Annotated in this window: 93 protein-coding genes and 4 tRNA genes (2 of these 97 cut by a window edge); 25 read left to right on the top strand and 72 right to left on the bottom strand. The window is 63.5% G+C overall.

What is annotated here, in order from left to right; translation table 11 throughout:
- The 6 genes from malQ to CS006_RS05035 all read right to left on the bottom strand — a co-directional run.
- Positions 1 to 29, bottom strand: the beginning of a protein-coding gene (gene malQ / locus CS006_RS05060) for a 4-alpha-glucanotransferase (protein WP_100510698.1). Its footprint begins 2,140 nt before the window's first position; only the first 29 of its 2,169 coding nucleotides appear in the window; its start codon is at positions 27 to 29; the stop codon falls past the left edge of the window.
- A 98-nt stretch (positions 30 to 127) separates the two neighbouring features.
- Positions 128 to 769, bottom strand: coding sequence for an AbrB family transcriptional regulator (locus tag CS006_RS05055; protein WP_243386804.1), 642 nt, complete (start codon positions 767 to 769; stop codon positions 128 to 130).
- A gap of 44 nt (positions 770 to 813) precedes the next feature.
- On the bottom strand, positions 814 to 1,458 hold the full coding sequence (locus CS006_RS05050; RefSeq protein WP_100510696.1) for an IMPACT family protein: 645 nt from the start codon (positions 1,456 to 1,458) through the stop codon (positions 814 to 816).
- A 28-nt stretch (positions 1,459 to 1,486) separates the two neighbouring features.
- Positions 1,487 to 2,476, bottom strand: a complete 990-nt coding sequence (locus CS006_RS05045) for an NAD(P)-dependent oxidoreductase (protein WP_100510695.1) — start codon at positions 2,474 to 2,476, stop codon at positions 1,487 to 1,489.
- Between the two features lie 149 nt (positions 2,477 to 2,625).
- Positions 2,626 to 3,993: a CapA family protein gene (locus CS006_RS05040; RefSeq protein ID WP_100510694.1), complete on the bottom strand. Its 1,368-nt coding sequence runs from the start codon at positions 3,991 to 3,993 to the stop codon at positions 2,626 to 2,628.
- A 348-nt stretch (positions 3,994 to 4,341) separates the two neighbouring features.
- Positions 4,342 to 4,431, bottom strand: a tRNA-Ser gene (locus CS006_RS05035).
- 156 nt (positions 4,432 to 4,587) lie between these two features.
- Between CS006_RS05035 and dinB the strand changes: the two genes are divergently transcribed.
- Positions 4,588 to 5,859, top strand: coding sequence for a DNA polymerase IV (dinB, locus tag CS006_RS05030; RefSeq protein ID WP_100510693.1), 1,272 nt, complete (start codon positions 4,588 to 4,590; stop codon positions 5,857 to 5,859).
- A 237-nt stretch (positions 5,860 to 6,096) separates the two neighbouring features.
- Here dinB and CS006_RS05025 read toward each other — a convergent pair whose 3' ends face one another.
- Positions 6,097 to 7,524, bottom strand: a complete 1,428-nt coding sequence (locus tag CS006_RS05025) for a glycoside-pentoside-hexuronide (GPH):cation symporter (RefSeq protein ID WP_100510692.1) — start codon at positions 7,522 to 7,524, stop codon at positions 6,097 to 6,099.
- A 153-nt stretch (positions 7,525 to 7,677) separates the two neighbouring features.
- Positions 7,678 to 9,084, bottom strand: a complete 1,407-nt coding sequence (gene uxaC / locus CS006_RS05020) for a glucuronate isomerase (protein WP_100510691.1) — start codon at positions 9,082 to 9,084, stop codon at positions 7,678 to 7,680.
- A 291-nt stretch (positions 9,085 to 9,375) separates the two neighbouring features.
- Here uxaC (CS006_RS05020) and CS006_RS05015 point away from each other — a divergent pair, with 291 nt between their 5' ends.
- Positions 9,376 to 9,798 (top strand): HIT family protein, encoded by a 423-nt coding sequence (locus tag CS006_RS05015; protein ID WP_100510690.1) that lies wholly within the window; start codon positions 9,376 to 9,378, stop codon positions 9,796 to 9,798.
- A gap of 152 nt (positions 9,799 to 9,950) precedes the next feature.
- Here CS006_RS05015 and dapC read toward each other — a convergent pair whose 3' ends face one another.
- The 12 genes from dapC to nrdI all read right to left on the bottom strand — a co-directional run bounded on the left by dapC (position 9,951) and on the right by nrdI (position 20,002).
- Complete coding sequence (gene dapC / locus CS006_RS05010) at positions 9,951 to 11,090, bottom strand: succinyldiaminopimelate transaminase (protein WP_100510689.1); 1,140 nt, start codon at positions 11,088 to 11,090, stop codon at positions 9,951 to 9,953.
- Between the two features lie 171 nt (positions 11,091 to 11,261).
- Positions 11,262 to 11,585, bottom strand: a complete 324-nt coding sequence (fdxA, locus tag CS006_RS05005) for a ferredoxin (RefSeq protein WP_100510688.1) — start codon at positions 11,583 to 11,585, stop codon at positions 11,262 to 11,264.
- Between the two features lie 202 nt (positions 11,586 to 11,787).
- Positions 11,788 to 13,293 carry an amino acid permease gene (locus CS006_RS05000; RefSeq protein WP_100510687.1) on the bottom strand — a complete coding sequence of 502 codons (1,506 nt, stop codon included), beginning with the start codon at positions 13,291 to 13,293 and terminating at the stop codon, positions 11,788 to 11,790.
- 303 nt (positions 13,294 to 13,596) lie between these two features.
- Complete coding sequence (locus CS006_RS04995) at positions 13,597 to 14,805, bottom strand: FAD-binding protein (protein WP_100510686.1); 1,209 nt, start codon at positions 14,803 to 14,805, stop codon at positions 13,597 to 13,599.
- 228 nt (positions 14,806 to 15,033) lie between these two features.
- Positions 15,034 to 15,204 (bottom strand): 50S ribosomal protein L33, encoded by a 171-nt coding sequence (gene rpmG / locus CS006_RS04990; RefSeq protein WP_100510685.1) that lies wholly within the window; start codon positions 15,202 to 15,204, stop codon positions 15,034 to 15,036.
- 43 nt (positions 15,205 to 15,247) lie between these two features.
- Positions 15,248 to 15,321: transfer RNA gene (locus tag CS006_RS04985), tRNA-Met, on the bottom strand.
- A gap of 5 nt (positions 15,322 to 15,326) precedes the next feature.
- A tRNA-Thr gene (locus CS006_RS04980) sits at positions 15,327 to 15,398 on the bottom strand.
- Between the two features lies 1 nt (position 15,399).
- Positions 15,400 to 15,481 (bottom strand) — tRNA-Tyr (locus tag CS006_RS04975).
- 60 nt (positions 15,482 to 15,541) lie between these two features.
- Entirely contained in the window at positions 15,542 to 15,796 is a 255-nt protein-coding gene (locus tag CS006_RS04970; RefSeq protein WP_100510684.1) for a hypothetical protein, read from the bottom strand.
- 125 nt (positions 15,797 to 15,921) lie between these two features.
- Positions 15,922 to 16,914 (bottom strand): class 1b ribonucleoside-diphosphate reductase subunit beta, encoded by a 993-nt coding sequence (nrdF, locus tag CS006_RS04965; RefSeq protein ID WP_100510683.1) that lies wholly within the window; start codon positions 16,912 to 16,914, stop codon positions 15,922 to 15,924.
- A 316-nt stretch (positions 16,915 to 17,230) separates the two neighbouring features.
- Positions 17,231 to 19,453 carry a class 1b ribonucleoside-diphosphate reductase subunit alpha gene (nrdE, locus tag CS006_RS04960; protein WP_100510682.1) on the bottom strand — a complete coding sequence of 741 codons (2,223 nt, stop codon included), beginning with the start codon at positions 19,451 to 19,453 and terminating at the stop codon, positions 17,231 to 17,233.
- Between the two features lie 3 nt (positions 19,454 to 19,456).
- Positions 19,457 to 20,002 (bottom strand): class Ib ribonucleoside-diphosphate reductase assembly flavoprotein NrdI, encoded by a 546-nt coding sequence (nrdI, locus tag CS006_RS04955; RefSeq protein WP_100510681.1) that lies wholly within the window; start codon positions 20,000 to 20,002, stop codon positions 19,457 to 19,459.
- A 310-nt stretch (positions 20,003 to 20,312) separates the two neighbouring features.
- Between nrdI and CS006_RS04950 the strand changes: the two genes are divergently transcribed.
- Positions 20,313 to 20,819, top strand: a complete 507-nt coding sequence (locus CS006_RS04950) for a hypothetical protein (protein WP_100510680.1) — start codon at positions 20,313 to 20,315, stop codon at positions 20,817 to 20,819.
- Positions 20,820 to 20,832: 13 nt separating this feature from the next.
- Here the strand turns inward: CS006_RS04950 and CS006_RS10850 are convergent, their stop codons facing one another.
- From CS006_RS10850 to CS006_RS04925, 5 genes are all read right to left on the bottom strand, one after another.
- The gene (locus CS006_RS10850; RefSeq protein ID WP_207760005.1) at positions 20,833 to 22,908 is read right to left on the bottom strand and encodes a DUF2207 domain-containing protein; all 2,076 of its coding nucleotides are present in this window, start codon (positions 22,906 to 22,908) and stop codon (positions 20,833 to 20,835) included.
- A complete protein-coding gene (locus CS006_RS04940) occupies positions 22,908 to 23,462 on the bottom strand; it encodes a LemA family protein (RefSeq protein WP_165777254.1) in 555 nt (184 codons plus the stop codon). Before CS006_RS04940 ends, CS006_RS10850 begins: the two co-directional genes overlap by 1 nt.
- A gap of 156 nt (positions 23,463 to 23,618) precedes the next feature.
- Positions 23,619 to 23,912, bottom strand: coding sequence for a co-chaperone GroES (gene groES / locus CS006_RS04935; RefSeq protein ID WP_100510679.1), 294 nt, complete (start codon positions 23,910 to 23,912; stop codon positions 23,619 to 23,621).
- Positions 23,913 to 24,144: 232 nt separating this feature from the next.
- The gene (locus CS006_RS04930; RefSeq protein WP_133119532.1) at positions 24,145 to 25,275 is read right to left on the bottom strand and encodes a hypothetical protein; all 1,131 of its coding nucleotides are present in this window, start codon (positions 25,273 to 25,275) and stop codon (positions 24,145 to 24,147) included.
- 310 nt (positions 25,276 to 25,585) lie between these two features.
- Complete coding sequence (locus tag CS006_RS04925; RefSeq protein ID WP_100510677.1) at positions 25,586 to 26,233, bottom strand: GNAT family N-acetyltransferase; 648 nt, start codon at positions 26,231 to 26,233, stop codon at positions 25,586 to 25,588.
- A gap of 81 nt (positions 26,234 to 26,314) precedes the next feature.
- Between CS006_RS04925 and CS006_RS04920 the strand changes: the two genes are divergently transcribed.
- The 3 genes from CS006_RS04920 to CS006_RS04910 all read left to right on the top strand — a co-directional run bounded on the left by CS006_RS04920 (position 26,315) and on the right by CS006_RS04910 (position 28,108).
- Entirely contained in the window at positions 26,315 to 26,977 is a 663-nt protein-coding gene (locus tag CS006_RS04920) for a 5-formyltetrahydrofolate cyclo-ligase (RefSeq protein ID WP_100510676.1), read from the top strand.
- 123 nt (positions 26,978 to 27,100) lie between these two features.
- A complete protein-coding gene (locus tag CS006_RS04915; protein WP_100510904.1) occupies positions 27,101 to 27,286 on the top strand; it encodes an FmdB family zinc ribbon protein in 186 nt (61 codons plus the stop codon).
- Between the two features lie 201 nt (positions 27,287 to 27,487).
- Entirely contained in the window at positions 27,488 to 28,108 is a 621-nt protein-coding gene (locus tag CS006_RS04910; protein WP_165777253.1) for an SAF domain-containing protein, read from the top strand.
- Positions 28,109 to 28,117: 9 nt separating this feature from the next.
- On the opposite strand, the gene CS006_RS04905 is transcribed toward CS006_RS04910, so the two are convergent.
- From CS006_RS04905 to CS006_RS04870, 8 genes are all read right to left on the bottom strand, one after another.
- On the bottom strand, positions 28,118 to 28,345 hold the full coding sequence (locus tag CS006_RS04905; protein WP_100510674.1) for a hypothetical protein: 228 nt from the start codon (positions 28,343 to 28,345) through the stop codon (positions 28,118 to 28,120).
- A 7-nt stretch (positions 28,346 to 28,352) separates the two neighbouring features.
- Positions 28,353 to 31,988, bottom strand: coding sequence for a helicase (locus CS006_RS04900; protein ID WP_100510673.1), 3,636 nt, complete (start codon positions 31,986 to 31,988; stop codon positions 28,353 to 28,355).
- 8 nt (positions 31,989 to 31,996) lie between these two features.
- Entirely contained in the window at positions 31,997 to 33,247 is a 1,251-nt protein-coding gene (locus tag CS006_RS04895) for a variant leucine-rich repeat-containing protein (RefSeq protein ID WP_100510672.1), read from the bottom strand.
- 90 nt (positions 33,248 to 33,337) lie between these two features.
- Entirely contained in the window at positions 33,338 to 34,720 is a 1,383-nt protein-coding gene (locus CS006_RS04890; protein ID WP_165777252.1) for an MATE family efflux transporter, read from the bottom strand.
- A 107-nt stretch (positions 34,721 to 34,827) separates the two neighbouring features.
- Positions 34,828 to 35,208 (bottom strand): 50S ribosomal protein L7/L12, encoded by a 381-nt coding sequence (gene rplL, locus CS006_RS04885; protein ID WP_100510670.1) that lies wholly within the window; start codon positions 35,206 to 35,208, stop codon positions 34,828 to 34,830.
- Between the two features lie 116 nt (positions 35,209 to 35,324).
- Positions 35,325 to 35,846 carry a 50S ribosomal protein L10 gene (gene rplJ / locus CS006_RS04880; RefSeq protein ID WP_100510669.1) on the bottom strand — a complete coding sequence of 174 codons (522 nt, stop codon included), beginning with the start codon at positions 35,844 to 35,846 and terminating at the stop codon, positions 35,325 to 35,327.
- A 276-nt stretch (positions 35,847 to 36,122) separates the two neighbouring features.
- Positions 36,123 to 36,311, bottom strand: a complete 189-nt coding sequence (locus tag CS006_RS04875) for a type II toxin-antitoxin system antitoxin (protein WP_100510668.1) — start codon at positions 36,309 to 36,311, stop codon at positions 36,123 to 36,125.
- A gap of 72 nt (positions 36,312 to 36,383) precedes the next feature.
- Positions 36,384 to 37,448, bottom strand: coding sequence for an SPFH domain-containing protein (locus tag CS006_RS04870; protein ID WP_207760004.1), 1,065 nt, complete (start codon positions 37,446 to 37,448; stop codon positions 36,384 to 36,386).
- A gap of 260 nt (positions 37,449 to 37,708) precedes the next feature.
- Here CS006_RS04870 and CS006_RS04865 point away from each other — a divergent pair, with 260 nt between their 5' ends.
- Positions 37,709 to 40,027 (top strand): glycoside hydrolase family 3 N-terminal domain-containing protein, encoded by a 2,319-nt coding sequence (locus CS006_RS04865; RefSeq protein ID WP_100510667.1) that lies wholly within the window; start codon positions 37,709 to 37,711, stop codon positions 40,025 to 40,027.
- 241 nt (positions 40,028 to 40,268) lie between these two features.
- On the opposite strand, the gene uidA is transcribed toward CS006_RS04865, so the two are convergent.
- From uidA to CS006_RS04850, 3 genes are all read right to left on the bottom strand, one after another.
- Positions 40,269 to 42,119 (bottom strand): beta-glucuronidase, encoded by a 1,851-nt coding sequence (uidA, locus tag CS006_RS04860; RefSeq protein ID WP_100510666.1) that lies wholly within the window; start codon positions 42,117 to 42,119, stop codon positions 40,269 to 40,271.
- Positions 42,120 to 42,417: 298 nt separating this feature from the next.
- Entirely contained in the window at positions 42,418 to 43,857 is a 1,440-nt protein-coding gene (locus tag CS006_RS04855; protein ID WP_100510665.1) for an MFS transporter, read from the bottom strand.
- Between the two features lie 384 nt (positions 43,858 to 44,241).
- Positions 44,242 to 46,548, bottom strand: a complete 2,307-nt coding sequence (locus CS006_RS04850; RefSeq protein WP_100510664.1) for a glycoside hydrolase family 2 protein — start codon at positions 46,546 to 46,548, stop codon at positions 44,242 to 44,244.
- A 374-nt stretch (positions 46,549 to 46,922) separates the two neighbouring features.
- On the opposite strand from CS006_RS04850, the gene CS006_RS04845 reads away from it, so the two are divergent.
- Positions 46,923 to 47,936, top strand: coding sequence for a LacI family DNA-binding transcriptional regulator (locus CS006_RS04845; RefSeq protein WP_165777251.1), 1,014 nt, complete (start codon positions 46,923 to 46,925; stop codon positions 47,934 to 47,936).
- Positions 47,937 to 48,015: 79 nt separating this feature from the next.
- Positions 48,016 to 48,957, top strand: coding sequence for an aromatic amino acid DMT transporter YddG (yddG, locus tag CS006_RS04840; RefSeq protein WP_100510902.1), 942 nt, complete (start codon positions 48,016 to 48,018; stop codon positions 48,955 to 48,957).
- Positions 48,958 to 49,039: 82 nt separating this feature from the next.
- Here yddG and CS006_RS04835 read toward each other — a convergent pair whose 3' ends face one another.
- A complete protein-coding gene (locus CS006_RS04835; RefSeq protein ID WP_100510662.1) occupies positions 49,040 to 50,497 on the bottom strand; it encodes an MATE family efflux transporter in 1,458 nt (485 codons plus the stop codon).
- Positions 50,498 to 50,837: 340 nt separating this feature from the next.
- Here CS006_RS04835 and CS006_RS04830 point away from each other — a divergent pair, with 340 nt between their 5' ends.
- Positions 50,838 to 51,914 (top strand): LacI family DNA-binding transcriptional regulator, encoded by a 1,077-nt coding sequence (locus CS006_RS04830; protein WP_100510661.1) that lies wholly within the window; start codon positions 50,838 to 50,840, stop codon positions 51,912 to 51,914.
- A gap of 422 nt (positions 51,915 to 52,336) precedes the next feature.
- Here the strand turns inward: CS006_RS04830 and CS006_RS04825 are convergent, their stop codons facing one another.
- The 5 genes from CS006_RS04825 to CS006_RS04810 all read right to left on the bottom strand — a co-directional run bounded on the left by CS006_RS04825 (position 52,337) and on the right by CS006_RS04810 (position 56,640).
- The gene (locus CS006_RS04825; RefSeq protein ID WP_100510660.1) at positions 52,337 to 52,771 is read right to left on the bottom strand and encodes a hypothetical protein; all 435 of its coding nucleotides are present in this window, start codon (positions 52,769 to 52,771) and stop codon (positions 52,337 to 52,339) included.
- Positions 52,772 to 52,882: 111 nt separating this feature from the next.
- Entirely contained in the window at positions 52,883 to 54,430 is a 1,548-nt protein-coding gene (locus tag CS006_RS04820) for an MFS transporter (protein WP_165777250.1), read from the bottom strand.
- 271 nt (positions 54,431 to 54,701) lie between these two features.
- Positions 54,702 to 54,881 (bottom strand): hypothetical protein, encoded by a 180-nt coding sequence (locus CS006_RS10665; protein WP_133119530.1) that lies wholly within the window; start codon positions 54,879 to 54,881, stop codon positions 54,702 to 54,704.
- A 35-nt stretch (positions 54,882 to 54,916) separates the two neighbouring features.
- Positions 54,917 to 55,582, bottom strand: a complete 666-nt coding sequence (eda, locus tag CS006_RS04815; protein WP_100510659.1) for a bifunctional 4-hydroxy-2-oxoglutarate aldolase/2-dehydro-3-deoxy-phosphogluconate aldolase — start codon at positions 55,580 to 55,582, stop codon at positions 54,917 to 54,919.
- 95 nt (positions 55,583 to 55,677) lie between these two features.
- Positions 55,678 to 56,640: a sugar kinase gene (locus CS006_RS04810; protein ID WP_243386740.1), complete on the bottom strand. Its 963-nt coding sequence runs from the start codon at positions 56,638 to 56,640 to the stop codon at positions 55,678 to 55,680.
- A 256-nt stretch (positions 56,641 to 56,896) separates the two neighbouring features.
- On the opposite strand from CS006_RS04810, the gene CS006_RS04805 reads away from it, so the two are divergent.
- From CS006_RS04805 to hxlB, 6 genes are all read left to right on the top strand, one after another.
- Positions 56,897 to 57,991, top strand: coding sequence for a LacI family DNA-binding transcriptional regulator (locus CS006_RS04805; protein ID WP_100510657.1), 1,095 nt, complete (start codon positions 56,897 to 56,899; stop codon positions 57,989 to 57,991).
- A gap of 601 nt (positions 57,992 to 58,592) precedes the next feature.
- Complete coding sequence (locus tag CS006_RS04800; protein ID WP_100510656.1) at positions 58,593 to 59,918, top strand: gluconate:proton symporter; 1,326 nt, start codon at positions 58,593 to 58,595, stop codon at positions 59,916 to 59,918.
- A 114-nt stretch (positions 59,919 to 60,032) separates the two neighbouring features.
- Positions 60,033 to 60,794, top strand: a complete 762-nt coding sequence (locus CS006_RS04795; RefSeq protein WP_100510655.1) for a sugar phosphate isomerase/epimerase family protein — start codon at positions 60,033 to 60,035, stop codon at positions 60,792 to 60,794.
- A gap of 69 nt (positions 60,795 to 60,863) precedes the next feature.
- On the top strand, positions 60,864 to 61,835 hold the full coding sequence (locus CS006_RS04790; protein ID WP_100510654.1) for a sugar kinase: 972 nt from the start codon (positions 60,864 to 60,866) through the stop codon (positions 61,833 to 61,835).
- Complete coding sequence (locus tag CS006_RS04785; protein ID WP_100510653.1) at positions 61,832 to 62,464, top strand: orotidine 5'-phosphate decarboxylase / HUMPS family protein; 633 nt, start codon at positions 61,832 to 61,834, stop codon at positions 62,462 to 62,464. The genes CS006_RS04790 and CS006_RS04785 overlap by 4 nt, the downstream gene beginning before the upstream one ends.
- A 106-nt stretch (positions 62,465 to 62,570) precedes the next feature.
- On the top strand, positions 62,571 to 63,122 hold the full coding sequence (hxlB, locus tag CS006_RS04780; RefSeq protein WP_100510652.1) for a 6-phospho-3-hexuloisomerase: 552 nt from the start codon (positions 62,571 to 62,573) through the stop codon (positions 63,120 to 63,122).
- Between the two features lie 130 nt (positions 63,123 to 63,252).
- On the opposite strand, the gene CS006_RS04775 is transcribed toward hxlB, so the two are convergent.
- Complete coding sequence (locus CS006_RS04775; protein WP_100510651.1) at positions 63,253 to 64,290, bottom strand: alpha/beta hydrolase; 1,038 nt, start codon at positions 64,288 to 64,290, stop codon at positions 63,253 to 63,255.
- Positions 64,291 to 64,417: 127 nt separating this feature from the next.
- Positions 64,418 to 65,863: a sugar porter family MFS transporter gene (locus CS006_RS04770; protein ID WP_100510650.1), complete on the bottom strand. Its 1,446-nt coding sequence runs from the start codon at positions 65,861 to 65,863 to the stop codon at positions 64,418 to 64,420.
- A 280-nt stretch (positions 65,864 to 66,143) separates the two neighbouring features.
- Here CS006_RS04770 and CS006_RS04765 point away from each other — a divergent pair, with 280 nt between their 5' ends.
- Complete coding sequence (locus CS006_RS04765) at positions 66,144 to 67,028, top strand: AraC family transcriptional regulator (protein WP_165777249.1); 885 nt, start codon at positions 66,144 to 66,146, stop codon at positions 67,026 to 67,028.
- A 387-nt stretch (positions 67,029 to 67,415) separates the two neighbouring features.
- Here CS006_RS04765 and uxuA read toward each other — a convergent pair whose 3' ends face one another.
- The 3 genes from uxuA to uxaC (CS006_RS04750) all read right to left on the bottom strand — a co-directional run bounded on the left by uxuA (position 67,416) and on the right by uxaC (CS006_RS04750) (position 71,965).
- Positions 67,416 to 68,546, bottom strand: a complete 1,131-nt coding sequence (gene uxuA / locus CS006_RS04760; protein WP_100510648.1) for a mannonate dehydratase — start codon at positions 68,544 to 68,546, stop codon at positions 67,416 to 67,418.
- A gap of 182 nt (positions 68,547 to 68,728) precedes the next feature.
- Entirely contained in the window at positions 68,729 to 70,366 is a 1,638-nt protein-coding gene (locus CS006_RS04755; protein ID WP_100510647.1) for a mannitol dehydrogenase family protein, read from the bottom strand.
- A 192-nt stretch (positions 70,367 to 70,558) separates the two neighbouring features.
- The gene (gene uxaC, locus CS006_RS04750) at positions 70,559 to 71,965 is read right to left on the bottom strand and encodes a glucuronate isomerase (RefSeq protein WP_100510646.1); all 1,407 of its coding nucleotides are present in this window, start codon (positions 71,963 to 71,965) and stop codon (positions 70,559 to 70,561) included.
- A 197-nt stretch (positions 71,966 to 72,162) separates the two neighbouring features.
- On the opposite strand from uxaC (CS006_RS04750), the gene CS006_RS04745 reads away from it, so the two are divergent.
- Both CS006_RS04745 and CS006_RS04740 read left to right on the top strand, forming a co-directional pair.
- The gene (locus CS006_RS04745; RefSeq protein ID WP_100510645.1) at positions 72,163 to 73,278 is read left to right on the top strand and encodes a LacI family DNA-binding transcriptional regulator; all 1,116 of its coding nucleotides are present in this window, start codon (positions 72,163 to 72,165) and stop codon (positions 73,276 to 73,278) included.
- A 248-nt stretch (positions 73,279 to 73,526) separates the two neighbouring features.
- Positions 73,527 to 76,664, top strand: coding sequence for a phosphatase PAP2 family protein (locus CS006_RS04740; protein WP_100510644.1), 3,138 nt, complete (start codon positions 73,527 to 73,529; stop codon positions 76,662 to 76,664).
- A 151-nt stretch (positions 76,665 to 76,815) separates the two neighbouring features.
- Here the strand turns inward: CS006_RS04740 and mtnN are convergent, their stop codons facing one another.
- From mtnN to CS006_RS04720, 5 genes are all read right to left on the bottom strand, one after another.
- The gene (gene mtnN / locus CS006_RS04735; RefSeq protein WP_100510643.1) at positions 76,816 to 77,511 is read right to left on the bottom strand and encodes a 5'-methylthioadenosine/S-adenosylhomocysteine nucleosidase; all 696 of its coding nucleotides are present in this window, start codon (positions 77,509 to 77,511) and stop codon (positions 76,816 to 76,818) included.
- 31 nt (positions 77,512 to 77,542) lie between these two features.
- Positions 77,543 to 78,727, bottom strand: a complete 1,185-nt coding sequence (locus CS006_RS04730; protein WP_100510642.1) for a 3-deoxy-7-phosphoheptulonate synthase — start codon at positions 78,725 to 78,727, stop codon at positions 77,543 to 77,545.
- 84 nt (positions 78,728 to 78,811) lie between these two features.
- Positions 78,812 to 80,509 carry an alpha-L-rhamnosidase-related protein gene (locus CS006_RS04725; RefSeq protein WP_243386800.1) on the bottom strand — a complete coding sequence of 566 codons (1,698 nt, stop codon included), beginning with the start codon at positions 80,507 to 80,509 and terminating at the stop codon, positions 78,812 to 78,814.
- The gene (locus tag CS006_RS10955) at positions 80,422 to 81,705 is read right to left on the bottom strand and encodes a glycoside hydrolase family 78 protein (protein ID WP_243386737.1); all 1,284 of its coding nucleotides are present in this window, start codon (positions 81,703 to 81,705) and stop codon (positions 80,422 to 80,424) included. The genes CS006_RS04725 and CS006_RS10955 overlap by 88 nt, the downstream gene beginning before the upstream one ends.
- A gap of 210 nt (positions 81,706 to 81,915) precedes the next feature.
- The gene (locus CS006_RS04720; RefSeq protein ID WP_100510640.1) at positions 81,916 to 83,049 is read right to left on the bottom strand and encodes a 3-deoxy-7-phosphoheptulonate synthase; all 1,134 of its coding nucleotides are present in this window, start codon (positions 83,047 to 83,049) and stop codon (positions 81,916 to 81,918) included.
- A 332-nt stretch (positions 83,050 to 83,381) separates the two neighbouring features.
- Between CS006_RS04720 and CS006_RS04715 the strand changes: the two genes are divergently transcribed.
- Entirely contained in the window at positions 83,382 to 84,395 is a 1,014-nt protein-coding gene (locus tag CS006_RS04715; RefSeq protein WP_100510639.1) for a ribose-phosphate diphosphokinase, read from the top strand.
- Positions 84,396 to 84,772: 377 nt separating this feature from the next.
- Here the strand turns inward: CS006_RS04715 and CS006_RS04710 are convergent, their stop codons facing one another.
- The 7 genes from CS006_RS04710 to CS006_RS04680 form a co-directional block, all read right to left on the bottom strand.
- The gene (locus CS006_RS04710; protein ID WP_100510638.1) at positions 84,773 to 86,107 is read right to left on the bottom strand and encodes a C1 family peptidase; all 1,335 of its coding nucleotides are present in this window, start codon (positions 86,105 to 86,107) and stop codon (positions 84,773 to 84,775) included.
- Entirely contained in the window at positions 86,100 to 87,749 is a 1,650-nt protein-coding gene (locus tag CS006_RS04705; RefSeq protein ID WP_207760003.1) for a coiled-coil domain-containing protein, read from the bottom strand. Before CS006_RS04705 ends, CS006_RS04710 begins: the two co-directional genes overlap by 8 nt.
- A 235-nt stretch (positions 87,750 to 87,984) precedes the next feature.
- Positions 87,985 to 88,650, bottom strand: a complete 666-nt coding sequence (locus CS006_RS04700; protein ID WP_100510637.1) for a pyroglutamyl-peptidase I — start codon at positions 88,648 to 88,650, stop codon at positions 87,985 to 87,987.
- Positions 88,651 to 88,686: 36 nt separating this feature from the next.
- Positions 88,687 to 89,511 carry an IspD/TarI family cytidylyltransferase gene (locus CS006_RS04695; RefSeq protein WP_100510636.1) on the bottom strand — a complete coding sequence of 275 codons (825 nt, stop codon included), beginning with the start codon at positions 89,509 to 89,511 and terminating at the stop codon, positions 88,687 to 88,689.
- Positions 89,512 to 89,791: 280 nt separating this feature from the next.
- On the bottom strand, positions 89,792 to 90,826 hold the full coding sequence (locus tag CS006_RS04690; RefSeq protein ID WP_100510635.1) for a purine nucleoside phosphorylase YfiH/LACC1 family protein: 1,035 nt from the start codon (positions 90,824 to 90,826) through the stop codon (positions 89,792 to 89,794).
- Positions 90,827 to 90,838: 12 nt separating this feature from the next.
- Positions 90,839 to 92,431 (bottom strand): peptidase U32 family protein, encoded by a 1,593-nt coding sequence (locus CS006_RS04685; protein ID WP_100510634.1) that lies wholly within the window; start codon positions 92,429 to 92,431, stop codon positions 90,839 to 90,841.
- A 109-nt stretch (positions 92,432 to 92,540) separates the two neighbouring features.
- The gene (locus tag CS006_RS04680) at positions 92,541 to 93,203 is read right to left on the bottom strand and encodes a LysE/ArgO family amino acid transporter (protein ID WP_100510633.1); all 663 of its coding nucleotides are present in this window, start codon (positions 93,201 to 93,203) and stop codon (positions 92,541 to 92,543) included.
- A gap of 286 nt (positions 93,204 to 93,489) precedes the next feature.
- Between CS006_RS04680 and CS006_RS04675 the strand changes: the two genes are divergently transcribed.
- Positions 93,490 to 95,040, top strand: coding sequence for an aminotransferase-like domain-containing protein (locus CS006_RS04675; RefSeq protein WP_100510632.1), 1,551 nt, complete (start codon positions 93,490 to 93,492; stop codon positions 95,038 to 95,040).
- 16 nt (positions 95,041 to 95,056) lie between these two features.
- Here CS006_RS04675 and yiaK read toward each other — a convergent pair whose 3' ends face one another.
- The 8 genes from yiaK to CS006_RS04635 all read right to left on the bottom strand — a co-directional run bounded on the left by yiaK (position 95,057) and on the right by CS006_RS04635 (position 105,950).
- Positions 95,057 to 96,106, bottom strand: coding sequence for a 3-dehydro-L-gulonate 2-dehydrogenase (gene yiaK, locus CS006_RS04670; RefSeq protein ID WP_100510631.1), 1,050 nt, complete (start codon positions 96,104 to 96,106; stop codon positions 95,057 to 95,059).
- 430 nt (positions 96,107 to 96,536) lie between these two features.
- Positions 96,537 to 97,403, bottom strand: coding sequence for an aldo/keto reductase (locus CS006_RS04665; RefSeq protein ID WP_100510630.1), 867 nt, complete (start codon positions 97,401 to 97,403; stop codon positions 96,537 to 96,539).
- Between the two features lie 115 nt (positions 97,404 to 97,518).
- Positions 97,519 to 98,178 carry a GntR family transcriptional regulator gene (locus tag CS006_RS04660; RefSeq protein ID WP_100510629.1) on the bottom strand — a complete coding sequence of 220 codons (660 nt, stop codon included), beginning with the start codon at positions 98,176 to 98,178 and terminating at the stop codon, positions 97,519 to 97,521.
- A gap of 518 nt (positions 98,179 to 98,696) precedes the next feature.
- Positions 98,697 to 100,166 (bottom strand): MFS transporter, encoded by a 1,470-nt coding sequence (locus CS006_RS04655; RefSeq protein WP_100510628.1) that lies wholly within the window; start codon positions 100,164 to 100,166, stop codon positions 98,697 to 98,699.
- Between the two features lie 374 nt (positions 100,167 to 100,540).
- Positions 100,541 to 101,563, bottom strand: a complete 1,023-nt coding sequence (locus CS006_RS04650) for a zinc-binding alcohol dehydrogenase family protein (protein ID WP_100510627.1) — start codon at positions 101,561 to 101,563, stop codon at positions 100,541 to 100,543.
- A gap of 1,499 nt (positions 101,564 to 103,062) precedes the next feature.
- A complete protein-coding gene (locus CS006_RS04645) occupies positions 103,063 to 104,088 on the bottom strand; it encodes a linear amide C-N hydrolase (RefSeq protein WP_100510626.1) in 1,026 nt (341 codons plus the stop codon).
- Positions 104,089 to 104,101: 13 nt separating this feature from the next.
- The gene (locus CS006_RS04640) at positions 104,102 to 105,121 is read right to left on the bottom strand and encodes a DMT family transporter (RefSeq protein ID WP_100510625.1); all 1,020 of its coding nucleotides are present in this window, start codon (positions 105,119 to 105,121) and stop codon (positions 104,102 to 104,104) included.
- Between the two features lie 85 nt (positions 105,122 to 105,206).
- Entirely contained in the window at positions 105,207 to 105,950 is a 744-nt protein-coding gene (locus CS006_RS04635; protein ID WP_100510624.1) for a glutamine amidotransferase, read from the bottom strand.
- A gap of 295 nt (positions 105,951 to 106,245) precedes the next feature.
- On the opposite strand from CS006_RS04635, the gene CS006_RS04630 reads away from it, so the two are divergent.
- From CS006_RS04630 to CS006_RS04620, 3 genes are all read left to right on the top strand, one after another.
- On the top strand, positions 106,246 to 107,325 hold the full coding sequence (locus CS006_RS04630) for a LacI family DNA-binding transcriptional regulator (protein WP_100510623.1): 1,080 nt from the start codon (positions 106,246 to 106,248) through the stop codon (positions 107,323 to 107,325).
- Between the two features lie 223 nt (positions 107,326 to 107,548).
- The gene (locus CS006_RS04625) at positions 107,549 to 107,842 is read left to right on the top strand and encodes a hypothetical protein (RefSeq protein ID WP_100510622.1); all 294 of its coding nucleotides are present in this window, start codon (positions 107,549 to 107,551) and stop codon (positions 107,840 to 107,842) included.
- Complete coding sequence (locus CS006_RS04620) at positions 107,839 to 108,723, top strand: zeta toxin family protein (RefSeq protein ID WP_100510621.1); 885 nt, start codon at positions 107,839 to 107,841, stop codon at positions 108,721 to 108,723. Before CS006_RS04625 ends, CS006_RS04620 begins: the two co-directional genes overlap by 4 nt.
- A gap of 63 nt (positions 108,724 to 108,786) precedes the next feature.
- Here the strand turns inward: CS006_RS04620 and CS006_RS04615 are convergent, their stop codons facing one another.
- The 5 genes from CS006_RS04615 to CS006_RS04595 all read right to left on the bottom strand — a co-directional run bounded on the left by CS006_RS04615 (position 108,787) and on the right by CS006_RS04595 (position 114,393).
- Positions 108,787 to 110,070: an enolase C-terminal domain-like protein gene (locus CS006_RS04615; RefSeq protein WP_100510620.1), complete on the bottom strand. Its 1,284-nt coding sequence runs from the start codon at positions 110,068 to 110,070 to the stop codon at positions 108,787 to 108,789.
- A gap of 60 nt (positions 110,071 to 110,130) precedes the next feature.
- A complete protein-coding gene (locus CS006_RS04610) occupies positions 110,131 to 110,793 on the bottom strand; it encodes a GntR family transcriptional regulator (RefSeq protein ID WP_165777247.1) in 663 nt (220 codons plus the stop codon).
- A gap of 173 nt (positions 110,794 to 110,966) precedes the next feature.
- Entirely contained in the window at positions 110,967 to 111,845 is an 879-nt protein-coding gene (locus CS006_RS04605) for an SMP-30/gluconolactonase/LRE family protein (protein WP_165777246.1), read from the bottom strand.
- A gap of 92 nt (positions 111,846 to 111,937) precedes the next feature.
- Positions 111,938 to 113,254, bottom strand: coding sequence for an MFS transporter (locus CS006_RS04600; RefSeq protein ID WP_207760002.1), 1,317 nt, complete (start codon positions 113,252 to 113,254; stop codon positions 111,938 to 111,940).
- A 170-nt stretch (positions 113,255 to 113,424) separates the two neighbouring features.
- Positions 113,425 to 114,393 carry a zinc-binding dehydrogenase gene (locus tag CS006_RS04595; RefSeq protein ID WP_207760001.1) on the bottom strand — a complete coding sequence of 323 codons (969 nt, stop codon included), beginning with the start codon at positions 114,391 to 114,393 and terminating at the stop codon, positions 113,425 to 113,427.
- A 554-nt stretch (positions 114,394 to 114,947) separates the two neighbouring features.
- Here CS006_RS04595 and CS006_RS04590 point away from each other — a divergent pair.
- Positions 114,948 to 115,343, top strand: partial view of a dihydrodipicolinate synthase family protein gene (locus CS006_RS04590; RefSeq protein ID WP_100510616.1) — the 5' end (the start) only. Its footprint extends 501 nt past the window's final position; only the first 396 of its 897 coding nucleotides appear in the window; it begins with the start codon at positions 114,948 to 114,950; its stop codon lies beyond the right edge, outside the window.

The following is a 115,343-nucleotide window of genomic DNA, read 5'->3' as shown; positions in this document are numbered from 1 at the left end:
CGTTCTTTGGATTCTTCTCGCTGTTCCATAGTCCCAGCTTAACGCCGAAACCCGCTGCTGCAACGTTTGACATGCCCCTGTTAACCTGCCGTATACACTTTTTCCCGCATTCTCGGGGGCACTTGTTTCAGTCCCGACGGGAGCGGCGACGCTCCACGGCGTGACGCACCTGGATGTCGGGGTCGTCGGCCAGCCGTTCCAGCGTCTCCTCGTCGGTGTTGGGGTTGAGCGCCACGGCCCTGCGGATCATCGCGGTGAGCACGGCGGGACCGTCCTTGCCCTCGTCCACTCCGAAGCGCGAGAGCAGGTCGAGCACGTGGGCGTCGTTGCGTTCGTCCTCGGCGCCTTCCATACGCATCTTCCACGAGGTCATCGGATTGGCGAGCGCGGCGGCGCGCACCTCGTCCACGTCGTCCTTGGTGAGCCTGCCGACCAGCCAGTTCTTGTCGTTGGTGTTTTCGGCGACGGCCTTGCGCACCGAGGGCTCGGGGTCCTCGCTGAGCTTGACGAGAATGTTCGGGAACGGCATGGTCTGGGCGAGGTAGAGGCGGTCCTCCACCGCCGTGTGATGGTTGCCGGCCACGGCTTCCAGCAGTGCCGTGGCTCGGGAGAACGCGGCGGCGTCGCTGCGGTCGGGCAGCGGGCGCCGGGCGAATTCGCCGAGTTCCTGCGGGTCCTCGGAGTGACGCAGGCGTTCGTAGGTGGCGGTCAGCGGTTCGTGCTCATCGGTCATGGTTTCCAGCTTACTGAATCGTGTTGGCGGGAGGATGGTCGGATTGCTCGCGATGCGGCGTTGATACCGAGAGCCGGCGTCTAGTCGGCGTCGGGTACGGGGCTGTTCAGCGTCCCCTGGAATTCCGGTTCGACGGCGGCGTTGAAGGTCTCGCGCACACGGTTTTCGAATCCGGCCGCCTCGGTTTCGGGCACGGTGAGCGTCATGGTCACACGGTCGGTGAACTCCTCGTGCTCGACCGTGCCGCCGGCGAGCGCGACGAGCTGTCGCATCATGGTCAGCTGCGGGTAGTCGATGACGACGCCGTAGCGATGACATGCGACGATGTCGGCGCCTCGTGCGGCCTTGACGGCCAGCGAGGCGGCGGACGAGTAGGCGCGAATCAGACCGCCGGAGCCGAGGAGGATGCCGCCGAAGTATCGGGTGACGCATACCACGCAGTCGGTGAGTCCGGATTGGCGCAGGACATCGAGGATCGGCTTGCCTGCCGTGCCGGAGGGTTCGCCATCATCGCTCATGCGTTCGCCGAGCTGCCCGTCGGAGCCTCCCCATACGGCGGCGTATGCCACGTGCCGAGCCTTGGGATGCTGTTCGCGGATGATCTCCACGAAGGCGAGCGCGTCGTCCTGGGAGTCGATGTGGCAGGCGTCGCCGATGAATTCGGATTTCTTCTCCGTCAGCGCGTCGTGCGCCGGATCATCGGCCGTGTTGAGAATGGTGCGCATGCTGTCGGTTCGCTTTCATCGGTCGGTATCAGACGACCACGTTGTAGGATTCGCCTTCGAGATATGATACGGCGGCGGTGACGTTCTGGTCCACGATGCCGGCGAGCGCACGGTCGGAGCGCCATGCCACATGCGGGGTGAGGACGACGTTGTCGAGTCCGCGCAGCGGGTCGTCGGCGGGCAGCGGCTCGGGGGCGAACACGTCGAGTCCGGCGGTGATGTCGCCGCGGCCGAGACGCCGCTCTAGGGCGCCGGGGCGCACGAGTTCGGCGCGGGCGGTGTTGATGAACGCCGCGCCGGGGCGCAGCAGGTCGAGCTGGTCGTCGCCGATGACGCCCTGCGTCGCGTCGTTCAATGCGAGATGGAGGCTGACGACGTCGGCGTTCGCGAAGACGTCGTCGATGCTGGCGGCGGCCTTTGCGCCGAGCCTGGCGTAGGCGCGTTCGTCCGGATGACGGGCCCAGATCAGCAGGTTCATGCCGAGGCCGTGGGCGAGTTCGGCGACCCGGCGGCCGATGCCGCCGAAGCCGACGAGTCCCATGGTCAGTCCCCCGATTTCGGTGATGTCGGCGCCCGGCCATGCCTCGTCGCGCATGCGGGCGTTGAAGGCGCCGGCCCGGTGGGTGATTTCGAACAGCAGGGCGATGGCGTGTTCGGCGACGGCGTTGTCGCCGTAGTGCACGGCGTTGCAGATGCGGATGCCCAGCCGCTGCGCCTCGGCGAGGTTGACGAAGTTGGCGACGCCGGTGCCGCCGAACGTCATGCATCGTACGGTGGGTGCAAGGCGGGCGAGCATGTCGTCGGTGAAGTGCACGCCGGTGGTCATGGCGATTTCGGCGCCGTCGAGCCGGCGCATGATCTCGTCGGCGTCGGAGATCATGTCGGTATGAAGACGGACCCGCGCGATGTCGGCGAATCGCGGCAGCTGGCTGCGGAACAGGTCGACCATAGAGGGGAAGCAACTGGGGATCGCCACCAGCGGCAGATCGGTACGTTCCGTATTGAGTTCGACGACCATCACGTGCTCCTTAGCTCAGCGGGCCGGTCTTGCCTGTCCGGCATATCCGGCCCATGGATTACCCCGCCAGTTTACTGCCGGCCCGCCGCCGGCCGTCTTCCGCGCTCCCGGCATGGACCGGCCATCCGGCGACCCTTCGTCCATTTCGTCTATTTGCCGGATCCCTCCTTGGTGACGAGCCATTCGCGCACGACGTTCGGGTCGGCGCCACGCTTGTAGATGACGTCGTGGATGCGCTGGCGCACCTGGGCGTCCTGCTCGGTGGACCAGCATGTGCCGTCGGGATGGTCGTCCGATATCGGGCACCATCGGTAGTCGGCGCCGCGGCGGTTCGCGGTGGGCAGCCAGTCGATGCGGCTGACGCGCCACGAACCGTCCTCGCCCTTCTTGCCGGCGAACTGGATGCGCGCGGTCATGCCCTGGTTGTTCACGATGCGCGAGGCCGGCGCGTCGGTGGTGACGGCGTTGCCGGTGCCGTAGATGATCCACGTGTTCTTGTATTTCTCGATGGGCTGCACGCAATGGCATCCGGCACCGTAGATCACGTCGAACGCGCCGGTGTCGGCGAGTTCGTGGGCTTCGCTCACCTGCCAGTCGTCGGCGTCGTCGATGTATTCCTGCACGGAGTGCATGGCCATGGCCACGACGTCGGCGCCCTGCTGGCGGGCGGCCTTCGCCTTGGCGACCGCACGGTCGATGTCGGACTGGTGATGCGGGTCGCTGGCCTCGCGAAGCCTGTCGACGCGCCAGTCGGCGTCGGCCTCGAAGCCGTTGAGCGACACGGTGCCGGTGACCAGACCGAGCTTGCCGCCGCCGGTGGGCGAGTCGATGACGAGCGGCTTCATGGAATCCGCCTCGGTCTTGTAGGAGCCGGTCTGCTGGATGCCGAGTCCGGCGAGTGTGTCCCATAGACGGTTGACGCCTTCGGCACCCTGATCCCACGAATGGTTGGTGGCATGGGTGCAGGCCTGGAAACCGACCTTGGCGGCCGCGTCCGCCACTTCGGGGGGAATGGCGAACACGGGGTATCCGGTGTAGGGGCCGCCGCGTTGGGCGATCGGGGTTTCGAACTCGCATACCGAGATGTCGGACGCCTTCATATAGCGCTGCATCGGCTGGAGCAGCGGCACGAAATTGAAGGCCGAGCCATCGGTGGCGGCGGGGTCCGCGCCCTGGAAATGCTCCCATAGATGCGGATGGAACAGCAGGTCGCCGTTGACCATCAGCGCGATGCAGTCGCGGTCCGGACAGTCGGGGGAATTGCCATGGTGCTCGGCCACGGTGGGCACGGCGCTGGGACGGTCGAGATCGGAGTCGATGACCGATTGCGACCGGGATGCCTGCGTAGACGCATCCTGCTGCGAGGTCCCGCGCAGATACAGTGCGCCGGCGGCCGCGCCGACGATAAGCAGCACACATACGATGATGGCCAGAGGCAGGCCAAGGGTCCGCGTGCCGGCGACGCCATGCCCGCCATGCGGGGTATCGGCGGCATGCCGGGGATTGCCGATTCTCATTCGTTTCCTCGCTCTCCGCTCCGTCGTCGGAGCCTCTCTAGGCATAGTGTAGCCATCTGCGGGGGCGTACGGCGGGCATGACCGGCCCCGAAACGTCCGATGGTCGGGGCAGACGCATGAGGGCATGTCGGCGGTGGATAAATTCGCCGACATCCGGCATGGTCATGGCCGTGTCGCGAAAACGAATACGCTACGCTAAACAATGGAGACGGGCGGACAACGGCGTACCTCCGTCCCCGCTTCATCATGGACCTCGGGCGACTTCCGCATGGCGCAGCCGACTCTCCGACGTCCATGGCGTACGAGTGCGAGAAACAAAAAAATCCCGAACGATTGTTCGGGATTTGATGGCGGAGTGAGGGGGATTCGAACCCCCGAACCGCTTGCGCAGTTAACACCTTAGCAGGGTGCCCCTTTCGGCCACTCAGGCATCACTCCGTGTTGAACGCATATGTTAGACGCACAATGCGCGCAACAGAGAAATACTGTACCACCATACGTGGATTAATGCGAGCGCCGGCATGTTGCGGTGTCATATTCCGCTTTGCCGACGCCACACCGACGTCGCGCCGACGCCATGCGTACCATGGAGATATGAGTACTTCGCCACGTCCCGCAGCCGTAAGACGCGACTGGGGACACGACGAGACCGGCTGCACGATACTGCATATCGACATGGACGCGTTCTTCGCCTCATGCGAGATCGCGCGGCATCCCGAGCTCAAAGGCCGGCCGGTCATCATCGGCACGGGCACGCGGTCGGTGGTGTCGGCGGCGAGCTATGAGGCCCGTCCGTTCGGCGTGAATTCGGCGATGCCGGTGGCCACGGCACGGCGGCTATGCCCCGACGGCGTGTTCCTGCCCGTCGACATGGCCTACTATCGCGGCGTCTCACGGCAGGTGTTCGAGGTGTTCGGACAGGTGACCGACCACATCGAACGCGTCTCCGTGGACGAGGGGTATATGGACGTTTCGGCGGCGCTGCGCCGATGGGACTCCCCCACCGCGATCGGCGCATGGATACGCACCGAGGTGGAACGCCGTTTCGGACTGACCTGCTCGGTGGGCGTGGCGTCGAACAAGCTCATCGCCAAACTCGCCTCCACCAATGCCAAGCCGGACGGCATGCTGCTCGTACCGAAGGCCCGTCAGGCCGAGTTCGTGCAGCTGCTGCCGGTGCGTTCGATCCCCGGCATCGGTCCGGCGTCGGCCAGGCGCCTCGAGCAGTGGGGCGTGACCGATGTGCGGCAGCTGGCGGCGCTTGCGGAGCAGGACATCGCCGAGGCGACCGGCTCGACCGCGCAGGCTCGACGGCTGTATCTCGCCGCGCGCGGCATCGACGAACGCAAGGTGGTGCCGTATACGCCGGAGAAGTCCATAGGATCGGAGCACACGTTCGACGTCGACGCCACCGACGCCGACAAGGTGACGGGCCTGCTGCTGCACTGCTGCGACACGGTGGCCTCCACCCTGCGCCGGCGTGGGCTGACGGCGCGCACCATCACCGTGAAGCTGCGGTTCGCCGACCTCGCATACGCCACGAAGACGATGACGCTTGAGCGGCCGACCAGCACCGCCGGAGTGATGTATCCGCACAGCGTGCGCATACTGGAGCGCATGCTCGGCATGCCCGAGGGTTCGGCGGCCCGTGGGGCCATGCTGCCGCGGCCAATCCGTCTCGCCGGGGTCAGCGTCTCCGGACTCGGCGACGCCGCCACGACGCCCGTGCAGGCGAGCTTCGACGACCTGCTGGCCGAGGACGACGGCGGGAGCGTTCCGCAGCATATGAACCGGGCGGAACGGGCGTTGGATTCCATTCGCGAACGGTTCGGCACCGACTCCGTACGGCTGGGATTGCGTACATGAATCGTTCGATATCCGGCCGACACGCCGGTTTTCGGCCTGTATCGCGCGATTCATGCACCGATGACGGAAGAATTTCGGCATGAAAAAATCCCCGGCCGCTTCCACGGCCGAGGATTTTTTTGGAAGACAACACGCCCAAAGGAGGACGCGTGATGCCGGCCGGCGAACCGGCCGACACATCATTTACCTATCGATATTCATTTATCGAGCGGGATTCACCGACCGGCGTTCACCGAATCAGTGGGTGAGCTCGCCCTTCTCCCACTTGCCGTTGTTCAGATCATCGGCGATCTTGCGGTACTTGTCGTCCGTCAGACCGTAGAGGAAGAAGATGATCAGCATGGCGGCGAACAGGGCCACGGCCGGGTACAGGGTCATGGCGCCCTTGATGCCGTTCAGGGTGGCCTGGGACTGCGCCTGGTTGGCGACGTAGCCGGTCAGGCCCAGGATGCCGGCGGAGATGATGGCGGCCAGGGACTGCGCGAGCTTGCGGGAGAAGTTGAACGCGGCCACGGTGATGCCTTCCTTGCGGATGCCGGTGTGCCACTCGCCGTAGTCGATGACGTCGTTGACGAATGCCCAGGTGATGCCGTTCGGGATGGCGAGGCAGATGTAGCCGAGGGTCACGAACACGATGAAGGTGGTGAGGTTGGTCGGCAGGAAGAAGTTGATGAGGTTGGCGACCGCACCGACGACGAAGCAGAACACGGCGACCTGCTTCTTGCCGAACTTCTTCACCAGGAACGGGATGGAGAGGATGGCCACGATGGAGCAGCCCATCTGGATGGCGTTGATCACCGGCTGCAGGCCCATGTTGCCCAGGTTGTACTCGGCGAAGTACAGCATCATGGCGTTGTTGGTGTTCATGGCGGAGATGGTGAACAGGGTCATGAGGATGATGGCGAGCAGCGGCTTGTTGGTGAAGACCACCTTGATGTAGGCGCCGACGCCTTCCTTGGTCTTGTCGCCCGTCTTCTCACGGTTGATCTTGATGTGTTCCTTGCAGTTGAAGAACGTGACGGCGAAGCAGCACACGCCGATGATGGCCATGATGGCGGAGGCGACGGCGTAGCCGTGGAACGTGGTGACCTTGCCGTTGGAGTCGGAGAACAGCAGGATGATCGGGATGAAGGCCACACCGGTGATCCACTGGGCGCCGAGGGAGCCGGCCTGGCGGGTGGTGGCCAGCTGGGCTCGCTCATCGACGTCTCGGGTCATGACGTTGGCGAGGCCCACGTACGGCAGGTTGGTGAAGGAGTAGCAGGTGCCCCATGCCATGTAAGTGACGAACGCGTAGACGATGCGGCCCCACATCGGGAAGTCCGGCATGGTGAACGTGATGACCGTCAGGATGGACAGCACGATGGCGCCGACCATCATGACCGGACGGAACTTGCCGTGCTTGCCGACCTTGCGGCTGTCGACGAAGGCGCCGGCGATCGGGTCCATGAAGGCGTCGTAGATCTTGGTGACGGCCATGATCGTGGCCACCATGCCCGGGTTGATGAGCGCCACATCGGTGTAGAACTTGGTCAGGTAGGCCTGGCCCAGATCGAACATGAAGCCGTTGCCGAGATCGCCGAAGCCGTAGCCGATCTTCTCTCGCCAGCTCAGCTTCACCTGGCCGTTGACTGCAGCCGCTTTCTCTTCTACTGAAGTTGTCATGATATTACTACCTTTTCAGTGTGTCACGCGTGGCACCGGCTGCTGCGTCGATGCCACGCGACCCTTCCTTTTCGATTTTCAGTTATGCGTATTCGGTTATGAATGCCGTCGGCCGGGAGCTGCCTCCCCCGGCCGACGGTCGCGTACCGGCAGTTACGCGAACAGCTCCTTGGCGTTGTTGTAGGAGACGTCCTGCACCAGCGGGGCCAGGGTGTCGAGATCCGACGGGATCTCGCCGCGGGATGCCCACTCGCCCAGCTGCTCGCACAGGATGCGGCGGAAGAACTCGTGGCGCGGGAAGCTCAGGAACGAACGGGAGTCGGTGGTCATGCCCACGAAGTTGCCCAGCAGGGAGCCTTCGGCCATGGTCTGGATCTGCTTGCGGATGCCCTCGCGGGTGTCGTTGAACCACCAGGCGTTGCCGAGGGCCATGTGCTGCTTCATGCCGCCCTGGAAGCATCCCATGATGGTGGTGATGGCCAGGTAGTCGTTCGGGTTGAGCGAGTAGATGATCATCTTCGGGATGGAGTCGGTCTTGGCGGCCTCGTTGAGCAGGGCGGCCAGCGGCTCGGCGATGGAGCGGTCGTTGATCGAGTCGTAGCCGGTGTCGGCGCCGTGGATGGCGAACTCGCGCTCGTTGATGTTGCGCATCGCGTGGATGTGCAGCTGCATGGTCCAGCCGTGGGCCTTGTAGATCTTCATGAGGTCGAGGAACAGCTGGGTGCGGTACTTGGTGACCTCCTCGAAGGTCAGCGGTTCGCCGGCACGGGCCTTGGCGAGGATCGCGTCGCGCTCGGCGGCGGTGGACGTCGCGTACACCATGAGGTCGGCGGCGTGGTCGGACAGGCGGGAGCCGTGCTCGTGGAAGAAGTCGACGCGCTTGTTGATGGCGGCCATCATGTCGTCGAAGGAGTTGACCTTGTCGCCGGTGACCTGCTCGAGCTGGTCGACCCACTCGGAGAAGCCGGCCTTGTCGGGGTTGAGGGCCTTGTCCGGGCGCATGGCCGGAATCATCTTGAAGGTGTCGCCGCCGTCCTTCTCGAAGGCGATGTGGTACTCGAGGGAGTCGACCGGGTCGTCGGTGGTGCAGATGGTGTCGAGGTTCATGCGGCGCAGCAGCGAGCGGCGGGAGAACTCCGGGGTGGCCAGCATCTCGTTGGTCTTCTCGTAGATGGCCTTGGCGGTCTTGGAGTTCAGCTCGTCGGTGATGCCGAAGTAGCGGCGCAGCTCCTGGTGCGTCCACATGTAGACCGGGGAGCCGATGGCCTTCTCCATGGTCTGCGCGTAGGCATAGAACTTGTCCCACGGATCGCCGTTGCCGGTGATGAGCTCCTCGGGAACGCCGTTGGCACGCTCCAGACGCCACTTGTAGTGGTCGCCGTAGTTGTTGCCGTCGGTGAGCCAAGCCTCGACGATGTCCTTGAAGTTCGGATCCTTGTAGATCTCCTCGGGGTGCAGGTGGCAGTGGTAATCGACGATCGGCATGTTTTCCGCGTAGTTGTGGAACAGGTCCTTCGCCAGATCCGTCGTCAGCAGGTAGTCATCATCCATGAATGCCATGGTCGTTTCCTTCCTCGAACTCCGTTGTCGTGACACACGATGGGCTGGCTGTCGCAGGGCCCAGATGCATGTGTGCTCGATTTCGTAGCCGTTATTGCCTTGTCGGATTGCGTCCATGCAACCCGGCGTTACCTTGACTGTAAGAAGCGTGAGCTGAATCACGTTTTTTTGTTGCCAAGATTTGCATGGACACGCGAGGAATCATCGGAAAATGGCAACCGCTGGCAACAATTGCCCATGCGCCGGCATCGCTTTCTATCGTGGAAGTGCATCTATCGAAAGGAATTTCTGATGAGCAACGAAGCTTGTGCATACTGCGACGAAGGTGCCGCGCTCGACGCGTTCGGCATCAAGATCTACGAACTTCCGGCCAGCAAGGTCGTCCTGTTCAAGGAACAGAGCCACAAGGGCCGCGTGATCGTGGCCTCGAAGCACCACGTCTCCGAGATCGTGGAACTGAGCAAGGAGGACCGCGACGCGTTCTTCGACGACGTGGACCGCGTGGCCAAGGCCGTGCACGCCACGTTCCACCCCGACAAGGTGAACTACGGCGCCTACGGCGACACCGGCCATCACCTGCACTTCCATCTCGTGCCGAAGTACAAGGACGACGAGTTCGAGTGGGGCGGCACCTTCGCCATGAACCCCGATCGCGTGCACCTGACCGACGCCGAATACGACGAGATGGCCAAGGTCATCGTCGCCAACCTGTGATCGACGAATGATCAAGTAAAAAGAAAAAATCCGTCGGCCGTCTTCGGCGGCCAACGATCGTTACGTCTTTGCCTTACGTCAACGATGCTTGCGGACGCACATGCTGGCCCTTCCTCATGTGCGTCCGTATTTTTTTGCCTATCGACGGTTCGTCAGTCGTTTGACGACCGCAATCTCCGTACGGCGGCGTCGACGGCCTCATCGGACGCCGTCGACGAGACGCGCAGATATGACGCGTCGCCGTAGAATTCGCCGGGACTGACGATGATGCCGATCCGGGCGAGATCGCCGATGTCCTTCCAGCAGTCGCCGCTGATGGCCTTCACCCACACGTACAGCGCGCCCTGCGGCATGGCGGCGTCGTATCCGGCGGCGTTGAGACCGCGCACCAGCTTTTCAAGACGACCACGATAGCGTTCGCGCTGTTCGACGACGGATGCGACGTCGTCGAGTCCGGCGGCCATGGCGGCCTGGCTCGGTCCGGGGATGATCTGGCCGATCTGCTTGCGGGTCTCCAGCATCGGCGCGACGATGGCGTCGTCGCCGACGATCAATGCCGTGCGGTAGCCGGCCATATTCGACTGCTTGCTCAGCGAATACAGGCACAGCAGGCCTTCGGCGCCGCCGTCGCATACGTCGTCGTCGAGAATGCAGCTCGTCGCCGACATTTCGGACGGCGAGGAGCTCCAGTCCATCAGCGCATAGCATTCGTCGGACACGACGACCGCGCCGATGCGGCGGGCGGCGACGACGATGTCGTGCAATTGCGCCGCGGACAGCACTTCGCCGCTGGGATTCGACGGCGAGTTCACCCATACCATTTTCACGCCCTCGACGTCTGCCCATGATTCCACGTCGGCGACGTCGGCCTTCAGCGTCGTCGCACCGGCGAGCTGCGTGCCGATCTCATACGTCGGATAGGAGATGCGCGGCTGGACGACCACGTCCCCTTCGCCGAGACCGAGCAGCGAGGCCATGAGCGAGACGCCCTCCTTGGAACCGACCGTCGGGCAGATGCCGGCGCCGATGCGCTCCAGGTCGACGCCGCGCAGGTCGTGGAACCATCGCGTGATGGATTCCCGCAGCGCCGCGGTGCCGCGGGTGACCGGGTATCCGTAGGCGTTCGACGCGTTCGCGGCGTCGGCGAGCGCCTTGCGGACGCTCTCGGGAACGGCGTCAACCGGCGAACCGATGGACAGGTCGATCATCCCGTCGGGATGTGCCGACGCGGTCTTCTTCGCGGCGGCGAGACGCGACCAGTCATATGGTGTGCTGAATGGTGAAAATCCCACGATATAGGCCTTTCCGATCGGTGTGGTTCAAGAAGCGGATTGGTTCAAGATGATTCAGGAAGAAAAAGACTCCCCGATATACGGCTGGTATATCGGGGAGTCTGCGATGTCTGACGATGAACGTCCTATGACGATTGTCCTATGACGGTACGGGACCGGTCCCCGATTCCGTCAGTCCTGGTTCTGCGGGGGCAGGGCCGCCACTTCGGCCTCGTCATGGTCGATCGCGCCGAAGCCCGAGGCTCCGCCCTGGTCGCCGACCTCGGCGAAGAAGCGGACGGCGGCGTCCTTGTACCATGCCCATTCGTCCGGCAGGTCGTCCTCGTAGAAGATGGCCTCGGTGGGGCACACGGGCTCGCATGCACCGCAGTCGACGCACTCGTTCGGGTTGATGTACAGCGTACGGGGGCCTTCGTAGATGCAATCCACCGGGCACTCGTCCACGCAGGCCTTGTCCTTCACGTCCACGCAAGGCTGGGCAACAACATATGGCATAGCCGTCCTCCTGTCATTCGTTCGATTCGACCGGCCCGGCCTGTTCGGCCGCCGGCCCGCCGCATATCCCCACGGCGTCACGCACACTGTGCATCAAGTCTACGCCGCCCCCACAACAGAGGGGCCTCCACGTCGTCGCCGACGGGAGGCCCGGCGGAGAGGCCATTCGACCGTCCCCCGATGTCTACGATGCCTATTGCGCCTACTTTTCGATGTCGCCCTTGAGCTGGTTCAGTCCCAGACGGGAGTGATGGTAGCCGTAGGAGAGGTAGATGATGAAGCCCACGACCAGCCATACGAGGAAACGCACCCAGGTGAGCACGGTGAGGTTGAGCATGAGCCACAGGTTGGCCAGGCCGATGAGGACCGGGACCCACGGGTTGCCGGGCATGGTGAAGGAGCGCTTGAGGTCGGGGCGCTTCCTGCGCATGATCGGGATGGAGATGGCGACCAGCGTGAACGCGGAGAGCGTGCCGATGTTCACCATGTCGGAGAGCACGCCGATGTCGAAGAGGGCGGCGACGAGGGCCACGATCACGCCGCAGACGATCTGCAGGACGGCCGGGGTGCCATGCACGCCGGTCTTGGAGAGGCCTCGCGGCAGCAGGCCGTCGCGGCTCATGGCGAACACGATGCGGGTGAGGCCGAGCAGCAGCACCATGACCACGGTGGCCAGGCCCAGCACGATGCCGAAGCTGATGATCTTCGCGGCCCAGTTCGCGCCGACGAGCTCGAACGCGGTGGCGAGCGACGGGCTGTCGGCCTTGGCGAGGTCCTTGTAGGAGACCATGCCGGTGGTGACGACGGCGACGGCCACGTACATGATGATGATGAGCAGCATGCCGGTGCCGATGCCCAGCGGCACGGACTTCTTCGGATTGTCGGTCTCCTCGGCGGCGGTGGCCACCACGTCGAAGCCGATGAACGCGAAGAACACGAGGGCGGCGCCGGAGAGGATGCCGGGGATGCCGTAGATGGACGGGACCATGCCGGTGGCCCACTGCCACAGCGGCTGCGCCCAGATGCCGGTGACCTCGGAGGAGGCCGGCTGGATGGTGTCGGCCGGCTGGCTCGGCGGGATGAACGGCGTGAAGTTGGAGGCCTTGACGTAGAAGAAGCCGACGATGACGACGAAGAACACGATGGCGATCTTCAGCACGGTCATCGCGCCGTCCACGCGGGCGCCGAGCCTGGTGCCGAAGACGAGCAGCGTGGTGAAGAACGCCACGATGATGATCGGCGCCACGTCAAGCGCGAACGAGCCGATATGGATGTTCGTGTTGAGGTTCCAGCCCATCAGCCGGAAGAAGTCGTTGAGATACACGCCCCAGTATTTGGAGATGACGGAGCCCGCCATGAGCATCTCGAGGATGAGATCCCAGCCGATGATCCACGCCACGATCTCGCCGACGGTGGTGTAGGTGAACGTGTAGGCGGAGCCGGCGACCGGAATCATCGAGGCGAATTCGGCATAGCACATCACGGCGGCGCCGCAGACGATGCCGGCGATGATGAAGCTGATGATCACGGCGGGGCCGGCGTGGTAGGCCGCGGCCTGCGCGCCCACGGAGAAGATGCCCGCGCCGACGGCGACGGCGACGCCCATGATGGCAAGATCCCACCACTTGAGGTTGCGCTTGAGTTTACGGTCGGCCTCGTCGGTTTCGGCGATGGTCTGCTCGACCGTCTTGGTTCGTAAAAGATTCATGTCCTTCTCCCGGTGTCGGTTGAGGCACAGGTTCCGAGGAACCCCTGAAAATGTACCCTGAAGAGATTAGGCGGGAATTATGAATTCACCAAGAAACATGCAGGGTTTTCCACACATCCGAACAATAATGCCCGAATAATGGACATGAACGGCCGAAAAACGGATGGTGAACGGGTTCTTGCCTGCGGGTCGGGCCGACGACGGCCGCAGCAGGTGCGGCAGACCCGCGCCGAAACACGCCGGGCCACACCTAATCGACAACGGCCGGCACGGGCCCCGTCAGGACCGGTGCCGGCCGAAGGACTATCGCAGGTCGATGCCGATGGCGACGGGTTCGGGGACGAGGCGGATGCCGTATGCGGCCTCGACGCCGTCCTGCACCGTCTTCGCCAGACGGACCACGTCGGCGGAATTCGCCTCGCCGCGGTTGGTCAGCGCCAGCGTGTGCAATGTCGACAGCGATGCGGCTGCGCCGTCGGCCACGGCGAATCCCTTGTGGAATCCGGCATGGTCGATGAGCCATGCGGCCGAGGTCTTCACGCCCGGCGTTCCGTCGGGCAGCTCGGCATCGAAGCGCGGTGCATCCTCGGGAAGGCGTTCCGCAGCCTCGTGCGTGAGCACGGGGTTCATGAAGAAGCTGCCGCAGCTGTGACGGTTGTAGTCCTCGTCAAGAGACCCTTGCGCATCCCACAGGCCCTTCATGGCGGCCTCGACGTTCTCCTCGCGCTTCGTGCCCTTCATCCACTCGGTGTAGTAGCGGTTCGGGTCCTCGAGCATGCCCTTGCCGGCGCGCACGGCGAGCACGGCGTCGCGGATGGCCGCGGTCGACATGCGCTCCCCCACCTCCACGCCGAGCGCCTTGGCGAGCTGGCCGAAGCCGACCACGCCGGTGGCGCTGTGCCTGAGCACGAAGGTGACCGACAGCACCACGTAGCGCGGCGTCGGGAAGAACTCGTCGGCGGGTGTGGCCGGCGCCTGGTACATGCTGGTCTTCAGCGCCGAGGTGCGGTAGCCGAAACGCAGGTCCTCGGGAGCAAGATCGAGTGTCTTCTTGGTCTTGCGATCCCAGACCTCCACGGATTCGACGACCGTGCCGACCTCCTGACCGTATGCACCGATGTTCTGCACCACGGAGGCGCCGACGGTGCCGGGGATGCCGGAAAGGCCCTCGATGCCCTCGAGTCCCATGCGCACGCAGTATTCGACCAGATCATCCCAGTTCGTGCCGGCCTCGGCGTGGATGTGCACGGCACGGCTGCCGCCCTCGACCGGCGCCACTTCGTCGGGAACGCTGATCGCACGGCGGGCGTCACGCACCACGTATCCCATGAACGGCTCGTCGGAGACCAGCATGTTGGAGCCTCCGCCGATCACGCACAGCGGCAGGCCGCGTTCGTCGGCCTCCTCCACGGCCTCGATGACCCCCACGCGGGAGTCGGGTTCGAAGAAACGGGCGATGGGACCGCCGACGCCAATCGTGGTCAGGTCGGCAAAACTCGGAGTTGCACTCATAGTGCCCAACCATACTGCATGCTCGGTCCATCCGTTCGTCGACGAGGCATAGACCCGCATTCGGATTCCGGGAACGATTAGACCCACAAATCCAGATTATGGACCTACGTCCGAAGCCGCGACCCACGAACCCGGATATCGTAGAATGGGCCGGCCCGCACACGGACGGACGAGAAACAAAAAAAAACCCGACCGAAATTCGGTCGGGTTGAAAGTCTTTACAGCGTCTCAGCGGGTCTCGCGGTGGACGGTCTGCTTGCCGCAGCGCGGGCAGAACTTCTTCAGCTCAAGACGGTCAGGAGTGTTACGACGGTTCTTCGTCGTGATGTAGTTACGCTCCTTGCACTCGGTGCAGGCCAGCGTGATGCCTGGACGGATATCGGCGCTTTTTGCCATCATTCACCTCTGTAATAGTGTCATCGCCGGTTTTTCCGACGCTTTGTAGCGAGGAAGAGACTCGAACTCTTGACCTTACGATTATGAGTCGTACGCTCTAACCAGCTGAGCTACCCCGCCATGAGAGCCTCGAGCGAGAATCGGACTCGCGACCTCTTCCTTACCAAGGAAGTGCTCTACCACTGAGCTATCGAGGCGTGGCGGATAGTGGATTCGAACCACTGAAGCACGAAGCGGCTGATTTACAGTCAGCTCCCTTTGACCGCTTGGGAAATCCGCCATTGCTTACCCCGGAGGAGTTCCTCCGAAATCGGCAACTCGCTTATATAACCACAGAATTTCAGACCGCGCAACTCGGCGTGTCGCGAAGCTGCCGCCAGCGCTGCAGGGCCCGCTCGACCCGCTTGTATCCTATGGTTTCCACGGGAAAGCCGGCTTCGACGAAGATGCGCTTGGGCCCCTTGCCGCGGTAATACTCCTCGATGGCGTGATTGATGAACATCGGCGAATAGTGGATGCGCCCATGCCCGTCCACGTAGTCCACGGCGTCCAGCGCCTCGAGCACGCGCTTGGTCGACGGATCGAATGCTGCCATGATCGTTCCCCTTCCCGGACGATTACGTCCATCCCAACGGTAGCCCATTCGCCGTTACGGCGACGGATGGCGTCCGGCCGGTTTCCCCGGCATGCCCAACGGCTCCGGCGCCAGCTGTCAGGGCCTTAGAAATCCCAGTCGTCGTCATCGGTCTCCTCGGCCTTGCCCATCACGTACGACGAGCCGGAGCCGGAGAAGAAGTCGTGGTTCTCGTCGGCGTTCGGCGAAAGCGCGGCGAGGATGGCCGGGTTCACGTTCACCTCGTCGGCGGGGAACATGGCCGGGTAGCCGAGATTCATCAGCGCCTTGTTGGCGTTGTACCGCAGGAACCGGCGCACGTCGTCGGCGAGCCCGACGCCGGCGTAGAGGCTGTCGGTGTAGGCGGCCTCGTTCTCGTACAGCTCCTCGAGCAGGGTGTGCGTGTAGTGGTGCATGTGCTCGCGCTCCTCGTCCGAGACCATGGCGAGGCCCTTCTGGTACTTGTAGCCGATGTAGTAGCCGTGCACGGCCTCGTCGCGGATGATGAGGCGGATGACGTCGGCGGTGTTGGTGAGCTTGGCGTGGGCCGAGAAGTACATGGGCAGGTAGAAGCCCGAGTAGAACAGGAACGATTCGAGCAGCGTGGAGGCCACCTTGCGCTTGAGCGGGTTGTCGCCCTCGTAGTAGTCGAGCACGATCTCGGCCTTCTTCTGCAGGAACTCGTTCTCCTCGCTCCATGCGAACGCGGCGTCGATCTCCTTGGTGGAGCACAGCGTGGAGAAGATGCTCGAATAGCTTTTGGCATGCACGGATTCCATGAACGCGATGTTGGTGTACACGGCCTCCTCGTGCGGGGTGAGCGAATCGGGGATGAGCGAGACGGCGCCCACGGTGCCCTGGATGGTGTCGAGCAGCGTGAGTCCGGTGAACACGCGCATGGTGAGCGTGTGCTCCTCCTCGCTCATGGACCGCCACACGGGGATGTCGTTGGAGACGGGGACCTTCTCGGGCAGCCAGAAGTTGCCGGTCAGGCGGTTCCACACCTCAAGGTCCTTCTCGTCCTCGAGACGGTTCCAGTTGATGGCGCTGACGCGGTCGATGAGCTTGAGCGGCTTGCGGGGAATGGAGATCGGCGCCATGTCAGGCCTCCTCTTCCACTGCAGCGGCGGACGCGGGCAGGAATTCCTCGGGCGCGGTGAGCCGCAGGATCATGCGGTATACGAATCGGGACATCGGTGCTCCTTTACGATTTGGCGGTTGGTTCGAGGCGAAGCCACACAACTCGTGGTTTCACCCTCGAAATCGGCGTTTTTTAGCGTTCACAACATAAGTTGTGTGGGTTGAAATCAAGGTGAAAGTCGAATGATGCGTGCGGCATGTGCGCGGCAGAGGATGAAGGCGTACAGAAGTACGTCGAATCCTCGGCCGTGCGCATGACGCTCCATCATTCGACTTTCACACCACACATGCGTAGGTGCAGGCGCCGTTTACCTCCGTCCCCTCGAGCGCCTGCTGGCGGATGCGGATGTAGTAGAGGGTCTTGATGCCCTTGCTCCACGCGTAGATCTGCGCCTTGTTGATGTCGCGGGTGGTGGCGGTGTCGGGGAAGAACAGCGTGAGCGAGAGACCCTGGTCGATGTGCGGGGTGGCGGCGGCGTAGGTGTCGACGATGGCCTTCCATCCGATTTCGTAGGCGTCGCGGTAGTATTCGCGGTTCTCGTTGGTCATGTAGGCGGCCGGGTAGTAGACGCGGCCGGTCTTGCCTTCCTTGCGGATCTCGATGCGCGAGGCGATGGGGTGGATGGATGACGTGGAGTTGTTGATGTAGGAGATCGACCCGGTGGGCGGCACGGCCTGGAGGTTCTGGTTGTAGATGCCGTCGCGTCGGATGGCTTCGGCGAGCGTGGCCCAGTCCTCTCGGGTGGGGATGGCGATGCCACGGGAGGCGAAGAGTTCGCGCACGCGCTCCGTTCGGGGTTCGAGCGACCTGCTGCCGTCGGTGTATTTGTCGAAGTAGTTGCCGTCGCCGACCGGCCTGGCGTAGGCGGAGCGTTCGAATCCGGCGAAGGCGCGGCCGTGTTCCACGGCGAGCGCGTGGGATGCCCGGTAGGCGTGGTAGGCGATGGTCATGAAGTAGATGTCGGTGAAGTCGAGCGCCTCGTCGGATCCGTACTGGATGTGTTCGCGGGCGAGGAAGCCGTGGAGGTTCATCTGGCCGAGGCCGACGGCGCGGCCTTCGTCGTTGGCGCGGCGGATGGAGGGCACGGAATTGATGACGGTGTGGTCGGAGACGGCGGTGAGCGCGCGGATTGCGGTTTCGACGGTGTCGCCGAGTCCGACGCGTCCGTCGCCGGCTCCGGTGCCGTCCATGGCCTTGGCGATGTTGAGCGAGCCGAGGTTGCAGGAGACGTCGCGGCCGATGTGGCTATAGGAGAGGTCTTCGTTGTATTCGCTGGCCTCCTGCACCTGGAGGATCTCGGAGCACAGGTTGCTCATGGCGATGCGGCCGTCGATGGGGTTGGCGCGGTTGACGGTGTCTTCGAACATGAGGTAGGGGTAGCCGGATTCGAATTGGATTTCGGCGATGGTCTTGAAGAATTCGCGCGCGTCGATGTACGTCTTGCGGATGCGTTCGTCGGCGACCATCTCGTCGTAGTGTTCGCTGATGGCGATGTCGGCGAAGGGCCTGCCGTAGACGCGTTCGACGTCGTAGGGGCTGAACAGGGCCATGGGCTTTTTGGCTTTGGCGAGTCGGAAGGTCACATCGGGGACGACGACGCCGAGGGAGAGCGATTTGATGCGGATCTTCTCGTCGGCGTTCTCGCGCTTGGTGTCGAGGAAGCGCATGATGTCGGGATGGTGGGCGGAGAGGTAGACGGCGCCGGCGCCCTGGCGCGCACCGAGCTGGTTGGCGTAGGAGAAGCTGTCCTCGAGTAGTTTCATGACGGGGACGACGCCGGAGGACTGGTTTTCGATGTGCTTGATGGGCGCGCCGAGCTCACGCAGGTTGGTGAGGTTCAGCGCCACGCCGCCGCCTCGCTTGGACAGCTGCAGGGCGGCGTTGATGGCACGGGAGATGGATTCCATGTTGTCTTCGACGCGCAGCAGGAAGCAGCTGACGGCTTCGCCGCGCTGCGCCTTGCCGAGGTTGAGGAACGTGGGCGTGGCGGGCTGGAACCGGCCGGAGATGATGGCGTCGGCGTATTCGAGGGCGCGCTCTTCGTCGCCGTCGGCGAGTTCGAGGGCGACGGCGACGGCGCGCTGCGGGAAGTCCTCGAGGTACTGCTTGCCGTCGAAGGTCTTGAGTGCGTATGAGGTGATGAATTTGAACGCGCCGAGGAAGGTGGCGAACTCGAATCCGGATTCCGCGGCGTGCGCGTGAATGCGGTCGAGGAATTCGGGCGTGTACTGCGCGAAGACGTCGCCGTTGTAGTACTTGTGGTCGATGAGGTAGCGCAGGCGTTCGGCGGTGGAACCGAACGTCATGGTGTTGGGCTTCACGTGCCGTTCGAGGTATTCGCGCACGGCGTCATGGTCCTTGTCGAACGGGATGCGGCCTTCGGCGTCGGGGAGGTTGAGCATGGCGTTGAGCGCGTGCCAGTCATGGGCCGGATCGTACGACAGCAGCGTGGCCGTCGTGTTGTCCAGCTGCAGGGCGGTTGTGGTGAGGTCGACCATGCGTCACTCGCTTTCGTTGGTGGGTGTCGGGTTTGGGGATTCGGGGCATTCGCCGTCGCCGTCCGGCGCGGCGCTTTCGTCGAGCCGGCGGAAGAACGCGACGAGGCCGTCGCGTACGCGCTCGCGGTCCTCCGGCGTGCCCATGAGCTCGAACCGGTAGAGGAACGGCACGTGGCATTTCGCGGCGATGACGTCGCCGGCCACGCCGTACGCCTCGCCGAAGTTGGTGTTGCCGGAGGCGATGACGCCGCGGATGAATCTGCGGTTGGCCGGGTCGTTGAGGAATCGCTTGACCTGCACGGGCACGGCCTTGGCGATGCTGCCGCCGCCGTAGGTGGGCGTCATGAGCACGTATGGCTCGCGGACGGCCAACGGCTCGTCGTTCGGCCGCAGCGGCAGCCGGTGGACGTTGATGCCGAGTTCGTGCAGCCGGCAGTCGGCGACGAATCGCGCCGTGTTCTCGGAGACGGAGGAGAAGTAGACGAGCGCGCCGATGGCGCCGCCCCCGGCGGCCACCTCGGGCGTGCCTTTTTCGTGTCGTGATGTCATGGTTTCCTCGCGTGACGTTTCGCGCCGTCGTCTTCGGCTTTCGAAAATTTCCGAGACATCACTATATATGGCATGAACCTGCCTATCAATCACTAGATATAGTGTTTCGCGTGGTGTATATCACAATGAGACCTGTGTCACATGCCACGTCGGACGAGACGCGGACGATGCGGGACGGGCATGGCGCCTGCTGGGACGACATGGGACAAACACTGGAATCGCACGACGTGCCGTCGGGCCATGGATAGAATCTTCAATAGCTTTTGTTGTCAAGCCGTGTCGTCGGCAAACCATATCGAGGAGGATATCCGTGCTCCCTGCCTACAAGAAGACCATGACCGTCATGACCATCATGCTCGCCGTCGCCGTGGTGGCCGGACGGGTGGTGTCGATGTTCTCCGCCGACCCGGCGGTGGCGATGTACGCGTATGTGCTGCCGTGGCTGGTCGGCGTGGTGGTGATGCTGTTCATCATCGGCGCGGACCAGGATATTCGTCTGACCGTGGGCAAGGTGATCATCGTCACGCTGGTCGGCATGCTGGTGCTGACGGCCGTGGTCGGCGTGCTGCTGTACCTGCTGGTGCCTGCGGCCTCGGTGGTATGGGCGTTCCGCATCGGATGGTTCGTGACGCTGGTGGCCGTGGCCGTCGAGGCGCAGCTGGTGAACCCCGAGAACGTTGCGGCGGCCCAGCAGGCGGCCGAACGCCGCGCCGAGGCGAACCTCGAGAAGAAGCTCACCATGCAGCGCGAGGCGCAGCAGGCGGCCCGCGAGCGCATCGCCAAGCGCGAGATCAAAAAACGCAACAAGCGCAAGTAAGCGGGATTCGGGTCTAGCGGCCTCCCATGCCGCCGCCTCCGCCACCGCCGGAGGACCCGCCGAATCCGCCTCCTCCGCCGCCACCGCCGCCGTAGGAGGACGGATTGCTCAGGCTGCTTACGGCGCTTTGGATGTCGCTGAAGTTGCTGCCGATCATCGAACCAAGGTCGGTGATGCCCGTCGGCGCGGAGGATCCCATGCCGGTCGGCGCATGGTGATGGAACGTGGAGTACATGACGGGGCTGGAATCCCAAGTGCCGTCCATGAAGGCCGGATCGTTCAGCTGCGGGTAGAGTTCGCGCAACTGTCGGACGACCTGGTCGCTGATGCCGAATGCGGCCGCATACACGAGGTAGAAGTCCCACATCGCCAGGTCGGGGACGCCCCGCTTGGAGAAGTCGGAGAAGTCGAGCATGTATCGTTTGAGCCCTTCGAGCCTGCCGGCCACGAGGTTGCCCTCGGGGGTGAGGATCTCGGATTTCGCCTTCGCCATGACGGTCACGCACAGGACTATCGCGGCCCCGATGACGATGAACGCCAGCAGCTGCCAGCCGAGGGCGACGAACCCGAGCATCGAGAGCATGCCGATGCCGATGGTCACGGCGCAGGGCAGGACGGTGTATCGGGATGTGCCCACGGAGAGGTGGCCGGCTCCGCATTCCATGGATACCGCGTCGCGGTAGGCGTCGAACAGACCGTCGAACGCCGAGTAATCCAGTTTGCCGGCCTCGTGGAGCTCGGTCATGGTGAACGGCCGGCCGCCGTAGCCTGCCGAGGCACGGCGGAGCACGTTCAGCAGGGCCTGTTCGCTGCGGGAGAGCTGTGAGGCGTGCGATCGTCTCGGGTCGCGCAGGGTGATGACCACGTCCTGTGTTCCGCGCGGTCCGGGAGGGCTCATGGTCAGGCCGACCCATCGTTTGTGCGCGAGCGAGAGCATGGTGGCGGCCATGCCGTTGCGATCGACGGCCACGCTCGAGTCCCCCAGTCCGATGATCTTCGCGGCGACGGCGGGCGGGACGCCGGGGTCGTCGCGCCAGTACGTCATATCGCCGCGGTATCGGGCGAGGCGGCGGGAGGTGCGGATGGACCAGGCCGTCCATGCCAGCATGCCGAGTATGAGCAGCAGGCTCACCACGCACAGGGCGATGACGGCGTGGTTCTTCGCCTCGACCTTCGCCTGCCATTCGTCGGCCATCCGCTGTTCGCCAGCGGCGATGGTCGATGCGGTCTTGGCACTATGCCGTTTGGCGTTTGGCGCGAACTGCGCGGGGAACGTGGCATGCACCTCGAGCTGCACCTGCGCCGGCAGCGGTTCGGCCTTGAAGTAGACGTCCCCGTTGTCGTCGATGGTCAGCTCGGATGGCGAATGCTCGAAATGCAGCCATGCGCGCACATCGTCCCTGGTGAGTGTGGCCGACTGCTCCCGTCGTGTGGAATCGGGCACGGAGATGAGGCCTGTGACCTGCTTGGCGTATATGCCGTTCGTGGTGTCGAGGAACTGCCAGTTGAATTCGGCGTTGCCATCCGCGAGTCCGGTGATGGCGTTCTTCACGCGGTAGCTTACGTAGTAGGTCTCGCTGCCTGAATTGGTCGGGGGGATGTTCCAGCCGAGTTCGGTGGTGTCGGCGTCGGTTTTGGTCAGGTAGTAGGTGCCGGCGAGTTCCTCGTATTGGTCTTCGGGCACGTTCTCGGGGTCCGCAAGGTCGATTTGCTCGTAGCTGCGCCGTTCGGCATCGCGCACGTTGACGTCGGTGATGCCGTCGTATACGCCGGGACGGGCCTTGAACGTGCGGAAGAGCTGATGCCACGGCCGGTCGTTGCCGTCGGTGTCCTCACGCCGTTCGAGGTTCACGTTCCATGTCTCGGTGACCATGAGGTCGCCGTTCGACTGGATGGAGACGTCGTAGTGCAGCGAGTCGAGCGTGAGCGGCTCGTTCTCTCCGGCCACGCCGCAGGAGGCCAGGACGAACACCATCGCCGCGGCCAGCAGGGCCGCGAGCATGGCACGGACGACGGCGGGTCGGGCATCGGCGGCACGGCGAATACCGGCGGCGGTATGCGCGGCGGCGACGCGGGCATGCGGGCGCATCAGAACCGGACCTGGGGCACGGCGCGGGCGGACTCCTCCACCTTGAAGAACTCGCGTTCGGTGAAGTGGAACATTCCCGCGATGATGTTGCTTGGCACGGTCTGGATCTTCGTGTTGTATTTGAGCACCACGTCGTTGTAGAACTGCCGTGCGTAGGCGATCTTGTCCTCCAGCGCCTTGAGCTGGGCCTGCAGGTCGAGGAAGTTCTGGTTGGCCTGCAGCTGCGGATACGCCTCGGCCGTGGCCATGAGGTTCATCAGGGCCTGGCCGACCTGCGTTTCGGCGGCCGCGCGCTCGGCCGTGGTGGTCGCCGACGCGGCGCGGGCACGGGCGTCGGTCACCGCCTGGAGCGTCCGCGACTCGTGGGCCGCATAGCCCTTGACCGTTTCGACGAGATTGGGAATCAGATCCGCACGCTGCTTGAGCTGCACGTCGATCTGCGCCCAGCCGTTGTCGACGCGGTTGCGCAACGTGACCAGTCCGTTGTAGGCCGTCACGGCCCATACGACGATTGCTATGACGATGACGACGGCGATGATGATGCCGATGACCATGGGCTTCTCCTTCGAATCGGCGGCTTTTACCATTATGGCCTACGAAGAAGCGGGGACGTGGGAGGCGGGGCCGTGCCGCCACGACGCCGAGGAACAAAAAAACTCCCGCCGGATGGACGGGAGTTCGTGCACGAGAATGCAGACGATCTCAGGCGATCAGTTCAGGATGCCCAGGATGTCACGAGCGGAGACGATGAGGTAGTCCTCGCCGCCGTAGTTGACCTCGGTGCCGCCGTACTTGGAGTACAGGACCTTGTCGCCGACCTTGACGTCGACGGGGATGCGCTCACCCTTGTCGTCGCGACGGCCCGGGCCGACGGCCAGGACTTCGCCCTGCTGCGGCTTCTCCTTGGCGTTGTCCGGAATGTACAGACCGGAAGCGGTCTGGGTTTCAGCAGCGGCCTGCTTGATGACAATCTTGTCTTCCAACGGTGTGATTGCAATCGACACTGTGGGCCTCCTCTTTCGTAAGAGAACATTCGGTACAATTCCCACGCCAGAACGCCGCCGAGAGGCTGACGATCACTCGGGTGAACGTCCCTTTGCGCTATTGGCTATGGTAGCGCGAAATTAGCACTCTGCCAACTCGAGTGCTAAACGTCTTTGCGCATAGCGAAGACACGTCGGGAACGCAGAGAAGACGGGCCGACGGCGCGAAGACGTTGCAGCGCCTCGCGTGAGGCTAGCTGCGACGACGGGCGAGAACGGCGTCCACGTCCACGCCGAGGGAATCCGAGGAGGCCGTGGGAGCCGACACGGACTCCGCGGCGACCGCCTTGCGCTCGTTGCGGCGGGCCGTGCGCTCGCCGGTCTTCTTGGCGCTGATGATCTGCGCCACGGCCTCGGCGGACTGACGCACCACCTGCTTGGCCTCGCGGTCACGGGCGTCCCGTTCGGCCTCGGCGTCCTTCTCAGAGGGCTTTTCCTCGACGGAGGGCTTCGAGGCGGCAGCATCGGCCTTCACCGGCTCCGCGTGGGCCACCTGCTTGGTGGACTTGATTTCCAGGCTCTGCGGTTCGGCGACGGGCACGTCCTGCCCCTGACGCGGCGAACCAAGCGAGAACGAGATGAGATCCTGGTTGCTGGCCAGCTCGAAGGCGTCGAGCGCATGGGCCGACGTCACCTTTTCCAGCTCGGCGGTATAGTCCTCCGGCTCGGCGGGCTTGTGCTCCTGCACCGGCTTGGCGACGGGCTTGGGGGTTTCGGGGGTGTCCTCGGCCTTGCGGGTCTTCGAATCGGACGACGCGGGCCTCTCATGCTTCGACTCGGCCTGCACGGCATGCTCATCGCGCTCGCGGGCACGGGCCTCCATCTCCTTGCGGGCCTTGTCGTTCGCGGCCTCCACGGCGGCCTTGCGCTGCGCCTCGCGGGCCTTGCGCTCGGCGATGGCGGCCTGCTTCTCGGCCTTGGCGAGTTCGATGGTTCGGCGGATGTCCTCCTGGGACATCGCTCCCGTCTTGGTGGAGTCCACGGATTCGGCGGCCTTGGCCATGGCGGGGGTACGTTCGACGGATGCGGCGGTCTTCGCGCGCTTGATCTTCGCGCGCTTCTTGGCGAGCGCCACCTGACGCTCCCATTCGCGCGCCTGCTTGGCGGCACGGACGCCCAGAGCCAGCACGGCCGCGTCCAGCGCCACGGGAATCAGCGCGAACAGCGGACTGAAGTGCAGGGCAAGGGCAAGCACCAGGATCACGACGGCCACGGCAAGCAGGGAGAGCACCAGGACACGCCTTCTGCGAATGGCGTCACGACGCAACGCGCGCACATGCGCGATCTTCGTGTCATCGAGTCTTGCCTGTGCAGCAGACCGCATAACGACCCCTTTCCCAGCGATGTTCCCGTGTCTATCGCCGAAGTGCATACCATCGTCCATATCGATGATATGCAAAGATGCAGAATATCGATCGGAACGGTGCTCCATCGCGTTTTTCATGCCCATCATGGTCTGCCAGGGCTGCAGGCCGAAGATCAGCATCGCGATGATCGCCCACAGCACGACACTGGCGAGCGAATCCAAATCCATGCATTCTACGATAGGGTACGGGCATGAAAAAACGTTTCACGCATGTCGCGTGTCGGACATAACCCCATACTTTGATTACATCGATTGCCCCGAGGAGGTCTCACCGGCGCAATCTGTCGGTGACGTGGCCACAGACGTCGGTGCTCAGCAGCGTGTACATTTCGTGGTCCCGCCATGCGCCGTCGACATACATATAGTTGCGTCGCACACCCTCGTAGGTCATGCCGAGCTTCTCGACGACGCGCCTTGAACGCGCGTTCTCGGGGAGGATGCCGACCTCCACCCGGTGCAGCAGCGGACCGGTGACGTCGAGCAGCGCCCAGTCGGCGAGCATGGCCAACGCCAGCGGCGCCAGCCCATGACCGGCATGGAGACGGTCCACCCAGTATCCGATGGTGCCCACGCGCATGGAGCCGTAGCTGATGGCGCCGAGGGATATCTGCCCGACGATCTCGCCATGCCAGATCATGAGCAGTATGACGCCCTGACCCTCCTGCTCGGCCTTGCGCTGGCGGGAGACCCATTCGTTGAACGAGATGCCGGGACCGTGCAGCGGGTCGCCGGAATCCCAGGGACGCAGCCATTCGTCGTTGCGCTTGCGCACCTCGCTCCACTCGTCCCAGTCTTCCTGCTGCATGGGTCGCAGGCGCAGCGGCTCGAAACCTTCGGGCGCCTGCAGCCACGACGGGATGCGGAAGCGCTCGTTGCCCGTCGGCGATACATCATGCTTGGAAAACAGCCGGAACATGGCTCCCATATTATTCCGCCCTGTTCCGGCGGCAACGGGACGACACGGGCGGACGTGCCGATGTGCTGGTAGAACCGAAGCATGACGACAAACGAGAACGATATCGTGAATCGGACGACGAACGACGGGACCGCGAACGACGGCGAGACCGCAGGCGGCGTCGACATCGTCGCGGCCAAGACGGAGCTGCGCCATGCGGCGTTCCGCCGCAGGCGCGAGGTCGACGACGAGACGCGCGAACGGGCCGGGGCCGATCTGGCCGCCCAGGCCGAGCGCAGCGGTCTGTTCGACGGGACGCATACGGTCGCCGCATATGTGTCGATGGGTACCGAGGTGCCGACCATGCCCCTGCTGCATTGGCTCATCGACCGGGGCGTGCGCGTGCTGGTGCCGCGGCTGGGAACCGGGCGCGAGCTCGGCTGGGGCGAGCTTGCCGATACGGCCGACCTACGGGAGACGGGCGACCACCGTCCGCAGGAGCCGGACGGCGAGGTCCAGGGGGCCGACGCCATCATGCGGGCCGACGTGGTGGTGACGGCCGCCGTGCTGGCCGACCGCGGCGGCGTGCGACTCGGCCGCGGCGGCGGATGGTATGACCAGGCGCTTACGCATCGGAGGCCCGGAACGCCGGTGGTGGCCGTGGTCTGGCCGTGGGAGCTGCGTGACGCCCCGCTCCCCCGCGAACCGCACGATCAGCGCGTCGACGGCGTGCTGACGCCGGCCGAGTACTGGACGGTCCGATAGACGCGACGGCGTGCGGCGGATGCAGCCGATATCATTGGCGTGAGGTTGTCGCGCGTGCGGCTAGGATATGAACAGGCTGCATGGTTAGCGACGAATAGCATTTTCTACGTTTTGGAGGGACTCGTGCCTACTTATCATTACCGTTGCAAGAACTGCAACTATGACTTCACCGAACAGCAGTCGTTCTCCGACGACCCGATCACGCTGTGCCCGAAGTGCGGCGAGGAGCAGGTGCACAAGGTGTTCTCCGCACCGTCCATCGAGTTCAAGGGCAGCGGCTTCTACCGCACCGACAGCGCGAAGCACTGAGCGCATAGCGTCAACGTAACGACGAGATAATCGATTATCGTTGATTTTTCAACGATAATCGACGTTCGTCAACATTGCCGCGAAAAGTGGACAAGGCATATTCCCATCCTTCAAGCTGGGAATATGCCTTTTTTGTATGATCGACGGCCCGGCCCCCGGCCTCGGGCCTCGTCGGCGTCCGAACGCCGACGGCGCGACCTGATGCGCCGCATCATCGTGGCCGTATGCTGCGGATGTGCGGTATGGATGGCGCTGCAATGCGTGATGGCGACGGTCGCCACGCGATACGTCGCCGTGGCAGCGAAGGACATCGCGCGCGGCGACGTGATAGTGACCGGGGACGTCTCGATGCGCGAGGTGCCGGACTCCGCCGCGCTGCGCGACGCCGTCGACGACGTGGGCGCGGCCGCCGGCATGATCGCCCAGTCGTCGATCGCCTCCGGCACGCCGGTGTTCCATGCGATGCTCGCGCGCAGGCCGACGGTGGGGCCTGAACGCACCAGCATGACGATCGCGTTGTCGAGCTCTCCCGACGAGCTCGTCGTCGGCGATACGGTGCGTCTGGTGACGGCCTCGGACGGCGACGGGGAGTACCGGGTGCTGGCGGAACATGCCACGGTGCTTGACGTGCCCGAACGTGCGGAGGACGACGGCCTGCTGTCGGGAGCCGCCGGCGACCGGTCGATGGCCGTGACGTTCGCGCTGCCGCCGAAGGACGCGCTGGCCGTGCTGCAGGTGCAGGAGCATGCCCCGGTGCTTGCCGTCGCCGTCGGCGCGGCAGGTGACGGCGGTATGGGAGATGAGTGGGGACGCAGGCCGTGATGGCTGGGGCTAGCGACGGCCCTCCGCATCGAACTTGCCCCAGTGCGGAGGCAGTTCGTTGAGGATGCGCCGGTCATCGTCGCCGGCCTTGTCGAGTCGTTCGCGGCGTTCCTCGGCGTCGGTCGGCGCATCGTCGAACAATCCGTCCGCGTCGAAGCGCTCCGTGCCGCGGAAGACGACGCGACGGTGCTTGCGCCGACGCGAAGCGGGCTGCGCCGGCTGATTGCTGTCGCTCATCGGAAGCCTACCGTTCGTCGCCGTACATCTTGGCAAGGCGGGAGACCACGCGGTCCACTTCCTTGTCGGGGTTGACGAACGCGGCGACGCTCCAGATGGACATGACCGACCATCCGAGGGACTCGAGGTCCTCCATGATGAAGCGGTGACGCTGGCGCGTCGACGGGATGGACATGAACTGCGCGTCGTCGGTGACGATGGCCAGGGCATACGGCTTGTTCGGCAGACCGACGACGAGCGGGATGTAGGTGCCGTGCTCGTAGCCGTAGTTGACGGCGACGCTCAGGCCGCGGGCCCTGATGCGGTCGGCCAGGTCGGTGAGCAGCGTGCTCGCCTCGATGGGCAGGGACTGCGGCAGCGGGATGCCGGCCTTGTCGAGGTTCTCGCACCAGACCAGCAGCTGCTTCATGAGCTGCGGGCCGGGCTGACGCAGACGCTCGTCCTCCAGCTCGTCGGAGCTGAACGCGGAGACGATGTCGACGTGCGTGTGCGCGATGGCGAGCGCGTCGAGCAGCATGTTGGCGCCGCCCTCGGATTCCAGCGCCGCGCCGAACTGCTGCAAGAAGCGGCCGTGCATCGTGCGTGCGAAGCCGAAGGTGATGATGGCGTCGGTGGATTCCATGCCGCACACCTCGTTGAGGCCGATGATGCGCACATGGCGCAGGAACTTGCGCAGGCCCGGGTCCTTGGAGCTGCGGGCCTTGAGTTCGGCGCCGATGCGCTGACGGTGCAGCGGGCACATGGTCACGATGGTCAGCGAATAGGAGGCCGGCACGATGGTGAAGCCGGTTGCGCGGCCGATGACCAGTTCGATGACCTTGTCGATCTCGGTCTTGTTGCTTTCCACGATGCCGGTGGTGACCGACGGCACGCCCTTGGCCTCCACCTTGGTGTAGTCGACGCCGCTCTTGGGGTCGGGCACCTCGAGGGAAAGCGGCAGCGAACCGTAACCGTGGTGTTCGAGGAACCGGGCGACGCGGGTGTCGCGGCGGTCCGGACGTTCCAGCAGGCGCAGGGGCTTGAGGTACGGGGCGAGCAGCTTGACGACCGGCGAGGACATCGTCTCCTTGTGGGCGAGGATCACCACCTGGTCGACGCGGGAGAGCACCGACAGCAGTTCCAGCGGATTGGCGTGCGCACCGGCGTCGATGATGGCGATGTCGGCCAGACGCTCCAGCGCCGTATTGGCGACGAGCGTGGCCGGGGACGCCACCAGGATCGGCTTGGTGGCAGTGAGGATGTTCGGGTAGTCGCGGCGCAGCCGGCTCATCGGCACCGGCGTGGGGTTGGCCAGCAGCGTATGCAGCTGGTTGGCCTCGTGCGAGCGGGAGAACAGCAGTTCGCTCAGACGCTTGGTCATCTCCTGGTTGACCATGGGACCGATGGAGCCCACATGCTCCACATCCACCTGGCTGAAGCGTTCGGAGGCTGCGGAGAGCACCGAACCGTCCTGGTTGGAGATGATCGGCGAGGAGTGCACGATGAGTTCGAAGATGGTGGTCCACCACGACAGCTGCAGTTCGCCGGGCGCCGCCTCCTTGGCGACGTGGCGGTTGCGCAGGTCGTCGACCAACTCGTCGAGGCCCATGGCCTGGAAGTCACGCTCGAGCGTGCTGCGCTCGGGCAGCGTATCGAGTGCGCGGTGGTCGTCGAACAGGCCCTGCAGGCGCTGTTCGAGCGCGGCGAACGGCACGGATTCGAGGTCGGCGCCGTCGGGCGTGGTGGCGAGCACGGCGTTGAGCGACGTGAGGTCGGAGACGATGGCGTCCTGCGTGTCGATGATGTCGTCGAGCTTCGGCGGCAGCACCGGCCAGCCGCCGTGGGGTACGAACATGCGCCACTGCTCGGCCTGCTTGGAGACGACCATCAGGGCCTCGTGCAGGTCCTCCACCTGTGCGCCCACGCGCAGCAGGCTCTTCGCCTCCTTGATGTGGCGGCGACGCTCCCAGAAGCCCATGGAGGTGCCTTCGGCCTTGCGGTCGGCCTTGGACTTCGAGGCCTCGATCATCGCGGGGATGTCGCGTTCGAAGATCGCCGGCTGGAACACGTCGAGCACGCGGCGCAGGTTCTTGAGCACCACGACCTGGCGGCTCCACTCCTGCATGGTGGCGGGGATCGGGAAGCCGCAGGTCTCCACAACGGCGCGGATCTGGTCGCGAACGGCCGGCAGCAGCTTCTCGAGCAGACGCACCACGCGCTGGTAGGTGTTCACCGCCTCCTGCTCGCTGTACACCGCGGCCTTGAACCAGGCGGTGTCGGCCGGACCGATGCGGAATTCACCGAGCTCGCCGGCGCGCATGAGCTTCTCGCTCCACTCGTCCATGGAGCTGCTCAGCTCGCGGGCGGTGCGCTCGCTCAGGCGCACATGCGTGGCCGGTCGGGTGGGCAGTGCGGAGATGCGGGCGAGGTTCTGGATGGTCTCGTAGGCGGAGACGCCCCATTCCTTGTTCTTGCCGTGCAGGTCGCCCAGATAGCGGGCCAGACGGGTGCGCACGCCCACCAGCTCGTCGGCGAGCTGGTCGAAGTGCGAGCTGGCCGTGCCGGGCTGGTATCCGACGGCGGCGATGAGCTGATGGTCGATGGCGTTGTTGAACGCGGGGTCGCTCAGGTCGAGCAGCATGCCCGACATCTCGTTGCGCTTGACCTGCTTGACGAAGCGGCTCTTCTGGTTCGGCACGCACGGCACATACAGCACGGTCTTGCCGTTCATGATGGCGCGGCTCGCGATGCTGGAGGAGAGCACGGCGGAGCCTCGGCCGCCGGGCAGGTCCACGAAGGCAGAGGCCCCCGACGACACGATCTGCGCGGCATAGCGGGCGACGTTGTCCACGTCGCCGATCTCCAGCTCGTTGTGCGGGTCCACATCGTATGGCGTGTACGAGGCCACCGGGTATTCCGCGAGGAACTGGGCGGCCTTGTCGTCACCGGCCAGCGTGTCGATGAGGTCGTTGCCGGTGAGTCCGCGGCGCATGCGGCGCAGCAGGCGCTCGCCCTCCTCGAGGAACAGCGTGGAGGAATGGATGAAGCAGCCGAGGATGATCTCGCGCTCCACCACGAACGAGTCGACGGAGTCGCCGACCAGCGAGGTGATGCGGGAGAACAGCGCCGAGGTCTCGGGAGAGCTGTCGGAGTACTGCGAGGTGTCGAGCAGGGCGTCCTCGTCGAGCATGACGCCGTTCTCGTGCATCGCCGAAACGAATGCGGGGTTGATAGTGGCGGTGGCGGTGAAGCGCAGCTGCGCGTGGGCGAGCGATTCGGCGCCCTCCTCGCGGTCCACCTGAATCGGGTAGAGCAGCAGGGGCATGGACGCGCCCTTCCAGCTGGCCACGCCCACGGCGAGCGACAGCTGGGCGTTGCCGCTGGCGTTCTCCACGGCCATCTGGTCCTCAAGCACGCGTGAGAGCCGGCGCTGGCCGGCGCGCAGCATGCCGCTGTCGCGGAACAGGCTGCTCAGCTGCACGTGGCCGCTGGCGAACAGCTGCGCGATGCCGGAGGGGTGCGCGTGGGTGAGGTCCAGTCGCGCGTCCAGCTGCGACAGGTCCTCGACCGGCGAGGGCCCATGCTGGTTCCGGTACTCGTCATACCAGGATTGGATGCGGCCGATGGCCTCGTCCGAAACGGTTCTGGTTTCAGAAGCACTCATGATTCGTTCTACTCCCCTTTGCCGGCCAGATATTCCTGGTATCCCTGATTGTTCTTCAGCGCCTGATCGATGTCGGCATTGCCCTGCAGCTCCAGCCACTTGTACAGGTCGTCATACAGCGAGGGGTTCAATGCCAGGAACGGCAGCAGCTCCGGATGACGGGCCATCTCGAACTGCAGGTCGAAGTCCCGTGTGGTCTTGGCGTCGGCGGAGCTCAGTCCGTCCACCTCGATGCCGGGCTCCTCATGATCGGCCTCGCCCTTCGACAACCGCTCGAACACCGAACCGGCCTCGAACACCGGCGTGAACTGCGGCTGCGCGGCCGCCGACGCCGTCGAGGACGCCGCCTGCTGAGCGGCATCGTGGAACAGGTCGCGCTCCATCACGAACGCCGGGTTCTGCCCGCCGTCGCCCACGGCCGAGGCACCGGTGAAGCCGGACGCGTCGTCCGTCGTCACCGCCGACGACGCTTCCGAAGAACCGGCGTTCGACACAGCCGCGTCGGACTGCGTCCCGCCATCCGACGCATCGGACTGCGGGGCGATGATCTGCGTCTGCGCCTCCTGCGCCGACGTTCGACCGGTCTGCGACGACGCCACGGCATCGGCGTCGCCCACGCCCGGCTTGCTGACGATGAACGGTTCCACGCCGCCGTTCGCTCCGACCGCGCCACCGGCGGCATCGGGCTGCCGCTGTCTGCGGGATTCGGCGATCGCCTGATCGTGCAGCGCGTCGATGCGGCTGCGCACCTGCGTGGTGCTCAGCAGGCCCGTCGGCTCGCCGGCACGCAGGTCGAGGATGTCGTCCACGCTCATCGACGCTGCGTCGACATCCTGCTTGACGTTGTCGGATGCGGCGTAGGAGAACAGGTCGGCCACCGGATCCTCGGCGGGCTTCTCCTCACGCGGCATCATGATGAAGTCGACCGGCACGTCGCCGAACTGGAATCGCATCGGCGAACGCGGCAGCTGGAACGCCTTGCCGGACGGCACCTGCATGAGTTCGCCGTCGTCGCGCACCACATAGGTGCCGTTCGTCGAGGCGAGGTCCTCCAGCGTGGCGGTGCCTGATTCGGCCACGACGAAACGGGCGTGACGCTTCGACATGGATTTCGTCGAGTCCTCGACGTCGAGCCGTCGTACGCCGTCCTCCACAGGCGCGGGACGCAGGGGTTTGCGGCCGATCTCGACGGTCTGCCCCGCATCGACGCGAATCTCGTCTATACCATTGACCTTGATAAGCCACTGCTGGTCATTCACGGCACGAGCCTCCTCTTACGCATGCGGACACACTTATGCTCCATTGTGGCACGCTTCGCCCGGTTTCTTCGTAAATCTACAGCACTCGCCTTACTTCTGCACATTGGCTTTCCGCACGGTGAGGCGTTTGAGCACCCGGCGCTGCAACGGTATGGTCGTGCAGAACGTCAGGATGTCGGCCGTCGGCTGCGCGAGCTGCACGCCGGCGAGTCCGAAAAGATGCGGCAGCACGATGATCAGCGGGATGAGGTAGACGCCCTGACGGCATACGCCGAGGAACGAGGCGACGCCGGTCAGGCCCATGGTCTGCTGCATCATGTTCGATATCATGTTGCCGCCCATGATCGGCAGGCTCACGCATTGCATCCACAACGCCACGGTGCCGATGCGCACGACGTCGGGGTCGGCGCGGAACAGTTCGATGATCTGCGGCGCGAACGTCGAAAGCCCGACGGCGAACGCCGCGAGCACCAATGTGCTGGCGCGCACGCAGAACCAGTATCCCCGCTTCACGCGGTCGAACAGGCCGGCGCCGTAGTTGTATCCGCATACCGGCTGGAATCCCTGGCCGAGACCGATGATGACGGAGTTGGCGAACATCATCAGCCGCGTGACGATGGCCATGGCGGCGATGGCGGCGTCGCCGAACGGATTGGCGGCGAGGTTCACGCAGATCGCGGCGACGGAACCGACGCTTTGGCGCAGCAGCGACGGCAGCCCTCCGCCGACGAGCTCCCGCACGAGCAGCACGTCGGGGCGGAACTGCTTCGGCGTGAGCTTGAGCACCGCCACCCTGCGGCACATGACCACGAGGATCACGAATCCGATGGCCTGACACAATGCCGTGGCCACGCCGGCGCCGCGGATGCCCATGCCGAGCCCGAAGATCAGCAGCGGAGCGAGCGCGATGTTGAGCACGGCGCCGGTGACCAGACCGATCATCGCATACGACGACAGGCCCTGGTAGCGCAGCAGTCCGTTCATGGTGAACGAACCGCAGACCGCCGGCGAGGCCAGCAGTATCGGCGCGAGATAATCCATGGCATAGGGCGCGATGGTGGGCGTGGCGCCGAGTGCGAAGACCAGCGGCCGCAGCAGCGCGAGTCCCGCGACGGCCAGCAGGACGCCGAAGCCGACGGAGCCGAAGAAGCCGACGGCCATGAGCCGTGCGGCGCGCTCCTCGTTGTGCTTGCCCATCTCGCGCGACAGCGAGTTGCCGGCACCGTTGCCGAAGAAGAATCCTATGGCCTGCATGATGGTCATGATGGAGACGGCTATGCCGATGGCTCCCGACTGGGAGGTGCCGAGCCTGCCGATGAAGTACGTGTCGGCGAGGTTGTAGATCATCGTGACCAGATTCGAGATGATGGCGGGGATGCCGAGCCGGATGATGAGCGGACGCACCGGCCGGCCGGTCATCTGCCGGTATTTCTCGTCCGCCGCCGCCCGTCGCAGTCCCTGTATCTGTGCCACGTTCCGATAGTGTACGCCGAATACGGAAAACCCCGCGCCGTGGAATCCACGGACACGGGGTCTGACAGAATCAAGCAGTGAACACTGCGCGGCTCAGGCCGCGAGAATCACTTGAGCTCGACGGTGGCGCCAGCCTCTTCCAGCTGGGACTTGGCCTTCTCGGCGTCTTCCTTCTTGGCACCTTCGAGGACCGGCTTCGGAGCGCCGTCCACGAGAGCCTTGGCCTCGGCCAGACCCAGGGAGGTGATGGCGCGAACGGCCTTGATGACCTGGATCTTCTTGTCGCCAACGGCGGAGAGGATGACGTCGAACTCATCCTTCTCTTCCTCGGCCGGGGCAGCGCCCGGAGCGGCGGCAACGGCGACGGCGGCCGGAGCGGCGGCCTCGACGTCAAACTTGTCCTCGAAGGCCTTGACGAACTCGGAGAGCTCGACGAGGGTCATTTCACCGAAAGCTTCCAGGAGCTCTTCGTTGGTGAGCTTAGCCATTATGGCTTCCTTTCATTCAGCGGCGGTCGACAATTGTTAAGGTCTTGGGATGCCGACCAGCCAAAAATTTTTGTTGTTTATTCAGGCAACAAGCGCCAATCCGCGGAAACCGCGAATCAGGCGGCCTTCTCCTGCTTCTCGCGCAGAGCGTCGACGGTGCGGACTGCCTTGGTCGGCAGGGCAACGAAGAGCTGAGCGGTCTTGGTCTGTACAGCCTTGAGGGAGTACGCGATCTTGGACAGCAGGACCGGGCGAGACTCAAGGTCGGCGAGCTTGTCGACGCCTTCGGCATCGTACACGGTGCCGTCGGCGAAGCCGCCCTTGACGATGAGCTGCTTGTTGGTCTTGGCGAACTCACGCAGGACCTTAGCGGCCTCGACGTAATCGCCCTGGACGAAGGTGATGGCGGAAGGACCGGCGAGGTACTCGTCGAGGCCTTCGATGCCAGCTTCCTTAGCGGCAATACGTGCGAGCGTGTTCTTCGCCACAGTGTAGGAAGTATCGCGGCCCAGCTTTTCGCGCAGATCGGAGATCTGCGGCACGCTCAGCCCGCGGTACTCAGTGAGGTACACGGCGTCAGCGTTACGGAACTGCTCCGTAAGCTGTGCAATGACCTCAGCCTTTTCGGGCCTTAACATGGCGTTCCTTCCTAAGTCGGCCGTTGACTGGAGGAAGCCACGCGAGCAATAAAAAAGCCCCGCGCGCAGGCGGAGCGAACATCATCGTCAGACACATTGATGCCTGACATCCTTCCGAATCCGGAAGGTTCGTTTTCTCAACCTACGCTGGCAACCTTCGAGGACCTTGCGGCCCTAACCAACGGTCTGTGGTTTACAAAACTAGTAATATACACCCAGACGTCGATATCACCAAATCCGCGACACGCCCAGAAACGGCATGGGCGTCCGGCCCCGTCATTCGCCACGACGTGAGTTGGTGCGCGACGGCGGCAGCTGCTTGGGCAGCCGCCCGGCGCGCTTGAGCGAATCGCGGATGATGTACTCCATCTGGCCGTTGACGGACCGCAGCTCGTCGGCCGCCCAGCGCTCGACGGCCTCCCACAGCAGGGGGTCGACCCTCAGCGGGTACTGCTTCTTCGCCATGGGATCTCCTCCTTCCTATGGGGACGCGAAGTCGTGCGGGCCGCGCCCCCGGCCCGCACGCGACACAGAGCTTTAATTGTAGAGCGAACCGGTGTTGACGACCGGCTGGGCGTCGTTGTCGCCGCACAGCACGACCATCAGGTTCGAGACCATCGCGGCCTTGCGCTCCTCGTCGAGTTCGACGATGCCGTCATGCTCCAGCTCCTTCAGCGCCATGTCGACCATGGAGACCGCGCCCTGCACGATCTTCGTGCGGGCGGCGATGATCGCCTCGGCCTGCTGGCGGCGCAGCATGACCTGCGCGATCTCGGGCGCGTACGCCAGGTGGGTGAGCCGGGCGTCGTCGACGGCGATGCCGGCCGGCTCCAGCCGTTCGGCCAGCTCGGCCCGCAGCGCCTCGGAGACCTCGGCGATGTTCGACCGCAACGTGATCTCGCCGGCCGCGGCATCGTCGCTTTCGGCATTGTGGTCGTAGGCGTACCGGCTGGCGACGTGCCGCAGCGCGGTCTCGGCCTGCATACTTACGAACTGCTCGTAATGGTCCACGTCGAATACGGCACGGGCGGTGTCGACCACGCGCCAGACGATGACGTCGGCGATCTCGATGGGATTGCCGTTGCGGTCGTTCACCTTGAGCCGGGGGCCGTTGAGCGTGCGGGCGCGCAGCGAGATCCTGGCCCTGACCGCCGCCTGACCGGGCTTCGTCGGCTTCTTCTTACCGCCAAGCGCCGCCGCCAGAGATTCACCGTCGGAGTCGTCCTGCTCGGCGGGCTGGAGAGCGCGGGAGTAGAACGGATTGGCCCAGTAGAAACCGCTGCCCCGCACCGTTCCCCGGTATTCGCCGAACAGCACGAGCACGCGCGCCTCATTGGGCTGCAGCGAGAAGAAGCCGGCCGGCAGCATCGACATCAGCACGCACAGTACGATGCCGACGACCAGCAGGGCCACGCCGACGCCGAACATCCGCCCCTCCGGACCCGAATCCATGACGATGGACCCGAAGACGATGCCCAGGATGGCCGCAGCCCATCCGATGATGACGACGACCAGCATGGGCCAGCCGCCCATCGCCCGGCCTTCGCGCTCGACGGTCGGCGTATGCGCCTTCGCCTTCGTCACGCCTTCCGAATCGCTCACGTTTCCCTGAAGCATTCCAGTGTCGTTTGCCGTCCCAACCACGGTGACCACCTTCCTTGGATCCAGACGCCGGGTGAATTCGCTGTCGAATCGCACGCCCCATTCATCTGATACCAAAATGATATCACTTTGATTTCGTTTTCGGCAACCGTAATGGAAAACGGTGGGCACAGACCACACGGGCCGCACGATGCCGGAAGAATGGATGGTGGACGCTTGTGCGCCAACGGCGGCGCACAACATCGAAAGGAGCGCCGACCATGACATCCGAGACAGTAACGCCATCCGCGGCATCAACGACGAACGACGGCACCGAAACCGGCGAGGCCGACACGAATCCCACGGCCGTCAAGGCCACCGACACCGTACGCTACTACCGCAACGCCGACGGCCCGGTCATCGGCGTCACATCGAAGCCGGTCATCGAACAGGACGGCCGGTATTTCAAGGACCTTGACGGCTCCGGCCGGCTTGACGACTACAAGGACTGGCGCAAATCGCCGGCCGAACGCGCCGCATCGCTCGTCGCCGCGCTCGACGTGGACGAGAAGATCGGCATGCTGTTCGCCAACTCGTGGCGCATGGGCCAGGAGCTCGACGAAGGCGAGGAACGCGACGCGACCGGCCTGCTCAGCGAGCAGATCAAGGAGAAGGACGGCTCGATCTTCGGCATCGAAAAGACGTGGGGCACCACGTATTCATTGCAGAATCTCAAGCTGCGCAACCTCATCCTGCGCGCGAACCCGACCACGCGCGAGCTCGTCGACTGGATCAACCAGCTCAACGCCGTGGCCGAAGACACCGAACACGGTGTGCCCGTGCAGGTGCTGAGCAACTCGCGCAACGAGAACGGCGAGGCCGTGTTCGGCATGAACGAGGCGCAGGGCGTGTTCGCCACCTGGCCGGGAACGCTGGGCATCGCCGCCGCCACGATCGGCACCGGCGACTTCGGCATCATCGACCGTTTCGGCGACGCCATCCGCCGCGAATGGGACGCCGTCGGCATGAAAAAGGGCTACATGTACATGGCCGACACGATGACCGATCCGCGCTGGCAGCGCTCCTACGGCACGTTCGGTGAGAATCCGCAGCTGGTGAGCCGAATCTTCGAGCATCTCATCCCGGCCGTCCAGGGCGGCGACGAGCTGACCCGCGACGGCGTGGCCATGACGGTGAAGCACTTCCCCGGCGGCGGCGCACGCGAGAACGGATTCGACCCGCACTACGCCGAAGGCCAGTGGAACGTCTACCCCACCGAGGGCAGTCTCGAGAAGTACCATATTCCGGCGTTCATCACGGCCGTCGACAAAAACGCGGCGTCGATCATGCCTTACTACGCCAAGCCCTGCAAGGCGAAGAGCGCCGAGCAGACCGACCTCGAGGGCAATCCCATCGAATGGCAGGCCGTGGGCTTCGCATACAACGAGTTCTTCATCCAACGTCTACTGCGCGGCCAGATGGGATTCAGGGGCTACATCAACTCCGACTCCGGCATCACGCACATGATGTCGTGGGGCGTGGAGGACCTCGACGTCCCCGAACGCGTGGCCCTGGCCGTGAACAACGGCGTGGACGTGATCTCCGGCGCGTTCAGCGTGACGGAGACGCGCGAGGCGTACGACCGTGCACGCAACGGCTACTACGATTCGCATGATGTGCCGGCCGGCTACACACGCGAGCAGGTGACGCTCGGCGACGAGGCGCTCGACCGCGCCATCGTGCGCACGCTGACCGAGAAGTTCACGCTCGGCCTGTTCGACAACCCATACCGAGACCCCGACGCCGCCGAGGCGGTCGTCGGCACCGCCGCCGATTGGGACGAGGCCTACGCCGTGCACTGCGATTCGGTGACGCTGCTGAAGAACTCCTCGCGCACGCTGCCACTCGACGCCGCGGCGACCGACGGCAGGACGGTGTACGCCGAAGCGTTCGGCAAGGACGCCGAGACCGGCGAGAAGGCCACGACGTCGCTGCGCGCCATGCTCGCCGACGACTACGGCATGACACTGACCGACGACCCGTCCGCCGCCGACATCGCCATCCTGTTCGCCGACCCTCGTTCCGGCAACTACTTCTCGGCCACGAAGGGCTATCTCGAAATCGACATCTGCGAGGGCAAGACCGTGTGCGACACCGACGAGGAGGGCCGCCCGGCCGGCACCACGCACGAGGAGACCACGCTGGCGGGAGCCTCCCGCATCGCCGACATCGCGGCGGCCGTGCACGCGAACGGCGGCCGCGTGGTGGCGTCGGTGAACTTCTCGCTCGCATGGATGCCGGGCAATATCGAGCGCCACGTCGACGCGCTGGTCGCCGGATTCGACACCTATAACAAGGCATGCATGGATGTGACCGTCGGCCGTCACGCGGCGAAGGGCAGACTGCCCATCACGCTGCCGAAGAACGACGCCGTGGTCGCCGTCGACGCCGACGGCGTATGCGCCAGCCCGAACGACGTGCCCGGCTACGACAAGGACCGGTACATGCCCGACGCCATGAAGGACGAGAACGGCAAGGCCTACGCCTACCGCGACTCCGCCGGACACTACTACGAGTACGGATTCGGACTGCGGTACTGACTACCACTGATACGGCGAATCGCCGCGGATGGTTCCCCCCGGAACCTCCGCGGCGATTCGCATTTGAGCATTTGCGACGGCCTGCCGTATCGCATTCGACACGGACGGCAGCAAAAAGAACGGCGGCGGGGATGTGGCCTCCAGGCCATCCCCGCCGCCGTTTCGTCATCCGCACCTGGCATTTGCGGACACGTTCGTCAGGCGTTCGCGCGGCTGCGTCAGGCGTCCGCGCGGTGGCGCGTCACGCCTTGTAGTCGGGAATCGCGGTCCAGCGGTCCCTGAGGTAGAAGGCCGCCATCTTGGGCTGGCGGTCGCGGGTGAACAGGCCCTTCTTGTTGCCGTCCACGCGCATGATGCCTTCGGTGGTCTGGAAGTCGTTGAGGTTCCACGGCTGTTCGCCGACGATCCAGTCGTAGGAGTCGAAGATCTCGGACCACATCTTGAACACCTCGACCTGGTATTCCTCGCTCCACATCACGCTTGGCAGCTTGTGGACGCCGGCCATGGTGTCGGCGCCGTATTCGGAGAACATGACCGGCTTGTCCGGCTCGAGCTCGTGCCACTTCTCCAGTTCGGCCTTCATGTCGATGAGCCCCTTGGCGATGGCGTAGCCGCCGTTGACGTACCAGCCGTGATAGCGATTGAGCATGATGAAGTCGGCCACGTGATGCGTCTTGTCGACGCCCGCCGGCGCCATCATGATGGACGCGTACGTCTTCGGGCGCTTCTGCGTGTCGATCTCGGCGACCAGGTCGAAGATGTTCTCGAAGTAGGCGACGGCGGCCTCGCTGGTCGTGTCGGGCTCGTTGAGCAGGCTCCACGCGCATACGGAGGCGTGGCGCTTGTCGCGGGCGACCATCTCCTCCAGGGTGCGGCGGTGCACGGCCAGCGTCTCGGTCTGCACGGACTCCTCGTCGAAGAAGGTCTTCGGCTTCTCGTCGCTGACGGCGCCGGACGCGCCGAGGAAGTTCATCGTGGACTTGAACATGCCGACGGTGGGCGCCTCGTCGATCACGAAGAAGCCGTCGCGGTCGGCCTCGTACAGCTGCTCCTCGGCGTACGGGTAGTGCGATGTGCGGAACGAGTTCGCGCCGATCCACTTCATGTCCTCGTAGTCGCGCTTGTTGACCACCGGGTCGAAGCCGCGGCCGTGGATGTTGGAGTCCTCGTGGCGGCCGAAGCCCTTGAGGTAGACCTCGCGGCCGTTGACGAGGATGCGGCAGTCCCTCACCTCCACGGTGCGGATGCCGATCTCGTCGAAGTATTCGTCGATGACGTCGTCGCCGTCCTTGATGCGCACGACGAAACGGTACAGGTAGGCGGCGCGCAGGTTCCACAGGTGGGCGTTCGCGATGTCGAGCGTGCCTTCCTTGCCGTTGGCACGGGCGACCTCGATGCCGCATTCGTCGAGGACGACGACCTCGACGTCATGATTGCCGGAGGTGACGACACGGTAGTCCACGTGCGCGTCGGCAAACACGCCGTTGAAGTCCGGACCGGCGTCGATGCGGTGGACGACGTCGAGGTCCTCGATGCGCTCGTTCGGCGTGTAGAGCAGGCTGACGTTGCGCTGCAGTCCGGAGTAGTTGTAGAAGTCGAAGTACGGCGCGCTCATCCTCGTGCCGTCGGGCAGGGTGTGGGTCTCGCCGACCGGTAGCGTCTGCCAGCTCAGTTCGTTATTGAGTCTGACGGCCACGGTGTTGTAGTCGTTCCATCTGACGGCGTCGTTGATATGCGCGACGAACGGCAGGAACCCACCTTCGTGACGGGCGACCTCGGTGCCGTTGACGAATACGGTGGCCGCGTGAGTGGCGGAGTCGAAGCGGATGTCGACGCTGCCGTCACGCCATTCGCCGGGGACGAACAGTTCGGTCACGTACCAGAAGTCGCCGGTGTATTCGCGCGAGTACTTGTCGGTGAACACGTCGGCGAAGCTGGCGGGGACGGGCATGTCGGTGGGGTTGGGCAGGCCGTTGGCCCAGCCTTCCTCCGCACCGCGGGAGTCGGGGTCGAACTGGAAGTCCCAGGAGCCGTTCATGCTCTGGATGCGGCGGGTGGCGGTGACTCGGGGGTACAGGGATGCGAATGACATCGTCGTCTTCTTTCGTGTGTTCTGTTGTGTGGGATGGATTGGTGGGTGCGTGTTGGTGATGGATGGATTGGGATGGATGGTTTGGGATGGACGAATGAGGAATGGGTGAGGTTTCGGGGGCTTGGGAGCTCCCCTCAGTCCGCTTCGCGGACAGCTCCCCTCGGCAGCGAGGGGAGCCAATTGGCAACAACGGCTTACCCGACCCGACGTTCCAGCCCCCTCGGCGGCGAGGGGAGCCGGTTGGCGACAACGATACAGATGGGAAGGGCTCCCCGTGCGGGGAGCCCTTCGCGGATCGTCAGGCCTCGATGGCTTCGCGCTTGGCCTTGAGGGCGGCGGCGTTGGCGTCGACGCGCTTCTTGTTCAGCGGGTAGATGAAGACGAGGATCAGCAGCATGACGCCGAAGAAGATGGCCGGCAGCAGGGTGACGTACATGTACAGGCCGTCAAGCGTCTCCTGCGACTGCACCACGGCGGCGCCTTCCTTGTATCCAATCCAGCCGAGGGCCGCGCCGGAGAACCAGCCGGCGAACGCCTGGCCGAGCTTGCGGGCGAAGGAGTACACGGAGTAGCAGGTGGCGTCCTCGCGGATGCCCTTGTGCACTTCGATGTCGTCGATGACCTCGGTGATCATGGCCCAGATCACGATGTTGAACAGGCCGATGCCCAGGAAGGTGAGGATGTACAGGGCCGAGAACAGCACGGCGTTGGTGGTGTGGATGACGTACAGGGTGAACATGCACACCGCGCCGATGAGGGATCCGGTGACGCCCATGACCTTGTGGCCGACCTTCTTGGCGAGCGGCTGGGCGAACGGGGCGATGGCGAAGGTGAGCAGGCTGCACACGAGGTTGACGGTGGAGAGCAGCGCGGAGCTCTTGAAGTAGTCGGTGAACAGGTAGTTCGCCATCTGCTGCATGAAGAGCATGGCCATGAGCAGGGCGATGGCGGCGCCGATGATGCCGGCCATGGCGCGGGACGAGAAGGCGCTGCCCAGCATGTGCAGGATGGACTGGCGCTCGGCGCCCGGCTCATCGCCGGAGTGGTCCTCGGACTTCACGCGCTCGGTGGACATCTTGTAGCAGATGAAGTAGCACAGGAAGGAGCCGATGGCGAAGACGAGGGAGACCCACATGAAGATGCTGGTGCCTTCGCCGCCGCGGATGATCTGGTTGCCGCTGGCGTCCTTCTCGTAGATGACGAGCGGGGCGAGCACGCCGATGATCAGCGAGGCGCAGGTGGCGCCCACGGTGCGGAAGGTGGAGAGGCTGGTGCGGTGCTCGGGCTCGGGCGAGATCACGGAGGCCATGGAGCCGTAGGGGATGTTCACGCAGGAGTAGAGGATGCCCCAGATGATGTACGTGACGTACATGTACACGATCTTGACCGTCATCGAGGAGTTGATGCAGAAGGTCTGGTACATGAGGAACGAGAAGATGGCGACCGGCGCGGCCATGCGCATCATGATGACGCGGTACTTGCCGTTCGGATGCGTCTTGGCGCGGTCGACCACCACGCCGACGGTCACGTCGGCGAAGGCGTCGATGATGCGGGCGATGAGGAACAGTCCGCCGACCACGATGCCGGAGATGCCCATGACCTTGGTGTAGAACACCATGAGGAACGAGCTGGCGAAGATGAACATGAAGTCATTGCCCCAGTCGCCGAACATGTAGCCGATCTTGTCTTTCAGGCCGAACGGCTTGACCGCCTTGGCACTGGTGTTTGCTGCGCTCATTGCTTTCTTCCCTCCCTTGGGATGGCAAGGTCCGGTTGTCTTGTGACAGACGCGCCCATGCTCCTTCGTATGGGACATATGACGTCTGATGCCAGGATTGATTGAGTGATTGATGGATGACGAGGCCGGCACGTGCGACCTTGCATGGAACGTGCCGTCGATGCTTGGAATTCCGCGGTTTCCGACGATTTTTAGTATCTCTTGCCGCGTTGGTTATCACTTTACGTTGCGCCCGATGGCGACGGAATTATTTCCACGAGTTTCCGTGAGAGGGCATCCACATCTGCCGATGCCGGCGCCGACAGGTGTGGATGCAATCAAAAGCCCCCTCGTGAAGAGGGGGCCGGGAAAGGGTCGGGCTGTCATGCAGCCGTCGACCGAGCGTCACTTCCTGATCTGCTGGAGCTGCTGGTTGAGGTAGGCGATCTTCTGCTCAAGGCCTTCGGCATTGCCGGACATGCTGCGCAGCTGGTCGAACATCTCGACGAGACTCTTGTTGCCGAGCACGCCGAGCATGCTGGCCTTGATGCGCATGTTCGCGATGCTGGACGCGGCGTTGGTCACCGTGGCCGAGGCCTCGGGGTTGTCGAGGATGACGCTGACGGTGTCGTGCACGGAGTAGTGCGACTCATCGTAGGGGGCGTCGACCGGCAGGCCTTCGTCGGCGGAGACGTCGTCGAACCAGTTCATGACGATGTTGCCGCCTTCGGGGTCGACGAACGTGTACGGCTCGTATGCCTCGGCGACCTTCTGCCACGAGGTCGAGTCGGCGACGTCGCCGGCGTGGGCCTCGACGTGCGTGTAGCCGTCGGCGAGCGGAACGTCCTTGAACACGAAGATGTGCGGGTCGGTCTGGGCCGAGGCCTCGAGCGTGGCGAACGGCTTGCCTCCGACCACGAGCGAGACGGCCGGCTGGTTGGAGTAGACCTTCACGTCGATGGCGTCGGCGGCGCGGCGGGCGTAGCGCTTGGAGCAGATGTGCACCATGGGCTCGGCGGACCAGTAGGCCTGGTAGATGAAGAACGAGTCCTTCTTCACCTTGCGGTCGATGGTCACGAGACCCTTGTTGTTGCGGCCTTCGACGCCGCCCTCCTTGCGGGCGTCGCAGCCGAAGTCGAACATGTTCCACACGTGCGTGCCCCACAGCCACGGGCGTTCGTCGATGATGCGGGCCATGTGCTCGTGGTAGACGGCCTGGTACTCCTCGGAGTAGTCGCCGCACTGCGGGTCGTCGCTGTGGTACGAGATGATGCCTTCGCAGCCATACTCCGACAGGCCGAAGGAACGGTCGGGGTGCATGGCGTGGAAATCGTCGAGCCAGGCCTCGTTGTCTTCGAGGTGGCCGCCGTACCAGCCGAAGTAGTGGTTGTAGCTGAGGATGTCGGTGATCTGGTTGTGCTCGGAGTCCTTCGGCGTGCTGGAGACCTGAGCCATGGTGGTCACTCGCGTGGGGTCGAGGCTCTTGGCGAGCGCGTGCAGTTCCCTGAGGTTCTCGACGAGCTGCGGGCTGTCGCCGCCGATGAGAATCTCGTTGGAGATGCCCCACATCAGAATCGACGAGTGGTTGAAGTTCTGGATGACGAGTTCGGTCATCTGGCTGATGCAGTCCTGGTGGGCGGCGGGGTCGTCGTTCATCTTGGAGATGAAGGGGATCTCCGCCCAGATGACGAAGCCGAGCTGATCGCACAGGTCGTAGAAGTCCTGCGCCTGCTGGTAGTGGGCGAGACGGATGGTGTTGGCGCCGAGCTCCTTGATGAGGTAGGCGTCCTCGACGTGGTCCTCGAGGCTGAGCGCGTTGCCCCTGCCGAGGCGGTCCTGGTGACGGGAGACGCCGCGCAGCGGGGTGAGCCTGCCGTTGAGGAAGAAGCCTTCCTGCGGGTCGAAGCGGTATTCGCGCACGCCGTGGAGGAAGGAGACCTCGTCGAGCACCTCGTTGTGGCGGATCACGGTGGCGACGACCTCGTACAGGTACGGGTCCTCGGTGCCCTGCCACAGGTGGGCGTCGGGAATCTCGATGAGGGTGCGCACCTTGCCGCCGTCGAGGTCGGCGGGCTGGGATGCGCAGGCCACCTCGTTGCCGTCCTCGTCGAGGATCTGGAAGTCCACGAGGTCGCCGGCCTTGGCGCCGGTGACCCATGCGCGGGCGTCGAGCAGTGCGGCGCCGTTCTCGCCGATGGTGGACGAGACGGTGACGCCGGGGCCGCCGTGGTAGTCGAGGTCGAAGTGGGTGGGGTTCACGACCAGCACCTCGACGGGTCGGTACAGGCCGCCGTAGAACGTGAAGTCGGCCATCTGCGGGTAGACGTCGGAGCGTTCCTCGTTGCTGACCTTCACGGCGAGCACGTTGCCGCTCGGCATGAGCGCGGTGGTGACGTCCATGCGGAACGTGGAGTAGCCGCCGACGTGGTCGCCGACCTTGCAGCCGTTCACATAGACCTCGGCGACGTTGGCGGCGCCCTGGAATTCGAGGTAGACGCGCGATTCGGGCGCGCGCTCGCCGATCTCCAGCCTGCGCACGTACCAGCATGCGCCGCGGTGGTAGTCGGAGCCGCCGTCCTGGCCGTCGAACGCGTTCCAGGTGTGCGGCACGCTCACCTCGGTCCATTCGGGGCCGGGCGAGTAGGCGGGCACGCCGGCGAGGGATCCCTTGGTGAACAGCCAGCCGTCGGCGAGGGTTTCGATGTTGCGCATATGATGCCGTCCTTTACCTTGATATGTGGGGATGCACGGGTCCCGCGGCTTCGTGGGACCCGAGCCCGATGTCGGTTTGCGGTCTGAGTGGTTGATGGTCGGGAGATTGATGGTCGAATGGAAACGAGGTGAATGGGAATCGGACCGGTACCTCGTTGTCGGTTCCGTTCCCGTTGACCACCACTCTACGCGGCGCACGCATGGCACGGTTTTCTTTCCATAGTTTTCCATGCCGTGGCCGAATCGTCGTCGTTTACTCATCGTTTCGACCGCGAATTGATGGATTTCATCGGCGTGTTGCGGCGGAATCGGTGAGCGATACGACTGTAATAGTTTGTTATCAGGGCCAATGGCGGCGCAGTGAGGAGCAGATGATGAGCGAGTCGACGAAGGTGACCATCCGCGACGTGGCGCGTGAGGCCGGCGTCTCCCCCACCACGGTCTCGCGCGCGTTGTCGAAGCCCGGCCGCGTGAACCTCGAGACCGCAACCATGGTGCGCGAGGTGGCCGAGCGGCTCGGCTACCGCACGAAGAACCTCGAACCGCGGCAGGACGACGCGCTGCGCGGCATGATCCTGACCACGACCAGCGATCTGAAATACTCGGTGTTCGCGGATTTTGTCGACGGCATGCAACGGCCGTGCATCGAACGCGGGTTCATCCTGTTGACGGCCCTCACCGAGGAGAAGCGCGATCTCGAACGCAGCACCATCATGCGTATGGCGACGCAGGTGGACGGTCTGGTATTGACGTCGTCGAGACTGTCCGACTCCACGATCCGCAAGGCCGCGCAGGTGAAACCGACGGTCGTGGTCAACCGTCTGGTCAACGGCGTGCAGTCCGTGGTCTGCGACGACCGGCCGTCGCTGACCGCCGTGGTGCGCAGGCTCAAGGCGCTCGGCCACGAATCCGTCACCTACATCGCCGGACCGGAAAACTCCTGGCAGAACGGGCTGCGCTGGCAGGCGCTGCTGTCGGCCTGTCAGAAGGAACGGATGCGGCTGCGGCAGATTCCCGGACCGCAGATATTCGACGAGGAGGCGATGCGCGAATCGTATGCCGCATTCTTCGACAATCCCACGACGGCGGTGATCCTGTTCAACGACATCTTCGCGCTGCAGTTCCTCGACGTGCTCGCCGCCCGCGGCGTCAGCGTGCCGGAACAGGTGTCGGTCGTCGGCATCGACGACACGACGGCCGGGGCGCGTTCCACGCCGACGCTGTCGTCCATCCATATTCCCCGTGAACAGATGGGTGCGCAGGCGGCGACCAAGCTCATCGGCAAGCTGCTGCACATCGACGACGGCGACTCCGCGCCCATCGTGAGCTATTCGACGTTCGTGGAACGCGGCAGCACCGGCTCGGCCCCAACGACGCCGATCGTCTGAACCGGACGACGTCACAACGCCGTCACACGGGCGCCGACGAGACCGGACCGCCGTGACATCGGCCCGCTACCATGTCGGTATGGCATCACGAACATCCGACGCGACGGCGAAGCCCGCACGCAATCCGCATAACGTCCCCTCATCCACGGCCACATTGGTCGGTTTCACGGCAATCGCACTGTGGAGCATGATGATGGGACTGGTGCGCATCGTCTCCGAATCGTTCGGAGCCACGCTCGGTTCGGCGATAATCTACACCTGCGGCGCCGTGCTGCTGCTGGTCTTCCGCCGGCCGAAGCCCCTGCGGCTCGCGCCGAAACGGTATCTCGTCATCGGCGGCGGCCTGTTCGTGTTCTACGAATCGTCGATCGCGCTGTCCATCGGCCTGGCGTCGTCGGCGGCGCAGTCGGTGGAGATCAGCCTCGTGAACTATCTGTGGCCGACGATGATGGTGCTGCTCGCCGCGGCGATATCCCATCGGCGCCACGCCGTCTGGTTCGCGCTGCCCGGCGCCCTCGTGGCCACGGCGGGCGTGTTCCTCGCCGTCGGAGGCAACAGCGGGCTCGACTGGCATGTGGCCGCACAGCACGTAATCGAGAACCCGCTGCCGTTCATACTGTCGTTCCTGGGCGCGCTCGCCTGGTCGGTGTATGCCGTGGCCACGCCGTCGCTGTCGAAGGGCTACGACGGCACGAGCGTGTTCTTCCCCTGCGTATGCGTGGCGTTGTGGCTGGTGCATTTCGCGTCCGGCGAGGGGCTGCCCGCCGCCGCTCCCCCACTCCACGCGTGGCTGACGGTGCTCGTCACGGCGGCGGTGATCGCCGGCGGCTACGCCTGCTGGGGATTCGGCATCCTGCACGGCAGCATGGAGAAGATGGCCGTGGCCTCCTACGCCACACCGGTGCTGTCGGTGGGCGCGAGCTCGCTGCTGCTCGGCCTGAGCCTGTCGATGCCGTTCTGGGCGGGCACGCTGCTGGTTGCCGCCGGCTCGGTACTCAACTGGTTCGTCAAGGCCAAATGAACGCCGCGAGATAAACACCGCGCAACAGCCGGCGCATGGCAAACTGAGAACGGACGGCGTGCAACGGCGCCCGAACCATGACCTAGGCGGCGACCGCCTCCACACCGCTCTCCCCCATATCGGCAGTCTCCACGCCGGCAGACGAGAACTGCCCCGACGCGCGGCGCAGCACCACCGTCACCATGACCACGCAGTACGTCAGCGCGAACGCCCACGCCATCGGGTTGGAAAGACACACCAGCAGGTAGCCGCCGCCCGCCACGGTGAGCCATCCGCCGAGGCAGCGGCCGGCGAGCTCGCCGAACCCGGAGATGATGGCCTGCGTGCTGTAGCCCATGCCCTGCAGCGTGTTGAGGAAAATCATGAGCGAACCATGCAGCAGGAAGAAGCAGCTCATGATGAACAGGTACTCCACGGCCGCATCCATGACCTCGGGACGCGCATCGCCGAGCACGAAACGGCACATCGGCTCCTTGAACAGGAAGATCACCACCCACGAGACGACGCAGTACGAAGCCTGGATGATCACGCCGTCGCGCAATCCCAGACGGATGCGGTCGAGCCGGCGGGCTCCGTAGTTCTGACCGGCATAGGTGGCGATGGCCATGCCGACGCTCTCCATCGGCAGCGTGAACATCTGGCGGATGCGTTCACCGGCGGTCTGCGCGGTGACCATCGCGGCGCCGAGTGAGTTGATGGCCCCCTGCATCGCCACGGCGCCGACGGCGCAGACGGAATGCTCGAAGCCCATCGGCAGCCCCACATAGCACAGCCGCGCGATGTGGTGCCGCGACCAGCGCATCTCGTCGCGACGGATCCGGAAGATGGGGATCCTCGTGAACGCCCACCAGCAGTTCAGCACGGCCGACAGCGTCTGGCCGATGACGGTGGCGAGCGCCGAACCGATGACGCCCATGCCGACGATGCCGATGAACACGTAGTTGAGCACGACGTTGACCACGCAGGAGACGAGCAGGAAGTAGAACGGGTGCTTCGAATCGCCGGCCGAGCGCATCAGCGCGGCCGAATGGTTGTACAGCACGGCGGAGGGGATGCCGAGGAAGATGACGACGATGTATTCCACGGCCATGCCCATGAGCTCGGCCGGGGTGTCGATGAAGGCGAGCAGCGGCCGGGCGAGCAGGGTCATCGACGCGGTGAATATGACCGACATGATGGCGCCCAGCCAGACGCCGTTCCACATGAACCGGCGGAAGTCGCGTTCGTCCTTCGCGCCGAAGCTTTGCGCGGCGGGGATGGAGAAGCCGATGCATGCGCCCTGCACGAATCCGAGGATGAGGAAGTTCAGCGAGTACGTGGCGCCGACCGCACCGAGCGCGTCGTCGCCGATGAGACGGCCGACGATCACCGCGTCGGCGAAGCTGTAGAGCTGCTGGAACAGGGTGCCGAGAATCAGCGGAATCGAAAAGACGAGGATACGCACCAGCGGACGGCCGACCGTCAGGTCGACGGTGGATTCGGCGCGGTCCTTCGGGGTGTTGTTCGCGGTCTTCCGGTTGTTCGTGGGCTTTGCCGACATGGCACCTCCTTTGGCATGGCGTTGGTTCGTTGTGGATTCGACCGCCATTCCCGGAGGAGGACATTCGGCGAGGATAATTCCATGCGCACGGGGATTCCCGCGACGTGCCGCCATGACCTCCGATCGGCGGCCCACGTCCGCGGGCAAGTCCACATGCGCCATCCCCGAGGCAGACGTCCCCGCCGTAGATCCTGGCAGTGACGGGCGATGCGCCTGCCCGATGGATGCCCTATGGGCATCGACGTCATTCATCGTAAAAAAGGCTTTGCGATGCCGTCGTTGTTTTTCCACGGTTTTCCAAAACGTGGAAAAACACGACGACCGACTACGATGAACGACCATGAGCAGTGTTCACGACGAAGACGACGGCCACGTCGTCGGGGCGCATGCCGAATCCCCCGGCGACGGCCGTGAGGCCGGGCCGGTCACGATAACGGACGTGGCGAGGGCGGCCGGCGTCTCCATCGCCACGGTCTCGCGCACGTTCCGCTACCCCGACCGCGTCAACGTGCGCACGTCGGGTCATGTGCGAGCGGTCGCCGAACGACTCGGCTATCATGCGCAGGCCATTCGCCCGCGCGTGGAGGACCGCCTAGCCGGCCTTATCTCCCTGACCGTCAACGACCTGGGCAACCCCGTGTATTCGCAGATCGCACGGGCCGTGCAACGTGAATGCAGCCGCCGGAACTTCGGTCTGATGGTCTCGGAGACGGAGGAAAGCCCCCATTCCGAGCGTGCAATCGCCACACGGGCCATCCCCCATGTGGACGGCATGATACTGTGCGCACCCCGACTGCCGGACGCCACCATCCGCAAGCTCGCGCAGTCACGGCCGCTGGCGGTGATGAACCGTGCGGTCGGCGGGGTGCAGTCGCTGTACGCCGATGACGGTCCGGCGATTATGGACGCGGTGTCCGCGCTTGCGGAGCTCGGGCACCGCGAGGTGACGTACATCGCCGGCACACGGCAGGCCTGGCAGAACGGGTTGCGGGCGAATGCGCTGCGGGCGGCGTGCCGGCGCATGGGAATTCGGCTGCGACGAACCTCCCACGCGTATCCGGTCGGTCCGGAATCGGAGGAGGCGTTCGAGGAGTTCCTCGCACGGCCCACGACGGCTGCAGTGGCCTACAACGACGAGGTGGCCTATGCGTTCATGACGTTCCTCGAGGCCCATGGGCTTTCCGTTCCCGACGACGTTTCGGTGGTGGGCATCGACGACATACCCCTGTGCGAGGTGTGCTCGCCGAAGCTGGCGAGCATCGCGGTGCCGAGGCAGGAGCTGGCGCGGGAGGCGGCCCGGCGCGTCATCGGGCAGGTGCTGCACAGCGGCGACGACGCCCTGGCGCCGGTGGTGCTGCGTTCGCGGTTCGTACGGCGTGCGAGCATGGGCGCGGCATCGGGTTCCCCGCGTGCATGAGAAGCGTACCGAGACCGGCCGATGCCCCTACCCCACGTTTTCCACGTCGGTTGGGACGCATGCGTTATAACCGCCACTCAGTGGCACGCAGCGGCGGCTTTTGCGCACCAGTGCGTTATAACCACCACATGGCCTTCCCCAGCGTCGGCTTTTTCGTATGAGTGCGTTATAACCGCCACTCAGTGGCACACAGCGGCGGTTTTTTCGCACGTATGCGTTATAACCGCCGCAGAACGAAAGAAACCCGCCTGCCGAGGAGAGCGGCAGGCGGGTGACATGACTTCGCGGTAAAACCGATCACAAACCGCGAGGACGGACATCGGACGGTCTCATGACGCACGCAACCCGTTGCACGTCACGGAACCGTTCGATGGGGTATGGAGGGAGCCGGTCAGCCGGCCGGCTTCCGCACTCGACGGGAACTACTTGGCGAGCTTGGCGAAGTCGTCGAACAGTTCGCCGTAGATCTGGCCCCAGGAGCGCTTGCCCTGGATGTACTTGACGGTCATCGACTCGGTGAAGGAGTCGAAGAAGCCCTTGATCTCGGCCTTCACGTCGTCGGCGACGTCGAGCTCGTCGACCTTGGCCTTGATGCCGGCGGAGGCCTGGGCGCAGCGCAGGGCCTCCCACTCGCCGTAGGTCATGGACTTGAACTTGCCGTCAAGGCCCTCGTTGAGGGTGAAGGTGTCGGCGGTCGTCAGCGCGGCGAGCGTCGGCTCGATCTTATCGGCCGGGGTGGCGAAGTCGAGTTCGCCGGCCTGGTCGAGACCCGTGAAGGAGACCTTACCGTCGTTGAGCTCGGCCTGGATGAACACCATCTTGTCGATCTTCTCGTTGTAGAGGATGATCTGTGACATGATTTGCTTCTTTCGTTGAAAGGTATGGAAAGAGCCGCGTTCGGCGAATCGCGTCGCGCGGCTCGGGGAACGGAACAGGTCCGTTATGGGATCTTCAGATCCTGGCGATCATCAGATCTTCTCGATCGGCAGGCCGTTCTTGTCCAGATCCGGCCAGAGCTTCTCGTACGGGTGACCGGTGAGCTCCTCGGCGATCTTGCGGGCTTCCGGAGTGACGTCGGCCTTGGAGCCGCCGGCCTCGAGACGCTCGATCTCGGCCTTCAGGATGCCGTGGGTCTCACGGTCGAGGTAGATGCGGCGGGACATCCACAGGGCCCAGGCGATCAGGACGCAGGTGCCGAGGAAGAACACGAGCACGATGCCGACCTGCACGTTGTGCGGGGTGGTCTGGAAGTTCTTCATGGTGTCGGCCTTGTAACCGGTGAACTCGAGGAGCAGACCGGCGACCCACGTGGCGATGGCGCCGGTGGACTTGCGGAAGAAGGTCATCACGGAGGCGTAGAGGCCGGCACGGTCGCCACGGGTCATGATGTAGTCGACGTCAGGCATGAACGGGAACAGGTTCCACGGGGTGAACTCCAGGGTGGCGCGACCGCACTGGTACACGATGGAGACGATGAGGAAGATCCAGAACGGGTTGTGGATGCCGGCGGCCCACACGCCGACGTAGGCGACCATGGCCACGAGGATGGAGACGTAGCTCAGGCGGAACAGGAAGCGCGGACCGTGGGAGATCATGAGCTTGGCGCACAGGATCGTCATCGGGATGCCGAGGATGGACATGGCCTGGAAGGTCCACGGCCAGGACTCGCCGGCGCCGGAGATGCAGCAGACGATGAAGGTCGGCAGCAGCGTGGAGTAGAAGTCCTTGCCGGTGAAGGACAGCAGGTAGACGGCCAGGTGCGTACGGAAGGCCTGGTTCTTGAAGGTGTCGACGTAGCCGGTGACGGATTCCTTGAGGAACTGGCCGACGGACTGCTTCGGACGGGACTCGAGCTCCTTGATGAACTCCTCGGTGAGCGGGCGCTCCCAGGTGCCGAACGTGGAGATGGCGATGGCGACCACGAACAGGACGGTCCATGCGATGCCGGCGATCAGGTAGGAGTTCGGGTTGTTGGCCTGCTTCAGGGCGGCCAGGATGAGGAACACGAGGGCGGTGCCGGTGGCGGAGATCACCATGCGGGAACCGGACAGCGTGGTGCGCAGCGTGTAGTCACGGGTCATCTCGGTGGGCAGGCACTCCCACGGGACGATCATCATGGCGATGATGACCTCCATGGCGATGTAGACCGCGAGGTAGTAGGCCGCGGAGGTGGAGTTGATCCAGAACAGCGGGAACACGCAGGCGAACAGGATCAGGCCGAGCAGCATGAAGAAGTGACGACGGCCGAACTTCTGACCGAGCTTGGTGTGGTAGAAGTTATCGGTGATCAGGCCGAGGAACAGGTTCCAGATGCAGTCCACGATACGACCGGCGGCGGCGATGCCACCGGCGATTGCGGGGTTGAAGCCCTGTGCCAGGGTCAGGTATGCGAAGATGACGCCGGAAACGATGTTGTTCCAGCCGCCGCCCATGAGGTCGAGCATGCCGTACTGGATACCACGACCGATGTTGATTTCGTGAGCCTTGTAGGGCCACTTGTTAAGGTTGGAGGCCATTTTGTTTTTTACCCTTTCCTTCTCCAACACGGACCTTCATGGTCCGCGTTAGCTTCATTCGGGTGCAAGAGTGCTCCCTTGCACCGCTGGCCGTCCCGAGGATCCGCCTTACTGCCAGGTTTGACGAATCACCGTCCGTCATCCGCGCTGCCAGTGCGCGGACGTCGATGACGACCTTCCACTTTCGAGAAGTAGTTTCATGTTCATTGTGGCCCTTGCCGGCATTTGCCGTCGTGCGTTGCCATAATTTGCATATCAAGTGTGATAGCGGTCACATCCGAAAACGGCATTCGTTTGGCAACGCCATGGCAACATCACGACGGCGTTCGCCGGCTTGCGGCGACGCCGCCGCAAAACCGCAAAAAAGGCGGAATATCAACGAAAAACGAGGATGCCGATACGAAAGCGCCCGCATCGCCGTAATCGGCGGATGCGGGCGTTCGATAATCATCGACCGATGCATCGATCGAAGTCAGGCCGTCGGAATCAGGCGTTCTTCTTGTCGATGATCGGCTTGACGAGGGCGCGGGCGTCGGCGCAGGCCTGGGCGATGGCGTCCCAGTCGTGGGCCTTCTGCGCGGCGGACGGCACCGGGAAGGAGCCGCCGATGGCGAACACGTTGTTGAGGCTGATGTACTCCTCGGCGTTCTTCAGGCTCACGCCGCCGGTGGGCAGGAACTTCATCTCGGCGAACGGGCCGTTGAGGGCCTTGAGGGTCTTCACGCCGCCGTAGGCCTCGGCCGGGAAGAACTTCACGTAGCGCAGGCCCAGCTGGTAGGCGTCGTCCACGTCGGACGGGACGGCGGTGCCGGGGAGGACGAGGATGTCGTTCTCGAGGGCGTAGTCCACGATGCTGCGGGTGAAGGCCGGGGTGACCAGGCCCTTGCAGCCGGCCTCGATGGAGGCCTTGGCCTGCTCGACGGTGTGCACGGTGCCGGCGACCAGGGTGACGCCCGGCACTTCGTCGCGGATGCGCTTCATGCCTTCGATGGCGTACGGGGAACGGAAGGTGACCTCGGCCACCGGGATGCCGCCGCGCTCGAGGGCCTGGGCCAGCGGAACGGCCTCCTCCACGCTGTGCAGCGTGACCAGCGGGACGACTCCAAGCTCGGAGAAGTAGGCCAGCTGCTCTTCGTTGGTCTTATCTGCCATAGTGATACTCCTTTGAGTTATTGCCAACAGGTTGATTATCGCGCTTGCGTTCGATCATGCACGACTTGCGTTTGCTTCCGCTTCCGACTCTGCGCCTACTTCGCGCGCGGGTGCGACTCGGTGAACGCCTTCAGCTCCTCGGGGGTCGGCAGGCCCTCGTTGTCGGAGATGAACTGCGTCTGGATGGCGCCGAGCGCGCAGCCGCGCTCCAGCGCCTCATCCACGGTCCTGCCGTCCATGAGCGCGGAGAGCGTGCCGGCGGCGAAGCCGTCGCCGCAGCCGACCGTATCGACCACATGGTCGACCACGAAGCCATGCACGTACGTGGACTCCTTGCCGTCGGTGGCGTAGGCGCCGGCGGGGCCGTCCTTGACGACGACGAGCTTGGCGCCGTTGTCGATGAACGCCTGGGCGGTGCTTTCCAGATCGTCGGCGCCGAACAGCTCGCGGCCTTCGCCGACGCCCGGCAGCACCAGGTCGGCCTGGGAGGCCAGCTCGACGAGGGTCTTGCGCATGAGGTCGAGGCTCGGCCAGATGGCGGGACGCAGGTTCGGGTCGAACGATACGTAGGCGCCGTTCTCGCGGGCCCTGACGATGAGCTCCTTGGCGGCGGCCAGCGTGGTCTCGCTCAGCGGGGGCAGGATGCCGGTGAGATGCACCAGCGAGATGTCGGAGAAGTCGACGGCGTCCACATCGGCTGGGGACAGCGTGGAGGCCGCGGAATTCTTGCGCCAGTAAGCGGTCTTCGGATCGCCGTGGCTCACCTTGGACTTCATCATGAAGCCGGTGAGGCGATCGTCGTTGTAGGAGACGAGCGAGGTGTCGATGCCGTTCTTCTCCATGAAGTTGCGGATGCGGTCGCCGGCGGGGTCGTGGGCGAGCTTGGTCATGTACACCGGCTTCTGCCCCAGACGGGAAAGGCCAACGCACACATTCAGCTCGGCGCCGGCCACCGAGGCGCCGAACGACTCGACCTCGGCCAGGTCGCCTTCCTGCTCAGCGGTGAACAGCGCCATCGCCTCACCGACCAGCAGCACCTTTCCCGGCTTAATAGCCACAGTTGATTCACTCAACGTCATGAGAAATCCCTCTGTTCAATCAATGTATAGTTTTTTCAATCCAAGTTCGAACCTTGAACTCAACCGGTACACATCATACTATCCTGAGAGTAGTTTTCGTAGGCGGTTGTTGGCACGTTTTTCAAAATTCGACGCCGGTTCACCCGAACGCGCCGGCGGAAACGCCGTGCATGGCGCCGCACCGGGCGTCGGGTACAGTGAATGCAGCTTCTCACCACACGGAGGATATTGCGACATGAGGCAGTCAAAGGCGAACCGCAAGCCCAGCATCGCTGACGTGGCGGCCGCGGTGGGGGTCTCGAAGACCACGATCTCGCGGTATCTGCACGGCAAGTACGACTACATGTCGGCCGAGACGAAGGAGCGCATCGACGCCACCATCGAGGAGCTCGGCTACCGGCCGAACAAGATGGCGCAGAGCCTCAAGGCCTCGAACAGCCATCTCATCGGCGTGACCATCGCGAACATCAGCAATCCGTTCAGCTCGCAGCTGCTCAAGGGCATGCAGGCCGAGTGCCGGGCGCGCGGCATCCAGCTGCTGGTGAGCGACGTCGACGACAATCCGGCGCTCGAGCGCGCGGCCATCGAATCGCTGCTCGACTCGCAGGTGGACGGCCTCATCGTGAACACCGCCGGCGACAACGACGACTACCTCACCGAATTCGCCACGAAGGACGGCAACCCGCCGATGGCGACGCTCGACCGATTCATCAAGCCGGTGGTCTGCGACTGCATCACCACCGACAACGCGGCCGGCGTCGACGAGATGCTCGACCATCTCGTCGCCCAGCGGTTCGACCATGTGGTGTTCGTTACGCAGCCGGCGGCGGCCATCACCACGCGAGTGACGCGAGTGACGGCGTTCCGGTCGTATATCGCCGCGCATGGTGCGGCTGCCGGCGCGGCCGGTGCTGCCGATATTGCCGGCGCTGTCGATACGGCGACCGGCGCAATCAGCGGCACGATCAGCGGCGAAGTACTGGAATACAACGACCTCGCAGGTCTCGCGACCGGCCTCGAACGGATCATGGCCGAGCAGGCCGGACGCAGGGTCTGCCTGTTCTCGAACAACGAGGACGGCATGTGCGACATATTCGAGGCATATCCGGCCGCGCTCGACGGGCATATCGGGCTGTGCGCGTTCGCCACCAAGCGCTGGGCGCGCTACAGCGGCCGCGGCATCACCTGCCTCGACCAGAATCCGGTGCGGATGGGACGCACCTGCGCCGCCAAGCTCGCCGCACGCATCTACGACGGCGACGATTCACCATACGAGCTGCTGGAGCTTCCCGCCGAACTGTGCGTCTACGCCTCCACCACCGAGGTGTGACGAACGCCTCCGTTCGCGAGCGCAAAACCGTTCACGAATCCCCAGATATCGCATATCCCGTCGTTCACGAACGCATGGCCCGTTCACGAATCCATCGATGGCCCGGTATCGCAACATTCATCGGGAGACGACGCCATCGCAAATCGCCAAATACACGGGCATCCCTTGATTCGTAAGCATATGACGAATTCACGAATCGAAGGATATCGACGGATATCCACATTCGTGCGCGCGAAACGGCCGCACGAATCGAAGGACGCATTCGCATATGACGATTCATGGGTATCGGCATATCGGATATACGGATATCTCATCATTCGTGTGACGGGAGAAGGTGCGCAGTGTTTTTCGCCGCGTCTTGCGACACGCCGGAGAATACCTTACGAACACTTGGTTGTTATCCCTCACATTCCTATTGCAAAACAGTAAGTACACCGGTTTAGTTGACCGGTAAACAATAACGTCGTATAGTACTTATCAACCGGTTTACGAAACCGGTACACACAACATCGTTTCGGTATAGTATCTGCCAGCGGACAACGTCGATTCCCCCTCGCGAATCGTCCGGCGTTCGAAAGAACACAGCTCAAGGAGGAGCGCCATGATTATCTGGGTGATGGGCGCATTGCTCATTCTCTCCTTCGCCATTTTCGCGGTCTACGCGATGAAGGGCGGCAACCTCACCATCGGATTCTTCGTGCAGACCATCGTCTGGCTGCTCATCTACTTCCTCGGCGTGGCGTTCGGCGTCGGCAAGCCGTTCGACTTCGTGGAGGACATCTTCGCCCAGCCGGCGCTGACCTACGGCCCCACGATCATCCAGATCGTCTGCGGCGCATGGTTCGGCCGCGTGCTCGTCGACACCGGCATCGCCGCCTCCATCTCCTACCGCACCGCCAAGGTCGGCGAGAAGAACCCCGTGCTCGCCACCATCTGCATGGCCGCCGTCACCTGCCTCATCTTCACCAGCGCCTACGGCGTCGGCTCCGCCATCGCCATCGGCGTCATCCTCTTCCCGATCCTCGGCCGGCTCGGCGTCCCCAAGCGCGTGGCCGTCCCCGTGTTCACCCTCTCGATCGGCGCCGCAATGTGGGTCAACAGCGTGCTGTTCGTGCAGTTCGCCGCCTTCTACCAGGACTACAAGTCCCCCGACGGCTCCGTGGTCGAATGGGGCACCCACTACCTGCGCTTCGGCATCGCCGCCCTGCTCGTACAGATGCTCGGCGTCATCATCTTCATCCTCATCAACTCCAAGGCCATCAAGAACGGCACCCCGTACGAGGTCGGCGACCCCGACGAGCAGCCGACGGACATCCCCGACGTGCCCATATGGACCTACATCATGCCGATCGTGCCCGTGGCCCTGTGCATCGTCCTGCAGTGGAACGCCGTGCCCGCGCTCATGCTCGCCACCATCCTCACCTTCGCGTTCACCGGCCACATGAAGTCCATCAAGGAATTCGGCGCCATGCTGAACTCCACCGCCAAGACCGCCATCGGCGACATCGGCCCGCTCATCATCATGCTGCTCGTGCTGCGCTTCTTCCAGGAGATCGCCGTCACCGTGATGAAGGACTTCGGCCCGATCCTCACCCCGCTCATCCCGAACAGCACGTTCATCCTCGGCCTCGCGTTCTGCATCCTCGCCCCGCTGGCCCTGTTCCGAGGCCCGCTGGAACTCTACGGCGCCGGCTCGGCCGTCATCAGCATCTTCATGGCGACCGGCATGTTCAACGCCTGGTTCCTCTTCGCCCTGCTCGTGGTCCCGTCGATGACCTGCATCTCCTCCTGCATCACCCAGTCGTGGAACACTTGGTCGGTCGGCTACACCGGCCTCGAGCCGAAGACCTTCCTCAAGAACGGCGTTCCCGTCTACTGGGCCTGCACCTTCCCCATCATGGGCCTCGCCGGTCTGCTGCTGTTCTGACCTCTCCTTCCGACACACGTGTGGGCGGCCGCCCCCTTCCCCTGCCGCCCACACCCCTCTCCCGACTCTTTCCCGGACTCCACACCCACACCAAAGAAACCAAGGAAATCCATCATGACCGCTCTCGGCATCAACACGCTCGTATACCTCTCCGACCTCGCGAACGGCGTCCCGCAGTCGACGCTGCTCCCCCGCATCGCCGATCTCGGCGCCGGCCTTGCGGAAGTCCGCCGCGAATACATCGTCGGCGCAGACGGCATCGACGCCGACGTCGAATTCGACCGCATCGCGGCGGCGCGCAAGGCCGGAGGCCTCGACCTGTTCTACTCCGTGCCCGAGGTCATCACCACGGAGGGCGCCGCCAACCCCGAACTGGCCACCTATTTCGCCGAGGCCAAGCGCATGGGCGCGAAGAACGTCAAGCTCAACCAGGGCGACGTGAAGGACGTCAGCGCCGACGTGCTGCACGGCATCGACGCACTCGCCGCCGAATACGGCGTGAGCGTGACCATCGAAAACGACCAGACTCCGGAGAACGGCACGTTCGTCTGCACCGCCTCCTCGCTGGAGAACATCAAGGACGCCGGCAGCGCCATCGGCTACACCTTCGACCTGGGCAACTGGCTGTGGAGGGACGAGGACCCGGACGCCGCGTTCGCCGCCCTGCACGGGTTCATCACCGTGTTCCATCTGAAGAACGCCAACGGCGCCAGGAAGCGCGAGGACCTCGCCACGACGATGCTCGACGACGGCGTCATCGACTGGCGCGAGCTCGTCGCACAGCTGGGCGACGACGTTCCCGTGTTCCTCGAGTTCCCCATCCCCGCCGACCGCGTCGCCGAACAGTTCGACATCGTCCGCGCCGCCCTCGCCTGACCGGCGGCCATACAAACCGACATCGCACGACATCGCATATAACGAACGAAGAAACGTAAGGAAACCACAATGGCAGAAGTCATGACCATCGGCGAACCCATGGTGAACCTCATCGCCGATTCCGACCAGACCTACATGGAGGCCCGCAACCTGCCGACGCAGATGGCGGGATGCGAGTTCAACGTGGCCATCGGCGCGAACCGCCAAGGCCATTCGGTCAGCTACGTCACCACGCTGGGCGAGGACTGGCAGGGCGACATGATCGTCGACTACATGAACACCATCGACATCGACACCGGCAACATCCGACGCACGACGAAAGCCTCCACCGGCTCGCAACTCAAGGTGGTGCTGCCCGACGGCGACCCGAAGGTCATCTACTTCCGTGCCGGAAGCGCCGCCAGCAGGACCACGCCCGACATCGTGGACGACGTGGACTTCGACGGCGTGAAGGTGCTGCACGTCACCGGCGTGTTCGCCGCGCTCGCCCCGAACACCTACGAGACCGAATCCCGCCTCATCGACGAGGCCCGCGCGCACGGAGCGCTCGTGACCTTCGACCCGAACCCCCGTCCGACGCTGTGGCACAGCGAGGAGGAGATGATCTACGCCACGAACAAGCTCGCCGCCAAGTCCGACGTGTTCATGCCCGGCCTTTCCGAGGGCCAGCTGTTCTCCGGCCGACAGGACCCGCGAGACATCGCCGACTTCTACCTCGACATGGGCGTGAAGAAGGTCATCATCAAGCTGGGTGACGCCGGCTCCGCGCTGTTCGAGCGCAACGAGGCCGGCGAGCGCGTGGAGACGGTGGTGCCGAGTTTCGTGGTCGACGTGGTCGATACGGTCGGCGCCGGCGACGGCTTCGCCTCCGGCGCGATCACGGCCCTGCTCGAAGGCCTTGACGCCGAGCATCTGCTGGAGCGAGCGAACGCCGTCGGCGCGATCCAGGTGACGAGCGTCTCCGATTCCGAGGGCCTGCCCACCCGCGCCGAGCTTGAACGATTCATCGCCGAAACCCCGCGAAAGGAAGTATCGCTGTGAAACTGCAGGTAGCCATCGACCGTGTGGACATCCCCCGCGCCGAAGCCATCATCCGCCAGGTCGCCGCATCGGCCGATGTCATCGAAATCGGCACGTCGCTGACTAAGGAGTTCGGAGTCCGTGCGCTTGCCCCGCTTATCGAGGCCGCGCATGAGGTCCGTTCCGAAGCCGCCGTGCTCGGCGACATCAAGACCTGTGACGAGGGCAAATACGAGTTCGATCTTGGATTCGACTGCGGCTTCGCCTATCTCACCGTCATGGGCTCGTCGTCGCTCGGCACGCTGAAGGTCTGCTACGAGTCGGCCGCCGCGCACGACGGTGTGATGATGATCGATCTGCTCGAATGCGACGACGATTGCATCGAGAAGATCTCGGTCTTCCCCGATGCCGTCTACTGCCTGCACACGTCGGTCGATTCGGGTGCGACCGCCGATCCGGTCGGCCAGGTGCGGGCGTTCAGGGCACGCTACCCGCAGATCGGCCGCATCGCCATCGCCGGCGGCATCAGGAAGGACCAGCTTGCCGGCCTTGCCGCCGAGGGCGTGGAGATCGCCATCATGGGATCGGCCATCACCAAGGCCGACGACATCGCCGCCGCGGCCGCCGCGTGCAAGGCGCTGTGCGAGTAGTCGTTCTCGTCCAGCGACATCGCCGCAGCAGCCAACGATCATCGGGCACGAATTCTTAACCATCCGAATAATCCAAGGCAGAACAAATCAGAAAAGAGCAGATATCATGACCAACGACAACCGCATTCTCGACCAGATCGTCGATGAGATCTCCGGCGTCATCGCCAAGATGGACGAGGCCGACCTCGAGGCCGCACGCGACCTTATCGGCCGCGAGGACCGTGTGTACGCCACGGGCGAGGGCCGTTCCGGATTCCAGGCACGCAGCTTCGCGATGCGCATGATGCACATCGGCTACACGAGCTACATGATGGGCGAGACCATCTGCCCGTCGATGCATGAGGGCGACGTGCTGCTGGCCATCTCCGGTTCGGGCAAGACGCGCAAGACCGTGGAGGACGCCGAGGCCGCGAAGAAGCTGGGCGTGAAGGTGATCGCCGTCACGTCGAAGCCGGAGTCCCCGCTGGCCGCCGCGGCCGACGCCGTGATTCTCGTGCCGGGCCGCGTGAAGGGCGAGGCCGGCGGCTCCATCCAGCTGCTCAGCTCGCTGTTCGACCAGAGCGTGCACATCGCGCTCGACGCCCTGTGCCTCATGCTCTCCCGCCGCGACAACGTCTCCGACGCCCAGGCCAACGCCAACCACGCCAACGTGGAGTGACGCTCGGTCACTCCAGTAGAAAACAACATGGAGTGCTCCCGACGGAAATCAACGGAGTGATAAAGCGGAAACCCCGCCTTCCGGAATATCGGAAGGCGGGGTTTTCGCATCCGGCGAATCGTTATAGCCGTTACAGCCTGGAATAGGTGAAGTCGCGGATGAGGTCGAGGACGGTTCCGCTTTCCTCGAGCCAGCTCATGCACACGGGGAACACGTGACCGAGGGTTTCGGCGGGCGCGGTCTTCCAGTCGTGCAGTTCGAAGTCGGCGTTGCCTTCCGCCAGCAGCGCGGCCAGATGCAGGGTCTCCGACTGGATGAAGTCGTCGCTGCTGGTGTTGAGGAACAGCGGCGGCAGGTCGACCGACCGCACGATTTCGGCGACGTCGACGGCCGAATGGTCGACGTCGGCCAGCGGCGCGAAGAACGTCGACGACATGGCGTCGAGGATGGTCTTGGGGTCGTCCTCCCCTGCGGCCGTGGCGGCGGCATCGCCATCGGACGGAACATACGGCAGCAGGTTGTACAGGCCGGAGACGAGCGCCGCGCCGTTCACGCCGATGCCGCTGGCCTCGACGCCCAGGGCCGCGGCGACCGAGGCCGATCGTTCGATGGCGGCGGTGAAGAACGCGAGACATCCGCCGGCGGAGTCGCCGGTGAGCCAGACGCCGTCCTGCGCGATCGGGTATTCGCCGCGATGGTCGCGGATCCAGGCGAGCGCCTGTGCGACGTCACGCAGCTGGCCGAGGAAGTCGGTCTGCGGCGAGGGACGGTAGTTCACCGAGAATACGGCGAATCCGCGTGAGGCCAGGTGCGTGCAGAAGTTACGGTTGAGTTCCTTGTGGCCGTAGACGAATCCACCGCCGTGGATGTCGACGTATACGGGCATCGTCTGCCCGCCGCGCACGACGGCCTCGTGCGGCAGGTAGAGGTCGAGCCGGTGGCCGCGCACCTCGTCGGCGTCGTCGGCGTACGGCAGGTCGGCGATGACGTCCACGTCGTCGGGTGTGTGCCAGAACGGCACGCGGGAGGCGTCTCCGTCGGCGAAGTCCACACGGGACTTGAGAATCGCGGAGCGCAGCGGTTCGGGGCAGTCGCCGAGGTCGCCGTCGATCTCGGTCCAGTCGGTGTACGGCACGCCTTCGGCGGTGGCGTATCGGTTGCTCATCATGGTCTCCTTAATCTTCATGCATCGTCGCATGCACTCGCTGTCATGCGCCCATGCATCATTCATGCGTTACGTAATGCGCCGGCCTGCCGATGTCGGCACGGCCGGCGCAGAGGCGAAATGGATTCGGTCACTCGGCCTTCATGTCCTCGAGGGCCACGCCGTTGGTCTCGGGCAGCACCTTCTTGACGAACAGGTAGCTCAGCAGCGCGAACACGGTGTAGGCGAGGTACACGTTGCCGACGCCGATGGTGTCGCGCAGCGGCGGGAACGTGGTGGAGACCACGAAGTTGCCGATCCAGTTGAACGCGGTGGCCACGGCCACGCCGATGGCGCGGATGTTGTTCGGGAAGATCTCGCCGATGACAACCCACATGCCGGCGCCCCAACTGAAATTGAACGACAGGAAGAACGCGTACATGCCGAAGATGGCGATCGGCGCCCAGATGCCGGGGAGCACGAAGTTGCCGTCCTGCATGGAGGCGTGGTAGAAGCCGACGGTGGCGATGAGCAGGAACACGGTCATGGCGATGGAGCCGGCGGCGAGCAGCTTCTTGCGGCCGATGCGGTCGAGCAGGATCATGGACGCGATCATCGGAATCCATGCGGCGAGCGTGCGGTACAGCGAGATGTCAAGCGCGACCTGCTCGGAGAAGCCCATGGAACGCCAGATGCTCGAATCGTAGTAGAGGATGATGTTGATGCCGCAGAACTGCTGGAACAGTGCCACGAGGATGCCGATCCACACGACCTTCTTCAGGCCGAGGAATCCGCCGCGCAGGTCGCGCAGCTTCGCACCGCTCTCGCTGCCGACGGTGGCGCGGATCTGGGCGATCTTGGCTTCGGGGTTCACCACGCCGTTGATGCGCTTGAGCGTGGCGGCGGCCTCCTCGTCGCGGCCCTTCATGACGAGGTATCGCGGCGATTCGGGCAGCAGCAGCGACACGGCGAACATGACGACCGACGGCACGATCATGATGAGCAGCATCCAGCGCCAGGTGGCGAGGCCGAACCAGAACGGCGAGTCGGCGCCGCCGGAACCCTTGGCGAACATGCTGTTCGTGATGGTGAAGGCCAGCATGCCGATGCCGACGCCGAACTGCTGGAAGCTGGTGAGGAAGCCACGCATCTTGGTCGGAGAGACCTCGGCGATGTAGGCGGGGCCGAGCACGGAGGCGAGGCCGACGCCGAGTCCGCCGATGAAACGGAACACGATGAACGACCAGATCTCGGGCGCGAGCGCGGAGCCCAGGGAGCTGGCGATGAACAGGATGGAGGCGAACAGCATGGAGTGGATGCGGCCGTGCTTGTCGGCCAGCCTGCCGGCGAACCAGGCGCCGAGCACGCAGCCGAGCAGTGCGCATGAGACGGAGATGCCGCTCATGAAGCTGTTGAGACCGAAGCCGGTCGCGGTGCCGGCGATCGAGTCCACGGCGCCGTTGATCACGGCGGTGTCGAAGCCGAACAGCACGCCGCCGATGGCCGCGGCCGCACATACGATGATAATCCTGCGCTTGATGACCGGATCGACGATCTCCTCGAGATCGTCATGCCGGGAACTGGTCTGTGACGTCATTGCCCTCTCCTTCGTTGATGACCACCTTGTCATTTCCTCCATGGCCGCGACCCTTCGCAGCCATGTGATGTTCATCATCGTAGAGCCGCAATATCCTCATTGTTAAGCATTATGTGATTCAGGAAATATTATTTTGTGATGTATTATTACGGAAATACGAAGGTGGAATCACACTTTGTTATTTTGACGTCACGAATCGCAGATGCCATGCCGACGGCGGCATGCATACCGGATGGCGGCATGCACAACGCGGGGCACACGAGACGATGGGAGCGCGACCATGACCGACGACCACGACTATCCGTACAACCGGGTAATCACCGACGACTACCTCGAGGAGAACATCTATCCGGAGGACTCCCCCGCCCTGATCCTGCTGCACAACGTCACGGGCGAATCGGTGCGCCCGCACTGGCATCGGGGATTGGAGCTCTCCCATTGCTTCGCCGGCACCGCCACATGGACCATCGACTCGTCGATCATCGAGACCTCCCCGGGCCATACCACGCTGATCAGCCCGTATGCCATCCACGAGGCCACACTCACCAACGACGGCTATTACAGCGGCGTCTCCATCACGTTCAACAACGACATCGTCGAGAAATCGTATCCGTACGCCGACCGCAACCTCGTCGACTTCATGAGCCCGACCGCCACCGACGACGACCGGAGCCGCCTGACCGACCTCGTCATCGAGGCCGCGCAATGGCACGAGCGGCCAGGAACGCTGAAGACGCTGCGGCTGAACGCGATCCTCTATGAGATCCTGTACCTCGTGTATTCGAAATTCGTCGTCGGCGTGAGACGGCCGGAGCTCGTGCGCAACGGTCGCCATGTGTTCATACAGGTCGTCGGATTCATCGAAAGCCATTATGCCGAACCGCTGACGGCGCAGGACGTGGCCTCGCGGTTCGGATACAGCCGCGAGCATTTCAGCCGTCTGTTCAAGGAGGCGACGGGGATGGGGTTCAAGCAGTTCGTCACCCGTCTGCGCCTGCAGGATGCCGAGCGGAGAATAGCACGCTCGACGGTGCCGATCGCCGATGTGGTGCGTTCGAGCGGATTCGCGGACTCGCGCAGCATGTGCGCGGCGTTCGAACGCGCCTATGGGATGACGCCCAGCGCCTACCGCCGCGCGCAGAAGGCGGAGCGGAGGCAGGAGTAGCACGTGTCGAGGTTGGGGCATTTGCGTTATAACCGCCTCGTGGAGCCCGGCAACGTCGGTTATAACGCACGCGTCCGCAAAACCCGCCTCGACGAGCTCCTCAGTGTCGGTTATAACGCACACATCCGTTATAACCGACACTGAGAGGCTGCAGGCGTCGGGTTGTGCGCAGAGATGCGTTATAACCGACGCTAGGGGGCACAGGAGTCGGGTTGTGCGCAGACACACAGACGAACAGACGCACAGGCAAATTCCGCTCATACAGAAAAGGCCTGTGCGAACGGTCGCTCGACCGATTCGCACAGGCCTTCATCGATAGGAAGGTATCCCCCGTTCCGGCTGCCACCGAAGCGAGGAAGTCAGTGCTTCACCTGATGATTTCGGTGATTACTTGTTGTACTTGACGGTGTCCCACACACCCAGCAGGTACTGGATGCCCAGGGCGCGGTCATACAGGCCGTAGCCCGGACGCGGCTTGTGCTCCGGGGTGTTCTCGTTCCACAGGTGACGGCCGTGGTCCGGACGGATGTAGCCCTGGTAGTCGGCCTCGGCGTACGCCTTCATGATGCCGATGGTGTCCACGTCGCCCTCGGACGCGCGGTGGCCCACCTCGGAGAAGGAGCCGGCCTCGTCGAGGAACTTGATGTTGCGCACGTGCGAGAAGTGGATGCGGTCCATGAACGTCTTGACGGCGTCGACCGGGTCGTTGCCGCGACGCGACGAGAAGGAGCCGAGGCACAGGCACAGGCCGTTGTACGGGCTCGGGTTGAGGTCGAGCACGCGCTGGATGCCCTCCTTGGAGGAGACCACGCGCGGCCAGCCGAACAGGTCGAAGGCCGGGTCGTCGGGGTGCACGGCGAGCTTGACGTCGTACTTCTCGCAGGTCGGGATCACGGCGTCGAGGAACACCTTGTAGTTCTCGTAGTACTTGTCGTGGTCGATGCCCTTGTAGGCCTCGATGAACTCGGGCAGGTGGGCCAGACGCTCCGGCTCCCAGCCCGGCATGGTCAGGCCGTTGGCGCCCTCGAGCGTCTCGTCGATCAGCTTCTGCGGATCGGTGAGCTCGGCGACCTTGTGGGCGTCGTAGTACAGGGCGGTGGAGCCGTCCGGGCACGGGTGGAACATGTCGGTGCGCAGCCAGTCGAACACGGGCATGAAGTTGTAGGTGACGACCTTCACGCCGGCCTTGCCGAGGTTCTCGATGGTCTTGATGTAGTTGTCGAGCGCCTCGTCGCGGCTCATGCCGAGCATGGTCTTGCCGGTCTTGATGGACTCGTGCACGTTCACGGACTCGACGACGTCGGCGTTGAACGTCTTGGTGATGCCGTGCTTGCGGTCGTAGTCGGAAAGGCCGGTAATCTTCTTCATCTCGGCCTCGATCTCCTCCGGCTCCCACAGCTCGCCGGCCTGCTTGTGGTGCAGCGACCAGACGATCGTCTCGACGCCCGGGATCTGGCGGATGTCGTCCAGCGAAATGGTGTCGTTACCCTCGCCGTACCAACGGAAACCCATCTTCATAGCGGTTGATCCTTTGCTTTCGGTGGTTATACAGTTTTCGGTTTACACCGCAACGGTGCTGTTGCGATGCGGATTGTCGTGAATTGTCACGGATTGCGGCGGGCGACGCGACCATGCGCCGCTCGTGGGGCCGACGGCTCCCCTTCAATCATGAGGGGAGCCGTTGACCTTGGAAGGCCTGATCAGAGGCCGAGCTCCTTGTTGAGGACGGGGTGCAGGGTGCCGGTGCCGGCCGCGAGCTCCTTGAAGTAGCCCACGATCTTCTCGGCGAGCGGGGTCTGCGTGAGGTCCACGTTCCACAGGGTGGTGTCGGCGAGGATCGGCTTGAGCACCTCGTCGGCCTTGGACAGGTCGCCGCCCAGCGTGAGCGGGGCCAGCGCGGCCTGCAGCTCGGGGATGCGCGGATCGGGGCTCAGGGTGATCTCGTTGCCGTTGTCGTCGGTGGCCTTGCCGTCCTTGCCGAGCAGCAGGCGCAGCCATGCGGCGATGGCCAGCGGGATGGCGACCAGCTCGTTGACGTCGTGGTCCGGGGACTCGACGTACTTCTTGATGGTCACGCCGAAGCGGATCGGCACCTTCTGGGAGGTGTCGGTGGAGATGCGGACCGGGGAGTCGGGCAGGCTCGGGTTCGGCACGCGCACGTCGATGACCTTCTCGGCGAACTCCTTCGGGGAGAAGATGCCCGGGTCGGTGACGACCGGCAGGCCCTCCTTGTAGGAGAGGCGCTCGGCCAGGGCCTTGAGGGTCGGGTCGGCGATGGTCTCGCTCATGGAGTCGTAGCTCATGAGACGGCCGGTGACGGCCAGGGCGGTGTGCACCGGGTTGAGGCAGGTGGTGACCTTCATCTCGTCGGAGTCGTTGACGGTGTCGCGGTCGCCCAGGAAGACGCCGGCCTTCTCGAGGGCCGGACGGCCGTTCGGGAAGGAGTCCTCGATGACGAGGTACCAGGTCTCCTCGGAGTTGGCGAACGGGGCCACGTTGGTGCCCTTGGCGGTGTGGAAGATCTTGTTGTCGCCGAAGCCCTTCTCGGCGAGCAGCTTGGAGACGGATTCGGCCGGGTTCGGGGTGATGCGGTCGATCATGCTCAGCGGGAAGGAGACCTGCTCCGGATCGTCGACGTAGCGGACGAAGTCCTCGGAGACGAAGCCCTTCTTGGCCCACAGCTCGGCGAACTCGACGATGACGGAACGGAAGCGGTCGCCGTTCTGCGAGAAGTTGTCGGTGCTGACCATGGCGATCGGCTTGGCGCCGGCCTTGAAGCGCTCGAACAGCAGCGCGGTGATGGCGCCCATGGCGGAGACGGCGCTGTCGGGGCCGTTCTCGACCTCGGGCTTGATCCACGGGAGGAGCTCGCCGTCGTTGTTCTTGATGGCGTAGCCCTTCTCGGTGATGGTGACGGTGACGAACTGCAGCTCCGGGTTGGTGAAGACCTTGACCAGGCCGTCCCACACCTCGTCGTGCTTCTTGACGCCGTAGGAGGCGGCCACGGAGGCGACGAGCTCGGTGTCGATGGAGCCGTCGGACTTGAGGATGACGGACAGACCGCGGTTGTCGTACGGCTTGAACGAGTCCTCGATGATGTCGGCGTCGAACGTCTCGGCGACGATCACGCCGGACTTGACCAGACCCTGGTTGAGCAGGCTCTGGGCGATGAGCGCCTGGACCTCACGGAACAGGTTGCCTGCGCCGAAGTGCACCCAGTAGGGATGCTCGGCGGTGTAGGCTGCGACCTCGGCGGGATCGTACTGCGGCAGCTTGACGCCGGCGGCTTCCCAGTCTGCTGCATTAGCCTTGAAATCATCGGTCAGATGAAGAACCATGGATGTTCCTTCCATATCGATTTGGCACGCGCCTTCATTGGTGAGCGCCGTTATAATCAGTTTATAATATTGGTTGTTCACTGCGATGCCCGTGCCAAAATTTGCCACGGACATCGCAGATTACATATTCATGGCCCCTATGACGGGGCCGTGGACTTCGGAGGCACCTGGCAGGGTTTCCTCCCGGTCCCCCTAGTCGAGCTTGAAGACGTGGCGCGGGCCGGCCTGCACGGAGTCGCGCATGACCTTCTTGCCGTCCTCGAGGCTCAGGCGGTGGTCGGCGACCAGGCCGGAGACGAAGCGGGCCGTGAGACGACGGTTGGTGTCGTGACGGGTCGGGATCGAGCACAGGGCGCGGGTGTCGTCGATGAAGCCGGAGAGCTTGGTGAAGCCGGCGGCGGTGGTGATGTAGTCGAAGTAGCGCAGGATCGGCTCCGGGGAGTCGAGGAACCACCACGGGGCGCCGACGTACAGGCTCGGGTAGAAGCCGGCCAGCGGGCCGAGCTCGCGGGAGTAGACCGTCTCGTCCATGGTGAAGGCCACGAAGTGGAAGTCCGGGTTGTTGCCGTACTTGTTGAGCAGGCTCTTGAGGTCGACGGCGTACTCGGCCTTGGCCGGGATGTCGGCGCCGATGTTCACGCCGTACTGGGCGAGGTTCTGCGGGTCGTAGTCGCGGTGGACGTGCGGGTGCACGGTCATGACCAGACCGTCCTCCTGGGCCATCTCCACCTGGTCGGCGAAGAAGTGGCGGCGCAGCTTGTCGCCCTCCTCCGGCGTGATGTTGCCGGCCATGGCCTGCTTGAACAGGCGATTGACCTCGGTGTCGGAGAGGCGGTCGGTGCGCACGTCGGCATGGGAGTGGTCGGAAAGGACCGCGCCGTGCTCCTTGAAGTACACGCGACGGCGGCGCAGGGCCTCGGTGAAGCCCGCGTAGGTGGTGGCGTCGATGCCGGCGACCTCGCCGAGCTTCTCGACCTCATGCGCCCAGTTGGCGGTCTTGTAGGGCTCGAGGTAGAGGTCCGGGCGGAAGGCCGGGGCCAGACGTGCCGGGAAGTCCGGGTCGGCGTTGGTCTCGTCGTGCAGGTGCAGGTCGTCGAGCGTGTCGTCGGTGGTGGAGATGAACTCGATGTTGAACTTCTTGACCAGGGCGCGGGTGGAGAACTCCGGCTGCTTCAGGTCGTCGTTGATCTCGTCGTAGATCTCGCCGGCGGTGTCGGGGCCGAACGGCTTGTCGATGCCGAACACGGTGGACAGCTCATCGTCGAACCAGTACTGCATCGGCGTGCCGACGTAGGCGTACCAGTACTTGCCCAGCAGCTCGAAGGCGTGCTTGGACTGCTCCTCGGTGAAGTTCTTCTGACCGACGCCGAGGTCCTTGAGGTCGACGCCCTGCGAATGCATGACGCGGGTCACGTAGTGGTCGGGCGTGATGAACAGCTCGGTCGGGTTGGCGAAATGGTAGTCCTTGTCGTGGAACCATTCGACCGGAACGTGGCCGTGGGGGGAGATGATCGGAAGGTCCTTGACCTCCGCGTACAGCTCGCGGGCGATGTCGCGGGTGGCGGGATCAGCGGGGAACAGCCTGTCAGCGTTAACCATGCTGGAAACTCCTTTGTTTGTGTTGTCTTCCACTTCCGATTATGGGTTCCCCGATGTCACACGGCTCACAGTTGCCAGCTTTTGCCTGATTCGTCGTCGCCGGGGATCGTCGACGGGCTCATATTCGCGATATCGATGACGAAAACGATGGAAAACGGTACAGTAGACCCTTAGGGAAACGAATCAGGAGCATATATATGACTTCATCAGATGACGCCAACGACGAGGCTGGCACCATGGGAACGGCCGATGCCGCGACCGAGGAGACCGCGCAGGACGGAAGCCGCCATTCCGTGACCATTCGCGATGTGGCGAAGGCCGTGGGGGTCTCCCCCTCCACCGTATCGCGGGCGTTCGCGAGGCCCGGCCGCGTAAGCGCGGAGACCTCGCGGCGCATCCGCGAGGCGGCCGACCGGCTGGGCTACCGCGTCAAGACGGTGACGTCGCTGAACATGACCGACTCGCACCATCTCAGCGGTCTCATCGCCATCACGGTGGCCGACCTCGGCAACCCCATCTTCGCCGACTATGTGAAAAGCGCGCAGCACGAATGCCTGCGCAAGGGATTCGGCCTACTGGTCATCGACTTCGAGGAGACGAACCTCATCGAACGCAAGGCGTTGAACCTGGCCATGAACCATGTGGACGGCCTGATCCTCTCCTCCTCGCGCTCGTCCGACGCCACGATTCGCAAGATGGCGGAGATCAAGCCGCTGATCGCACTGAACCGCCCGATCCGCGGCGTGCAGTCCATCATCCCCGACACGATGCAGGGACTCGAGGAGGCACTCGACCATCTCATCCGACTCGGCCACAGCGAGGTGACGTATCTTTCGGGTCCGGAGGCCTCCTGGCAGGACGGCCGTCGTTGGCGCACGCTTTCGGAGCTGTGCAAGAAGAAGCAGGTGCGGCTGCGGCGCATCGGCGCCGAATCACCGTCGTACAGCGGCGGCTACCGCTACAGCGAGGAGTTCATGCGCAATCCGACCACGGCGGTGATCTGCTACAACGACATCGTCGCCATCGGATTCATCAAGGCGCTGCAGGCCAAGGGCATCCGCATCCCCGAGGAGGTGTCGGTGGTGGGCATCGACGACACGCCCGTCAGCTCGCTGGTCACGCCGGCGCTTTCCACGATCCGCCTGCCGCGCAAGGAGCCGGCCCAGCTGGCGGTCGACGAGATCGTCAATCAGCTGCGGCATGCGCGAAACGGCAACGGCACGCCGACGACCACGTTCCTCAAGTCCACGTTCATTCCGCGGTCGAGCACGGCGCCGGCCAGCAACGACGTGCATATGTTCAAGATGCGGTAGCGGCCGGATACGACGGCCGTGCGTCCGCCGTATCCGGCGGTCGACTTCTCCGGCGTGCGTGCAATCGCATGCCGCGGAGAAGGTGAACGCCGGATGAATTACGGTGAACGCCGGATTTCGCCACGTTGATTTCTCCCGTCATCGTGAAGCGACACCGATCTTGCCGGCGCACACTGGAATGGCAGTAATGCCGATGACGTCACGGAAACCGATGTCATCGGTTTTTTCATTGAGGAATTGGGAGAATCATGACACATACTGCCTTCCCGACCACGGTGCTGAAGGGGGCCCTCGCCGGGCTCGTCGCCGTGGCCACGCTTGCGCCGTTCGCCGCCACGGCGAACGCGGCCGACGCCGCCACGCCGCAGCAGCCCGACATCGTCTCGCTGCTCGGCGATTTCGAGAACTACTATCAGCCCGCCAACGCCTACGACAAGACCGACCCGGCCAAGCCGTTCGGCAAGGGTACCGTCAAGAACGCCGCCGTACTCAAGCATGACGACGAGACGACCCAGGCCATCAACAACGCCGCGGCCACGGCCGACGGCGCGGGTGATGGCGTCACCACGCCGACCGCACAGCAGCAGCGCGCGCTTATCGACTCCGACTACAAGATGCGCGAGACCCTGCCCGACGCGCTCGGCCCCGTGCTCGGCAAGTACCTCGCCGACGGCCTCGACGCCAGCGCGAGCGCCGACGGCAGCGCAGCGAACCCGAACGGCCCGCTCGCCAAGACCTACAGCCTGCTCATCAGCGACCACAAGAGCGGCTCCTACAATTCGGCGCTGGTCTCCGACTGGCTCGACACCGGCACCGCGAAGGTGACGTTCAACCACCCGCGTCCGTTCGTCGACCGCACCGACGCCGGCTACCCGGCCGCCGGACTCGACAAGTCCGTCGGCATCAAGCGCGTGCCCGTGTGGACCAGCGCCGACGGCGTGAAGCATGACGCCGGCTACGACGGGTTCCTTACCTCCGGCTCGTTCCCGTCGGGCCACACCACCTACGCCTACTCGGGCGGCATCGGTCTGGCGACCCTGCTGCCGCAGCTGGGCACCGAAATCGTGACCCGCGCCTCCGAGGCCGGCAACAACCGCATCGTGCTCGGCGTGCACTACCCGCTCGACATCATGGGCGGCCGCATCGACGGCGAGGTCGCGAACGCCACACTGTGGAGCGACCAGTCGTTCCGTGAGAGCAAGCTCATCCCCGCCTACAACGAACTGCAGAAGTACCTGGCCGACAAGTGCGTCGCCGACGGCAACGCCACCAAGCAGGACAACGACTACGACACCGTGCAGGCCTGCGTGACCAAGCTCAAGGCCAACGACACCGCCGGCTACCAGAACTCCTTCGTCGACCCGGTCTCCAAGACGGCCGTCACCGACCGTGCATCGGCCATCGCGGTCTACACGAACCGACTGACCTACGGCTTCGCCCAGACCGGCGCCACCGGCCAGGCCCCGGTCGTGCCGGACGAGGCCGCCAACCTGCTGCTCACCGCGTTCCCGGGAACCAGCGACTCCGTGCGCAAGCAGATCCTCGCCGCCTCCGAGATCGACTCCGGCTACCCGCTCGACGCGAGCAGCATGGGCTACCAGCGCATCAACCTCGCCAAGGCCTACAGCGCCAACGTGACGGTGAACGCCACCGGCGACACCATCCTCAAGCTCACCTTCGGCAACAAAGCCCCGAAGGTCACGACCGTCAAGCCCGATGACGTCTCCGCGCTGCTCGCCGACTTCAACAAGTACTTCATCGGCGGCAAGGGCGTGACCGACGAGGGCAAGGGCGTGCTCGCCCACGACGACAAGGTCACCGAGGACATCAACAACAAGGCGTGGGGCGCCGACGGCAACAGCACGCAGGACCAGCGCGCGGTCTCGGACGCCGCCATGGACTCCACCACGACGCTGTACGACGCGCTCGGCCCCGTGCTCGGCAAGTACTACGAGGAGGGCATGGAAGGCTGCAACGTACGCAAGTTCGTGTACGACTGCAAGCTCGGCAGCACCACGAAGTTCCTCTCCTGGGCCAACTACGGCGCCAGCACCGGCAACGCCAAGACCGTCTACTCGCACCCGCGCCCGTACGTTGACCGCGTCAACTACAACGGCACCACGCTTGACCTCAACGGCCTTCAGCAGACGCTGAACATCAAGAAGGTGCCGGCGTACGAGGAACAGGGCCAGTACGACGGCCTCGCCTCCTCCGGCTCGTTCCCGTCCGGCCACACCACGTATGCGTTCGGCCAGGGCACCGGCCTCGCCTACCTGCTGCCCGAGCTCGGTCCCGAGATCATGACCCGAGTCTCCGAGGCCGGCAACAACCGCATCGTGCTCGGCGTGCACTACCCGCTCGACATCCTCGGCGGCCACATCGCCGGCCAGTCCGGTGTGGCGAACATGATCGCCGCCGGCACCGACGATCCGAACAGCGAGGACTACCAGACCGCGTACGGCACCGAGGCCCGCAAGGAGCTCGTGGACTACCTGACCGCCCGCTGCAAGGCCGACGGCCACGGCGATACCCTCGCCGCCTGCATCGCCAACACCGGTGCCGCCAACGACAAGGGCTACACGAACGACTTCACCGATGAGGTGTCGACCAAGCCGGTGACCGACCGCAAGTCGGCCATCGCCGCCTACAAGGCCCGCATGACCTACGGCTTCCAGGCCACCGGCAAGACCGGCCAGGCCGCCGTGGTCCCGGATTCCGCCGTGCGTCTGCTCGACAACGTCGAGGCGTTCAAGAGCCTGACCGACGACCAGAAGAAGGCCGTGCTCGCCGCCACCGAAGGCGACTCCGGCTACCCGCTCGACGCGAGCAGCAAGGGCTGGGCCCGCGTGGACCTCGCCGCCGCCTACAGCGCCAAGGTGACCTTGAGCGCCGACAAGAAGACCGTGGAAAAGGTCGAGCCCGGCCAGGCCGAGGCCAGCGTGGTCGTGGCCAGCGCCGACACCACCGCCCCCGTGTTCTCCGGCGTGCAGGATGCCACCGTGGCCCTGAACGCGAAGTTCGACGCCATGGCCGGCGTGACCGCCAAGGACGACAAGGACGGCGACGTGACCTCGAACATCAAGGTGGAAGGTTCGGTCAACACCGCCAAGGCCGGCAAGTACACGCTGACCTACACGGTGTCCGACAAGGCCGGCAACACCGCCACCGCCAAGCGCGTCATCACCGTCGCGGCCAAGGGCACCGCTCCCGCCGCCGGCAGCAACGGCAGTGCCAACACGGCCGCCAACGACAACAGCGCCAATGGAGTGAAGACCGCCGGACAGCTCGGTAGGACGGGCAGCGCCGTGACCGGCATCGCCCTCGCCGTGGCCGTGGCGGTCATCGCCGGCGGCACGATGGTGGCGCTGCGCCGCCGCGACCTCTGACGAACGCGGGTCATGCGGCCGCACAAAGCCGCATGACCTGACGGCTCGTTAATCGCACGGGGCCTTGGAACCGGTCGATATCGGTTCCAAGGCCCCATTGTTCATTCAGGCACGCGTGCAGAGACACAAGGCCATGGCACGCTCCGGCCGACTACAGCCTGCCGAGGATGTTCACCACGAGCCTGGCCGCGGTGTCGGCGTATTCGCTGATGTCGAACTCCTTGAACGTCTCGTATTCGGTGTCGGCGTTGTCGCTCAGCGCGCGGATGACCAATGCGGGCACCTCGTTGCGGGAGGCGACGTGCACGACGGCGGCGCCCTCCATCTCCACGGCGTCGGCGCCGGTGGCCACGATCACCCTGTTGACGTTCTCATCGCCTTCGACGAAGTAGTTGCCGGTGGCGATGATGCCGGTGATGTGCGTGATGCCCATGTCGTCGAGGGCCGCGTCGGCGAGCTTGATGAGGGCCGGGTCGGAGTGGAACTCCTCGGTCTTCGGAGCCGACTGGGCGATGAGGCGCATGTCGGAGTCGAGGTAGCGCAGCGTACCGCCGAGCACCACGTCGTTGATGTGCAGGTGCTTGTTGAGATTGCCCGCGATGCCGGAGAAGATGACGGCTTCGGGCCCGTAGGCGTCGATGAGGTGCTGCGTGGTGGCGGCCGCGTTCACCGTGCCCATGCCGGCGACGGTGGCCACGACGTGCACCTGCTCCCCTCTTGCCGTGGTGATGTCGCCGGCGGTGATGTCGAGTCCGGCCGCATGCGTGACGGCGGCGGAATCAAGCGACTTGGCGATCAGCGCGACCTCTTCATCCATGGCGCCGATGACGGCGATGGTCCTGCTCATGAAATCTCCTTACGTTGGGTATCGGGTGTTGTCACTTCCACCTACGGGCGCTTACGGCTTCGGCGAGTTCGCGCAGCAGCCGCTCGGTCTCGGGCCAAGCGATGCATTTGTCGGTGATGGACTTGCCGTAGACGAGCTGGTCGAGCGGCGCGGCAGGCTGGTTGCCGCCTTCGATGAAGCTTTCCATCATGATGCCGGTGATGCCCTGCTCTCCGGCTGCGATGCGTGCGGCGATGTCGCGCACGACCTCGGCCTGGCGATGCTCGTCCTTGCCGGAGTTGCCGTGCGAGGCGTCGATGACCAGTCCGTGGGCGGCGGCGGAATCCTGCGGCATCTCGTCGCGTACGGCGGACATGGCGATGGCCACGGACTGTGCGTCGTAGTTGGGACCGTGGCTCGAACCGCGCAGCACCACATGGCAGTCGGGGTTGCCGAGCGTTTCGACGGCGGCGGCGCGGCCCTCGTGGTCGATGCCGAAGAACGTGTGCTGCTGGGCGGCCGCATAGCAGCCGTTGATGGCGGCCTTCACCGATCCGTCGGTCGCGTTCTTGAACCCGACCGGCATCGACAGGCCGCTGGCCAGCTGACGGTGGATCTGGCTTTCGGTGTTGCGCGCGCCGATGGCGCCCCAGGTGACGGCGTCGGCGATGAACTGCGGCGACGTGGGCTCGAGGAACTCGGTGGCGGCCGGCAGACCCGTGTCGAGCACGCCGATGAGGGTCTTGCGCGCCAGCAGCAGCCCCTTGTGGATGTTGTGGCTGCCGTCGACGTCGGGATCGTTGATGAGGCCCTTCCAGCCGACGGTGGTGCGCGGCTTCTCGAAGTACACGCGCATCACGATCATGAGCTCGCCGTCGAGTTCGCGCTTCACCGCGGCGAGACGACGGGCATAGTCGAACGCCGCCTTCGGGTCGTGCACGGAGCAGGGGCCGACGATGACGAGCAGACGGTCGTCCTGCCCATACAGGCAGGCACGCACCTCGTCTCGCGACGTGGCGACGAGGTCACGCGCCTTCTCGTCCAACGGCAGGTCGGAAAGCACCTCGGCCGGCGTGGGCAGCGGGTCGAGTTCCATGACGCGACGGTTGACGATGCGCGCGATGCCGACCTGGTCCTCCCAGCGCGGAATGCCCTGTACGTTCAGCGGGTTCTTGCCCTCACCCAGGGCCTGACGAATGGCGCGCAGCTCCTGGCCGCGGTCATTGTTCTCTTGCATTGCGATCAGTCTCCCTATGCATACGAATGTCCTCCCACATTGTACGGGCAATTGCGGGAGGACATTGTTCGGCGGATGTGACGACTACTCGGCGTCCTTGACGTCGGCGCCCCTGGCCACGATGACGTGGCGTCCGGCCGTCAGACCGTGGATGCGGCGGGCGCCTTCGGGGTAGTTGCCCTGCGCGATGGTGGTCGGCATGCCCATCGAGGCGTCGGCGGCCACGGCCTCCGTGCCATTGAGCATCAACGTGCCCTTGCCGCCGGTCAGCGGGGGCACGATCACGTCGGCGGTCGTGCCGATCGGCACGGTCAGCGTGATCTCGATGCCGTCGACGCGCTGGTCGCCGGGCATGGGGATGGTGCCGCCGAGCAGTCGGTACGAGGCCTCGATGTCGCCGGCGCCCGTCGGCACGACGGCGCTGGCCTCACGTACGGAGCCGGACTGCGGCGCCACGACGAACTCGCGGAAACCGGGCTCCAGCGGATGCACGCCCACCATGTACCGCGGCAGCAGATACGCCGGCGAGCATGCCCACGGATGCGAATACGTGGTGTTGCTCTTGAGGTCCAGACTCCACGCCTCCATGGTGGCGCCGGCGCCCTGGTCGATCATGTGCTGCCAGGTGCGTTCGCCCTCCGTGGCGGCGATGAGCGCGTTCGCCCAGGTGCCGGCGCCGGCCTTGTACAGGCCTTCGAGCAGCACGGCCGCCACATACACGCTGCAGGCCATGCCCTTGCCGTGGAGGAACTCGACCACGCGCGGGATACGTTCGGCCGGCACACGGCATCCGGAGAGCACGAACGCGGAGGCGTGCTCGGAGCAGTGACCGAGCTGTTCGCCGTCGGCGCCGGTGTCGAGACCGTCCACGTAGGCGCCGGTCTTGTCGTCCCACAGCTTCTCGTTGATGGCCCTGTTCATGCGCGAGGCGATGCGGAAGTACTTGCGCGCCTCGTCGTTCCTGCCGAGCTCCGACGCGAGGCGCGAGGCGCAGCGGTAGACGTAGACGGCGAGCGCGTTGATCACCGTGTTGACGCGTCCGAATTCGAATCCGTCGCGTTCGGCCGGCGGCCAGTCCACGAGGTCGCCGTCGGTGTGGCTGCTTTCGCCCGGGTCCTTGACGATCAGTCCGGAGGCGTCGTCGAGATGGTCGTTCGGCAGCATCGAGACGATCTGGTCCCAATGCTCGCGCGCCTGCTTGAGGCTTCCGGTCTGCACCCATTCGTTGTAGACGGCGGCCACGAGGTACATGGGCCATTCGGTGGGCCATGTGCGGTTGGCGAGCAGGAAGTCGATGGAGTACTCGCCCAATGCCGGAGCGTTGTCCAATGCCAGGTGCGCGCGCTGCTGCAGCCAGGCGTCGGCCTCGTACGGGATGCGTTCGCGCGTCCACGAATCCACGTACATGTTCACGTTGAGGCCTTCGATGGTCTTGCGGCACAGGTTCCATACGCGGTTGAGCGTCTCGTCGGACGATTCGAATCCCTTCTCGTCGCCGCGGAACGGGTAGATGAGCGCGCGGGCCATCACTGCGGTGTCGCTGTTGTACAGCGTGTCGATGAGCTCGTCGTCCCGGTGGTCGGGCAGGATCTCCACGTAGCGGAACACGCGCATGCCCCAGGTGCGGGCGGACAGCGGCACCTTGAGCTTGTTCGGCTCAAAATGCCAGATGTCCTGGTACGTGTTGTATGCGCTCAGCCGGTATTTGACGGTGCGGTCGTCGTTGAGCACCTCGCCGTAGCGGATGACGAGGTTCGTCGGGGAGGACGCATAGGCGGCCATGCGGATGCCGCCGGCCACGGCCCGGCCGAAGTCGAGGACGAGCCTGCCGTCGTCGGTCTTCCACTTGTCGACGGCCGTCCATTCGCGCAGTTCGGGCTTGTCGATCGGCGCGGCCCTGAGCTCGTCGAACGCGGGCTTGACCTTCGCGCCGGCCCAGTCGATGTCGTCGTAGCCGACCTCCGACATGCCGCGCGGATACTTGTCGACGTCGACGTATTCGGCCGGAGCTCGTAGACGTGCGAGCCGACGGAAGGCGAGTCGAGGAAGACGTTGTTGCCCACCTTGGCCAGCCACTCGCCGTTGGTGCCGAAGTGCACGAGCGTGCCGTCCTCGTACATCACGTCGAGCTGGGCCATGAAGCGCTGGTCCTCCAGCGCGTAGGCGATGACGCCGATGAAGTTGTCGCGGCCGGGGACGAGGTACCTGGTCACGTCGTAGCCGTCGTACCGGGCTTCGCCGCCGATGGGGAACGTCGGTCCGATGCCGACGAAATGACCGTTGAGCCACATGCGGTATACGAACTGGCGGGCGTGCCACACGTCGGCGCCGGTCGCGTTGAGCGTGGCCCAGCGGATGGGCTTGCGGGCCAGTCCGATGCGGCCGCGGAACAGCGCCCAGCCCCGGGAGTTGTGCTCGGACTGCAGGGTGGCGGGCTTGTCGGCGAACTGGTCGTCGGCGTCGGATTTCACGGCCTCGTCACGCGCGTTCTCCGGCAGTTCGATGGTGGTGTAGGCGTTCGCGGTGATCGGGTCCGCCCAGATCGGCTCGGCCTGCCATTCGGCGCCGGCGCCGGTGCCGAACGTGGTCGGCTCGCTCCATGCGGTGGGCTTGCTGGAATCCTCGGTGCCGCGCCAGACGCGCACGGACGCCCAGTAGCGGCGGCTGGCCGACATGTCCACCTCGTCGAGGGCGAGGCCGCCGAAGCCGTTGCCTTCGCGGCGGCCGGAATCCCAGACGTCGCCGGTGCCGGATTCCGCGATGTCATAGGTGGACGCGACGACGACCTGGTAGGCGACGACCGTGTTGAAGGCGGTGGCCTCGTCGGCCGCCTGCACGGTGCCGATGTCGACGAGCGGCACCACCCAGCTGAGCACGGGGACGCTTCCCGGCTCCAGGTCGACGGGAGCCACCCTGTCGTTCACCTTCAGTTGCGTGGGAGCCTTGCTCTCCGTAACCACGACGATGCGTTCGGTCATGTTCTCTTCCCTTCTTCCGCTTCATTGCAGAACATGCATACATGACCATTATTGGACGGAAACGCCGAAAAGGAAGAACATTTTCCCGTGTTTTTATCTCGTCGTCAGCCGGATGACACGAAACGTCCGAAGACGACGGGAGGTCTCCCGCGCAGACGGGAGACCTCCGGGAAAAACGCCATGCGACGTAAGACGACGGTTTGCATCGCCCTACAGCGCGCGGCGCCGGCGAACGGCCTCGGCGAGCGTGCGCAGCAGCTCGGCGGTGCGATCCCACGGCACGCAGCGGTCGGTGACGGACTTGCCGTATACGAGCTGGTCGAGCGGGGCGGGCTTCTGGGCGCCGGCCTCGATGAAGCTTTCCATCATGATGCCGGTGATGCCCTTCTCGCCGCCCGCGATGCGTTCGGCGAGGTTCTCGACGACCTGCGCCTCGACGACCTCGTCCTTGCCGCAGTTGCCGTGCGCGGCGTCGACGATCAGGCCGACCTCGCTGGGGCCGGGGGCCTTGGACTTCTTCAGCGCCTCGAGTGCGGCCTTCACCGATTCGGCGTCGTAGTTCGGCCCGTGGCTCGAACCGCGCAGGATCAGATGGCAGTCGGGGTTGCCCTTCGTCTCGGCGGCGATCACATGGCCGTCGAGGTTGATGGACAGGAAGTGGTGCTGGAAGCTGGAGGCATAGCAGGAGTCGGCGGCCGCCTTGATGGAGCCGTCGGTGGAGTTCTTGAAGCCGACCGGCATCGACAGGCCGCTGGCCAGCTCGCGGTGCACCTGGCTTTCGGTGTTGCGCGCGCCGATCGCACCCCAGCTGATGGCATCGGAAAGGTACTGCGGCGTGATGGGGTCAAGCCATTCGGTGGCGGCGGGCACGCCGAGCTCGAGCACGTCGGACAGCACCTTGCGGGCCATGAACATGCCCTTGCGGATGTTGAACGTGCCGTCGAGATCGGGATCGTTGATGAGACCCTTCCAGCCGATGGTGGTGCGCGGCTTCTCGAAGTACACGCGCATGACGATCACCAGGTCGTCGTTGAGTTCCTTCTTGAGTTCGGCCAGCCGCTGCGCGTAGTCGTGCGCGGCCTTCGGGTCGTGGATCGAGCAGGGGCCGACGATGGCGAGCAGGCGGCCGTCACGGCCGTTGAGCACGTCACGGATCTCCTGACGCGAACGGCGGACGAGATCGAGCTGCCTGTCGCTGAGCGGGATCTCCTTGATAAAGGAGCGAGGTGCCGGAATAGGATCAAGCTGATAGATGTTCACATCCATCGTCTCGGGAAAAACCGCGCGCTCCGAGAGATTGCGCCGTTCGTCTTCGCTGCTGTCGGGTCCGCGAAGCACTGCCATATTTCTCACCTCTTTCACTGCATGATGCGACAGTCTGTCGCCATGTATCGTCGTCTCGACCGTCGAGACGACCACCCCACTATACGATGCTCCGGCCGGACTCCCATGCTTTGTCTCACGAGATTGCCTCACATCATCGTGCGGGCATGACCCATTGTCTCACTATTTCCTGCCATTGCCACATATCGGGACCATATCGCAGGCGTTTTCCAAAGTCATGTGACGAAAAACGTTTGCCGGAGTGTCACGCACGCCGACACCCCTACTCTTGACTCATAGGCAATGACAATGACTTCGGCTACTATCGACAAGGGTCGAAAGGAGAATCTCGCATGTCCACAGTCTTGGAGGAAACCCCGAAGAGGAAGCTCGCCATCGTCACCGGCCGCGCGTACCCGGAATTGGGTGAGGAAGTGGCGAAATGCCTAGGCATCGAGGTTCTTCCCACGACCGCCTATGACTTCGCGAACGGCGAGATGTACATCCGCTTCAAGCAGCCCGTCCGAGGCGCCGACGTCTTCGTGCTGCAGAGCCACACCACCCCCATCAACAAGTGGATCATGGAGCAGCTCATCATGATCGACGCCCTCAAGCGCGCGTCGGCACGCTCCATCACCGTCGTGGCCCCGTTCTTCGGCTACTCCCGTCAGGACAAGAAGCACCAGGGCCGCGAGCCCATCACCGCCCGTCTGGTGTTCGACCTGTTCAAGACCGCCGGCGCGGACCGCATCGTCACCGTCGACCTGCATGCCACGCAGGAGCAGGGCTTCTTCGACAACCCCGTCGACCACCTCACCGCCATGCCGATTCTCATCGACTACGTGCGCTCCCACATGGAGCTCGACAACGTCACCATCGTCTCCCCCGACGCCGGCCGCATCAAGGTCTCCGAGCGTTGGGCCGCGAAGCTCAACAACCGTCCGCTGGCGTTCATCCACAAGTCCCGCGACATCACTCGTCCGAACCACGCCGAGGCCCACGGCATCATCGGCGACGTGGACGGCCGCGACTGCATCGTCGTCGACGACATGATCGACACCGCCGGCACCATCTGCGAAGCCGTGAAGGTGCTGCGCGGCGCCGGCGCCAAGAGCGTGACGCTCGTGGCCACGCACGGCCTGCTCTCCGGACCGGCCGTCGACCGCCTGAAGGAATGCGGCGCCCGCGAGATCATCCTCACCGACACCGTGCCCGTCCCGGCCGAAAAGCGCTTCGACGGCGTCACCGTGCTGTCGATCGCTCCGCTGCTGGCCGCCGGCATCCGCTCCGTCTTCGAAAGCGACTCGGTGACCCACCTGCTCGAAGGCCTCCCCAGCGACATGCGCGCCCGCAACATCTACGCGTAAATCCGCGTAAGTCCCAGGACGATACGAAAAAGGTCCGGCACCCGATGGTGTCAGACCTTTTTATTTGCGCGTATTGGCTGCGCATGCCTTCGGCATGCTACATAGCCAAAGCGTGCCGGAACGCCGGATGACGGCGTCCCAGGGAGGCTACAAAACAGTCCACTGGACTGTTTTGCTTAACGCCTCCTAGCGCTGGCCGCGCGAGCCTTTGGCTCGCTATATGGCCAAAGCGGACATTGCGACGATCTACGATCGACAACAATACTGATGGAGCCTCGCCCTTGGCGGGACGAGGCTCCATGGTCGGCTGCTCGACAGTCCACCGGACTGTCTCACGACGCCTCCGCGCGTATTGGCCGACGCGCGCCTTCGGCGCGCTACTTGGCCAAAGCGCCCATTGGATCCCAGGCGGGGAGGGGGATGGCGGGCTGGGTCAGGGCGTCCTGATACTCCTTGGGCAGGTAGGACCTGGGGACGGCGACCTCGTAGACGAACTCGCTGAACCAGTCGTCGCTCATCGTGAAGTAGCCCTTGTCGGCGATCTTGTCGCCCCACGAATTCTCCACGCGCCAACGACGCGTCGTCCTGCCGTCGTCGGCCACGTCGACGCCCACGAACGCCATGGCGTGGTTCATCGCGGAATCGGCGAAGCGCACACGTTCCTCCTTGTCCATGTCGAAGTCGACGTCATACACGCGGTCGTATTCGAACAGGTCGGTGGCCCACGCACCGTTCGTGCGATCCATCATCGGATGGCAGTCGGCACCGAACCACACGGGGATGCCCTGTTCCTCCATGATGCGGCGGGCGCAGTCCTTCATGAAATCGACCGGAACGTTGAGGTATTCGGTGGGTGCGCCACCGACCACGTTGCCCAGATGCTCGATGGCGATCTTACGGCCCTTCGGATGCTCCGCACGCGGGTCGTCGACCAGGCACACGTAGTCCTCGAGTCCGGCATCGACATATCGGTTCCAGAACTCGACCGGCGTGATCTCGCCGACGCGATGGAAACCGCCCTCGTCGTCGGTCCACTCCCAGTCGAAGCTCGTCGGCGGGGTGCCCAGATGGATGGTGAGGATGCGGTGCGCGGCCGCCAGCGTCTCCTCGATCGTGGCCGCGGCATCCGCCCCCTCATACAGGCGTGCGACGGCGCGACGCAGCACATGACGCAGGTTCACGTTCATCTGGCCGGTATTCTGGCTCGACGCGGTTTCGGGGAACAGGTCCTTCGGCACGGCGCCGTACTTCGTATAGACGTTCAGCGCCATGGTCCACTGGCCGCCATCGCCCATCACGTCGTGCAGCAGATGCTGCACCAGACGCGAATCCTCGGATTCACCGGCGGCGACAAGGGCCGCCACGTCCTGCATGAAGTAGTTCACGCGCTCGAGCTTGTCGTAGTACATGGCATAGCTCTGCGAGAACTCGAAGTCCTTGACGCCGAGGTTCTTCTTGGCCACGAATCGGGCCACGTTCAGCGAGCTGAACAGCCAGCAACGACCGGATCGGGCCTGCGAGGTGACCTTGCCGTTGTCGACGGTCGTCGAGAAGCGACGCTGCAGCGAACGGGCGCGGTCGAAGTTGCGGGCCACCTTGTCGATGCCGGAATCGGTGACCGCGTTCATGGCGATGCGGTTGGCCTCGCGGGCGTCGAAGCGCTCGCACAGTCCGGCGAGGCGGTCTTCGGAAAGCGACATGAAATCAGGCATGGTGCTGCTCCTTGTGCTGGGGTTCGATCGACGGCGGCATCTGCGCGGGGGCCGGCAGCGGATCCTGCTTCGGCACGGCGATGGTCTCGGCGATGTCGACGAGCGGGGCGTGCTGCACGGAGGAGACCGACGGGGCCGGGGATTCCTGCACCGGCGCCGCAGGTTCGGCCGGAGTCTCATTCACCGCGGCGGGGATATCGGCTGCGGCCGGCTCTTCAGCGGCGTCCACGGCCACCGGGCCGGTCGTCTCATCCACGTCATGGGCGGGCAGCGGCTCCGGAGCGGAGGCCACGGCGTTGGCCACCGGCACGTCCGGGGCCTCGTCCTTCTCGGCCTTGGCGGCAACCGGGGCGGCGATGGACGGCACGTCGGCCGACTTGTTGCCATCCACATGGCCGTTGCCGCCGAAGCCGAACGCGTTGGAGAAGATGGAACGCAGCTCGTCCACACGCGCGGTGATGGAGGCCTCGCGGGCCTGCAGCGCGGTGATGTGGTCCTGCAGACCCTGGATCTCCTTCTGCGCGGCCTGGCGGCGCTGCTCGATCTGGTCGTCGGCCTTGCGGGAGGCCTCCTCGATCATGTCCTTGCTCTGCTTGTCGGCCTCCTGACGCTTCTGCACGGCGTAGGCGTCGGCATCGGCGCGGGCTGTGCGGGCCTGGGAAAGCAGCTCGTCGGACTCCTGCTGCGCCTGGGCGCTACGCTCCTTGATGTTCGCGAGCACCTCGTTCACCTTCGCGGTGGCGTCGTCCTGCTGGGCGGCGATGTCCTTGCGAATCTGCTCGACCTCGGCGGCCACCTTGGCCATGCGCTCGGAGCGCTCCACCTCGGCGGAGTCCGTGAGTCGACGGGCGTTGGCCTGAGCCTTCTCGATGATGTCGCCGGCCTGGCGCTTCGCGTCGGAAAGCATCTTGTTCACCTGGTCGCGCACGTCGTTGAGACGGTCGTTGGCCTGGTCGAGGGCCTTCTGGATGCGGTCGTCGGATTCGCTCTTCTTGCGGGCGATCTCCTCGTCGGCGGCCTGGCGCTGGCTGGCGATCTCCTGCGTGAGCTTCGTGCGCTGCTCGGCCATCTCGCGCTCATGCGACGACTTCTGGGCCTCCAGCGCCTTCTCCTGATCGCCGCGCTTCGTGGCCAGCTCGAGCTGCAGCGTATCGCGCTGCTCCTTGGCCTGCTTCTCGGCCACGGCCTTGAGCTGCTGGGCGGTCTGCTGGGCGGAGGAAAGAATGGTGTTGGCCTCGGTGCGCGCCTTCGACACCATGGACGCGGCCTCGGACTGGGCGTCGTCGTGCACCTGCGTCGCATCGATGGAGGCGTTGTTGAGGATGGTGTCCGCCTTCTCCTGGGCGGTCTTGCGAATGCGGGCGGCGTCCTGCTTGGCACGGTCGAGCAGCTCGCGGCTCGTCTGTTCGGCGGAGGCGAGCAGCTGCTGGGCGGAGGCGCCGAGGGAGGCGAAGGAGTTCTTCTGCGGCGCGGTCTTGCGCGCCTTCTCCTCCTGAAGCTCGGCCTCGAGCTTCAGAATGCGCTGGTCATAGGCCTTGATCTGCTCACGCATGCGCTCCTGGTTCTCGCGCATGTTGGCCATGGCCTGATCGACATGCTCCTTGTCATATCCTCGCAACACCACGGGGAAATTCTCTGCCATAACGACTCCTGCCTCACACAATCCGAGATTGCCTATACGGGGTGCACTCCCCCGACTGGTAGGAACTTTAGCGCAGTCGAAAGGCCCGCACAGGGTCGGCGCGCCGCCTTGCCACAGATGTCACACACTTGACACAGGATGTTCGAACGACCACTTCCGCAAACGGCTTGCGAAAGTGGTTTTCATATATGGGACAGTCGAATACCGGTGTATTGGATGTCCAAGTCGGCGACGTCTAGATCTCGTCCGCGTAGATCTCGTCGGAGAACGGCTGCATGGCGTAGCCGACGGTGGCCCGCACCGCGTCCTCCGCGGCGGCGACCATCTGGTCGAGCGACAGTCCCGAACCGTACAGGCCGCCGTCGCCCACCTTGGGGAAGCTCAGGAAGCCCGACAGCGTGCGCGCCTGCTGCGCGTTCCAGTGCAGCAGCTGATAGAACAGCGAATTGCACACGAACGTGCCGGCGTCGGAGCTCAGCGTGGCGGGGATGTTCTGCTCGGTGAAGTCATGCAGAATCGCACGCAGCGGCAGACGCGTCCAGTATGCGGCCGGACCGTCCGGCTCGATGGGCGTGCGACGCGGCTGCACGTTGTCGGCGTCCGGGCGCGAGGCGTCGATGAGATTCGTGGCGCAGCGCTCCAACGCCACCGAATGCGCATGGGTCTTGAGCCCCGTGGCGATGACCACGTCGGGATGCACCGCCTCGATGGTCTCGTGCAGTTTCGGCCACGCGTTCTGGAAGCTCAACGGCAGCAGCACCGAGGTCACCTGTATGTCGGCGCCTTCGGGAGCCCCGGCCACACCGCGCGAGGAGAGCGTCTCACTCACCTCGGCGGAAGGGTTGAGGTCGATGCCTTCGTAATGGTCGAATCCGGAAATGACGACGTTGAACTGCTGCATGGTTTCAGTGTAGCCGCAGACACGGCCGACGACCGGTCAGCGACGCATCTGCTTGAAGGCGTCGGCGAACACGGCGTGCATGCGGACCTTGGCCTCCTCGCGGGTTCGCGGTCCGGAGATCGTCTCGGCGATGTTCTCGGCGACGGGGATGTCGGCCAGCGTCGTGATCTTCAGGTTCGTCTCGGTTCCGGCGACGATGGCGACCGGGGTGTCGGGCAGGTAGTCCACGACCACGCGGGTGTCGTCGGTCGGATGGAAGTCGGGGTCGCTGTCGGCCTGGGCGTATGCCTTGCGGATCGTGGCGAAACGGAACGCCTGAGGCGTCTGCGCGCGGAACGTGTTCGGACGGTCGGGCACCGTGCGGATGACCTTGCGATCGCCGAGATCCTCGGTGAGTAGCACGGTGTCGGTGGACGCCACGGCCACGGTGGCGGCCTCGAACTCGTCGAGCGCGTCGATGCAGCCGTTGATGGAATGCTGTTCGACGAACGGGCGGACGGCGTCGTGGATCAGCACCTTCGCCTCGCCGGGGATGCCGGCGTCGGCGAGCATCTGCAGCGCGTTCTGCGTGCTGTCGGAACGCTCGGCACCGCCGGGGATGACCGCGCGCACCTTGCCGAAGCCGTTGGCGTCGATGAGCCGCTCCACCTCGTCGCCCACCTGCGCGTTGACCACCACGATGATGTCGGTCACGCGCGGATTCTTCTCGAACGCCTCGATGGACCAGACGACGATCTCCTTGCCGCCGACCGACACCAGCTGCTTGGGGTTGTCGGGGTCGAAGCGGGTGCCGAACCCTGCGGCCAGCACCACGGCGACCACGGGAACGGAGGACGGGGAAACACTGCTCTTCTCACACATGCCCCCAACCGTAAGCCAGCACGGCAACCCGCCGGCGCCGCCGCCCGAAATTCTGCACCGAATATGCAACTGGCGCGGCCGGCGTCAGCGACGGGGCCTGTTTACTCACCGAATCCGCCACTTGGCCGGTTGCTCACTGTTTTCCGCCACGAAATGACGGAACCGTCGGCGTGCCGTGGCGGATTTCGGTGAGTGACAAAGTTCATGGCGGATTGTGGTGAGTGAACGCGTGCGACAAGGCCGGGCACGGCGCGGCCATCGGCCGCCGCCTCACGCTCCCCTACTCGCGTACGACGAGGGCGAGGAGTCGGCCTTCGTGGGTCTTGCCGGCGAGCGTGGCGCGGCGGTGCGAGAACCACAGCGGGTTCTCGAGCGTGCACAGGCTGTGGCGCACGTTGCCGAGACGCTCATGCAGTTCGGGGTCGCCCTCGTTGTCGGACCTGCACAGGGCCTTGAGCTCCTCGTCGTCGGCGAGGTACTTGGTGGCGGCGTTGACGCGCGGCATGGAGTCGACCGTGTGATGCACGCCAGCGAAGGCGAGGTCGATCATCGCGGCCTCGGCGATGTCGATGCCGGCGCCGCCGAAGCGGGACTTGGTCTTGGTGAGGGGGAAGCGCTTCTGGAAGTCGTCGGCCACCTCGTCGCCCACCTCGTAGCATTCGCCGCAGATGCGCGGGCCGAGCGTGGCGACGATCTCGTCGCGCTTGGCGCCCTTCTTGACCATCAGGTCGACGGTCTCGCCGATGACCCCGCGCTGGAGGCCACGTCGGCCGCAGTGGGCGGCGCCGATGATGCCGGTGGTCGGGTCGGCGAACAGCACGGGCAGGCAGTCGGCGGCGAACATGCCGAGGGCAATGCCGGTGCGCGACGTCACCTGGCCGTCGGCCTCGATGCGCTGTGATTCGCGCTCCTCGCCCAGCTGCGTGCCGGAGGCGTCGAAGCCGTAGGGCGCGTTCTCCCGGTACAGGTCGTCGACATCCACGGCCACGGCGGAATGTACCTGACCGACCAGCGAAAGCTTCGCATGGATCTCGCCGGCGAGCGCCTCGCGGTTGGATTCGATGGCGGCCGGGTCGTCACCGCCGCGACCGCCGAGGTTCAATGCCGCGTAGTCGCCGGTGGAGATGCCGCCGAGGCGCGTGGTGTAGACGACCTTGACGCCGGGGGCGAGCGGGATCGGGATGGTGACGGGCACGGGCCGGCCGTCGTCGTAGTGGGTGGGCAGCGTGTTGCTGTCGAGGATCTTGGCGTTGGGGTCGTCGGGGTTCGGGTTGTTCAGCGGATTGGCGCTGGGATTCTGGTTTGAGTTGGTCATGATTGCCTTCCTTTAGGCGGCTTTGAGGGTTGGCTTCTTGGTGCGTGAGCGCATGGCGGCGTTGAGCGGCACCTCATGCGGGCAGGGCAGGGAGAACACGCGCGCCGGATGGTTGATGGCGGCGACGGGCACGCCGTCGGCGTCCTCCAGCCCGTCGTCGGGCACGGTGTAGGCGAGCGGGGCCTCGCCGGGCAGTACGAATTCGACGAGCTGGCCGGGTTCTATCTTGTTGCGGGCCATGATGGTCACGCGGCCGCCGCGTTCGGCGTTCCAGCCGAGCACCTCGCCCACGACGAGCCAGTCGCGGAAGTATGCGGACCGGTCGGTGTTCTGCGTCACCTTCTGTTCGGGGTAGTAGAAGCCGGTGGAGTAGTCGCGGTGGGCCACCTTGTACGGCTCTTCGACCAGCCATTCGGGCAGTTCGACGCGCGGGGCCGGACGGCATTTCGCATGGTGCCAGCCCTCGGGCAGGACCTCCTCGCGCGTGTTGGACTTGCGGCGGGTGGAGCGTGCGCGGTAGCTCAGGTTGTCGAGCTGCGAGCCGCCGGCGGAACGGGCGGCGGCGTCCTCCACAACGGCGGAGGCATCATCGGCGTCGCCTCCTTCGACCGGCGCCTCGCCCGGCATGCCGGCGAACGCCTTGTCCGCGTTGCGTTCGATGTCGTCGTCAGCGGCCTGTTCGAAGTCAGGGTCGCCGGGGCGGATCACGCAGTCGCGGAACGGACGCAGCACGTTGCCGTCGGCGTCCTCGAATCCGCGCTGCACCATGTATTCGTTGACGGCGGTCTTGTAGGCGTTGGTCATGGCGGCCACATAGTAGGCGCTCTTGGAGCGGCCTTCGATCTTCAGACTGCTGGCGCCGGAGTCGAGCAGGTCGTCGATGTGCTCGAGCATGTTCATGTCCTGCGAGTTGAAGAGGTATGCGCCCTCCTCGGTCTGCTCGATGGGATAGTACTGTCCGGGTCGCTTCTCCTCCACGATGGAGTACTTCCAGCGGCAGGGCTGTGCGCATTCGCCGTGGTTGCCGTCGCGGCCGGTGAGGTAGTTGGAGAACAGGCAGCGGCCGGAGAACGCCATGCACATGGCGCCGTGCACGAAGCATTCGATGTCCATGTCGTCGGGGATGCGGGCACGGATGTCGCGCACGGCCTGCAGGTCCATCTCGCGGGCGAGCACGACGCGTCGGGCGCCGAATTCGTAGAGCGCCTGCGCGGCGCCGTAGTTGGTGACGCCGGCCTGCGTGGAGACGTGCAGTTCGAGGTCGGGCGCGACCTGATGGGCCATCATCATCACGCCGATGTCGGTGACGATGAGCGCGTCGATGCCGGTGTCCTTGAGCTGACCGATGTAGTCGCGGATCGCCTCGACCTCGGCGTTGCGCGGCAGCACGTTCAGCGTGACGTATACGCGCGAGCCGACGGCGTGGGCGTAGCGTGCGCCCTCCTCGAAGTCGGCGAGGCTGAGGTTGCGCGGCGCGCTTCTCATGCCGAAGGCCTTGCCGCCGCAGTAGACGGCGTCCGCACCGTAGTCGATGGCGGTCTTGAGTCCGCGCAGGTTGCCGGCCGGGGCCAATACTTCGGGCCGATGACGACGGACGATGGACATGGTCGGGGTATCCAAGGTTTTCAGGGTTTCAGTTGATGAAGTCATAGCATAGGCCAGTCTAGCCGAGGCCTATCTCCAAATTCCGGGCGGATTTTTCCCGCCGCGAATCCTACAGCACCGCCATGGCGAATTCAGCGAGGAGCTTGAGGCCGTAGACGATGATAACCGTGCCGCACACCTTGTTGAGCACGCCGATGGCCTTCGGACTGAACCGGTCGCGGAATGCGGAGACGAGCAGCGTGACGCCGATGAACCAGCCGACGGACGCGGTCTCGACGCCGGTGATGAACGGCGTGGACTGCGCTGCGGTAAGCGTGGCACTGAACGCGCCGAGCATGAGCGTGCCGTCGATGATGGCCTGCGGATTGCACCAGGTGACCACGCATGCCGTGGAGATGGTGTGGCCGAGGTCATCGGATTTCGCCATGGATTTCGTGGCGGGCTTCACGGAAGACCCCGCGCGGCCATCCGACTTCGCGCCGCCGTCGGCTTCGGGCCTCGCGCGCAGCAGTCCCGCGCCGATGCGCATCACCACCAGTCCGCCGATGGCCAGAACGCCCAGCTGCAGCCACTCATAGCGCTGCATCAGCGACCCCACGCCGAAGAAGCAGGAGAGCGAGAGCGCCACATCGAACACGATGACAATGAGCGCGGTCATCAGCGCACGACGACGCGTCTTGGTCAGCGCCGAGTTGATGACGAACAGATTCTGCATGCCGATCGGCGCGATATACGCCAGGCCGACCGTCAGCCCCTGCAGATAGAAACCCATGATTACCAGCTCACACTTTCTTCCCAATACGCCGAATAATCAGCCAAGTCGGTTTTGGCTGGATTATCATCATCCATCCAAATGCAGCCAACAAACCATCATCATTCGGTTTTCCCCATTGCAATTACTGCAATTCTCTATAACTAATCGCTTATTGTAGGAGTACAATACCAATCAGCAACCAGCCAAAATGCAGGGCATCGGCTCAACCAAAGCCATACGTCCCGCAGCATGTCAATCCGATACGCCACCGTCAGCACCATCGCCAACCAAGGAGGCCCTTCCCATGGCACGATCAGCGCCGCTTGTCATCGACTGGAAGCCGGACCGCACGTCGAGCGTGCCGATCACCGAGCAGATCGTGCAGTACATGTGCGCGCAGGTCTCGGGCGGCGCATGGCCCATCGGTTCGCGACTGCCGTCGCAGCGTGCGCTGGCCGAGGGTTTCGGCGTGAACCGCTCGACGGTGATCGCGGCCATCAACGAGCTGACCGACTACGGCATCGTCGAGGGATTGCACGGTGCCGGCACGCGCATCGTGAGCAACACGTGGTCGCTGATGCTGCCGGGCGCCCCGGATTGGGCGGACTATGTGTCGTCGGGCTTCTTCAAGGCGAACAACACCACCATCCAGGCCATCAACCGTCTGGAGTTCGACCCCTCGATGGCCAGGCTCGGCACCGGCGAGCTCGATCCGAGGCTGTTCCCCCGCGATATGTGGCATGACGTGCTCATCGAGGCCGCAGGCGAAATCGATTCGATGGGATACCCTCCCCCGGAAGGCCTGCCCGAACTACGCGAGGCCATCGCCGCGCATATGCGCGAATCCGGCATCGAGACCGGGCCGGAACAGATTCTCGTGACGTCGGGCGCATTGCAGGCCCTGCAGATCATCTCGGTGAGTCTGCTGAGCGCCGGATCGACCGTGGTCGCCGAGGCGCCGAGCTATATCAAGTCGCTGCAGGTGTTCCAGTCGGCGGGCATGCATCTCGCCGGCGTACCGATGGACGCGAACGGCATCGACGTGACGGCGCTGTCGCGCATGCTCGCAGGCGGCACGGCGGCCACGACCGCAGGCGACACGGCACCGCTCCCCTCGCCCACGGCCTCGCGTCGCAACAGCCGCAACGGCCGCGGCTCGGTGCTCTACACGATTCCGACGAACCACAATCCCACCGGCGTCACCATGAGCGAGGCGAGACGCCGCGAACTCCTGGAATGCTGCGTGGCCAACCGTCTGCCGATCATCGAGGACGGCGCCTACCAGGACCTCGTCTTCGACGACTCCCCCACCCCGCCGAAATCCCCCGCTCCGCTGAAGTCGATGGACGAGACCGGCATGGTCATCTATCTCGGCAGCGCGTCGAAGGCGCTGGCGCCGGGCCTGCGCATCGGCTGGATCGTGGCGCCCGAACCGATCGTGCATCGCCTCGCCGACGTGAAGATGCAGATGGACTACGGCGCAAGCCTGCTGTCGCAATGGGTGTTCGCCCGGTTCCTGACCAGCGGCCGATACGGCGCGTTCCTCGCCGAATTGAAGAAGGAATTGCGCCGCCGTCGCGACGCCGCATTGGCGACGCTCGGCCGTCTGTTCGGCGACGTCGCGCACTGGAACACGCCCGGCGGCGGATTCTATATCTGGCTGACGTTCGACGAGCCGATGCCGATGGGACGGCTGTTCCAGAAGGCCGTAGAGGCGGGCGTGCTGCTCAACCCCGGCGACATCTACGATTTCGAGGGCGACAATTCGCTGCGTCTGAGCTACGCGTACACCACGCCGGCCGAGTTCGGCGACGCCGCCGAACGACTGGCCGCCGTGGTGCGCGCGCTGGGATGATCAGCCGGTCGGCGAATCACTTGCTGGCGATATCCGCGACGTCGAGATTGCCCTCGGCGATCGAGCACACCTGGCTCCAGATGTTCTCGTCGACGACGACGCCTTCCCGATGGCTGCGCTCGCGGTTGGCGAGCGCATGCTCGCCGGGGTATGCGACCGGACGGTCAGGGTTCTCGGGGCGGGCGTTGTGCACGGCGTCGATGCGGCGGTCGAGCTTGGCCTGGTTCTCATCGTGGTCGCCGAACATGTCGGGGTCGAAGGCGATGAACACCTGGCTGCATCCGCCGCAGCTGCCGTTGTCGGCCTGGTCCATGTCGGAGCCGGTCATGCCGTTCGACATCAGGGCCGCGGCGAGGTCCAGGGCGATGGCGAGGCTGCTGCCCTTCCAGTATCCGGTGGGCAGGATGCGCATGCTGTCCTCGATCTTGCCGGGGTCGTCGGTCAGATTGCCTTCGGAGTCGAATCCGCCGGGGAACGGCAGCTTCTTGCCGGCGAGGCGGTAGACGCCCAGCTTGCCGTAGGCGTACTGGCTCATGGCCATGTCGACCACGACCGGCCCGTTCTCACGGGGGATGGCCACGCAGAACGGGTTGTTGCCCACGCTCGGTTCGACGCTGCCCCACATCGGCATGCAGCTTTCGGTGTTGATCCAGTTCATGCCGAGATATCCGGCTTCGGCCATGCGCCATGCGTAGGTGCCGCCGCGCATCCAGTGGGTCGTGTTGCGCAGGGTCACGCAGCCGATGCCGTGTTCCTTGGCAAGTTGCATGGCGCGGTCGGTGCAGAACAGGGCGTTCGTCACGCCGATGCCGAGCTGACCGTCGTAGTTTTCCACGGCACCCAGGGCCTTGACCAGCTGCGGCTCGCCGTCGAGGTTGATCCAGCCCTTGCGCGCGTATTCGACGAATCGGGGCACACGGTTCAGCCCGTGGCTTTCGACGCCGGCGGCACTGGATTCCGCATGGACGGCGGCGCAGGTCGCAGCCTTGTCCTCGTCCATGCCAACGGCGATGAACGCCTTGCGGATGGTTTCCTCGACCTGCTCGTAGGGTACTCGCTTGCTCATGGGGGTCGCTCCTTTCACCACCGCACGCGGCGACGACGCGCCGTGCGGTCCGACGTGGATGAACGTGGATGAATGTCGGGAGAACGGGCGGACGGATTCGCGGGTCCGTATGTTTGCGGGAGATGTCAGACCGGCCTCTCGCAGACCTGCACGCCGCATCGCGCGTCTTCTTCCATACAGTCGTCCTTGGTTATACGTTGATTATTTCATTGTTATAACCAACGTATAAAACAATAACAATCCGAGGATGATCCTTGTACAATCCACGCCGATGACGACGAAAACAGCAGGGAAAATCAAAAAAGGCCTCCCCTGCGGGAGGCCTCCGGACATGATGTTGGCGGGTCGTTGACCGTCCGGCGCCCAATCGACGCGACCATTAGGCGGGATGCCAACGAATGGACGGACGACCGGTCGAACCGTTGCGGCTTCAGCCGAGCTTGGCGAGCTCCTCGTCGGTGAGCTCGAGGTCGCCGGCCTTGAGCGAGTCGAGGATGGTCTCGGGACGGTGCGCGCCGGGGATCACGAACATATGGTCACCCTTGGCGAGCTCCCAGGCGAGCACGACCTGCTGATAGCTCACGCCGTGCGCGGCCGCGACCTCGCGGAACGGGTCGAACTTGGACTCGTCGTACGGGTGGCGGTAGCCGCCGAGCGGGCTCCAGCAGATGAACGCGATGCCCAGCTTGGCGCAGTAGTCGAGCGTGTCCTGCGTCTCGAGGTGAATCGGCGAGTACTGGTTCTGCACGGCGATGAGCCTGTCGCCGAGGATGCCGCGGGCGATGTCGATCTGCTCGATGCTCGCGTTGGAGACGCCGGCGTACCTGGCCACGCCCTCGTCCACGAGCTGCTTCAACGCTTCGATGGATTCGTTGTACGGCACCTCGGGATCGTGACGGTGCAGATACAGCAGGTCAATGGCGTCGACGCCGAGCGCCTGCGCCGACTGCTTGCCGTATTCCAGCAGATGCTCGGGCTTGCCGTCGCGCGGCCACAGCGGCTCGCCGTTCGGGCCCCATTCGCGGCGCAGACCGATCTTGGTGGCGACTGTCACCTCGTCGCGAGGGCCGTTCCAGGTCTCGAGGGCCTCGCGCGTGAGCTTCTCGCCGGTCTGCTCCTCCTCGCCCGGCGTGTAGTACGCCCAGGCGGTATCGATGTGGCGGCAGCCGGCGTCGAGCGAGGCATGCAGCGTCTCGATGCCGATGTCGTGGCCGCGGTTGTTCTCGATGGTCAGCGGCATTTCGCCATGGCCGATGGCCGTGGTATCGAACGGACCGAGATTGCGATGCATCACCATGATGGGCTCCTTGGGACTGACGATGACTGATTGACGACTGCGACGACCTCGCCTCCCGACCGCGACGATCGGAAGCAGGACGTCCTCCGCCAGTCTATCGCCAGTACCGCCGATATCACATGAAGAACGCCTGACGGGTGCGGTAATGGTGACGGAAGTCCTCGATGGCGTTGGCCTGATGCAGGCGCATCGCCTCGACGGCCTTCTCCTCGTCTCCGGCGAGGATGGCATCGAGGATGGTCAGATGCTCGCGGCATGCGTCGCGCACACGCTCGGAACGGATGGACGCCATCACCGCGCGCACACGCTGGTTCTGCGTCATCAGCATCTTCATGATGTCCACGAGGCAGGAGTTGCCGGTACGTTCGGCGAAATACATATGGAGCTCGAAGTCGAAGTCGCGGCTGACCTCCTCCGTGGTGGCGTCCTTGGACTCGATCTTCGAGACCACGTAATCGCGGTATCTGGTCACCGACTCACGGTCGAGATTGGGAAAAGCCTTGCGCAGAATCTCCGGCTCGACCATCTGACGGGTCTCCAGCATGTCGAACGCGTCCTTGACGGAAAGCTGGCTGACCACCACTCCCTTGCGCGGCATGAGCTGCAGCAGCTTCTCCTCCGCAAGCCGATTGACCGCTTCGCGAACGGGGGTGCGGCTGATGCCCAGCGACTGGGCGACCTCCTGCTCGTCGAGATAATCACCAGGCTTCAATTCGCACGATATGATCCGCTGACGCAGATATTCGTACGCGATATCCTTCTTGCTCCGTGTCATAATTGCACATATTACCTATGGTCAAGTGGCCGAAAAACCAATATTTCCAACTTTTCCTCCGTTTTTCGTGCGTACGGCGAGCGTGTAACGTTTCCCCTACGCGTAAACGGCTCGATAACCGACACGTCGAACGATGAAACGGGGGAATACGGAAGAAAACGGTTGCCTTCGACACCGGCGGCATCATCGACGTCGGCTTCGATTCCGGCCACGATACGTGAATAAGGTTGATTGAATGAGGTTGATTGTCGGGCGACGCATGGGATCGGCGCCGCCCGCGCGACGGCAGTCCGTCGCCAATGACTACGCCCGACCCTAGGGGGCATATCCTCCGGGGTCGGGCGCAGCATCTCCGTCATCATGATTCCGTTGGCCGCTGGCAGCGCGGACGGTCAGGCCTCCAGCGGGATCGTCCGCTTCGGCCGCGGGAACCGGTTGATGAACAATCAGGTGGAAGATGGCCGCTCGGGGATTCCATTCCGCGGGCGGCCGCCTTGCGGGCGATTATCTCGCGACGATCACATCGCGTCCTCGCGGGCGGTCAGGTCACGGCCGGTGACCTCCGGCATGATGATCGCGGCGATCAGGGTGCACACGGTGTAGAAGGCCATGAGCACGGCGAGGGCGATCCAGGAGTTGAACACGGTGACCAGCGCGGCGGCGATCAGCGGGCCGAAACCGCCGGTGATCAGGTTCGGGATCTCCTTGGCGAGGGCGAGCTGCTCGTAGCGGTGGGCGGAACCGAAGCACTCGGCCATGGTGATGTTCTCCAGCGAGAAGAAGGAGAGCACGGTGATGTTGTGCATCACGATGTAGCCGATGAAGAACAGCAGCGTCGGGTTGGAGAAGTGCGGGATCATGCCGTTGGCGGTCTGCTCGAGCGTGGTGTCGGTGCCGAGGTTGTTGACCATGAGCAGGAAGCACGGCACGATGATGATCAGACCGACGATGGTGACGATCTTGTACATGCGTTCGCGGCCGATTCGGTCGCCGCACCAGCCGATGAACGGCACGGTCAGGAAGCCGACGAGCGAGGAGTAGACGACCACGTTCGAGGCGACGGACTTCGAGACGAGCAGGTTGGCGGTGAGGAAGGTGATGAGGTAGGTCTGCACCATGCCGGAGTTGCCGCACTGGCCGAAGCGCAGGACGCAGGCGATGATGAACGCCTTGAGGGAGCGCGGGGTCTTGGCGATCTCGGCGGCGGCCTTCTTCTCGGCCTCCTTGCGGGCCTTCTCGGAATCCTTGTCAAGCGGCTTGTCGTAGCCGGCGATGGTCTCCTCCACGGAGGTCTCGTAGACCGGGGTCTCCTTGAGGTGGATTCGGATGAACACGGCCACGCCCATCACGATGACGGAGCCGAGGAACGGGATGCGCCAGCCCCAGTTGACGACCGCGTCGTTGCCGAGCCAGCCGAGCAGGATGGCCCAGATCAGGCCGGCGAACAGGGTGCCGGAGTTGGTGCCGAGGGCGGTGAAGGCGGAGACGATGCCGCGGTGCTTCTTCGGCGCGTATTCGGCGAGGAGCACGGAGGAGCCTGCGATCTCGGCGCCGGCGCCGAAGCCCTGGGCCAGACGCAGCAGCACGAGCAGGGCCGGGGCGAGCAGACCGACCTGGTCGTAGGTCGGCAGCGCGCCAATCAGTGTGGTGGCGCAGCCCATGATGGCGATGGTGATGAACAGCACCTTGGTGCGTCCGATGCGGTCGCCGAGGCGGCCGAAGTACCAGGCGCCGATCGGGCGGGCCACGTAGCCCACGCCGTACACGGCCATTGCCGACATGATGGCGATGGCCTGGGAGCCATGGCCGAAGAAGATGTCCTTGAAGACCAGTGCGGCGGCCAGCGAGTACAGCTGGAAGTCCATGAACTCGAGTGCGGTGCCGAGCCAGCCGGAGACGGCGGCCTTGATGAGATCGGCGGTGGTGCGCTGGGCCAGCGTTGGCTCGGCGCCGTTCGCCTGAGGCGCGACGGCAGTGGAATCAGCCATGATTCTTCTCTCTTTCGTGCGTTGATATTGGAAAATCTGCGATGAAGATCCGATGTCGGAAATTCTTGTTGAACTTGTTGAAATCTGTTGGAATCTGTTGGAATCTCCGGACACGGACTTCATCGTCCGTGCGGGGATGCCGAAGGTGTCGAACGCGGGCGGCCGGCAAGGAGGAAGGGCGGAAAACCGGGGCGGAACCTGGTCAGGACGGAAGACAACCTTCCGCCCCGGCGGAACCGGCCGCCCGACGTTCGGGGGTATCGGCGGTGTCGCGAGGCGCTGCGACGGCCGTCGAAAATTCAATTGTCGCGTTCGGCGCCCGGTCGGTGAAACCGGCCGTGGACGCCGATGCGGATGCCGCAGTCTTCGAAGACTCAGTCTCCGAAGGTCAGGACGAGCTTCTTGACCTCCTCGGGGTGCTCGTCGAGCAGCTTGAAGGCCTTCTCGGCGTCGTTGAAGTCGAAGACGTGGGTGACCATGCCGTCGTCGCCCAGCGTACCGGCCTCCATCATGCGGATGATCGGGTCGAACTGGAAGGCCTGCAGGCGGGTGCCCACCACGGTGAGCTGCTTGGCCATGATCGGCTTCTGCGGAATCGGCACCGGCTCGGGGCTCATGCCCAGCACCACGATGGTGCCGGCCACGGAGACGAGGTCGAAGCAGGCCTGGAACGTCTGCGGCAGGCAGGCGGCGTCGAGCACGATGTTCGCCATCTCGCCGTGCGTCCACTCGGTGACGGCTTCCTTGAGGTCCTGGGTCTTGGTGTTCACGACCACGTCGGCGCCGTTGGCCTTCGCGAACTCGAGCTTCTCGTCGACGATGTCGGAGACCATCACGGTCGCGCCCTTGGCCTTGGCCACGCGCAGGATGGCGATGCCGATCGGGCCGGCGCCCTGCACGAGCACGCGGTCTCCGGCGCGCACGTCGCCGCGGGTGGTGGAGTTGCCGGCGATGGTGTAGGGTTCGGCGAGCACGGCGGTGGTCCACGGGATGTCCTTGCGGATCTTGTGGGCCTGGATGTTCTTGATGACGAGGTATTCCTGTTCGCCGCCGTCGACGTGCACACCGTTGACCTTGAGATCCTCGCTCACGTTCGGCATGCCGCGACGCACCGCGTAGCTCTTGCCGGAGTAGGTGATCGGTTCGATGACAATGTGATCGCCCGGCTCGAGGTCGTCGACGCCGGAGCCGACCTCCTCGACCTCGCCGACCATCTCGTGGCCCATCACACGGGGGTAGGTGACGAACGGGTTCTCGCCATGCAGGATGTGCACATCGGAACCGCACACGCCCACGGCCTTGATCTTGACGAGCACGTCGTCACGTTCCTCGATCTGCGGCTTCGCCACCTCTTCGATGCTGAGCTCGTGGGGTCCCTTCACTACGATGGCCTTCATTGGTCGTCCTTTCCTTTGTGCTTCGCCGCCGGTTTGCACCGGCACCGGTTCTTGCACCGGGTTCATCGCTGAACGCGTCGCCGTTCCTCTTCGTCGTCGAGGAGTCCGGGCCGTGGTGTTGTCGGCATCCGAACGCGACCCGATATCGCTCGAATGCCCTATACGAATCCGATTCGATGCGTCCGCCGGTTGCAGACCGCCTTGCAGTGGCTGCAAACCGTTGGAATCATGCGAATCTTCTTCGTTATCCCTTGATTATTTTTAAATTATAATTGATTTATAACAAGATAATAACATGAAAATACGATGCGTCAATTCGCTTGGAAAAACGATGCGCTAAAAAGGGTTTCGCAATAATCGATAGTTTGCCGGTCACGTTGCGATAGCTTGCGACACGCCGTCCCAACCCTGCGAATGGGACCACATGCGATTACCCCTCCGTTTTTCTCCCGCTTCCGCCGAAAGCCCTGATTCCGAGAGTTCTATTCATCGGCGATATTCGGTAGGTGTTACCGCTCTCCTCACCGATTCCTCCCAAAGCCTCCGGCGCCTCCACGCCGATCCATCACATCGTCTTTTCGCAGACCCCTCTGGACGTCTCCCCCATTCGTCCCGATAATTGCCCGCACGGACGTCCATCCCGTCCCGACCCTCATGACGACTGCATATTGATGAACCGCTGACTGTTTGACGAGTCACGTCATGGACTGCGGCGCATTTACCGCGATTCACGACGCGGTCCATGGAAATCAGCCGAATCCCCATGGACCGCAATGCATATCGGGCATTTTGCGACGCAATCCATCGGGAAATCACGGACCGTAATCCAAAATCGTTGGAATCATGCGGTTTCTTGGAGACCGATAGTCTTCAACCGATGGACTACGCCGCATTTTCAGCGAAAAACGCCCCGGTCCATGGGAATCGGGCCGATATTGATGGATTGCGCCGCAAAACCATGAATACGCAGCCCAATCCATCATCAACGACGATGGGAAGGAAAGTGGGCCTACTGCGTCGTCTTTGTGGGTCTTCTGCGTCACCGTTGTGGGCCCATCCATTCGCTTGCTGGATTTATGGGTCCAGCAGCCATTCAATAACCATGGGTCAAACCGTTCATAAACCGGGTTTGTGGGTCTGCCGCATACACGAGGAACCGAAAACCGACGTCCTCGCGAACGCATAGACCCACTTTTCACCTGGGACGAGCCGCCAGACCCACAAACCCAATTCCTGCAGATCGTTAAGTCCCACTTGGAGCGAGTCGATAGACCCACAAACTTTGAATCGAAACACCAGATTGACACCGCACGTTTTCAGCATCGCCCCAAAAGCTGCCAGAATCCCCAAGCACACGATTCGGTAACACCAGATTTCACAACATCAAATATGGGTGGATTCCGCAATATAGCGGCATCCACCCATAGTCGGACACAATGTCAACGGCGATGAACAAGCGAACCGAACGTCAACCGGATAAGACGAACATCGGTCGACAATCACCACTCGCCGAACGGCACGTATTGCGGTTTGTCTTCATAGAAACGGAAATACCGCAGTCCGCTCCCCCACCGACCGGAATCACCAAACTTCATCACACGAACGGTGTGATTATCGTAAGTGTTCGCATACAGGACCTTGTTCGCGATGTCGTAGACCGCAGTGTACTGCGTCCACGGAACCAGCACCTGCTTATCCTGCCGGATCCTCAGCATGCCCTTGGGTGTGTTCACGCAGCTGAGCAACTGGAAGATTTGGTTGACCGCCTCTTCGTCAGTTACCTCAACCGACATCAACTTGGCATAGGCAGCGCGCAGGAAACGAGATTCCGGCTTGTAGTCGGCCGGCAGCCCCAAGGGACCGCTCATCGGCTCATCCATGGCAAATCGGGCTATGGGTTCATCGTCACGATATGCAAACGTACGATTCGACGACCGCTCCAGATGCGTTTTGAGATTGTTCAGATGCCAGTCGAACGTAGGCGCATTGGTAAATACACCCAGAGGATTCTCGAAGATACGGAATCCGTTCTCCTTCGACGGTTCCACCACAATCGACCTGCCGGTCCCATCCTGGAACACGGCATGCTGGGGAACGGACATTCCCATCATCGGACCGGGCTCAGCCGTGATGCCGATATCGTCGTTCAGCCGATCACGAATCTCTTCCAGAGACGAGTACTGCGTAAGAATCCATGTAACCAGTTCCTCACCGCGCAGTACGACCTTGCCGGATTCCCGAATTTTCTCAGTGGAGGCATAGCGATAGAAGTGGTCGAAATAGAACGAGCCGCCGCAAATGCCGTATTCATTGATGCCATCGAGCACCACGGGATGTTCATGCACATCCTCGGCCCAGACGATACCCATGACCGCGCATTTCACGGTAAAAGGAGTGGTGGTGGAAGCGATGCGGGTTCCAGCGGGAATTGCCACACCTGCGTATTCAAAATCCTGCTCGAAATCCTGGGTCCTTCCCCAGTAGGGATTGCCTTGAAGGCTTGTCAGTTCAATTCCTGTGCACATACGAGATATCTCCTTACCGTCCCACCGGCGACACAGTCTGTTCGCGAGCGATATCGCTGACCGACACCTCGTTCTTCGCGGAGGGAATCATGGCGATTGCGGCACCGACCAGAGCAACCAGCGCACCGACCACGGTGACTGCATATACATGATTGCCGAGCGCAGGCACCAGCCAATCAATCAGCACCGAGCCGATCAGCTGGCCAGCAGTGGATGCCAGACCAAGCAGCAGCAGGCCAAGACCACGAACCAGCAGCGCCATCAGCGCAATGGACAGCAATCCAAGAGGACCGCCGAGATACATCCACCACGTCTTCGGCAGATGGAAGGCAACAGCACCGGTAAGCACGCGAACAAGCAACACACTGCCGAGCACGCAGAAGCCGACGATGAAGTTCCAAGTAATAGAGACGAGCATGGATCCGGTCTCACGAGCCACTGCGGAATTGCCGGCAGGCTGCCAGCCCGCAAGCAGGCCTGCGAGGAACGGCAGAATGGCGAGAGCAATCACCGACGGAGCCTGCCAGTTCGGCAGCACCACCAGAACCGTAGCGACAATCGCCAACACGGCGCCGAGGATTCGAGGCAGATTGAACGGCTGCTTGACATCGACGCCAATACCGAGACGATCACACAGCAGACCGGAGAGCACCATACCGGAAATCAGCGTGGTCTGGAAAGTGGCAACGCCCAGTACGGATGCCGAAGCCCCTTCGGAGAACACCACCATTGCGCCACAGCAACCAGCGAGCCAGTTCCACCAGGGAATAGACCGGGAAGTAATCTTCCCGGGAATTGAAGCGAACTGCTGGCGCGTAGAACTGCGGGCCAAAATGATGATGATCATCACCACCAATCCAGAGCCGAATGACACCACCGCAGAAGCATTGCCGTCGCCGAGTTCCTTGCCCACCTGTCCGTTTACGGCAGACTGCATGGGAGAAAGCATACCCGCGAGCACAGTGGCAAGGAACAGCAGCGGAACGGCAACCGACTTACCGCCGTTAAGCGACGAAGATGAATTGCTGGACATGATCTTCTTCTTTCAATTGATTAGATGATTAATGCATAGAACGTTTTGGAAGACGAATGGAAATGAAAGACCCCTCGAAGCCGGCCTATAGGGAACCGGCCAACCAATCGATGCAACGGGAGAAGAATGGCCCGTACCCCGACCAATTCATGAATTCCTCGGATGCCCAATGAGGTGCAATATCGGTGGTATAGGCAAGAGACCGCCCTTCTCCATACGTTCCCGTAATCAGCAGCGGATTGTCATCCACCGTCATCAGTACACGGCTGCCGCTTTTCGGCGTCACCTTCTGATATCCAAGAATTCGCGGGAACTCCCCCAATCCATCGCAAATCGCATTGGGCCCGACTTCTTTGGGATTGATTCCCTGCGGCGCCTCGACACGGTCGTCATAGGGCAGAATCTCAACCGGCAGGGCCTCCTCCACCGGAGTGCCGTGATAATGGGCCTTGCCTTCGAACCCGGCGAACGAGAGGTAGCCACCGGCCATCATCAGGGAGCCGCCGTCTTCCACCCAATCACGCAGCAGCATCATACGATTGGAAGAAGGCCTTCCCAAGGCGAATACGCCATTGGACAATGTAAGAGAATTGGAGCCGATGTCGGAAAGAATCACCACGTCATACTGGTCGAGTTCTTCACGCGTCCACGGAAAATGCTCCGGAACGTCGTGAGCCAGAAGATGGGTGATTTCATGCCCAGCGTTGCGCAATTCACGCAACAAAACCTCGCACCCAATTTCCAGTTTGGTGCTGGTAAACGAGTCATACCCCTTAAATTCAGTAGTGGAGGAAATCCATGATTCCCCCGCCAAAAGAACTTTTGCCATACCAACTTCCTTTCATCATTGATTGTGTTGATATCACATCATATTGCGTTTCGTTGCGCAACGTTGTCTTTAATGTAACCGCTATATTTCCAGCAATCAACGCAACGGCGTGTCGCCTTGAGGCACATTAGTTACGCAAAAATTACGCAACGAAAATGGCGAAAGAGCAAACTCCTCTACTGCCGCGAGATACACTGGGAAAACAAAAAACGAATCGTCGCCCCTCGCTCACTGCAGTGCGGTCACACGATGTCGAACCAACCGTCGGAACAACAGAATTGATGAGGTCAGCGCAATGGCATCGCTCTCGCAAGTGGCCAGGCAGGCCGGGGTATCGGCCTCCACGGTATCCCGCTATTTCCGCGGACAGCTTTCCATCAAGACCGAGACCGCTGAAAAAATCCGTCAGGCCGCAAGCGAACTCGGATATTCATCCCCTTCTTTTCCTTTGAATGAAACCACCGAGCCCAAAACGCTTCCACTCAACCAACCCGTCACCGAACGCACCGTCGGCCCATCAATCGGACACGATATAGCCTTAATCGTCCCGGAACTCACCAATCCGTTCTATGCATCCCTCTGCGAAGCCATCGCCGCACAAGCCCAAACCGGCAATCATACGCTGGAAATCATGGTCTCAGGACGGCAGCCCAGCACCGAATCCAGGCTGGTGAATCACGTCATCGAATCCAAGAAATTCGACGGACTAATCTATGCCGGAATGCATCGCACCAATCGTGCACTGAACCATCTGGCCACCTCACCAATCAGATTGGTCCTGCTCGACGAGGATATAACCATCCCCACACAGTCCCATCCGAATATCGTCACCGTAGATAATTATTCCGGAGCCTATCAGGCGACGTCATATCTTATTTCACTGGGTCATCGCCGCATTGCCCATATCGCCGGACCGACGATGCTGAGCACCACCACGGAACGCCTGCGCGGATACCAGGCCGCATTGGAGAACGCCGGAATCCCCTATGATCCACAGCTCGTATTTTCAGGCCCCTACACTGAAGAATACGGCGCCAGCGTACTGACATATCTGACCCAGCCCGAGAATCGCCCAACTGCGGTATTTGCCGGCTCCGATATCGTGGCAATCGGCCTGATCTCAGTATGCAAACAGTACGGCATCTCCATCCCGCAGGATCTTTCCGTGGTCGGATGCGACGGCATTCGTACCGGCAAATGGCTGCGCCCCAGCCTTACCACGCTCACCCAGCCCATAGACGACATGGCAATCGCCGCATTGGATCTACTGTTCCGGGACAACGACGAAGCCACACCCTCAAAACGGGGAGACAGCATACGTCTGCCTCTGACACTAACGATTCGAGAATCCGCAGTGCCACGAAACGAGCAGTGACACCAGCAAGATCCGTCATTGACATCTGTAAACCTGTCCATATCTCCGCAAATGCCAGACACCAATGCAAGAAAAATACCATCTTCGCAGTTAATTAGATAACGGCCGCAAACCATCGGATTGACCTGACTTGCCAGATTATACCAACCGCAAATGGCAGAAATATGAGAGAATGGGTCAAAATATGTTTTTACTTATGGACTTATGGCCAGGGAGGTGAAATATGACATCAGTCGCTGCATCACGTATCACCCCGACGCCGATGTTGGAGAATCTCGATGATTCTACACTCTACGACGTGTTCTTTGAGAGCGGGACCATGCTTGGCGGCTACCTACAGTCACTTATGGACTCAGCCGAGGCCTCCAACGATGATGATGCATATCGCCGCTGGTTTGCGGAAAGCCTTGAGCTGAATCGTCATCGGATGAATACCAAGCATTCGGATAGAGAAGAGCAAATCAGGCTCAAACGCGAATGGGATGATCGCCGTCGTTATCTGAAGACGCTGCTATGAACGACGACTTCGTACTTTCGCGTTGGAAGAAGCGTATTCTTCCAACGATTGCCGCCAGTTGCGAAAAATCCGCAGAGCCCATAACCATTTTCATCGGCGGCCAACCCGGCTCGGGAAAAACACGTACACAAATTATTATGCGACAGCGATATTCGCATAGCACTGTTCTGCCCATCATCGGCGATGATTTTCGCCAATACCATCCCCAGTACCGAGAACTTCTGGAAAATCATCCGCTAGACATGCCGGACGTCACAGCCGATGCTGCCGGCGCATGGACAGGTATGACAGTCCAATACACCAACGAAAACGGCATATCCTCCATTATCGAAGGCACCTGGAGGAATGCATCCACCGTTCTCGATGAAGCCCGACGAGCAAAGGCCATGGGACGAATCACCCATGCCGTATTGGTCGCCGTCCCTCCGACACTCAGCCGTCTTGGTATTCTCTCCCGTTTCTACTTCGATATGGCCAACGGGCACGAGGCTCGATGGACCCCTCCGAAAGCACATGAAAATACTGTCGTCGCACTGATGGAAAACGTTCCGTTAATCGCTTCTAGCGGATTATTCCACCGTTTTACGGTATTAGATCGATCCGGATCCGAACTCTATGACGGTTTCAATCCATCTGCGTTCGTGGAAAGCTGGAGCCGAGAATTTCGTCGCGCCCTTGACACCGCCGAGAAGCAATCGATACAAAGAACCCTGCTCCAGCTCATTCTCCTGCATGAACGGTTCACCCCTGAAGAGACCGAAGCCGCAGACATGATGCTGAAAATAAAGTACGCTGCATTCGGATACCCGAACGCGACTCCGTCCAGTCTCCCTTACCTGACTTCAATGGATGAACTCAAAGACTGGGCCAAGCGACAATAGAAAGCGGACTTCTCTCAGTCGAGAGAAGTCCGACGGTCATTCGTTGACAACCCCGTCGTCGGTCTAGCCTTTGTAGAGGTATTTTTCGGCGGTTTCGAGGGTCATCTCGGTGCCGTTGCCCGGCGCGGTGGGGGCCACGTAGTTGCCGTTCCTGATCTCGGTCGGGTGCACGAAGTGCTCGTGCTGGTTGTCGACGTACTCGATCATGCGGCCCTCGGTCGTGCCGGACACGGCCACGTAGTCGAACATCGCGAAGTGGCACACCGCCTCGCACAGACCCACGCCGCCCGCGTGCGGGCACACCGGCTTGTTGAACTTCCTGGCCAGCAGGTACTCCAGCACGATCTCCTGCGGGCCGGCCACGCGGGTCGCGTCGATCTGCATGATGCCGAACGCGTTGGCCTGCAGGTACTGCTTGAACATGATGCGGCTCTGCATCTGCTCGCCCGTGGCCACCGGGATCGGGTTGATCGCGCGCGCGATGGTCGCGTGGCCGATCACGTCGTCCGGGCTGGTGGGCTCCTCCACCCACGCCAGGTCGAACTCGTGGAACCGGTTGATCCACTCGATCGCCGTGGGCACGTCCCACACCTGGTTCGCGTCGACGGCCAGGCGCACGTCCGGGCCGATCGCCTCGCGCGCCAAAGCGAGGCGGCGCAGGTCGTCGTCCACGTTCTGCCCGACCTTGAGCTTGATCTGCCTGAAGCCCTTGACCCGGCTCTCCTCCCTGGCCAGCGCCACCATCTTCTCGTCCGAATAGCCCAGCCAGCCGGCCGCGGTCGAGTAGCCCGGGTACCCGGTCTCGAGCAGGCGCCCGATGCGCTCCTCCCTGCCCTTCCGGCCCTCCTCCAGGATCTCGACGGCCTCCTCGGGGCGAAGCGCGTCGGTCATGTAGCGGAAGTCCAGCGTGGAGACCAGCTCCTCCGGCTCCATCTCCGCCAGGAGCCTCCACAGCGGCTTGCCCGCCCTCCTGGCCTTGATGTCCCACAATGCGGAGAGCACCGCGCCGATGGCCATGTGCTCCACGCCCTTCTCCGGACCCAGCCAGCGCAGTTGGGAATCATGGACGAACAGGTCCCACGCCCTCTTCATGTCGTCGAGCAGCGGCTCGACCTCCATGCCGACCAGACGCTCGCCCATCGACTCGATCGCCTTGCACACCACGTCGTTGCCGCGCCCGATCGTGAACACGAAACCCACGCCCTTGACGCCATCGTCCGCGTCCGTATGGACCTCCACATACGCGGACGAATAATCCGGATCCGGGTTCATCGCATCCGAACCCGACAGGGTATTCGACGTCGGAAAACGAAAATCAAATACTCGAACATCAGTAAATCTAGACATATAGTGGCTCCTTTTGCCCAATACATGCGAAGCCACAGATGCCGAAAGACGGACTTCGCGTTACAGACTGAAATATTCGTGCTTGAAATCACCAAGCAGCCCGTAGCTTGCTCTCGAATGCCGTAGATGTTCCTGCAATGCGCTCACGGTGCCGTCAAGATCGCCGTCGATTGCCTTGTCGAGAATATCCACATGCTCGCGGCAGGATTCCAATACACGTTCACTATGTAGAGTCGAGGTGAGCGCCCTCATGCGCTGATTCTGAGTCATCAGTCGATGCAAGGTATCGCTCAAATAATGGTTGTCGGCCTTACTGGAAAGATACAGATGCAATATGGTGTCGAAATCTTCAGCGGATCGCTCCACATGGGAGTCATCAGCATCGATCTTCGCCTGCTCATGACCACGGAATTCCATCAGCCGTTCCGCATCCAGCAGGGAGAATCCCTTGCGCAGCAGAAACGGCTCGAGCAGATACCGAGCCTCCATCATATCGTTGATGCCCTTCAGGGAGATCTGACTGACCAGTATCCCCCGCTTTGGCAGAACCTGTACCAAACCTTCTTCCTCAAGGCGATGCACCGCCTCACGAACCGGGGTCCGGCTCACCCCGTTTTTACGGGCCAACGTCTGTTCATCCAGAAGATCGCCGGGACGATACTGCCCCATGACGATGCGCTCACGAATGAACCCGTATACCACGTCCCTCTTGTTCTGCGTCATACTAGCACTATAATTTACGTTCACTCCCTTCTGCCTCGAACCAGCGGTCACCTGTACAAAAGAGATGCCGGTGCCCTCATTCGGAGACTGCCATCTCGTCGTATAGAGCGCCGGCATCACGGTCGGCAGGAGGAAAGGGAAGGAACCTGCCGACCGGGGATTCAACGAATCGTTTACAGTGCGTAGAAGTTGGTCTTGAAGCCCTTGACACCGGCATCGACGATGAAGACGTTACCGGCGCCGGGACCTTCCGCCAGCTCCTCGTCGGAGAGTCCGTGCGTAGCCGTGGTCACGACCATCTTTGAGAAGTCCTTGCCGACGAACACCGGGCAGGTGACTCGCTTGGCCGGGAACTTGATCTCACGCATCTTCTCACCGGTTTCGCCGTTCCACTGTGAAACCTTGAAACCTCCCCAGTTGGCGATCCACAGATTGCCGTCGGCGTCTACGGTCATGCCATCGGGATTGGCGTGCTGATCCTTGAAGTCGATGAGCACACGCTTATTGGAAATCTCGCCGGTCTCGACATCGAAATCGAACTTGTAGACGGTGTACTTACCGGAATCGATGTAGAACAGGTGCTTGTTGTCAGGGCTCCAACCAAGACCGTTGGAAACGTTCACTCCCTGCAGCATCGGTGTGAACTTGCCGTTTTCCACACGGTAGAAGGACGCATCGAAACGCTCCTCGAACCAGGATGCGGTACCGGCCCAGACACGTCCCTTGGCATCGCACTTGCCATCATTGAAACGGTAGGTCAGCGGGTCATGGCCATCGGGACCACCGACGAATTCCAGTGTGGAGTCACTGTAGTCGTACAGATACACGCCATCCTGAAGACCGACGAGCACAACGCCTTTCTTCTCCGTCGGAACGATGTAGCCGACGTACTTGGGCAGCGTGCGCTTCTCGACCTCACCTGTGGCGAAATCGTAGCGGAAGATCTCCTTTTCGAAGATGTTCACCCAGTAGAGCAAGTCGTTCTTATCGTCGTAGGAGGGACCTTCGCCAAGTCGGTTGTGGCATTCCACCAGCGTCTGTACTTCAGTCATGATCATTGCCTTTCATATTGTGATGAATGTTGGTTTGTTATTGCGATTATTTATTGCCACTGCGGTTGATTGATGTTGCGCACGCCCGCCGTTCAGCCCTTGAGCTGCTGTGCCTTGAGCTTGCGACCGGCAGTCTCCTTGGCCATGAGCAGCGGGATGAACACCAGCAGGCAGGAGATGGCGAGGATGACGTAACTGGTGGAGTAGCCCCACTGGTCGATGACCCAGCCGATGACCGGGGAGACCAGAGTGCCGGAGAGACCGTAGCCGATGCCGACCAGGAAGCCGAGCGAAGAGGCCGCCTCCTTCGGGGCGGAGTCGACGGTCAGGGAGTTGATGACGGCGAACGGCGCGTTACGGAACAGACCCCAGATGATGAGCATGGCCCAGGCGGTCGGCACGCTGTTGATGAAGGTGAGGCAGAACACGGTGGCGGCGAAGCCGACAGTGACGATGCCGAGGGCCGGACGACGTCCGATGTGGTCGGAGACGGTGCCCCACAGAATCAGGCCGAACCAGCCGGTGATACCGGAGGCGCCGGAAATCAGGGCGGCCTGCGCAAGACCGATGCCAAGGTGGTCCATCAGGTACAGGGTAAGGAAGGTGGCGACGCCCATCTCCGTCCACAGGAACAGGAAGTCCATGGTGATGGCCAGACGGATGTTGCGGTTCTTCAGCGAGTTGACGGCGTTCATGAACGACTGCTTGACACCGAGCTTGTTCTCCACGTCCTCCTTGGAGTACGGCTGGGTCATGCCATGCTCGTCAATCCATCCACGGACCTTCATCTCGTTCTTCTTGCTGCCGACGAGCCACTGGGCGATGATCAGCAGAATGCCGATGGCGGGAATCCACAGGAAGGCGTCACGCCAACCGCCATAGAGCAAAACGACCGACAGCAGGGCGGGGCCAATGAACTGGCCAAGCGGCATGCCGGTGTGGTTCACGCCAAGGGCGAATCCTCGGTTTTCCTTCTGCCAGAAATCACTGACGAGAGCGACGTTGGCAGGTTCCATAGCACCGGTGCCGAGTCCCATAACCACTCGCCACAGCTGAAGATTGAACACACCCTTGGTGAAGAACGTGGCCAAACCGGAGATAATGGCGAGGAAGCAACTTCCCCACCACGCCCAAGTACGCTTGTAGCCGCGTCCAATGCTATCGGCGACAACACCGATGATCGCAGCACCGAGCAGGGTGCCGATGAAGTTCAGCGAGCTGATGAAACCGCCTTGTGTGGAGTTCATGCCGAACTCCTTCATGATGGCGGGAAGCACGGTGGGCAGAATCTGCCTGTCGATGGAAATCAACAGCATGGAGCTGGTACCGATGGCCAACATGCCCCAGGAGACCGGATGCGCCTTGGGCAACCAAGAACTCTTGGTCTGCACTCCCTGACTATTGCTCATATTCTTTCCTTTTTCTCTACATCGTTGAGGAGAAATTCCCGACTCCCATCGATGGCCGCATTGCCAACTGACGACGGAAACGAGAAATCGTTATGGATGGGGAGGCCACATCAGACGACCTCCCCATAAGTGCTGCGTCGCATGAGCTTCCGCAGCGCATACGTAAGAGCTCAGTCCTCGAAGGTGAGGACCAGCTTCTTGACCTGTTCGGGATGCTCGTGCATGAGGTCGATGCCTTCCTGCACCTTCTCGAACGGAATCACGTGGGTGACCAGTCCGTCGTCGCCGATGACGCCCTCCTCCAGCAGGCGGATGATCGGATCGAACTGGAACGCCTGCAGGCGGGAGCCCACCACGGTGAGCTGCTTGGCCATGAACGGCTTCTGCGCGATCGGCACGGGAGTCTCGTTCATGCCGAGCACCACGATGGTGCCGGCCACGGAGACGAGGTCGAAGCTCTTCTGGAACGTCTGCGGCAGGCAGGCGGCATCGATGACGATATTCGCCATCTCTCCGCCGGTCCACTCGGAGACCGCTTCGACCAGGTCCTCCTTCGTGGGATTGACCACCACGTCGGCGCCGCTGGCCTTCGCGAACTCAAGCTTGTCATCGACCACGTCGGAGACCATAACCGTCGCGCCCTTGACCTTGCAGATGCGGGTCAGCGCGATGCCGATCGGACCGGCGCCGTGGATGAACACACGGTCCGCCGCACCGACCTGGCCACGTGTGGACGACTGTCCGGCGATGGTGTAGGGTTCGGCGAGCACGGCGGTGGTCCACGGGATGTCCTTGCGGATCTTGTGGGCCTGGATGTTCTTGATGACGAGGTACTCCTGCTGACCACCATCAACGTGTACGCCGTTGACCTTGAGGTCCTCGCTCACGTTCGGCATGCCGCGACGCACCGCGTAGCTCTTGCCGGAGTAGGTGATCGGTTCGATGACGATGTGATCGCCGGGCTCGAGATCCTCGACGGCATCGCCGAATTCGACGACCTCGCCGACCATCTCGTGGCCCATCACACGAGGGAACTTCGCGAACGGATTCTCGCCGGCAAGCATGTGGATATCGGAACCGCACACACCCACGGCACGAATCTTCACCAGAACCTCGTCCGCCGCCTTGATTTCAGGCATCGGACGCTCCTCGATACGAAGATCATTGGGACCGTAAACGACTGCTGCTTTCATTGTTATGCTTTCCTTCCGTCTCGAAAATGAATGTTGTGTTCGTCTGATTCATCACTGAATTTCGAAACGGACATTCATCCGAGACATGCAGAGGAAAGCTGGTAATCAGGCATGTTGCGCCTGATAACCGCTTCGCTGTCAATCATGCGCACTCCTTTCACTTCTTCGTTGAAGTTGACGCGCAATACTGCGCGCAGCCGAAATAATGGATATTTCAATGGTGAAACTAGCCCAAAACGAAGCCCCCCCCCCCGAACAACTTCGTTCGGAAGGCATCGTCAGGACACCTTGCACACTCGTTGTATTTTTTGAATACATCTTGTATACAAGTTGTGTAATTAGAATAACAGTTTGATAACAAAGCGCCAAATCGTGATAGAAATATGTCAACGACACCAATGTTTTCAATGATGACAACGGCGTGTCGGCCATCAAGCAAACAATCACATATCAGCGAAGGACGCATCCGCAACTGATACGCAAGCAAAGGAGCATAATTCATGACCGTACGATTCGAAGGAATCTACTGCCCCTCCATCACCATCACCCACGACGACGGCACGCTTGATCTCGAACTATGGGGGGAACATCTCGACCACCTCATCGAAGCGGGAATCGACGGCGTCCTGGTCTTCGGCAGCATCGGCGAGTTCTTCGCATTCCCATTGGAGGAGAAAAAACGCGCGGTCGAATTTGCCGTACGACATGTGGCGGGACGCATAAGCGTCCTAGTCGGCATCGGAGACACCAATATCGACAACGTCACCGACTTCGCGAAATTCTGCGAGCGCACAGGCGCCGACGCGCTGGTAGCGGTGAGCCCTTATTATTTCGGCCCCGACGATGCCGCCGCCGAACGGTACTTCGCCACAGTGTCCGAAGCAACCGACCTGCCG

The organism is Bifidobacterium primatium, assembly GCF_002802875.1.
Classification (GTDB): Bacteria; Actinomycetota; Actinomycetes; order Actinomycetales; family Bifidobacteriaceae; genus Galliscardovia; species Galliscardovia primatium.
The sequence above is the reverse complement of the archived record's forward strand: the minus strand, read 5'-3'. Positions and strand labels throughout refer to the sequence as shown.

Bases quoted from the DNA above. Each gene is read 5' to 3' on its own strand.
- CS006_RS05050 (WP_100510696.1), bottom strand. From the start codon at position 1,458: ATGCGCACCATTCTCAACACGGCCGATGATCCGGCGCACGACGCGCTG.
- CS006_RS05045 (WP_100510695.1), bottom strand. From the start codon at position 2,476: ATGGTCGTCGAACTCAATACGGAACGTACCGATCTGCCGCTGGTGGCG.
- CS006_RS05040 (WP_100510694.1), bottom strand. From the start codon at position 3,993: ATGAGAATCGGCAATCCCCGGCATGCCGCCGATACCCCGCATGGCGGG.
- dinB (WP_100510693.1), top strand. From the start codon at position 4,588: ATGAGTACTTCGCCACGTCCCGCAGCCGTAAGACGCGACTGGGGACAC.
- CS006_RS05025 (WP_100510692.1), bottom strand. From the start codon at position 7,524: ATGACAACTTCAGTAGAAGAGAAAGCGGCTGCAGTCAACGGCCAGGTG.
- uxaC (WP_100510691.1), bottom strand. From the start codon at position 9,084: ATGGCATTCATGGATGATGACTACCTGCTGACGACGGATCTGGCGAAG.
- CS006_RS05015 (WP_100510690.1), top strand. From the start codon at position 9,376: ATGAGCAACGAAGCTTGTGCATACTGCGACGAAGGTGCCGCGCTCGAC.
- fdxA (WP_100510688.1), bottom strand. From the start codon at position 11,585: ATGCCATATGTTGTTGCCCAGCCTTGCGTGGACGTGAAGGACAAGGCC.
- CS006_RS05000 (WP_100510687.1), bottom strand. From the start codon at position 13,293: ATGAATCTTTTACGAACCAAGACGGTCGAGCAGACCATCGCCGAAACC.
- CS006_RS04995 (WP_100510686.1), bottom strand. From the start codon at position 14,805: ATGAGTGCAACTCCGAGTTTTGCCGACCTGACCACGATTGGCGTCGGC.
- rpmG (WP_100510685.1), bottom strand. From the start codon at position 15,204: ATGATGGCAAAAAGCGCCGATATCCGTCCAGGCATCACGCTGGCCTGC.
- CS006_RS04970 (WP_100510684.1), bottom strand. From the start codon at position 15,796: ATGGCAGCATTCGATCCGTCGACCAAGCGCGTGCTCGAGGCGCTGGAC.
- nrdF (WP_100510683.1), bottom strand. From the start codon at position 16,914: ATGGCGCCGATCTCCATTCCCCGCAAGCCGCTCAAGCTCATCGACCGC.
- nrdE (WP_100510682.1), bottom strand. From the start codon at position 19,453: ATGGTCGACCTCACCACAACCGCCCTGCAGCTGGACAACACGACGGCC.
- nrdI (WP_100510681.1), bottom strand. From the start codon at position 20,002: ATGACATCACGACACGAAAAAGGCACGCCCGAGGTGGCCGCCGGGGGC.
- CS006_RS10850 (WP_207760005.1), bottom strand. From the start codon at position 22,908: ATGCGCCCGCATGCCCGCGTCGCCGCCGCGCATACCGCCGCCGGTATT.
- CS006_RS04940 (WP_165777254.1), bottom strand. From the start codon at position 23,462: ATGGTCATCGGCATCATCATCGCCGTCGTCATCGTCATAGCAATCGTC.
- CS006_RS04930 (WP_133119532.1), bottom strand. From the start codon at position 25,275: ATGCGGTCTGCTGCACAGGCAAGACTCGATGACACGAAGATCGCGCAT.
- CS006_RS04925 (WP_100510677.1), bottom strand. From the start codon at position 26,233: ATGTTCCGGCTGTTTTCCAAGCATGATGTATCGCCGACGGGCAACGAG.
- CS006_RS04920 (WP_100510676.1), top strand. From the start codon at position 26,315: ATGACGACAAACGAGAACGATATCGTGAATCGGACGACGAACGACGGG.
- CS006_RS04910 (WP_165777253.1), top strand. From the start codon at position 27,488: ATGCGCCGCATCATCGTGGCCGTATGCTGCGGATGTGCGGTATGGATG.
- CS006_RS04905 (WP_100510674.1), bottom strand. From the start codon at position 28,345: ATGAGCGACAGCAATCAGCCGGCGCAGCCCGCTTCGCGTCGGCGCAAG.
- CS006_RS04900 (WP_100510673.1), bottom strand. From the start codon at position 31,988: ATGAGTGCTTCTGAAACCAGAACCGTTTCGGACGAGGCCATCGGCCGC.
- rplL (WP_100510670.1), bottom strand. From the start codon at position 35,208: ATGGCTAAGCTCACCAACGAAGAGCTCCTGGAAGCTTTCGGTGAAATG.
- rplJ (WP_100510669.1), bottom strand. From the start codon at position 35,846: ATGTTAAGGCCCGAAAAGGCTGAGGTCATTGCACAGCTTACGGAGCAG.
- CS006_RS04875 (WP_100510668.1), bottom strand. From the start codon at position 36,311: ATGGCGAAGAAGCAGTACCCGCTGAGGGTCGACCCCCTGCTGTGGGAG.
- CS006_RS04865 (WP_100510667.1), top strand. From the start codon at position 37,709: ATGACATCCGAGACAGTAACGCCATCCGCGGCATCAACGACGAACGAC.
- uidA (WP_100510666.1), bottom strand. From the start codon at position 42,119: ATGTCATTCGCATCCCTGTACCCCCGAGTCACCGCCACCCGCCGCATC.
- CS006_RS04855 (WP_100510665.1), bottom strand. From the start codon at position 43,857: ATGAGCGCAGCAAACACCAGTGCCAAGGCGGTCAAGCCGTTCGGCCTG.
- CS006_RS04850 (WP_100510664.1), bottom strand. From the start codon at position 46,548: ATGCGCAACATCGAAACCCTCGCCGACGGCTGGCTGTTCACCAAGGGA.
- CS006_RS04845 (WP_165777251.1), top strand. From the start codon at position 46,923: ATGAGCGAGTCGACGAAGGTGACCATCCGCGACGTGGCGCGTGAGGCC.
- yddG (WP_100510902.1), top strand. From the start codon at position 48,016: ATGGCATCACGAACATCCGACGCGACGGCGAAGCCCGCACGCAATCCG.
- CS006_RS04835 (WP_100510662.1), bottom strand. From the start codon at position 50,497: ATGTCGGCAAAGCCCACGAACAACCGGAAGACCGCGAACAACACCCCG.
- CS006_RS04830 (WP_100510661.1), top strand. From the start codon at position 50,838: ATGAGCAGTGTTCACGACGAAGACGACGGCCACGTCGTCGGGGCGCAT.
- CS006_RS04825 (WP_100510660.1), bottom strand. From the start codon at position 52,771: ATGTCACAGATCATCCTCTACAACGAGAAGATCGACAAGATGGTGTTC.
- CS006_RS04820 (WP_165777250.1), bottom strand. From the start codon at position 54,430: ATGGCCTCCAACCTTAACAAGTGGCCCTACAAGGCTCACGAAATCAAC.
- CS006_RS10665 (WP_133119530.1), bottom strand. From the start codon at position 54,881: ATGATTATCGAACGCCCGCATCCGCCGATTACGGCGATGCGGGCGCTT.
- eda (WP_100510659.1), bottom strand. From the start codon at position 55,582: ATGGCAGATAAGACCAACGAAGAGCAGCTGGCCTACTTCTCCGAGCTT.
- CS006_RS04805 (WP_100510657.1), top strand. From the start codon at position 56,897: ATGAGGCAGTCAAAGGCGAACCGCAAGCCCAGCATCGCTGACGTGGCG.
- CS006_RS04800 (WP_100510656.1), top strand. From the start codon at position 58,593: ATGATTATCTGGGTGATGGGCGCATTGCTCATTCTCTCCTTCGCCATT.
- CS006_RS04795 (WP_100510655.1), top strand. From the start codon at position 60,033: ATGACCGCTCTCGGCATCAACACGCTCGTATACCTCTCCGACCTCGCG.
- CS006_RS04790 (WP_100510654.1), top strand. From the start codon at position 60,864: ATGGCAGAAGTCATGACCATCGGCGAACCCATGGTGAACCTCATCGCC.
- hxlB (WP_100510652.1), top strand. From the start codon at position 62,571: ATGACCAACGACAACCGCATTCTCGACCAGATCGTCGATGAGATCTCC.
- CS006_RS04775 (WP_100510651.1), bottom strand. From the start codon at position 64,290: ATGATGAGCAACCGATACGCCACCGCCGAAGGCGTGCCGTACACCGAC.
- CS006_RS04770 (WP_100510650.1), bottom strand. From the start codon at position 65,863: ATGACGTCACAGACCAGTTCCCGGCATGACGATCTCGAGGAGATCGTC.
- CS006_RS04765 (WP_165777249.1), top strand. From the start codon at position 66,144: ATGACCGACGACCACGACTATCCGTACAACCGGGTAATCACCGACGAC.
- uxuA (WP_100510648.1), bottom strand. From the start codon at position 68,546: ATGAAGATGGGTTTCCGTTGGTACGGCGAGGGTAACGACACCATTTCG.
- CS006_RS04755 (WP_100510647.1), bottom strand. From the start codon at position 70,366: ATGGTTCTTCATCTGACCGATGATTTCAAGGCTAATGCAGCAGACTGG.
- uxaC (WP_100510646.1), bottom strand. From the start codon at position 71,965: ATGGTTAACGCTGACAGGCTGTTCCCCGCTGATCCCGCCACCCGCGAC.
- CS006_RS04745 (WP_100510645.1), top strand. From the start codon at position 72,163: ATGACTTCATCAGATGACGCCAACGACGAGGCTGGCACCATGGGAACG.
- CS006_RS04740 (WP_100510644.1), top strand. From the start codon at position 73,527: ATGACACATACTGCCTTCCCGACCACGGTGCTGAAGGGGGCCCTCGCC.
- mtnN (WP_100510643.1), bottom strand. From the start codon at position 77,511: ATGAGCAGGACCATCGCCGTCATCGGCGCCATGGATGAAGAGGTCGCG.
- CS006_RS04730 (WP_100510642.1), bottom strand. From the start codon at position 78,727: ATGCAAGAGAACAATGACCGCGGCCAGGAGCTGCGCGCCATTCGTCAG.
- CS006_RS04725 (WP_243386800.1), bottom strand. From the start codon at position 80,509: ATGGCCGCCTATGCGTCCTCCCCGACGAACCTCGTCATCCGCTACGGC.
- CS006_RS10955 (WP_243386737.1), bottom strand. From the start codon at position 81,705: ATGACCGAACGCATCGTCGTGGTTACGGAGAGCAAGGCTCCCACGCAA.
- CS006_RS04720 (WP_100510640.1), bottom strand. From the start codon at position 83,049: ATGGCAGTGCTTCGCGGACCCGACAGCAGCGAAGACGAACGGCGCAAT.
- CS006_RS04715 (WP_100510639.1), top strand. From the start codon at position 83,382: ATGTCCACAGTCTTGGAGGAAACCCCGAAGAGGAAGCTCGCCATCGTC.
- CS006_RS04710 (WP_100510638.1), bottom strand. From the start codon at position 86,107: ATGCCTGATTTCATGTCGCTTTCCGAAGACCGCCTCGCCGGACTGTGC.
- CS006_RS04705 (WP_207760003.1), bottom strand. From the start codon at position 87,749: ATGGCAGAGAATTTCCCCGTGGTGTTGCGAGGATATGACAAGGAGCAT.
- CS006_RS04700 (WP_100510637.1), bottom strand. From the start codon at position 88,650: ATGCAGCAGTTCAACGTCGTCATTTCCGGATTCGACCATTACGAAGGC.
- CS006_RS04695 (WP_100510636.1), bottom strand. From the start codon at position 89,511: ATGTGTGAGAAGAGCAGTGTTTCCCCGTCCTCCGTTCCCGTGGTCGCC.
- CS006_RS04690 (WP_100510635.1), bottom strand. From the start codon at position 90,826: ATGACCAACTCAAACCAGAATCCCAGCGCCAATCCGCTGAACAACCCG.
- CS006_RS04685 (WP_100510634.1), bottom strand. From the start codon at position 92,431: ATGTCCATCGTCCGTCGTCATCGGCCCGAAGTATTGGCCCCGGCCGGC.
- CS006_RS04680 (WP_100510633.1), bottom strand. From the start codon at position 93,203: ATGGGTTTCTATCTGCAGGGGCTGACGGTCGGCCTGGCGTATATCGCG.
- CS006_RS04675 (WP_100510632.1), top strand. From the start codon at position 93,490: ATGGCACGATCAGCGCCGCTTGTCATCGACTGGAAGCCGGACCGCACG.
- yiaK (WP_100510631.1), bottom strand. From the start codon at position 96,106: ATGAGCAAGCGAGTACCCTACGAGCAGGTCGAGGAAACCATCCGCAAG.
- CS006_RS04665 (WP_100510630.1), bottom strand. From the start codon at position 97,403: ATGGTGATGCATCGCAATCTCGGTCCGTTCGATACCACGGCCATCGGC.
- CS006_RS04660 (WP_100510629.1), bottom strand. From the start codon at position 98,178: ATGACACGGAGCAAGAAGGATATCGCGTACGAATATCTGCGTCAGCGG.
- CS006_RS04655 (WP_100510628.1), bottom strand. From the start codon at position 100,166: ATGGCTGATTCCACTGCCGTCGCGCCTCAGGCGAACGGCGCCGAGCCA.
- CS006_RS04650 (WP_100510627.1), bottom strand. From the start codon at position 101,563: ATGAAGGCCATCGTAGTGAAGGGACCCCACGAGCTCAGCATCGAAGAG.
- CS006_RS04645 (WP_100510626.1), bottom strand. From the start codon at position 104,088: ATGTGCACAGGAATTGAACTGACAAGCCTTCAAGGCAATCCCTACTGG.
- CS006_RS04640 (WP_100510625.1), bottom strand. From the start codon at position 105,121: ATGTCCAGCAATTCATCTTCGTCGCTTAACGGCGGTAAGTCGGTTGCC.
- CS006_RS04635 (WP_100510624.1), bottom strand. From the start codon at position 105,950: ATGGCAAAAGTTCTTTTGGCGGGGGAATCATGGATTTCCTCCACTACT.
- CS006_RS04630 (WP_100510623.1), top strand. From the start codon at position 106,246: ATGGCATCGCTCTCGCAAGTGGCCAGGCAGGCCGGGGTATCGGCCTCC.
- CS006_RS04625 (WP_100510622.1), top strand. From the start codon at position 107,549: ATGACATCAGTCGCTGCATCACGTATCACCCCGACGCCGATGTTGGAG.
- CS006_RS04620 (WP_100510621.1), top strand. From the start codon at position 107,839: ATGAACGACGACTTCGTACTTTCGCGTTGGAAGAAGCGTATTCTTCCA.
- CS006_RS04615 (WP_100510620.1), bottom strand. From the start codon at position 110,070: ATGTCTAGATTTACTGATGTTCGAGTATTTGATTTTCGTTTTCCGACG.
- CS006_RS04610 (WP_165777247.1), bottom strand. From the start codon at position 110,793: ATGACGCAGAACAAGAGGGACGTGGTATACGGGTTCATTCGTGAGCGC.
- CS006_RS04605 (WP_165777246.1), bottom strand. From the start codon at position 111,845: ATGACTGAAGTACAGACGCTGGTGGAATGCCACAACCGACTTGGCGAA.
- CS006_RS04600 (WP_207760002.1), bottom strand. From the start codon at position 113,254: ATGAGCAATAGTCAGGGAGTGCAGACCAAGAGTTCTTGGTTGCCCAAG.
- CS006_RS04595 (WP_207760001.1), bottom strand. From the start codon at position 114,393: ATGCCTGAAATCAAGGCGGCGGACGAGGTTCTGGTGAAGATTCGTGCC.